At 67.5% G+C, this 112,430-nt stretch carries 111 protein-coding genes and 1 tRNA gene (2 of these 112 cut by a window edge); 35 read left to right on the top strand and 77 right to left on the bottom strand.

What is annotated here, in order from left to right:
- From ACFVWG_RS11545 to ACFVWG_RS11565, 5 genes are all read right to left on the bottom strand, one after another.
- Positions 1-1,079, bottom strand: partial view of an FAD-binding oxidoreductase gene (locus ACFVWG_RS11545; protein ID WP_391543134.1) — the 5' portion only. The gene continues 316 nt to the left of window position 1, outside the view; the window shows 1,079 of its 1,395 coding nt (coding positions 1-1,079); its start codon is at positions 1,077-1,079; its stop codon lies beyond the left edge, outside the window.
- A gap of 1,256 nt (positions 1,080-2,335) precedes the next feature.
- A complete protein-coding gene (locus ACFVWG_RS11550; RefSeq protein WP_391543135.1) occupies positions 2,336-3,640 on the bottom strand; it encodes an aldehyde dehydrogenase family protein in 1,305 nt (434 codons plus the stop codon).
- Positions 3,640-5,148, bottom strand: a complete 1,509-nt coding sequence (locus tag ACFVWG_RS11555) for a CoA transferase (protein WP_391543136.1) — start codon at positions 5,146-5,148, stop codon at positions 3,640-3,642. Before ACFVWG_RS11555 ends, ACFVWG_RS11550 begins: the two co-directional genes overlap by 1 nt.
- Complete coding sequence (locus ACFVWG_RS11560; RefSeq protein ID WP_391543137.1) at positions 5,145-6,071, bottom strand: 3-hydroxyacyl-CoA dehydrogenase NAD-binding domain-containing protein; 927 nt, start codon at positions 6,069-6,071, stop codon at positions 5,145-5,147. The genes ACFVWG_RS11555 and ACFVWG_RS11560 overlap by 4 nt, the downstream gene beginning before the upstream one ends.
- The gene (locus ACFVWG_RS11565; RefSeq protein WP_391543139.1) at positions 6,071-6,820 is read right to left on the bottom strand and encodes an acetoacetate decarboxylase; all 750 of its coding nucleotides are present in this window, start codon (positions 6,818-6,820) and stop codon (positions 6,071-6,073) included. Before ACFVWG_RS11565 ends, ACFVWG_RS11560 begins: the two co-directional genes overlap by 1 nt.
- 41 nt (positions 6,821-6,861) lie before the next feature.
- On the opposite strand from ACFVWG_RS11565, the gene ACFVWG_RS11570 reads away from it, so the two are divergent.
- Positions 6,862-7,305, top strand: a complete 444-nt coding sequence (locus ACFVWG_RS11570) for an SRPBCC family protein (protein ID WP_391543140.1) — start codon at positions 6,862-6,864, stop codon at positions 7,303-7,305.
- On the opposite strand, the gene ACFVWG_RS11575 is transcribed toward ACFVWG_RS11570, so the two are convergent.
- The 7 genes from ACFVWG_RS11575 to ACFVWG_RS11605 all read right to left on the bottom strand — a co-directional run bounded on the left by ACFVWG_RS11575 (position 7,293) and on the right by ACFVWG_RS11605 (position 14,473).
- Positions 7,293-8,285, bottom strand: a complete 993-nt coding sequence (locus ACFVWG_RS11575) for a TolB family protein (protein ID WP_391543141.1) — start codon at positions 8,283-8,285, stop codon at positions 7,293-7,295. The two genes, ACFVWG_RS11570 and ACFVWG_RS11575, sit on opposite strands and share 13 nt — an antisense overlap.
- Positions 8,282-9,526 (bottom strand): MFS transporter, encoded by a 1,245-nt coding sequence (locus tag ACFVWG_RS11580; RefSeq protein ID WP_391543142.1) that lies wholly within the window; start codon positions 9,524-9,526, stop codon positions 8,282-8,284. The genes ACFVWG_RS11575 and ACFVWG_RS11580 overlap by 4 nt, the downstream gene beginning before the upstream one ends.
- Positions 9,527-9,530: 4 nt before the next feature.
- Positions 9,531-11,141 (bottom strand): discoidin domain-containing protein, encoded by a 1,611-nt coding sequence (locus ACFVWG_RS11585; protein ID WP_391543143.1) that lies wholly within the window; start codon positions 11,139-11,141, stop codon positions 9,531-9,533.
- Positions 11,142-11,234: 93 nt separating this feature from the next.
- Positions 11,235-12,254 carry a LacI family DNA-binding transcriptional regulator gene (locus ACFVWG_RS11590; protein WP_391543144.1) on the bottom strand — a complete coding sequence of 340 codons (1,020 nt, stop codon included), beginning with the start codon at positions 12,252-12,254 and terminating at the stop codon, positions 11,235-11,237.
- Between the two features lie 55 nt (positions 12,255-12,309).
- Entirely contained in the window at positions 12,310-12,573 is a 264-nt protein-coding gene (locus ACFVWG_RS11595) for a hypothetical protein (protein ID WP_391543145.1), read from the bottom strand.
- Between the two features lie 245 nt (positions 12,574-12,818).
- The gene (locus tag ACFVWG_RS11600) at positions 12,819-13,646 is read right to left on the bottom strand and encodes an ABC transporter permease (RefSeq protein ID WP_391543146.1); all 828 of its coding nucleotides are present in this window, start codon (positions 13,644-13,646) and stop codon (positions 12,819-12,821) included.
- Complete coding sequence (locus tag ACFVWG_RS11605; protein WP_391543147.1) at positions 13,643-14,473, bottom strand: ABC transporter ATP-binding protein; 831 nt, start codon at positions 14,471-14,473, stop codon at positions 13,643-13,645. Before ACFVWG_RS11605 ends, ACFVWG_RS11600 begins: the two co-directional genes overlap by 4 nt.
- A 109-nt stretch (positions 14,474-14,582) precedes the next feature.
- Here ACFVWG_RS11605 and ACFVWG_RS11610 point away from each other — a divergent pair, with 109 nt between their 5' ends.
- A complete protein-coding gene (locus tag ACFVWG_RS11610) occupies positions 14,583-15,419 on the top strand; it encodes a helix-turn-helix domain-containing protein (RefSeq protein WP_391543148.1) in 837 nt (278 codons plus the stop codon).
- Here the strand turns inward: ACFVWG_RS11610 and ACFVWG_RS11615 are convergent.
- Positions 15,367-16,467 carry an NAD(P)/FAD-dependent oxidoreductase gene (locus tag ACFVWG_RS11615; protein WP_391543149.1) on the bottom strand — a complete coding sequence of 367 codons (1,101 nt, stop codon included), beginning with the start codon at positions 16,465-16,467 and terminating at the stop codon, positions 15,367-15,369. The genes ACFVWG_RS11610 and ACFVWG_RS11615 overlap by 53 nt on opposite strands.
- 87 nt (positions 16,468-16,554) lie before the next feature.
- Between ACFVWG_RS11615 and ACFVWG_RS11620 the strand changes: the two genes are divergently transcribed.
- Complete coding sequence (locus ACFVWG_RS11620) at positions 16,555-18,165, top strand: hypothetical protein (protein ID WP_391543150.1); 1,611 nt, start codon at positions 16,555-16,557, stop codon at positions 18,163-18,165.
- Positions 18,166-18,254: 89 nt separating this feature from the next.
- Positions 18,255-19,721 (top strand): alpha/beta fold hydrolase, encoded by a 1,467-nt coding sequence (locus tag ACFVWG_RS11625; RefSeq protein ID WP_391543151.1) that lies wholly within the window; start codon positions 18,255-18,257, stop codon positions 19,719-19,721.
- On the opposite strand, the gene ACFVWG_RS11630 is transcribed toward ACFVWG_RS11625, so the two are convergent.
- Entirely contained in the window at positions 19,718-20,452 is a 735-nt protein-coding gene (locus tag ACFVWG_RS11630) for a hypothetical protein (protein WP_391543152.1), read from the bottom strand. The two genes, ACFVWG_RS11625 and ACFVWG_RS11630, sit on opposite strands and share 4 nt — an antisense overlap.
- A gap of 230 nt (positions 20,453-20,682) precedes the next feature.
- A complete protein-coding gene (locus ACFVWG_RS11635; RefSeq protein ID WP_391543153.1) occupies positions 20,683-21,495 on the bottom strand; it encodes a SigB/SigF/SigG family RNA polymerase sigma factor in 813 nt (270 codons plus the stop codon).
- Positions 21,496-21,774: 279 nt separating this feature from the next.
- Between ACFVWG_RS11635 and ACFVWG_RS11640 the strand changes: the two genes are divergently transcribed.
- Positions 21,775-22,008, top strand: a complete 234-nt coding sequence (locus ACFVWG_RS11640; RefSeq protein ID WP_391543154.1) for a DUF397 domain-containing protein — start codon at positions 21,775-21,777, stop codon at positions 22,006-22,008.
- Between the two features lie 160 nt (positions 22,009-22,168).
- Here the strand turns inward: ACFVWG_RS11640 and ACFVWG_RS11645 are convergent, their stop codons facing one another.
- Together ACFVWG_RS11645 and ACFVWG_RS11650 are read right to left on the bottom strand one after the other, a co-directional pair.
- Positions 22,169-22,384, bottom strand: a complete 216-nt coding sequence (locus tag ACFVWG_RS11645; protein WP_391543155.1) for a hypothetical protein — start codon at positions 22,382-22,384, stop codon at positions 22,169-22,171.
- Positions 22,381-22,572 (bottom strand): hypothetical protein, encoded by a 192-nt coding sequence (locus ACFVWG_RS11650; RefSeq protein ID WP_391543156.1) that lies wholly within the window; start codon positions 22,570-22,572, stop codon positions 22,381-22,383. The genes ACFVWG_RS11645 and ACFVWG_RS11650 overlap by 4 nt, the downstream gene beginning before the upstream one ends.
- Before the next feature lie 492 nt (positions 22,573-23,064).
- On the opposite strand from ACFVWG_RS11650, the gene ACFVWG_RS11655 reads away from it, so the two are divergent.
- Positions 23,065-23,937, top strand: coding sequence for a helix-turn-helix domain-containing protein (locus ACFVWG_RS11655; RefSeq protein ID WP_391543268.1), 873 nt, complete (start codon positions 23,065-23,067; stop codon positions 23,935-23,937).
- Positions 23,938-24,173: 236 nt separating this feature from the next.
- Here the strand turns inward: ACFVWG_RS11655 and ACFVWG_RS11660 are convergent, their stop codons facing one another.
- From ACFVWG_RS11660 to ACFVWG_RS11695, 8 genes are all read right to left on the bottom strand, one after another.
- Complete coding sequence (locus ACFVWG_RS11660; protein ID WP_391543157.1) at positions 24,174-25,046, bottom strand: helix-turn-helix domain-containing protein; 873 nt, start codon at positions 25,044-25,046, stop codon at positions 24,174-24,176.
- 9 nt (positions 25,047-25,055) lie between these two features.
- On the bottom strand, positions 25,056-25,976 hold the full coding sequence (locus ACFVWG_RS11665; RefSeq protein ID WP_391543158.1) for an alpha/beta fold hydrolase: 921 nt from the start codon (positions 25,974-25,976) through the stop codon (positions 25,056-25,058).
- A gap of 16 nt (positions 25,977-25,992) precedes the next feature.
- Positions 25,993-26,703: a TetR/AcrR family transcriptional regulator gene (locus ACFVWG_RS11670; RefSeq protein ID WP_391543159.1), complete on the bottom strand. Its 711-nt coding sequence runs from the start codon at positions 26,701-26,703 to the stop codon at positions 25,993-25,995.
- A gap of 28 nt (positions 26,704-26,731) precedes the next feature.
- On the bottom strand, positions 26,732-27,949 hold the full coding sequence (locus ACFVWG_RS11675; RefSeq protein ID WP_391543160.1) for an FAD-dependent monooxygenase: 1,218 nt from the start codon (positions 27,947-27,949) through the stop codon (positions 26,732-26,734).
- 85 nt (positions 27,950-28,034) lie between these two features.
- The gene (locus ACFVWG_RS11680) at positions 28,035-28,661 is read right to left on the bottom strand and encodes a DUF2461 domain-containing protein (protein ID WP_391543161.1); all 627 of its coding nucleotides are present in this window, start codon (positions 28,659-28,661) and stop codon (positions 28,035-28,037) included.
- A gap of 51 nt (positions 28,662-28,712) precedes the next feature.
- Positions 28,713-29,831 (bottom strand): epoxide hydrolase family protein, encoded by a 1,119-nt coding sequence (locus tag ACFVWG_RS11685; RefSeq protein ID WP_391543162.1) that lies wholly within the window; start codon positions 29,829-29,831, stop codon positions 28,713-28,715.
- A gap of 13 nt (positions 29,832-29,844) precedes the next feature.
- Entirely contained in the window at positions 29,845-30,132 is a 288-nt protein-coding gene (locus ACFVWG_RS11690) for a hypothetical protein (protein WP_391543163.1), read from the bottom strand.
- 188 nt (positions 30,133-30,320) lie between these two features.
- Positions 30,321-30,599, bottom strand: coding sequence for a DUF1905 domain-containing protein (locus ACFVWG_RS11695; protein WP_391543164.1), 279 nt, complete (start codon positions 30,597-30,599; stop codon positions 30,321-30,323).
- A 67-nt stretch (positions 30,600-30,666) separates the two neighbouring features.
- On the opposite strand from ACFVWG_RS11695, the gene ACFVWG_RS11700 reads away from it, so the two are divergent.
- Positions 30,667-31,185, top strand: a complete 519-nt coding sequence (locus ACFVWG_RS11700) for a GNAT family N-acetyltransferase (protein WP_391543165.1) — start codon at positions 30,667-30,669, stop codon at positions 31,183-31,185.
- Here the strand turns inward: ACFVWG_RS11700 and ACFVWG_RS11705 are convergent.
- Complete coding sequence (locus ACFVWG_RS11705) at positions 31,124-32,122, bottom strand: cation diffusion facilitator family transporter (RefSeq protein ID WP_391543166.1); 999 nt, start codon at positions 32,120-32,122, stop codon at positions 31,124-31,126. The genes ACFVWG_RS11700 and ACFVWG_RS11705 overlap by 62 nt on opposite strands.
- Before the next feature lies 1 nt (position 32,123).
- A complete protein-coding gene (locus tag ACFVWG_RS11710) occupies positions 32,124-32,519 on the bottom strand; it encodes an ArsR/SmtB family transcription factor (protein WP_391543167.1) in 396 nt (131 codons plus the stop codon).
- Between the two features lie 116 nt (positions 32,520-32,635).
- Here ACFVWG_RS11710 and ACFVWG_RS11715 point away from each other — a divergent pair, with 116 nt between their 5' ends.
- Positions 32,636-33,529 carry an endonuclease/exonuclease/phosphatase family protein gene (locus tag ACFVWG_RS11715; RefSeq protein ID WP_391543168.1) on the top strand — a complete coding sequence of 298 codons (894 nt, stop codon included), beginning with the start codon at positions 32,636-32,638 and terminating at the stop codon, positions 33,527-33,529.
- 73 nt (positions 33,530-33,602) lie between these two features.
- Here the strand turns inward: ACFVWG_RS11715 and ACFVWG_RS11720 are convergent, their stop codons facing one another.
- From ACFVWG_RS11720 to ACFVWG_RS11745, 6 genes are all read right to left on the bottom strand, one after another.
- Positions 33,603-34,232, bottom strand: a complete 630-nt coding sequence (locus tag ACFVWG_RS11720) for a response regulator (RefSeq protein ID WP_391543169.1) — start codon at positions 34,230-34,232, stop codon at positions 33,603-33,605.
- Positions 34,229-35,374: a sensor histidine kinase gene (locus tag ACFVWG_RS11725; protein WP_391543170.1), complete on the bottom strand. Its 1,146-nt coding sequence runs from the start codon at positions 35,372-35,374 to the stop codon at positions 34,229-34,231. Before ACFVWG_RS11725 ends, ACFVWG_RS11720 begins: the two co-directional genes overlap by 4 nt.
- Before the next feature lie 7 nt (positions 35,375-35,381).
- Positions 35,382-35,870, bottom strand: a complete 489-nt coding sequence (locus tag ACFVWG_RS11730; RefSeq protein WP_391543171.1) for a hypothetical protein — start codon at positions 35,868-35,870, stop codon at positions 35,382-35,384.
- 123 nt (positions 35,871-35,993) lie between these two features.
- Positions 35,994-37,592, bottom strand: a complete 1,599-nt coding sequence (locus ACFVWG_RS11735; RefSeq protein WP_391543172.1) for an ABC-F family ATP-binding cassette domain-containing protein — start codon at positions 37,590-37,592, stop codon at positions 35,994-35,996.
- Between the two features lie 219 nt (positions 37,593-37,811).
- Positions 37,812-39,221 (bottom strand): ATP-binding protein, encoded by a 1,410-nt coding sequence (locus ACFVWG_RS11740; protein WP_391543173.1) that lies wholly within the window; start codon positions 39,219-39,221, stop codon positions 37,812-37,814.
- Complete coding sequence (locus ACFVWG_RS11745; protein WP_132174987.1) at positions 39,222-39,905, bottom strand: response regulator transcription factor; 684 nt, start codon at positions 39,903-39,905, stop codon at positions 39,222-39,224.
- Between the two features lie 167 nt (positions 39,906-40,072).
- Here ACFVWG_RS11745 and ACFVWG_RS11750 point away from each other — a divergent pair, with 167 nt between their 5' ends.
- From ACFVWG_RS11750 to ACFVWG_RS11770, 5 genes are read left to right on the top strand one after another with little or no spacing between them, the layout of a single operon-like run.
- On the top strand, positions 40,073-41,863 hold the full coding sequence (locus tag ACFVWG_RS11750) for an ABC transporter substrate-binding protein (protein ID WP_391543174.1): 1,791 nt from the start codon (positions 40,073-40,075) through the stop codon (positions 41,861-41,863).
- Positions 41,864-41,867: 4 nt separating this feature from the next.
- Positions 41,868-42,839: an ABC transporter ATP-binding protein gene (locus ACFVWG_RS11755; protein ID WP_391543175.1), complete on the top strand. Its 972-nt coding sequence runs from the start codon at positions 41,868-41,870 to the stop codon at positions 42,837-42,839.
- Entirely contained in the window at positions 42,836-43,885 is a 1,050-nt protein-coding gene (locus ACFVWG_RS11760; protein WP_391543176.1) for an ABC transporter ATP-binding protein, read from the top strand. The genes ACFVWG_RS11755 and ACFVWG_RS11760 overlap by 4 nt, the downstream gene beginning before the upstream one ends.
- Positions 43,882-44,808: an ABC transporter permease gene (locus ACFVWG_RS11765; protein WP_391543177.1), complete on the top strand. Its 927-nt coding sequence runs from the start codon at positions 43,882-43,884 to the stop codon at positions 44,806-44,808. The genes ACFVWG_RS11760 and ACFVWG_RS11765 overlap by 4 nt, the downstream gene beginning before the upstream one ends.
- A gap of 11 nt (positions 44,809-44,819) precedes the next feature.
- Positions 44,820-45,779 (top strand): ABC transporter permease, encoded by a 960-nt coding sequence (locus ACFVWG_RS11770; RefSeq protein WP_391543178.1) that lies wholly within the window; start codon positions 44,820-44,822, stop codon positions 45,777-45,779.
- Between the two features lie 18 nt (positions 45,780-45,797).
- Here ACFVWG_RS11770 and ACFVWG_RS11775 read toward each other — a convergent pair whose 3' ends face one another.
- Positions 45,798-46,070: a BTAD domain-containing putative transcriptional regulator gene (locus ACFVWG_RS11775; RefSeq protein WP_391543179.1), complete on the bottom strand. Its 273-nt coding sequence runs from the start codon at positions 46,068-46,070 to the stop codon at positions 45,798-45,800.
- 22 nt (positions 46,071-46,092) lie between these two features.
- Between ACFVWG_RS11775 and ACFVWG_RS11780 the strand changes: the two genes are divergently transcribed.
- Complete coding sequence (locus ACFVWG_RS11780) at positions 46,093-47,091, top strand: 2-dehydropantoate 2-reductase (RefSeq protein ID WP_391543180.1); 999 nt, start codon at positions 46,093-46,095, stop codon at positions 47,089-47,091.
- Here ACFVWG_RS11780 and ACFVWG_RS11785 read toward each other — a convergent pair.
- Both ACFVWG_RS11785 and idi read right to left on the bottom strand, forming a co-directional pair.
- Positions 47,068-47,964 (bottom strand): GNAT family N-acetyltransferase, encoded by an 897-nt coding sequence (locus ACFVWG_RS11785; RefSeq protein ID WP_391543181.1) that lies wholly within the window; start codon positions 47,962-47,964, stop codon positions 47,068-47,070. The two genes, ACFVWG_RS11780 and ACFVWG_RS11785, sit on opposite strands and share 24 nt — an antisense overlap.
- Before the next feature lie 30 nt (positions 47,965-47,994).
- A complete protein-coding gene (gene idi, locus ACFVWG_RS11790; protein ID WP_391543182.1) occupies positions 47,995-48,561 on the bottom strand; it encodes an isopentenyl-diphosphate Delta-isomerase in 567 nt (188 codons plus the stop codon).
- A gap of 364 nt (positions 48,562-48,925) precedes the next feature.
- Between idi and tyrS the strand changes: the two genes are divergently transcribed.
- On the top strand, positions 48,926-50,140 hold the full coding sequence (gene tyrS / locus ACFVWG_RS11795) for a tyrosine--tRNA ligase (protein WP_391543183.1): 1,215 nt from the start codon (positions 48,926-48,928) through the stop codon (positions 50,138-50,140).
- A gap of 1,505 nt (positions 50,141-51,645) precedes the next feature.
- On the opposite strand, the gene ACFVWG_RS11800 is transcribed toward tyrS, so the two are convergent.
- The 11 genes from ACFVWG_RS11800 to ACFVWG_RS11850 form a co-directional block, all read right to left on the bottom strand.
- A complete protein-coding gene (locus tag ACFVWG_RS11800; RefSeq protein ID WP_391543184.1) occupies positions 51,646-52,800 on the bottom strand; it encodes a lytic transglycosylase domain-containing protein in 1,155 nt (384 codons plus the stop codon).
- Positions 52,797-53,642, bottom strand: coding sequence for a phosphate ABC transporter ATP-binding protein (locus ACFVWG_RS11805; RefSeq protein ID WP_391543185.1), 846 nt, complete (start codon positions 53,640-53,642; stop codon positions 52,797-52,799). The genes ACFVWG_RS11800 and ACFVWG_RS11805 overlap by 4 nt, the downstream gene beginning before the upstream one ends.
- A 28-nt stretch (positions 53,643-53,670) precedes the next feature.
- Positions 53,671-56,325: a hypothetical protein gene (locus ACFVWG_RS11810; protein ID WP_391543186.1), complete on the bottom strand. Its 2,655-nt coding sequence runs from the start codon at positions 56,323-56,325 to the stop codon at positions 53,671-53,673.
- A 171-nt stretch (positions 56,326-56,496) separates the two neighbouring features.
- Positions 56,497-57,510: a PstS family phosphate ABC transporter substrate-binding protein gene (locus ACFVWG_RS11815; protein ID WP_391543187.1), complete on the bottom strand. Its 1,014-nt coding sequence runs from the start codon at positions 57,508-57,510 to the stop codon at positions 56,497-56,499.
- A 157-nt stretch (positions 57,511-57,667) separates the two neighbouring features.
- Positions 57,668-59,371, bottom strand: a complete 1,704-nt coding sequence (locus ACFVWG_RS11820; protein ID WP_391543188.1) for a pre-peptidase C-terminal domain-containing protein — start codon at positions 59,369-59,371, stop codon at positions 57,668-57,670.
- A gap of 28 nt (positions 59,372-59,399) precedes the next feature.
- A complete protein-coding gene (locus tag ACFVWG_RS11825) occupies positions 59,400-60,263 on the bottom strand; it encodes a sortase (protein WP_391543189.1) in 864 nt (287 codons plus the stop codon).
- Positions 60,260-61,921: a phosphate ABC transporter substrate-binding protein PstS gene (locus tag ACFVWG_RS11830; protein WP_391543190.1), complete on the bottom strand. Its 1,662-nt coding sequence runs from the start codon at positions 61,919-61,921 to the stop codon at positions 60,260-60,262. Before ACFVWG_RS11830 ends, ACFVWG_RS11825 begins: the two co-directional genes overlap by 4 nt.
- 11 nt (positions 61,922-61,932) lie before the next feature.
- A complete protein-coding gene (gene pstA, locus ACFVWG_RS11835) occupies positions 61,933-63,144 on the bottom strand; it encodes a phosphate ABC transporter permease PstA (protein WP_391543191.1) in 1,212 nt (403 codons plus the stop codon).
- 6 nt (positions 63,145-63,150) lie between these two features.
- The gene (pstC, locus tag ACFVWG_RS11840; protein ID WP_391543192.1) at positions 63,151-64,143 is read right to left on the bottom strand and encodes a phosphate ABC transporter permease subunit PstC; all 993 of its coding nucleotides are present in this window, start codon (positions 64,141-64,143) and stop codon (positions 63,151-63,153) included.
- Positions 64,140-64,469 (bottom strand): hypothetical protein, encoded by a 330-nt coding sequence (locus tag ACFVWG_RS11845; RefSeq protein WP_391543193.1) that lies wholly within the window; start codon positions 64,467-64,469, stop codon positions 64,140-64,142. Before ACFVWG_RS11845 ends, pstC begins: the two co-directional genes overlap by 4 nt.
- Positions 64,470-64,652: 183 nt before the next feature.
- Complete coding sequence (locus tag ACFVWG_RS11850; RefSeq protein WP_391543194.1) at positions 64,653-69,308, bottom strand: DUF2961 domain-containing protein; 4,656 nt, start codon at positions 69,306-69,308, stop codon at positions 64,653-64,655.
- 185 nt (positions 69,309-69,493) lie between these two features.
- Between ACFVWG_RS11850 and gndA the strand changes: the two genes are divergently transcribed.
- Together gndA and ACFVWG_RS11860 are read left to right on the top strand one after the other, a co-directional pair.
- Entirely contained in the window at positions 69,494-70,969 is a 1,476-nt protein-coding gene (gene gndA, locus ACFVWG_RS11855) for an NADP-dependent phosphogluconate dehydrogenase (protein ID WP_391543195.1), read from the top strand.
- A 110-nt stretch (positions 70,970-71,079) separates the two neighbouring features.
- On the top strand, positions 71,080-71,526 hold the full coding sequence (locus tag ACFVWG_RS11860; RefSeq protein WP_391543196.1) for a DUF6319 family protein: 447 nt from the start codon (positions 71,080-71,082) through the stop codon (positions 71,524-71,526).
- Between the two features lie 478 nt (positions 71,527-72,004).
- Here ACFVWG_RS11860 and ACFVWG_RS11865 read toward each other — a convergent pair whose 3' ends face one another.
- Positions 72,005-73,015, bottom strand: a complete 1,011-nt coding sequence (locus ACFVWG_RS11865) for an alcohol dehydrogenase catalytic domain-containing protein (RefSeq protein WP_391543197.1) — start codon at positions 73,013-73,015, stop codon at positions 72,005-72,007.
- Between the two features lie 11 nt (positions 73,016-73,026).
- Positions 73,027-73,770, bottom strand: coding sequence for an SDR family oxidoreductase (locus tag ACFVWG_RS11870; protein WP_391543198.1), 744 nt, complete (start codon positions 73,768-73,770; stop codon positions 73,027-73,029).
- Positions 73,771-73,884: 114 nt separating this feature from the next.
- Between ACFVWG_RS11870 and ACFVWG_RS11875 the strand changes: the two genes are divergently transcribed.
- Positions 73,885-74,799, top strand: a complete 915-nt coding sequence (locus ACFVWG_RS11875; RefSeq protein ID WP_391543199.1) for a LysR family transcriptional regulator — start codon at positions 73,885-73,887, stop codon at positions 74,797-74,799.
- Here the strand turns inward: ACFVWG_RS11875 and ACFVWG_RS11880 are convergent.
- The gene (locus ACFVWG_RS11880) at positions 74,780-74,914 is read right to left on the bottom strand and encodes a hypothetical protein (RefSeq protein ID WP_391543200.1); all 135 of its coding nucleotides are present in this window, start codon (positions 74,912-74,914) and stop codon (positions 74,780-74,782) included. The genes ACFVWG_RS11875 and ACFVWG_RS11880 overlap by 20 nt on opposite strands.
- A gap of 203 nt (positions 74,915-75,117) precedes the next feature.
- Between ACFVWG_RS11880 and ACFVWG_RS11885 the strand changes: the two genes are divergently transcribed.
- Complete coding sequence (locus tag ACFVWG_RS11885) at positions 75,118-75,654, top strand: DUF6817 domain-containing protein (RefSeq protein WP_391543201.1); 537 nt, start codon at positions 75,118-75,120, stop codon at positions 75,652-75,654.
- A 205-nt stretch (positions 75,655-75,859) separates the two neighbouring features.
- Complete coding sequence (locus tag ACFVWG_RS11890; protein WP_391543202.1) at positions 75,860-76,270, top strand: hypothetical protein; 411 nt, start codon at positions 75,860-75,862, stop codon at positions 76,268-76,270.
- On the opposite strand, the gene ACFVWG_RS11895 is transcribed toward ACFVWG_RS11890, so the two are convergent.
- The 5 genes from ACFVWG_RS11895 to ACFVWG_RS11915 all read right to left on the bottom strand — a co-directional run bounded on the left by ACFVWG_RS11895 (position 76,267) and on the right by ACFVWG_RS11915 (position 81,142).
- Positions 76,267-76,989: a PIG-L deacetylase family protein gene (locus ACFVWG_RS11895; RefSeq protein WP_391543203.1), complete on the bottom strand. Its 723-nt coding sequence runs from the start codon at positions 76,987-76,989 to the stop codon at positions 76,267-76,269. The genes ACFVWG_RS11890 and ACFVWG_RS11895 overlap by 4 nt on opposite strands.
- 9 nt (positions 76,990-76,998) lie before the next feature.
- Complete coding sequence (locus tag ACFVWG_RS11900) at positions 76,999-78,303, bottom strand: D-arabinono-1,4-lactone oxidase (RefSeq protein ID WP_391543204.1); 1,305 nt, start codon at positions 78,301-78,303, stop codon at positions 76,999-77,001.
- Entirely contained in the window at positions 78,300-79,457 is a 1,158-nt protein-coding gene (locus tag ACFVWG_RS11905; protein WP_391543205.1) for an amino acid deaminase/aldolase, read from the bottom strand. The genes ACFVWG_RS11900 and ACFVWG_RS11905 overlap by 4 nt, the downstream gene beginning before the upstream one ends.
- A 78-nt stretch (positions 79,458-79,535) precedes the next feature.
- Positions 79,536-80,642 carry a succinyldiaminopimelate transaminase gene (gene dapC, locus ACFVWG_RS11910; protein ID WP_391543206.1) on the bottom strand — a complete coding sequence of 369 codons (1,107 nt, stop codon included), beginning with the start codon at positions 80,640-80,642 and terminating at the stop codon, positions 79,536-79,538.
- Complete coding sequence (locus ACFVWG_RS11915) at positions 80,639-81,142, bottom strand: MarR family winged helix-turn-helix transcriptional regulator (RefSeq protein ID WP_391543207.1); 504 nt, start codon at positions 81,140-81,142, stop codon at positions 80,639-80,641. The genes dapC and ACFVWG_RS11915 overlap by 4 nt, the downstream gene beginning before the upstream one ends.
- Positions 81,143-81,229: 87 nt before the next feature.
- Here ACFVWG_RS11915 and ACFVWG_RS11920 point away from each other — a divergent pair, with 87 nt between their 5' ends.
- Complete coding sequence (locus ACFVWG_RS11920; RefSeq protein ID WP_391543208.1) at positions 81,230-81,607, top strand: DoxX family protein; 378 nt, start codon at positions 81,230-81,232, stop codon at positions 81,605-81,607.
- Positions 81,608-81,744: 137 nt separating this feature from the next.
- Here the strand turns inward: ACFVWG_RS11920 and ACFVWG_RS11925 are convergent, their stop codons facing one another.
- Genes ACFVWG_RS11925 through ACFVWG_RS11950 form a run of 6 tightly spaced genes read right to left on the bottom strand, consistent with a single transcriptional unit; the run spans position 81,745 to position 86,744 of the window.
- Entirely contained in the window at positions 81,745-82,038 is a 294-nt protein-coding gene (locus tag ACFVWG_RS11925) for a GroES family chaperonin (protein ID WP_391543269.1), read from the bottom strand.
- Positions 82,039-82,079: 41 nt separating this feature from the next.
- Positions 82,080-82,343, bottom strand: coding sequence for a DUF3618 domain-containing protein (locus tag ACFVWG_RS11930; protein WP_391543209.1), 264 nt, complete (start codon positions 82,341-82,343; stop codon positions 82,080-82,082).
- A 17-nt stretch (positions 82,344-82,360) separates the two neighbouring features.
- On the bottom strand, positions 82,361-83,404 hold the full coding sequence (locus ACFVWG_RS11935) for a glucose 1-dehydrogenase (protein WP_391543210.1): 1,044 nt from the start codon (positions 83,402-83,404) through the stop codon (positions 82,361-82,363).
- 4 nt (positions 83,405-83,408) lie between these two features.
- Complete coding sequence (locus ACFVWG_RS11940) at positions 83,409-84,233, bottom strand: transglutaminase domain-containing protein (RefSeq protein ID WP_391543211.1); 825 nt, start codon at positions 84,231-84,233, stop codon at positions 83,409-83,411.
- A 47-nt stretch (positions 84,234-84,280) separates the two neighbouring features.
- The gene (locus tag ACFVWG_RS11945) at positions 84,281-85,225 is read right to left on the bottom strand and encodes an alpha-E domain-containing protein (RefSeq protein WP_391543212.1); all 945 of its coding nucleotides are present in this window, start codon (positions 85,223-85,225) and stop codon (positions 84,281-84,283) included.
- Positions 85,226-85,241: 16 nt separating this feature from the next.
- Complete coding sequence (locus tag ACFVWG_RS11950; RefSeq protein WP_391543270.1) at positions 85,242-86,744, bottom strand: circularly permuted type 2 ATP-grasp protein; 1,503 nt, start codon at positions 86,742-86,744, stop codon at positions 85,242-85,244.
- 285 nt (positions 86,745-87,029) lie between these two features.
- On the opposite strand from ACFVWG_RS11950, the gene bcp reads away from it, so the two are divergent.
- The 5 genes from bcp to ACFVWG_RS11975 all read left to right on the top strand — a co-directional run bounded on the left by bcp (position 87,030) and on the right by ACFVWG_RS11975 (position 92,215).
- Complete coding sequence (gene bcp, locus ACFVWG_RS11955; protein ID WP_391543213.1) at positions 87,030-87,497, top strand: thioredoxin-dependent thiol peroxidase; 468 nt, start codon at positions 87,030-87,032, stop codon at positions 87,495-87,497.
- 356 nt (positions 87,498-87,853) lie between these two features.
- Positions 87,854-89,449, top strand: coding sequence for a VWA domain-containing protein (locus ACFVWG_RS11960; protein ID WP_391543214.1), 1,596 nt, complete (start codon positions 87,854-87,856; stop codon positions 89,447-89,449).
- Between the two features lie 49 nt (positions 89,450-89,498).
- Positions 89,499-89,579: transfer RNA gene (locus ACFVWG_RS11965), tRNA-Leu, on the top strand.
- A gap of 69 nt (positions 89,580-89,648) precedes the next feature.
- Complete coding sequence (locus ACFVWG_RS11970) at positions 89,649-90,890, top strand: RNA polymerase sigma factor (protein WP_391543215.1); 1,242 nt, start codon at positions 89,649-89,651, stop codon at positions 90,888-90,890.
- A gap of 233 nt (positions 90,891-91,123) precedes the next feature.
- Complete coding sequence (locus ACFVWG_RS11975; RefSeq protein WP_391543216.1) at positions 91,124-92,215, top strand: IS701 family transposase; 1,092 nt, start codon at positions 91,124-91,126, stop codon at positions 92,213-92,215.
- Positions 92,216-92,283: 68 nt separating this feature from the next.
- On the opposite strand, the gene ACFVWG_RS11980 is transcribed toward ACFVWG_RS11975, so the two are convergent.
- The 7 genes from ACFVWG_RS11980 to ACFVWG_RS12010 all read right to left on the bottom strand — a co-directional run bounded on the left by ACFVWG_RS11980 (position 92,284) and on the right by ACFVWG_RS12010 (position 97,671).
- Positions 92,284-93,063, bottom strand: a complete 780-nt coding sequence (locus ACFVWG_RS11980) for a maleate cis-trans isomerase (RefSeq protein WP_391543217.1) — start codon at positions 93,061-93,063, stop codon at positions 92,284-92,286.
- Between the two features lie 9 nt (positions 93,064-93,072).
- Positions 93,073-93,720 carry a transglutaminase family protein gene (locus ACFVWG_RS11985; RefSeq protein WP_391543218.1) on the bottom strand — a complete coding sequence of 216 codons (648 nt, stop codon included), beginning with the start codon at positions 93,718-93,720 and terminating at the stop codon, positions 93,073-93,075.
- Positions 93,721-93,729: 9 nt separating this feature from the next.
- Positions 93,730-94,848, bottom strand: coding sequence for an acyl-CoA dehydrogenase family protein (locus ACFVWG_RS11990; RefSeq protein ID WP_391543219.1), 1,119 nt, complete (start codon positions 94,846-94,848; stop codon positions 93,730-93,732).
- 73 nt (positions 94,849-94,921) lie between these two features.
- Complete coding sequence (locus tag ACFVWG_RS11995) at positions 94,922-95,296, bottom strand: ectoine synthase (protein ID WP_391543220.1); 375 nt, start codon at positions 95,294-95,296, stop codon at positions 94,922-94,924.
- A 38-nt stretch (positions 95,297-95,334) separates the two neighbouring features.
- Complete coding sequence (locus tag ACFVWG_RS12000; RefSeq protein ID WP_391543221.1) at positions 95,335-95,601, bottom strand: acyl carrier protein; 267 nt, start codon at positions 95,599-95,601, stop codon at positions 95,335-95,337.
- Positions 95,598-97,031, bottom strand: coding sequence for an AMP-binding protein (locus ACFVWG_RS12005; RefSeq protein ID WP_391543222.1), 1,434 nt, complete (start codon positions 97,029-97,031; stop codon positions 95,598-95,600). The genes ACFVWG_RS12000 and ACFVWG_RS12005 overlap by 4 nt, the downstream gene beginning before the upstream one ends.
- A gap of 196 nt (positions 97,032-97,227) precedes the next feature.
- The gene (locus ACFVWG_RS12010; protein ID WP_391543223.1) at positions 97,228-97,671 is read right to left on the bottom strand and encodes a MarR family winged helix-turn-helix transcriptional regulator; all 444 of its coding nucleotides are present in this window, start codon (positions 97,669-97,671) and stop codon (positions 97,228-97,230) included.
- A 139-nt stretch (positions 97,672-97,810) separates the two neighbouring features.
- Here ACFVWG_RS12010 and ACFVWG_RS12015 point away from each other — a divergent pair, with 139 nt between their 5' ends.
- The 4 genes from ACFVWG_RS12015 to ACFVWG_RS12030 all read left to right on the top strand — a co-directional run bounded on the left by ACFVWG_RS12015 (position 97,811) and on the right by ACFVWG_RS12030 (position 99,808).
- Positions 97,811-98,131: a DMT family transporter gene (locus ACFVWG_RS12015; RefSeq protein WP_391543224.1), complete on the top strand. Its 321-nt coding sequence runs from the start codon at positions 97,811-97,813 to the stop codon at positions 98,129-98,131.
- Between the two features lie 42 nt (positions 98,132-98,173).
- Complete coding sequence (locus ACFVWG_RS12020) at positions 98,174-98,578, top strand: DMT family transporter (RefSeq protein WP_391543225.1); 405 nt, start codon at positions 98,174-98,176, stop codon at positions 98,576-98,578.
- A 91-nt stretch (positions 98,579-98,669) separates the two neighbouring features.
- On the top strand, positions 98,670-99,143 hold the full coding sequence (locus ACFVWG_RS12025; protein ID WP_391543226.1) for a nucleoside deaminase: 474 nt from the start codon (positions 98,670-98,672) through the stop codon (positions 99,141-99,143).
- Positions 99,140-99,808: a DsbA family protein gene (locus ACFVWG_RS12030; protein WP_391543227.1), complete on the top strand. Its 669-nt coding sequence runs from the start codon at positions 99,140-99,142 to the stop codon at positions 99,806-99,808. Before ACFVWG_RS12025 ends, ACFVWG_RS12030 begins: the two co-directional genes overlap by 4 nt.
- Before the next feature lie 457 nt (positions 99,809-100,265).
- Here ACFVWG_RS12030 and ACFVWG_RS12035 read toward each other — a convergent pair whose 3' ends face one another.
- Genes ACFVWG_RS12035 through ACFVWG_RS12050 form a run of 4 tightly spaced genes read right to left on the bottom strand, consistent with a single transcriptional unit; the run spans position 100,266 to position 103,025 of the window.
- Positions 100,266-100,853 carry a hypothetical protein gene (locus ACFVWG_RS12035; protein WP_391543228.1) on the bottom strand — a complete coding sequence of 196 codons (588 nt, stop codon included), beginning with the start codon at positions 100,851-100,853 and terminating at the stop codon, positions 100,266-100,268.
- A gap of 3 nt (positions 100,854-100,856) precedes the next feature.
- A complete protein-coding gene (rdgB, locus tag ACFVWG_RS12040) occupies positions 100,857-101,462 on the bottom strand; it encodes an RdgB/HAM1 family non-canonical purine NTP pyrophosphatase (protein WP_391543229.1) in 606 nt (201 codons plus the stop codon).
- Positions 101,459-102,175, bottom strand: coding sequence for a ribonuclease PH (gene rph / locus ACFVWG_RS12045; protein WP_132405575.1), 717 nt, complete (start codon positions 102,173-102,175; stop codon positions 101,459-101,461). Before rph ends, rdgB begins: the two co-directional genes overlap by 4 nt.
- Before the next feature lie 10 nt (positions 102,176-102,185).
- Entirely contained in the window at positions 102,186-103,025 is an 840-nt protein-coding gene (locus ACFVWG_RS12050; RefSeq protein WP_391543230.1) for an SGNH/GDSL hydrolase family protein, read from the bottom strand.
- A 147-nt stretch (positions 103,026-103,172) separates the two neighbouring features.
- On the opposite strand from ACFVWG_RS12050, the gene ACFVWG_RS12055 reads away from it, so the two are divergent.
- The 3 genes from ACFVWG_RS12055 (at position 103,173) to ACFVWG_RS12065 (ending at position 106,224) form a co-directional block, all read left to right on the top strand.
- Positions 103,173-104,345 (top strand): Gfo/Idh/MocA family protein, encoded by a 1,173-nt coding sequence (locus ACFVWG_RS12055; RefSeq protein WP_391543231.1) that lies wholly within the window; start codon positions 103,173-103,175, stop codon positions 104,343-104,345.
- Positions 104,346-104,494: 149 nt separating this feature from the next.
- Positions 104,495-105,259 (top strand): hypothetical protein, encoded by a 765-nt coding sequence (locus ACFVWG_RS12060; RefSeq protein WP_391543232.1) that lies wholly within the window; start codon positions 104,495-104,497, stop codon positions 105,257-105,259.
- Complete coding sequence (locus ACFVWG_RS12065) at positions 105,256-106,224, top strand: DNA glycosylase AlkZ-like family protein (RefSeq protein ID WP_391543233.1); 969 nt, start codon at positions 105,256-105,258, stop codon at positions 106,222-106,224. Before ACFVWG_RS12060 ends, ACFVWG_RS12065 begins: the two co-directional genes overlap by 4 nt.
- On the opposite strand, the gene ACFVWG_RS12070 is transcribed toward ACFVWG_RS12065, so the two are convergent.
- From ACFVWG_RS12070 to ACFVWG_RS12090, 5 genes are all read right to left on the bottom strand, one after another.
- Positions 106,211-107,053 (bottom strand): alpha/beta fold hydrolase, encoded by an 843-nt coding sequence (locus ACFVWG_RS12070; protein ID WP_391543234.1) that lies wholly within the window; start codon positions 107,051-107,053, stop codon positions 106,211-106,213. The two genes, ACFVWG_RS12065 and ACFVWG_RS12070, sit on opposite strands and share 14 nt — an antisense overlap.
- A complete protein-coding gene (locus ACFVWG_RS12075; RefSeq protein WP_391543235.1) occupies positions 107,034-107,780 on the bottom strand; it encodes an MBL fold metallo-hydrolase in 747 nt (248 codons plus the stop codon). Before ACFVWG_RS12075 ends, ACFVWG_RS12070 begins: the two co-directional genes overlap by 20 nt.
- A 123-nt stretch (positions 107,781-107,903) precedes the next feature.
- On the bottom strand, positions 107,904-108,707 hold the full coding sequence (murI, locus tag ACFVWG_RS12080; protein WP_391543236.1) for a glutamate racemase: 804 nt from the start codon (positions 108,705-108,707) through the stop codon (positions 107,904-107,906).
- A gap of 10 nt (positions 108,708-108,717) precedes the next feature.
- Positions 108,718-109,503: a maleylpyruvate isomerase family mycothiol-dependent enzyme gene (locus ACFVWG_RS12085; protein WP_391543237.1), complete on the bottom strand. Its 786-nt coding sequence runs from the start codon at positions 109,501-109,503 to the stop codon at positions 108,718-108,720.
- Positions 109,503-109,907 carry an ester cyclase gene (locus ACFVWG_RS12090; protein WP_391543238.1) on the bottom strand — a complete coding sequence of 135 codons (405 nt, stop codon included), beginning with the start codon at positions 109,905-109,907 and terminating at the stop codon, positions 109,503-109,505. The genes ACFVWG_RS12085 and ACFVWG_RS12090 overlap by 1 nt, the downstream gene beginning before the upstream one ends.
- A gap of 108 nt (positions 109,908-110,015) precedes the next feature.
- On the opposite strand from ACFVWG_RS12090, the gene ACFVWG_RS12095 reads away from it, so the two are divergent.
- Entirely contained in the window at positions 110,016-112,118 is a 2,103-nt protein-coding gene (locus ACFVWG_RS12095) for an ATP-binding protein (RefSeq protein ID WP_391543239.1), read from the top strand.
- Between the two features lie 162 nt (positions 112,119-112,280).
- Positions 112,281-112,430, top strand: partial view of a hypothetical protein gene (locus ACFVWG_RS12100; protein ID WP_391543240.1) — the 5' portion only. Its footprint extends 210 nt past the window's final position; only the first 150 of its 360 coding nucleotides appear in the window; the start codon lies at positions 112,281-112,283; the stop codon falls past the right edge of the window.

A 112,430-nucleotide genomic window follows, 5' to 3' on the forward strand; every position in this document is an offset into this window, starting at 1 on the left:
CCGTCGAGACGGTAGAAGAGGACGTTCGACAGCGGCGACACCTTCCGCACGACGTGGGCGGTGATCACCTCGATCGCCTCGTCGGTCAGGTCCTCGATGTAGGTGCCCTTGTCGTAGCAGTACCTACCCCACGCGTTGCCCTCGTCGATCGACTGCTGGACGGCGGCGAACGGCATCGGGGTGGTGAACTCGACCGTCGGCGGCAGCGTGGTGCGGACCTGGGTGATGATCTCGTCGAACTGTTCAGCACCACCGAAGCCGACAACGACCAGCGCGTAACCGGGCGCGAGCTGATGCTCGGCCGGTACGAAGGGCGCCTCGGGTGCGTTGAGCGCGCCGATGATCACGGTGACGTCGCGCGGGAGGTTGGGCACCAGGTCGCGGGCGAATCGCAGTACGTCGGCTCCTTGGTCGAGGTCCCACCAGAGCAGTCCGTACTGGACGATCGGCGTGACCTCGTGCAGCTGGAACTCGAACTCGGCGACGACCCCGAAGTTGCCGCCACCACCGCGAACAGCCCAGTAGAGATCAGGATTCTCGTCGTCGGCGGCGCGCAGGATGCGACCGTCGGCGGTGACGATCTGGACGGAGAGCACGTTGTCGAGGCTGAGGCCGAACTTGCGGGTCAGATAACCCATCCCGCCGCCGAGCGTCAGGCCGGCGACCCCGGTGTGGCTGATCATCCCGGCCGGTGTCGCCAGTCCGTGCTCGGCCGTCGCGGCGTCGAGCTGCGAAAGGAGCGCACCGCCTCCGACACGTGCGCGCTTCGCTTCGGGGTCGACGCTGACCTCGTTCATCGCGCTGACATCGATCATCAACCCGTCGTCGACAACCGCCGCCCCGGACATACTGTGCGCGCCACCACGGATCGAGATCTCCAGCCCGTTGCGTACGCCGTACAGGACCGCGGCCCGGACGTCGGAAACGTTCAAGCATTGCGCGACCAACGCGGGGCGCCGATCGATGTCCGCGTTCCACACCCGCCTGGCATCGTCGTACGCCGCATCCTCCGGCCCGAGGACTGTCCCGTCGATCGCGGTCCGTAGCGCGTCGATCCCACTGTCCGCCGTCTGCGTCATCCGTCGCCCTCCCCAGGTCGTGGCTCGCTATCCAGCCAAGCCCAAACCCCGTCCGCGCACACGGTCCTTTCGGGCAGCTCATCGCGCCGGGCTTCCCGCCACTCGGATGCGGCCGGTCTCGTACGGCATCTGGTTGCCCGCCGCTGCGGCCGATTTACAGTGGCGGGTGGCGGGCGCCCGGCGCGTGGCTGAGGGGGATGGACCCGTCGGCGACCACAGTTGAGGTCGCCTGAGCTTCCGGGCTTCGGTTGCGGCCAGTAACAACGAGGCCTGAAAGGTGACCCACCGTGGCGACCGCTCCCACCCAGACCCCTCGCCCCCTCCGCATCTCATGGGTTCCCCCACCAGCTTGTGGGTTCTGCACCCGCATGAGAGTCCAAAACCCACCACCTCATGGGGTAACCCATCAGATGGCCGGGGTCCGGGGGCTGGGGTGCCGGGATGCCGGGCGCTGGGGGTACTGCCGCGCCTGGCAGCCCTCGCTAAGTGGTGGCTTTTCGTCACCGAGTCCCTAAAACTCACCAATTGGCGCGACCCACCCGCGCCGGGGTCCAGCTGCTCGTTATCGGTGACTTTTTCGGCGCATGGACCCGAAAAAGTCACCCATAACGCAGAACACGCCCCACGCCGGCCGCCCGGCCGCTCGGTGGAACGTTCTGTCCAAATAGCGACCAGAACCGTCTACTCGGCGCGAATCTTGGACCTCAACCACACCCCGGAAGCCCAAGCAACGAGAACCGCGGTCGCCGACCGCACCATCCCCCTCAGCCACAGACCTGACCAGCCACCCTGCTTCTCAGTAGATCGGCCGCAGCGGCGAGCAACCACCGGGTACGCCGCCGGCCGCGCTGGTTGACCACGCCAAGAACCGCGGATGCCAGTGGGACCCAAACCGGTTCGGGAGGCAGCCCGCACCCTCAACACCCATCTGGGGAGAATCCACCCCCCGAACCGGACCGCGATCCTCCCCAAACCACGTCGGCACCGGCGGGGTCCTTCCCCAAAGCGGTTCGGGGAGGCGGACCGTCGCCTCAACACCCATCTGGGGAGAATCCACCCCCCGAACCGGACCGCGATCCTCCCCAAACCACGTCGGCACCGGCGGGGTTCCTCCCCAAAGCGGTTTGGGGAGGAAACCATCCATCACGTCGCGACCGGCCCAAGTGGCGGTGATCATCCGCTGAGCGGCCCTGACGCGGCTAGCGTCCGAAAACACGCCGACGACGCTCTCCGGTTGTTCGGACGTTGGGGGGGAATTAGGGGAGGGGGCGGTCCAGGACTGCTTTTAGGTGGCTGAAGGTGTCTAGGGAGTACTTGCCGTGGTAGCGGCCCATGCCGCTTTCGCCGACGCCGCCGAAGGGGAGGTCGGTGGCGGTGAGGTGGACCACGGGGTGGCCGAAGCCGACGGCGCCGGAGGAGGTTTCGGTGAGGATGCGGTGCTTGGTCTCGTCGGACTCGGTGAAGGCGTAGAGGGCTAGGGGCTTGTCGCGGTTGCGGATGAAGGCGAGGGCTTCGTCCAGGGACTCGACGGTGAGGATCGGGAGGATGGGGCCGAAGATCTCTTCGCCCATCACCGGGGAGTCGGGGGCTACGTCGGTGAGGACGGTGGGGGCGATGTACTTGGTGGCCTTGTCGGTCTCGCCGCCGACGACGACTCTGCCGCTGGCCAGGAGGCCGGAGAGGCGGTCGAAGTGGCGTTCGTTGACGATACGGCCGTACTCGTCGCTCGTGGACGGGTCGTCGCCGAACTTGCGGCGGACCTCGGCGGTGAGGGCGGCCTCGAGGGGCGCGGGGTCGCCGATCGCCAGGACGTAGTCGGGGGCGACGCAGGTCTGGCCGGCGTTCAGGAACTTGGCGCGGACGAGTCGCTCGGCGACCTTGGCCGGGTCGACGGCGGGATCCACGATGACCGGGCTCTTGCCGCCGAGTTCGAGGGCGACCGGGGTGAGGTGTTTCGCGGCGGCCGTCATCACGATCCGGCCGACCTGGCCGTTGCCGGTGTAGAAGATGTGGTCGAACTTCTGCTCGAGCAGTGCGGTGGTCTCCGGGATGCCGCCCTCGACGACCGCGACCGCAGAGGCATCCAGGTACGCCGGTACGTGCCGCGCGATCGTCGCGGAGATGGTCGGGGACAACTCGCTCGGCTTGATGACCGCGACGTTGCCTGCAGCAAGGATTCCGACGAGCGGGGCGAGGGCGAGGTGCAGCGGGTAGTTCCACGGGCCGACCACCAGCGCGACACCGAGCGGCTCACGGATGACTTCCGCCGTACCGGGCAGGAGTTTGTCCGGCAGCGGTGCCGGCTCCGGGGCGAGCCACTCGTCGAGGTGTTCGAGGGTGTGGTCGATCTCGTTGACGATGAACATCAGCTCGGTACCGCGCGCCTCGTCGGCGGGCTTGCCGAGATCGGTGTGCAGCGCGCCGACGAAGTCCGCGTCCTGCTCCAGCAGCATGGTCTTGAGCGCATTCAGCTGCTCCCGCCGCCACTCGACCGGCCGCGTGACGCGCGAGTCGAAGGTCGCGCGGAGATCGGTGACGAGCTGGGGAATGTCGGAGGTCATCAGTGGTGTCCTGTCGGGAGCCATTCGGGGCGGTTTGAGCCGCGGGGGACGAGGATGGCGCTGAAGGCACCAGGGGTGGCGGACATCTGCACCTGGTCGGTGACGCCCTGGTACAGGCCGAGGGGAGTTTCGGCGGTGAAGGTGTCGGGGTCCAGGTAGGCGTGGTCGCCGCCGCTGCCCGCGATCTGCCGGGCGTAGTTCTGGTCGAAGACGCCGAGGCTGATGATCCAGAGTGCGATCCGGGTGAGCGAGATGTGCACCCGGTACGAACCGCCTTCGGTGGCGCGGCGGATCAGCGCGGCGCAGATACCGGCGGTCGCGAGCCAGGGCACGAGGTAGTCGTTGACTACTCCGATGTACGGCAGAACCGGCTGGTCGGCTGATCCTTCCAGCGTCATCATGCCGGTCACACAGCCCGCGGTCTGGTCGAAGCCAACTCTCGTTGCCCACGGCCCCTGTTCACCGTGAAGCGAAACCGTGGTGTGGATGATGCCAGGCCGTATCGCCGCCGCCTGCTGAGGTGAGAGGCCCAGGGCGGAGACCTGGCCGGGACGCCGGTTGGCATAGAACACGTCGGCGCCGCGGAGCAGGTCGCGGACGGTCTCCATCGCGGCGGGGTTGCGGGCGTAATCGATAGTCGCGGACCGGACGCCGACGTTCGCCGTCATGTAGACGACCGGGTTCTCCCACTCGGTCGGCCGCCACAGGTTGAGCGCATCGGCGCCATGCTGGGCCAGCGCGCGACCGATCCCAGCACCCGCGATGACGTGACCGAGCCCCAGAGCCCGGATCCCGTCGAGCGGTTGCAGCGCGCCCGCCGGGAGAGGCTCGGGCGGTGAGTCGCCGATCTTCTCGATCTCGATCAGCGGGAGGCCGGCCAGGACCTCCTTGTACTGCGTGGTTTCCAGGAACTCTTCGGTACTGCGGACCATCGGCATCACGATTCCCGCGTCCGCACCGGCTTCCTCCAGCTCGCTGGCCTTCCAGCGGGCGATGGCAGCGGTGATCGCCGTCGCGTCGTCGTACGTGCGAAGCAGTTTGAGCGTTGCGGTCTTGAGCTTCGGGTAGATGTTGAGCGGCATCACCCAGCGGCCGTCGCCGGCGCGGTAGAACTTGAGCGACAGTGGGCTGGCCGGGTCGGCGGTGTTGGTCGGCGGCAGGCCGTTCACCAACTCCCACTTCTTGTCGTAGAACGGGCACAGCCGGTGCGGCGCCTTCCGCAGATCCATGCTGATGTCCTGCCCGGGCCCGCCCCGATGCCGCCACAACGCGGCCAGCGCGACGGACTTCGCCACGAGTCCGATGGCGGGCGCAGCTCCCAGCCGTACGGCGCTCGGCACGATCGGGTCCGCGCCGACGAACTCGACCTCTCCCCCGCAGTCGTCGGCCTTGAAGCCTACGTCCGCCAGCACTTCCTCCAGCGCGGCATGGATGTCGAAGTGGTCATCCGCGTCAGAGCGAATCGGGTTGGCAAGCGAGGCGCGCACCCGCGCAGTCACATCACTCATTGGGAGTCCTCAGAAGGAGCAGTTCCCAGCGCCTTCATCAAAGCGATCTGGGCGCTGTCGCGCTTCTTCGCGAGCTCGGCGACGGTGCCGCCGAAGTCGTCAGCCTGCTTGCTCAGCAGAGCCTTCGTGGGTTCGTCGAGGTTCGGGGTGCCTAGCTGACCCCACCGTTTCTGAAGCCCCGGACCTAGGTGTTCGAGGAAGTGCGGGAGGCCGCCGGGTCCGCCCCCGAGGTGGAAGCTGAGGAACGGGCCGCTGACTGCCCAGCGTTGGCCGAGGGACGAGGTGACGACCTCATCCAGTTGTTGCTCGGTCACCACACCCTCGGCGACCAGGTGGACGCATTCGCGGAAGATTGCCGCCTGCAACCGATTGGCGACGAACCCGGGAACCTCTTTGGCCAGCACGATCGGCTTCTTGCCGAGGCTGGTGTAGAAGTCCACCGCGCCCTGCACCGCTTCGGCTGAGGTCTGCTGGCCCGGCACGACCTCGACCAGCGGGATCAGGTGCGGCGGGTTGAACGGGTGGCCGACCACCAACCGCTCCGGCGCCTGCAAAGCAGTGGCGATATCGGTGGCCGGAATCCCCGAGGTAGACGTCAGGAACAGGGCATGCGCCGGAGCATTCGCCTCGATCGTGGTCCAGATCTGATGCTTGAGGTCGAGCCGCTCCGGCCCGTTCTCCTGTACGACGTCTGTGCCGTCGACCGCGCGCGCCAGATCGGGCTCGAAGGTCACCCGGTCCGTCAGCCCTGCACTCGACAGACCGAGCTCGTCGAGCGAAGGCGCCAACTCTGCCAAGCCAGCGTGGACGACGTCCTCGATGCCGGGAGCCGGATCGCTGATCACGACGTCGATCCCGTGTGCCGCCATCAGACCGGCCCAGGAGACGCCGATCACGCCGCCGCCGACAATGGTTGCCTTCATCATCGATCTCCGTCCAGGTAGTCGTGCACGACCGAGACCGGTCCGAGCGTCAGGTCGGTCAGGATGTGACTGGCCGACACGATCTCCAGCACCGGCAGATCGGCCAACGGTGCCAGCGCATGCGGCACCAGGTGCAGCCGGGCCGGCCCGGTCCAGGCACCCTTGATGGTCAGGTCGGTGAGCTGGCTGCGGACCAGTTCGCAGATCCGCGGCTTGCGGTCGTAGCCGGGCAGCAGCTTCAGCATGTACGTCGGCGCGGTCAGCTCGGCGCGCGCTTCGGCCTCGTCCATCACCTGGTGCTTGTACCCCATCGTCGCCAGCGCGACCTGGATCGAGCCGTAGTCCAGCGTCCCGATCAGCGTGTCCGAGTCCACGCCCAGCGTCGGCTTGCCGAACTTCTTCGGGTACCCGGAGTACTCGCGGCCGCTGGTGATCGCGCCGAGATGATCGACGTACATGCCGAGCGTGAACTCACCCGGCGCACCGTCGTACTCGACGAGCGCGACCTGCCCGGATTCGGTGTAGTCGCCGAGCCCGGCCACGTCGGGCATCCGCATCACCTCGAACCGGACCAGCGGGTCGGTCACCTTCAGCGGCGCCGGGACCAGCGCGTTGAGCGCGTCCGGGTCGGTCCGGTAGGTGATGTTCAGATACTCCCGATCGGTGAACCGGTAGGGCCCGCGCGGAAAAGCCGGCGAGGCCAGAGGAGTGGTGAGCTGGGCCCTGACGTCGTCCTCGGACATGACCATGAAGCCGATGCTATGACACAGGTCTTGCTACCGTGCGGCGCATGAACGCTTTCGCGGTTCGGATCGCCATCGACCTCGACGCGCCGCCGACCGAGGTCTGGCGGGTGCTCACCGACAGTACGGCGTACCCGGAGTGGAATCCGTTCATCATCTCGTTGACCGGTGAGTTAACGGTCGGTACGACGGTCACCACCCGTATCCGGGACGCGGACGGCAAGGAGCGAACCTTCACCCCGCGTGTCCTCGTGGTCGAGCCGAACCGGGAGCTCACCTGGCTCAGCCGGGTCGGCTTCGGCGGTCTGTTCGACGGCCGGCACAGCTACCGACTCGAGGAGTTGCCCGGTGACCGAACCAGGCTCCGCAACGACGAGGAGTTCCGCGGCATCTCGGTACCTTTCCTCCGCTCGATGGTGCGCAGGACCATCGAGCCGCAGTTCGTTGCGATGAACAACGCCTTGGCGGCTCGGCTGGCTCAAGACGTCTGACTGCCACCCAATGACGGGCTCGTGGCGTGGCGGATGAGCAGGGTGGGCGGTTTCGTCAGGCCTACCGACCAGATGTCGGTGCTTCCGTCGGCGGCGCGGAGCGGGTAGAGCAGCGTGTCGTTGTCGCGCCAGACCGGTTGGTCGTCGAGCAGGCGGTCGTCGGGCGGGTTGGTGATCTTGCGGGTCGCGAGGTCGAGGACCGCGAGGCGCCATTTGCCGGTGGCAACCTTCTGTTTGTAGGCGATCCGGCGGCTGTCGGGTGACAGCGACGGGCACTCGACGTTGCGGGCGATCGCTTCACCGCGATAGAGCCGGTAGTCGGCTTCGATCAGGTAGGTCTTCCCCTTGCTGCCCATGGTCAGGTAGAAGCGGTTGCCGTCGGCAGCGAACGTGATACCCCAGTAGTTCACGTCCGAGGCGAAGTAGCGCTCGCCGTCGACGAGGATCGGCAGCGTCTCGATCGACTTGATCAGCCGCTTCTTGTCCAGGTTGTAGAGGCCGGTCCGGGTGGAGAAGCCGGTGGCGGCGTAGGAGTCGCCGGTGACGAAGAGCGTCCAGTTCACGATCCGGCCGTTGGGCGAGACGCGCGCGCGACTCGGTGTCCCGGGCAACGTTTCCCGGTGGATCTCCTGCAGGTTCGCGTCGAGAACGAGCATCTCGGTCACCGGTGGCAGCGAATCCGGTTTGAGCCGCAGACAGATCGCTGTACCGCGAGCTGCTGCGAACCGGTCACACGACAGCTCCCCCACCTTCCGGGTGGCCCCCGGTTCAGCCGCCGGGACCGCCGCGAGCTTGCCGTGGTCGGGCCCGTCCGCGAGGTTGCGGAAGAACAGCGTCGACCGATCCAGCGCGAGCGACTGCCCGGTGCTCACCGGTACGGCGTTCACAGTCGCGCCGCCGTGTCGCACCGAGACGACGTACCCGGCGGCACCTCCGAGCAGTACGACGAATCCGGCGATCAGCCCGATGATCTTCTTCATCGTGCGGCCTCCAAAGGTCTGATCACGGCTGCGGCGACGGTCACCATCAGCAGGACCGCGGCGAACAGGAGCAGAGCCGGCCGGACGTCCCACAGCGTCCACAACAAGCCGACGGTCACGGCGGAGACCATCCGCGCCAGCGCCTGCCCGGTCTGCAGTACGGCGAGGCCACTCGCCCGAAGCCCCGTCGGAAGCATCGGTCCCGCAGCCGCCGGGAGCACTCCGTCGGTAGCGGCGTAGAACGCGCCGTGCAGAGCAAGCGCCAGCCACCAGTTGCCGATCGGCCCGCAGACCAGCAGGATCGCGACGATCAACGCCAGGTGTCCGGCGATAAAGATCTTCCACCGGCCGATGCGGTCCCCGAGCCGGCCGAGCGGGATCGCCAGCAAGAGGAAGGTTCCCGCCGTACCGAGTGGCAGCAGCGGGAACAACCGGCCGTCGATGTCCCAGCGCCGTTGCAATGCCAGGTAGAGGAATGAATCCGTGACGGTGAACAGACCCAGCGCCGCCGCCCAGATGCAGCAGCGCCGGAAGCTTGTCTCCCGCAACAACCCCAGCATGGTGCGGAAGGACGGTTTGGTCTTGACCGGCTCGCTGCTGATCCGGGTCCGGTTCGGGACCAGGACGACAAGCAGCAGGACGGCGCAGGTCGCCAGCGAGAAACTGGTGACGAAGACGGCGTCGTAGTTGCCCAAGGCAGCCCACAACACCGCGGTCGCGGCCAACGGCCCAAGGAAGGCCCCGACCGTATCCATGGCCCGGTGCACACCGAACGAGCGACCGAGTGTCTCGGGCGAACTGCTGAGTGAGATCAAGGCGTCCCGCGGGGCGGTCCGGACGCCTTTGCCAGCTCGGTCGACAGCCAGTACGACGCCGATCGCGGGTACCGAAGAGCCGGCCACCAGGAACCCCAGTTTCGCGGCGGCCGAGACGCCGTACCCGATGCCTGCAACGGCCTTCAGCCGCTGCCAGCGATCAGCAACATGCCCGCCGACCAACCGCAGTACGGCGGTGGCACCGGCGTACAGGCCGTCGAGCAGGCCGAACTGCAAGGGGTTCAGGCCGAGGCCGAAGACCAGGTAGAGCGGCAGGATCGCGGTCACCATCTCGGCCGAGATGTCGGTCACCAGACTGACGATGCCCAGGGCAACGACCGTGCCGGGGACCCGGGTCAGGACCGAGCGGGCTGGTGTCGCCCGGGCCGCGGCGTGGTCCGCGGCCCGGGTTCCGGCGAGGTACATGACTTCAGCCCTTGGCCCGGCAGTTGTACGTCGGGCTGCTGTCCTCGACGTTGTTGTTCAGGCCGAGCAGCTGCGAGGTCCACGAGTTGTCGGTCATCGTCAGCTTGATCACGCCGTAGGTGCTGAGCAGCTTGGCCGTGGTCGGGTGCGCGGGCGACAGGTCGTACGGGTGCGCGCCACCCATCCCGCCGACGATCTCGACCGTCCCGTTCGGGTCGGCGTTGCCGTCGCCGTTCATCGGCACGAACCGTTCGTAGTCGTGGTCGTGACCGTTCAGCACCAGGTCCACCTTGGCACCGGTCAGGATCCGCCAGAACTGTTCGCTGTCGTCGTTGTCACCGTGATCGCCCGAGCTCCAGCGCGGGTGGTGGAAGTAGGCGGCGACACAACCCTTGGTGTTCTTCGCCAGGTCGGCGCGGAGCCACGCGAGCTGGTCGTCCCGCGGTGTGGCCAGGGTGTCGTGCGTCATGTAGTCGCTGGAGTCCAGAGCGATGAAGTGCCAGTTCCCCTTCTCCCAGCTGTAGTAACGCTTGCCCTGAGGCTTCGCGATGGCGTCCCCGAAGTACTTGTCGTAGCCGTTGTACTTGGGGCTGTCGTAGGTGTCGTGGTTGCCGGTGACCGGCTTGGTGATGCTCTTGTACTTGCCCCACGTCTTCGCGTAGTAGTTGGTGTAGTCGGACAGATGTGCGTCGTCGTACTGGCTGTCGCCCATCGTGATGAGGTTGGCCGGCTTGATGAAGTCGACAACCTTCACCGTCTTCGGGTGGATGCACGTCGAGTCCGACGCGGTGCACTGCTCGGCGATGTCACCGGCAGCGGCAAGCACGAACTGACCGGTGCCACCGGCGCTCGTCTGCACCGTGATCGCCGCACTCGCGGCGGACACGTTGTCGGCCAGATCACGCGCGCGCACGCTGTAGCTGTACGACGTGTCGGCGGTAAGGCCGGCATCCGTGTACGTCGTGGTCGTGGACGTCGCGACCGCGACCCCGTTACGCAGGATGTCGTACCCGGCGACGCCGACATTGTCGGTCGACGCGGTCCAGCTGAGCCCGACCGACGTGGCCGTGACAGCTGAGCTCGCGAGCCCGGTCGGGACCGTCGGCGCCTGGGTGTCACCGGTCGAGTCCGAGACGCCGTACACCTCGGCCTCGAACAGCGAATACCCGTACGCCGTTCCGCGCTTCGTCCCGACCACTCGCACGTACCGGCCGTGGCCGGTCAGTCCGGTGATGTCGTCGGTGGCGCCGTTCTGACTGGTAAGGCTTTTGACAGTACTGAAGGTGGTGCCGTCGTTGGAGACCTCGATCCGGTACTCCTTCGCGTAGGCGGCCTCCCAGGTCAGTTTGACCCGGTGGACGTCGGCCGGCGAACCGAGGTCGATCCGCAGCCACTCCGGATCGTGGCCTTCCATGCTGGCCCAGCGGGTGGCGGTGTTGCCGTCAACCGCCTTGTCTGCCGTCGTTGTGTTGTCCTCGATGCTGGACGCGAGGACCGGTTTTCCCCGCGACAGCAGGGAATCTGCAGTGGTACCGGCGATGGCTGCCGATCCACCCAGTGCGGCGACCAGGACGACGGGTAGCAGCGTCGACAGCCGGCGCAATCGTTTGCTCATGACAACCTCCGTGGGGCGTGCCGGAGAAACTGTTAGGAAGGTTACCTAACAGTCCGAGCACGGTAAACCCCCGGTGAACGACTCGTCCAGTGCTCAGGCGGAGTGAGTTGTGCCGCGCAGCACGAGCCGCGCCGGTACGACGAGCTCCTGCGGACCCGCCGGCTCGGCACCCCCGAGGTGGGCCAGCAGCCGGGCCGTGATGGCCTCGGCCATCTCCTCGTGACCAGGATTGATCGATGACAACGACGGCACCAGGTACGCCGCTTCGTCCAGGTCGTCGAAGCCGATCACCTGCACATCGGCCGGGACCCGCAGCTCCGCATCCGCCAACGCCCGCAGGGCTCCGATCGCCACCACGTCGGTCAGCGCGAACACCGCATCGAAGGAGATACCGCGATCGAGCAACGATCGGATCGCGTCGTACCCGTCCTGCAAACGGAAGTCACATTGCACATTGAGCTCGGGATCGACCGGTACGCCGGCATCGTCGTGCGCGAGCGCATAACCGCTGGCGCGCAGTCCCGGCATGTTCGCGGCGCCGGAGGGTTCGCCGCCGATCATCGCGATCCGGCGGGCGCCGGTCGACAGCAGATGCGCGGTCGCCAACCGGGCACCGCCGACGTTGTCCATCATCACGTGGTCGAACCGCGACGGCAGTGCGCGCTCGCCGATCATCACGACCGGCGCATCGGTGTTCAGCCGGGACAGCTCGCCGGGGTCGATGTCGACCACGCTGAGGATCAGGCCGTCGTACATGCGGAGCCGGGAGAACGCGACCGCGTCGAGCTCACCCTCGCGGCTCGCGCCGGTCCGCTCCATCACGATCCGCAGCCCGTGCGCCTCGAACCGGTCCGCCAGCCGGCCCGCCAACTGGGCGAAGTACGGGCGCTCGAGCTCAGGCACGGCGAGCCCGACCACTCCGGTCCGGCCCGCGCGCAGATGCCGCGCGGCCAGGTTCACCTGATACCCGAGCTCGGCGATCGCGCCCAGAACCCGCTCCCGGGTCGCCGCACCGACCCGCGGCCTGCCGTTGACAACATTCGAGACCGTCATCGTCGACACCCCCGCGGACCGGGCGACATCTGCCATCGTCACCACGGAGGCCTTCTTCATAGGCCCAGCGTAGTGGCCGGACAGCCCTTTTAATTAAGGGCTGGTCCGCTGAGCGTCAGGACTCGACCCGGGTACGGCGTTCGCGGACGGCCGCGTACCCGAATCCGGCCACGGCGAGCACGATCCCGCCACCGGCCAGACCGCCGACCAGCGTCATCCGCTGGTTGAGGCGATCGTCGCACTCCATCGGCGTGATGCCCTTTTCCGGCGAGTACACCGACCCACAGCCGACGTTGTCGACCTCGAGCGGACGGATGGCGAGGAACAGCCCGGTCAGCAGCAGGAGCACGCCCACTGCACCGAGCAGCTTGGTCAGCACGTCCCTGCCGGTAGCAGTCCACGACGCGGGCCCGGGGCCGGACTCGGCAGGAGGGCAGGCAAGCCCGACCAAATCGCGGTGGTCAGACCCTGCATGCACGCTCACACTCCCTGGACGCTTGTCAGATTTGATCAAATCTAACGCGTCTAGCCACGGTCGTAGAAGTCCAGGCCCACCCGGGCGGGCAATCTTCACTCATTCCTAACGCTCCTCCCCGGTAGTAACGATCCGCAGAGCTAACCGGTTCACCTGGCGGCACGGCGAAGCGCCGTTTCCCGCCGATCGGCCACCACGGACCCCGATTCCCGGCGCGCCATCCGGCGCAGCACGACCGGCGCGAGCAACAGACCGGCCACCGCCCAGAGCCCGAGCACACCGGCCGTCTCGAAGTGCCGCCACGATTGACCCACCTCGACCACCACCGCTTCGTCGGGCAGCAGCGCCGACCGCATCCCGAGTCCCATCCAGTAGATCGGGGTCAGCTGGCCGATCCACTCCAGCCAGCCGGGCAGCGCGGTGATCGGGTAGAAGATGCCGGAGATCGCGATGAAGCCCAGCATCGGCAGCTGGATCAGACCCTGCGCCCGCGCCGAAGTGAAGACAGATCCGAGTACGGCGCCGATCGGCAGCGTCGCGACCATCCCGAGCAGCAGGACCCAGACCAGCGTCAGCCAGCCGGACGCATCAACGCTGAGACCGCCGACGATGATCAGCCCCGGAATCAGCACGATGACGAGATCCGCGAGCAGGGAGCCGGCCACCGAGATGACCTTGCCGATTAGATAGCCGCGCATGCCGTTCGGTGTCGCCTTCGCTCGCAGCAACGTGCCGTCCTCCCGATCGGCGGTCAACTGCTGACTCATGCTGACCATGCCCATCGCTGCGTTCATTCCGAGAATGCTCGGCAGTGCCAGCGCTCCGAGCAGCAGGCCGCTCGACCCGAAGTCGCGATGCCGGAGAAAGAACAGTGCAGCCAGCGTGAGCACCGGCCAGAGGAAGTGGCTGACCAGCTCAGGCCCGTTGGTGAACGACTGCCGCAGCTCGATCAGTCCGCGCTGCCATCCCGCCCTCACGACGCCACCAGCGCTAGATAGGTGTCCTCGAGCGAGGCCCGGCGGACCTCCAGTTCGCGGAGCTCCGCGCCGTACTGGGCGAACAGGCCTCGGACGAACTCGGTCGAGTCCGGCGTCTTCTTCCGGAAGCCTCGCCCGTCGACACTCCAGCGGACCTCGTCCTCACCGGCGATCGCGGCGGTCAGCTCGGCAGTCGTTCCGGCGGCGATGATCCGGCCGCCGTTCAGGATCAGGATCCGGTCCGCGAGCCGGCTGGCCTCGTCCAGGTCGTGCGTGGTGAGCAGGATCGTCGTGCCGTACTCGGTCGCGAGCCGGCCAACGAGCTCGTGGAACTCGCGGCGCGCCTCGGGATCGAACCCAGTGGTCGGTTCGTCGAGGAACAGCAGCTCGGGCCGTCCGACGATGCCGATCGCGACGTCGAGCCGCCGCCGCTGACCACCGGACAACATCCGGATCTTCTTCCCGGCGCTGTCGGTCAGCCCCACCTCGGCGAGCAGCTCATCAGCCGGCCACGGCCGCTCGTAGTACAGGCCGAGGTGGTGCAGGAGTTCGCGCACTCGCCAGTTGCCGTGATCGCGCCAGGACTGGAGCACGATCCCGACCCGTGCGCGCCAGCTCTCATCGGCGTGCGCCGGATCGACGCCGAGCACCTCGACCCGACCGGCCGAGCGGAGGCGGAAGCCTTCGAGGATCTCGATCGTCGTGCTCTTCCCGGCACCGTTCGGCCCGAGCAGGGTGAGCACCTCCCCCGGCCGCGCCGCGAACGACACATCACGCAGTACGTCGACCTCGCCGTACCGCATCTGCAAGCCCTCAACGTTCATCATGGCTCGAAAGCTACGTTGCGTTCATAGCTCTGGAAAGCTCAAATAGACTGATCTGTGCAATGATATGAGAGTTAACGCACCGATGTTGCAATGACTTGAAGGTGAACCCATGCCCGGTGGCCGGCTGTCCCATCAGGAGCGGCGCGCGATCGCGGCCGGCCTGAACGACGGACTCGGGTACGCCGAGATCGCGCGGCAGCTCGACCGGCCGACCTCGACGATCAGCCGCGAGGTCGCACGCAACGGCGGCGGACGCGGTTATCGCGCCGACCACGCGCACTACGCCACCTCGTCGCGAGCGCGGCGCGCACGGCCGCAGACCCCGCAACGGCCGAGCGACACCGACCAGTACGCCGAACGCTTCGCCACGATCATGGTCGAGGGCGGACTCCCCCGAATGGCAGCACGGGTATTGGCCCGGCTCTACACCGCGGACAGCCGCAGCCTGACCGCGGCCGAACTCGTCACCGCGCTGCAGGTCAGTCCAGCCTCGATCTCGAAGGCGATCGGCTACCTGGAACAGGTCGGCATGCTGCATCGCGAACCCGATCCGCGGCGCCGGTTGCAGCACTACGTGATGGCCGAGGACGTCTGGCAACAGGCCTGGAAGATCAGTTCGCGAACCAACCTCGACTGGGCCGAGACCGCGGCCGAAGGTGCCGAGCTGTTCGGTCCCGACAGTCCGGCCGGTCGACGGCTGGCGCAGATGGCCGACTTCTTCGGTCAGCTCGCCGACGATATGAGTGGTGGGCCTGGGTTCGACGTCATCGACGATGCGTTGACGGTGCTCGCGGCGTACCGGGAGGCCGGTCGAGTGATCGAGGACGAGCGAGCGGCCGCCGTACTGGGCTGGTCGGTTGACCGGGTGAAGACCGCGCTGGAGTTGGCCGCGACTACTCGATTGAGCCCCGAGCAGCGAGCAGACCTCGCAGCAGGCGCGGAGTGATCGTGCCGTCGGCCAGGCCGAGTTCGACGAGGTCGTCGAAGACCGCCTGATCGGCTGCGGCCGCGCGGATGCCGCGGGTGAGGACGTGCGGGGAGTTGGTGAGGTACGCCGTCAGCGCGGTGTGTCGGAGGTGGCGGCCGAGGAGTTTACGGACGCTCCGGTTGTAGCGGCCGCTGGCGTCAGATTCCTTGCTACGCAGGGATTTCGCGACCGCCTGACCGGCGAGCAGGCCGGTGGCGATCGCGTAGTAGATGCCTTCGCCGGTCATCGGGTTGATCAGGCCGGCCGCGTCGCCGGCGAGCAGCACCGGTCCCTTGGGCGGTCGCCAGGACCAGCCAGTGAGCGGGAGGTGATGGCCTTGCCATGCCTCGCCGCCGACAGTTGCGCCGGGGAGCAGCCGGTCCAGCTGCGCGAGTAGGTCGGCGCGCGTCGGATGTGGACGACCGTCGGCGAGGCGTTCGCCGTACCCGACGTTCGACCAGCCGTCACCGCGATCGAAGGACCACGCGTACGACGGTTGCCGGCCGGCGCCGTACGCGATCACCTGACTCGCAGACCGGGCTGGCGGGGTGGGCGCGTAGCCGCGAATCGCGAGGGCGACCGGACCAGGCGGTGCCCCGAGCTCCCGCCGTACGACGGAGTGCGCGCCGTCGGCCCCGATCACGAACCGCCCATCCAGCTCATCCAGTCGGCGCACACGTCGCCGTACAAGCTGTGCACCTGCGGTTTGGGCGGCCACCACCAGGCGGTGGTCGAAGACTGCACGCGGGACCACCCAGTTGGGTCGGGCCATGTCGCGTTCGACTCCGACAGTCCCGTTGGTCAGGACGAAGCGCCGTACCGGGGTCCAGTCGTCGACGAGTCCGGTGACGCCGACCGCGGCGAGTAGGTCGAAGACATGCGGGGCGATGCCGTCACCGCAGGTCTTGTCGCGCGGAAAATCATGCCGATCGAGCAGCGCGACCGAGAGGCTCGGGTCGACGGCCAGTGCGCCGAGAGCCGCCGCGGCTCCGGCCGGTCCGGCGCCGACGATCACCAGGTCCCACACAACGCCTAGTGTCGCATTGGTCTAGGTGCTCTTCGAGGCTGTTCGAACAGGTTCTCGCGGCCACGGCCGACGGCGACGATCAAAGGCATGAGAATCCGCCTCCTCGCGACCGCCGTACTGCTGCTCGGGGCAGCTCTGGTCGCTCCCAGTACCGCGCAGGCCATCGACCTGCAGATCGAGAGCGTCGCGAACGGCCCGGTCTCGCGGCAGGAGATGCTGCTGCGCACGGCGTCGTGGATCCGCGACAAGGTTCCGTACAGCCAGGACAACAACAGCCCGCATGTGAACGAGTTCGGCAGCTACCGCCGCGACTGCTCGGGCTACCTGTCGATGGCCTGGCACCTGAGCAGCTCCCTCAGTACGGCGACGCTGCCAACGGTCATGCATCAGATCACGTACGACGATCTGCAGCCGGGCGACGCGTTGTGGCGGCGATCGGGCGGCGTGAACCACGCGGCCATGTTCGTGCGCTGGTTCGACACCGCACGGACGCGGCCGATCGTGCGGGAGGAGTACGAGACCGGGCGGATCGCCGAAGAGCGGACATGGACGAACAGCTACCTGCTGACGTTCACGCCGTACCGGTACAACAGGGTGGTCGGCGCGACCACGAGCCCGGTGTCGTCGATCGGTCAGGACGTGACCGGGCGGCTGATGCGGTTCGAGGCGACGGCGGACGGCGCGGTCCAGCTGTCCGAGCAGACCGCTCCGGCGTCGACCAGTTGGCAGACCGGCACGATCGATCCGCCGGGTGGCGTCGTTCCCGGCGTACCGATCGCAACCTCGGCCGACTCGATCGGGCGGGCGTACTACTTCGCGCGGACTCCCGACAACAAGCTGCGCACCGGTTGGGAGACCAGCCCCGGTGCGGGACCGTGGCTCTCGGCAACGATCGAGCCGACTACCGACCTCGATGGTGTCGTCGAGACCGTTCAGCCGGTTGGCCGTCCGGCCACGGTGATCGATGCCCGAGGCAAGTTGACGTACTTCGTCCGCACCAGCGACGGCCGACTGTTGCACGGTTGGCAGGACCAGCCCGGCAGCTCGGTCTGGCACGCGACCATCATCCGCGACGACGCCGGCCAGGCCGTGCAGCTCGATGGTGATCCGGTCGTCTCGCAGGATGTGCTCGGCCGGATCGCGTTCCTCGCTCGCACCTCCGACGGCAAGCTGCGCTACGGTCGCCAGGCCGCGCCGGGTACCGGCCCGTGGGTGATCAGCACGCTCGCGGCGTCCGGCATCGTCGGCAATCCGTCGGTCGGGCTCGATGTGTCGGGCAAGCTCGTGTACTTCGCTCGCGGGACCGACGGCAAACTCCAGCACGGCTGGCAGGCGACTCCGGGTGCGGACACCTGGCAGTCGACCGTCGTACCGCCGACCACGGACACCGACGGCGTCGAGACCGTACAGCTCGCGGGCGATCCCGTGATCAGCATGGACAACAGCGGCAAGCTCACGTACTTCGTCCGCACCACCGACAACCGCATCCTGCACGGCTGGCAGAACGTGCCCGGCTCGGACCCGTGGCACGCCACGATCATCCGCGACGCCACCACCAGCCAGGCCGCCCCGGCCACCGCCGACCCGGTTCTCAACACCGACTCGGCCGGCAAACTCGTCGTACTGCTGCCGACCACGTGGCTCTACCAGCACGCCCCCGGCACCGGCCCTTGGCACTTTGGGGCAATCACCGGGTAGCGCCTGAACTACCCCGATGTGGGTCCTTGAGCCACTGCGGGCGGATAGAGCTCAGCTCTAGCGTCTGCAGTGACTTCAAGGAGGGGACGATGAAACTACTGCTGGCCCTGGCACTTGTGTGTGCTTCGACCGGTACGGCGGTTGTCGCGCAGGCGGCACCGGTTCTTGAGTGGCATCAGTGCGCGTTGAATGCCAACGATGAGGAAGGCAAGGCGCTCGACGCGGCCGGGGCGCAGTGTGCTGAACTGAAGGTGCCGCTGGACTACACCCGGCCGAACGGTCCGAAGATCACGCTGGCGATGTCACGGATCAAGGCGACCGAGAACCGCATCGGCGCGCTGGTGCTGAACAACGGCGGTCCCGGCGGTACAGGCCTGAGCGCCGCGCTCGACCGGCCGGAGGCGATGCAGACTGTCGGCAAGCGCTTCGACCTGATCGGGCTGGACCCACGGTTCGTCGGCCGCAGTACGCCGATCGACTGCAAACTGCCGTTCGCCGGCTGGCCGTGGGCGAGCGGCAGCACGCGAGCGTCGTACGCGCAGGACGTCGCGATCCAGGCCGACGTCGCGAAGCGCTGTACGGCGGAGGCCGGGCCGGTGCTGCAGTACGTCAACACGCGGAACACCGCTCGGGACATGGATCAGGTGCGGATCGCGCTCGGCGAGCAGAAGATCTCCTACCTCGGCTATTCCTACGGCAGCTATCTCGGGGCTGTGTATCTACAGATGTTCCAAGGGCGGACCGACCGGGTCGTGCTGGACGGTCCGGTGAACCCTGCGACCTACAGTCCGCGGCTCCTCCAGTCGACCGGCCCGGTCAACGAGGACAACCTGCGGGCCTGGGCGACCTGGGCGGCCGCGCGGAACTCGACGTACAAGCTCGGAGCGACGACGCGACAGGTGCTGGCTTCGATCGACCGCGTCTACCGGCACGTGCGGACGACCGAACTGGAGATCGGTGGGCACAAGGTCGGCGAAGGTCTGGTGCCGATGCTGTTGTTCGTGTCGATGAACGACGACCGGGACTCGGCCCGCGCCGATGCCGCCGTACTGGTGCAGACGTTGGTGAAGGCAGTCGACGGGCCGGTCACCGATCCGCGGGCCGACCTGGCTGAGCTCCTCGATCTGATCCTCTCCCCAGCGATGTCGCAAACCATCAGCGCCCAGACCGCGATCGTCTGTGGCGACGCGACGGCGCCGCGCGATCCGCAGGTCTATTGGCGCGACATCCAGGCGCACCGATCCCGTGAACCGCACTACGGGACGCTCACCCGGAGCATCTCGCCGTGTGCGTTCTGGCCGGTCCAGCCGCAGGAGGCCCCGACCCGGATCGCGAATGCCGAGCACGCGCTGATCGTTGGCGGTGAGTACGACCCGCGGACGCTGCACGAGAATGCCGCCGTACTGAAGAAGAGCATCAGTGGCTCGCGCACGTTGACGGTCGCGGGTGCGCGGAAGCACGGCATCTTCGGCGAGTACGGCAACGTGTGCGCCGACCAGAAGGTCGTGTCCTATCTCTTCAGCGGCAAGCTGCCGGCGACCGACCAGGTCTGCTAGTAGCCCGGTCGTCGTCCAGGCTTGTTCGGACGACGAGACGTCGTACGGCGGGGGCGTGCCGCATGGCCCCCGCTTGCCGGGGCGGACGGGGTGACCGGCCGCGCTTCGTCGAGGTCGACCACCTTGGGTGGCGGCGGGACGAAGAGCGGTACGGTCCGCTCCGTCGGGGCGGGTGGCGGTGGAGGGGGCGGCGGCGGGGCTGGTGCTCGCGCGGCCGACTCCTTACTCACTCGGGGGACGCTCGCCACCGCGACCGCAGCCACCGGCGGCCGGACCGTTCGGCGGGGAAGTTTGGTGCGCAGCTCGATTCCGAGCACCTCGATCAGGCGGCTCCAGGCGACGACCATCACCGCGACCGCGAAGATCGTCAGGCCCGCGAACAGGATCGATTGGAACCCGGCCGCCCAGTTCGAGCGATCGGTGCGCGTCATCGCGGCGAGCATCGCCACCACGACCGCGTTGGTGATGCCGACGGCAACAGCCACTCCGACCGTCCTGAGCAGCACCCGCCGCTCCAGACCGACATCGTCGGCCGCGGCCACCAATCCGGCGATCAGCCCGGCCAGAACCGGCACTGTATAGACGAGCGCCAGCGTGAGACCTGGGCTCGCCACCAGATAGAAGACGTCGAACACCAGCGCGGTCCCGGTGAGAGCGGCCGCGAAGCAGACCACCATCGGCGGATACGCCCGCACGATGGCAGCCGCGTCCGCGGGCACCGTCCTGATCATCCCGAACGCCAAACCACCGGCTCCATCCGCTTGTCCTCCCCCATTGTGCCGCCACCACCACTCGCCGTACTCAACGAGCCCAGGCGAGTCGCGTCATCCCCCACCACCCATTTGACTGCCTAGCCACCCGAATCAGGGGTTCGGCACCCTGGTTAAGGGTGGAGAACCCCCCATTTGAGTGCCTAGCCAGCGAAATCGCGGGGGGTGGGGGAGGTTGCTGGGGGCAAGGGTCAGGCGGCGACGGGGATGGGGGCGAGTTTGGCGCGGAGGTCGTCGAGGGTTTTGCGGAGGACGCGGGAGATCTGCATCTGGCTGACGCCGATGTCCTTGCCGATCTCGGACTGGGTCCAGCCCTCGACGAAGCGCAGGTGCAGGATCCGGCGTTCGCGGTCGTTGAGATCGGAGAGCACCGGCTGCAGCATCTCGACCGTCTCGAGCTGGTCGATGCTGTTGTCGTCGGCGTCGGCGACCACGTCGGCCAGGGTCAGGTCGGCGTCGGTCTCGGCCGGGCGGTCGAGCGACAGCACGTTGAAGCAGCCCTTCGCGGCCATCGCCTGCTCGACCTCGGTCACCTCGACCTCGAGGTGCTCGGCCAGCTCGGCCGGGGTGGGCTCGCGGTTGAGCTCCTGCTCCAGCTCCGGCAGCTTGCCGGCGATCGTGCCCTGCATCTCCTGCAGGCGGCGCGGGATCCGGACGGTCCAGGCGCAGTCACGGAAGTACCGCTTGACCTCGCCCCGGATGGTCGGGATGGCGAACCCGATGAACGGCGTCTCCGCCTCGAGCCGGTAGTGGTGAGCGGCCTTCACGAGGCCCAGGTAGGCGACCTGCTCGAGATCGTCCGCCTCGGCGCCCCGGCCGCGGAACCGGCGGGCGATACCGCGCGCCATCTCCAGATTGAGCTCGACGACCTCTTCGAGCAACTCCTGCCGCTCGGTCTCGTCGGTGCTGGCGGCCCGGCGTTCCATCAGTTCCCGGGTGGTCGCTTCACGAGCGGCCCGATCGGCCGCGGTAGAACACTGAACAGTGGTGGTGGAGCTCTTCATGTGGATGACCTCGCGACTGTCGTCACGGCGTAGCTCTTAGCTGAACCACGGTCATGCCTGCCTGCTGCCCGTACCCATCGGGCCGGATCGCATGCGCCGACCTGCCAGAGACCCCGCTTTGCTCACCGTGCGCAAGCGAATCGATCTCTCCAACGGTCGTTTGAGCCTGCTGACATGACAGTGGGTAATGGAGCAGACACAGAGCCCCCAAACATGTACGATGCAAATGCAAGCCCAAATGCACGTGCATATGCCAAGGACGTACGGAAGGTGCAGCTGATGACTGCTATCTACAACGGCATGCCCGGCGACTCCATGACAGAGCTGGTGTGGAAGAAGAGCCAGCGGAGCAGCCCCCAGGGCAACTGCGTAGAGGTGGCAAAGCTGCCGGGCGGCGGCGTGGCGATGCGGAACTCGCGTCACACCGACGGACCGGCACTGGTATTCACCAAAGCGGAGATCGAGGCTTTCCTGGGCGGTGCCCAGGACGGGGAGTTCGACTACCTCGTCTGACTCGGTAAGTCTCCTGAAAAGGACCAGGGCCCCTTCGCCAGGCGAGTGACGAAGGGGCCCTTTTTCATGCCCTCACCCCTGAAGGCCCCGGACAACGTCGAAGGCCGGCCCTCGGAGGGAGGGCCGGCCTTCGGTGTTGCCGGAAACGTCTTCTGTATTACTACTGCACGGTGAGCGGCCAGAGCTGTTCACTGCTCGGCAGCTCGGAGGCCTTGCCGGTGGCCGCGTTGTCCACGGTGATCCGCAGGCCGGTGAACTTCGGCGTCATCACCCGCTGGTACCGGGAGGCACGGTCAGGTTCGGCCAGGTACTCCGCGATCAGGTGATCTCCCAGCCAGATCCGTACCATCTTCCGTCCTCCTCGGTCTGCGTTCATGGGGCCAGGCTCACGATGGGGTCGCCGTCGAGCTGACGGACACCGCGCAGCCATCCTTCGAAGGCCCAGCGCTGCTGCTCGGGGCAGCGCGCCACCAGCTCCTGGATCTCCCGCTCAGTCAGCTCGTCGGGCGCGCGTCCGCCTGCGTAGGCGGAGTGCTCGGCTACCTCACTGTCGTCGTCAATCATCGACTCGGGTTCCCCAACCAGTCATGCCGGTGCGCTCGTCACCAGCGATCTGTAGGACCGGCCTGCCAGGTCTCACGCAGTAACAGGATGCGAGATCCAGCTCACCTTCTGTGCATGAAGTAATCATGGCGTCGGCACGCTGCGAATGCAAGCGCCCGATGCACGTGCATCCGCACGTTTTCCATTTTGAGATAACAATCGACCGTTTTACGCCTGAACCAGGCCCGCCAGGGCCCGATCGAACGCCGTTCGACGGCTCGCCGGGCCCTGACTTTGTCTTGACAAATTGGATGCCCGATAGGCTGCGTGTGACAGGGGTGAATCACCGATAGTCACGACAGATGGCGATTCGCGTGGCTTATGTAAGAACTTCGGCAGATTCAGGCTCGGGCATGCGATGATGTCTGCCTGCGAGCCCGGTTCCGGCCGGAATCGCAGTGCGGACGCTGAGGACAACGCTGGTAAACACAGCACTGGGGGCCGGAGGTGAGTGTGACCGAGTCGGGCGCGCAAAGCGGGCCGACAGCACTCCGCATCATCCTCGGAGCGCACCTGCGCCGGATGCGTGAGGCCGCCGGAATCAGCCGGTCGGATGCCGGTTGGGAGATCCGCTCGTCGGAGTCGAAGGTCAGCCGGATGGAGCTCGGCCGGGTCGGCTTCAAGGAGCGTGACGTTCGCGACCTCCTGACTCTTTACGGCCTCGACGACGGCGAGGAGCGCGAGCGGCTGCTGGCGCTGGCCCGCGAGGCGAACAACCCCGGCTGGTGGCACCGCTTCGGCGACGTGCTGCCGAGCTGGTTCCACTCTTATCTGGGACTGGAGTCGGCCGCCGCGCTGATTCGTTCCTACGAGCTGCAGTTCGTGCCCGGTCTGCTGCAGACCACGGACTACGCCCGCGCGGTCGTCCAGCTGGGCCGCGGCCTGGTCACGGCCGAAGAGGTCGAGCGCCGGGTCAACCTGCGGATCAGCCGCCAGGAGGTGCTGACCCGGCCGACGCCGGTCCGGCTGTGGGCGGTGGTCGACGAAGCAGTGCTGCGGCGGCCGATCGGTGGCCAGAAGACCATGATGATGCAGCTCGACCATCTGATCGAGATGAGCGCCCTGCCGAACGTGACGCTCCAGGTGATGGGCTTCAACGACGGCGGCCACGCGGCCACCGGCGGCGCCTACAGCATCCTGCGGTTCCCGGAGCCGGATCTCGCCGACGTCGTCTACATCGAGCACCTGACCAGCGCGCTGTACCTGGACAAGCAGGAAGACCTCGATCAGTACACGGCCACGATGGAGGCGCTCTGCGTCGCCGCTCCCCCGCCGAACAAGACCCGCGACATCCTCACCAAGATCCGCCGCGACTTCGACGAATGACACAGTGACGAATGACGCAGTGACGAATGACGCAGTGACGCGGTGACGCGGTGACGAATGGCACTGTGACGCCTGACCGGGGCCCCGTCCCGGCGTCATCGTCGTTCGCGAATTCTCAGTCCCAGGCTTCGGTCACGGGCGTCATCATCATGGGTCGACCCTATGAACGGGGCCGCCCGCGGACCATCCGAATCTGAACGACCGAACGGGACCTCGAAACGCGAGGTTGTGGATAACTACTGGGCGACCAGGCCGGCGATCATCGCGATCGTGTCGCGCGGGCCGAGCGCCATCGCCCGCAGCGTGTCGAAGACGATCCCGTACCGCTCGACCTCGGATTCCTTCTCGAGGAAGAGGTTTCCGGCCCAGCGCTCCTCGCAGATGAGGTCGGGCGCCGCGTTGCCGAAGCCGAGCCGGATGAAGGAACCGATCATCCCCGGATGCGCGCCCTTGTCGAACGGGATCACCTGCAGGTTGATGTTGGGCCGTTCGCTCAGCTCCAGCAGCCGGCGCAACTGCGCGCGCATCACGGCCCGGCCGCCGACCTCGCGGCGCAGCGCCGCCTCGTCCATCACCGCCCAGAACTGCACCGGTTCCTCCCGTCCCGGTGCCGGCCGGGTCAGGATCGCCTGCCGCTCGGCCCGGACCCGGACCAGCTGCTCGATCCGTTCCTCCGGGATCGGTACGACGTCGAGCAGGCTGGCCCGCGCGTACTCCGGCGTCTGCAGCAGGCCAGGGATGAGCAACGCTTCGAAGTTGTGCAGGGTGCTGGCCTCGGCCTCGAAGCTCATGTACGTCGAGTAGCCGGCGGAGATCTCATCCGCGTGGACGCGGTACGGCCCGAGCCAGCCAGGGCTCTTCGCGTCCCTGGCCAGCTCGATCAACTCGGTACGGCGCCGCTGCGGCACGCCGTACAGGTCGAAGAGGGTCTCGAGGGTGCCGCTCTGTGGTTTCGCCCGGCCCTTCTCGAGCCGCCACAGCGTCCCTTGGTTGACGCCGGTCTGCTCCTCGACCTGCTCGCGCGTCAGTTGGGCCTCGGCGCGCAGCGAGCTGAGTTCAGCAGCGAGGCGGCGGAGACGCACGGTGGGCGGGCCGGGCGGGGTCGGCATCCCCTCAGTCTACGAGCGCAGTCCCTGCAAGAACTCCAGTAGCGCGGCGTTCACGACCTCGGGTTTCTCCTGCTGCGTCCAGTGCCCACAGCCGGGAACGTCGACGACTCCGCGCAGGTTCGGCACGATCGCGCGCTTGGCGTCGTCGAACGGATACATCATCCGTACGGCGTCCTGCTCGCCGCTGATGTACAGCGCCGGCGGGGTGATCGGGGCGTCCTGCCAGGCCGCGGTCTGCTCCCAGTTGCGGTCGAGGTTGCGGTAGTAGTTCAGTCCCCCGGTGAAGCCGCTGGCGCTGAACTGTTCGACGAAGGTCGCCAACTCCTCCTCGGAGATCCAGGCCGGCAGCGTCTCCGGGCTGTCGAACTTGCCGGCGAATCCGGGCGTCGGGTCGGCGGCGGGAGTCCCGCAGTAGATGCGACGCAGCGAGTCGGCAACGTCCTTGTCCAGCTCGGCATCGGCGACACCGGGCTTCTGGAAGTAGTTCTGGTAGAAGTCCGCGCCGAACGTCCGCGCGGACATCGTCAGTGGCGGCAGCGGACCGCGCGGGAGCGGCGGCACGCTGATCCCGACCACACCCCGTACGACGTCCGGCCGCAGCAGCGCGGTGTTCCACACAACCATCGAACCCCAGTCGTGGCCGACGATCACGGCCTGTTCTTCGCCGAGCTCATGGATGAGCGCGACGACATCGCCGGCCAGGTGGAAGATCGAGTACTCGAGGACATCGGCCGGGCGCGCGCTGGCGCCGTACCCGCGCTGGTCGAGCGCGACCGCGTGGTAGCCCGCAGCCGCGAGGGCGGTGAGCTGATGCCGCCAGGCGTACGAGGTTTCCGGGAATCCGTGCACCAGCACGACGAGCGGACCTTCGCCCTCCTCGGCGATCTGGATGTCGATCCCGTTCAGCAGGACGTGACGATGACTAGGCACGACTATGTCTCCTCAGTTATTCGGTGTGTTTGCCGATCGATTCCAGCAGTGCTGCGCGCTTGATCTCGATCTCGACCAGAGCCGCGTCAGCGGTGGCCTGGACGTCGCCCGGTCCAGGCTCTTCGGGGCCGAGCAGCGCGGTGGTCGCGACCGCGACGACTCGGAAGGGATCATCCACCGAGATCGACGACAGCACGCGGCCGCCGATGGCCGTGCTCATGAACCCCAGGAACAGCGCCTGCAGGGCGTAGGCCTGGTCATCGAAGGTCCAGTCGGTGCGGGCGAGCTTGTGCCGGCGCCACACCGGCAACGCGACGCCTATCAGTGCGGCCGGGCCGAGGTTCGCCAGCAGGTCGGCGCTGCGGGGGTGCTGGGCGAGCACCCCGAGCAGGTCGTCGTCCTCGATCTGGAGCGCGCAGATGAACGGGTGCTCGACCGTGCTCCGCACCAGCATCGGCAGCAGCCGGCTGGGACGCGCACCGTCGGGGTCGGTGGCCAGCAGTTCACTGAAGCCGTCGAGGGCAGCCAGGAAGTCGCGGCCGAACAGGCCGACGAGGAGGTCCTCGCGGGTGTCCCAGTGCAGGTAAATGGTGCCCTTGGCAACATGTGCCCGGTCCGCGATCTCCGCGACCGTCAGCCCCTTGACCCCACGCTTGAGCACCAGCTCCCGCGCGGCGCCGAGAATGCGCGCCGCGCTACCGGAATCCTGCTCGGCCAGTACCGCCATCATCATCCTTCCGTCACTGCGTTGCGTCTCAGGCCGCAGCGATGTCGAGGTCCTTCCTGCGGCCGGACTTGTTGTGGGTCCGCACGAAGCGCAGTACCTGCGAGGCTACCGGCATCGTCATGGCCCGCATCATCAGCCGGCGCATCGAGATCTGCTTGCTGTTGGGCGTGAAGAATGCCGTCTGCTGAAACCCCAACTGCTGGTAGTAGCCCATGTGCGGTCGCAGTTGGCGATCCCACTCGGTCAGCGCCTGCTGCACATCGCCGTACCGGCTGAGCATCGTGCCGAGCAGGTCGGCTCCGGCCAGTCCGGCGGACACACCCATCCCGGCGAACAGCGTCACGCACCACGCCGAGTCCCCGACCAGTACGACGCGTCCCTGGTGCCACTGGTCCATGTGCACCTGCTCGACCGAGTCGAACAGCAACTCGTCAGCAGCCTCCAGCGCTTCCAGCGCGGCGCCGAGGATGTCGCCGGTGGGCTGGGGCCCGAACGCCTGCCGCACGCGGGCCGCCGGCGATTCGGTGAACTCGGAATCCACATCGTCGGTCTGGTACCCGATGAGCACGGTCGGCGCGTGATCGGCGAACGGGAACACCCACAGCGAGCGGTCGGGCTCGAGCAGCGTCAGGCCGTCGTGCTCCGCGAGCTTGCCCAGCCCGCCGGGCAACTGGAATGCCGCGATCATGTAGTTCAACCGGCGCAGGTACCGCTCGTCCGGTCCGAAGGCGAGACGCCGTACCGTCGATCGGAGGCCGTCGGCTCCGACGACCAGATCGAACCGCTCGGTGACACTGCTGCCGTCGGCCGTGTTCGTCAGCGTGACGTCCACACCGTCGGCATCCTGCTCGATCTTGGTGGGCACGGTCGAGTAGCGGACTTCCACGTCCGCGGGCAGCGCTTCGAACGCCGCCTGCTCGACATCGCCACGAAGCATCAGCCACGGCTCACCGGGGATGTCACGGAAACCTAGCCCGGCCCGCCACTCGCCGAAGCGGTCGACGTCGTAGGTCTGCCCGTCGAACGCTGTTCGGTCGTGCATCGAGTCCGCGATACCGAGCCGCTCGGCCGCGGTCTTGCCGGCACCGAACAGACCGACGAAGTACCCGCCGGAACGTCGCTGCGGAGCCTTCTCGATCAGGACCGGCGTCCAGCCGGCCCGGAGAAGCGCGAGTGCTGTCGAGGTGCCGCTGATGCCGAGCCCAACAACCAAAGCCCGGCGCTGCCGTTCCGTTGTGGTGGTCATAACTTCACAGTAGACCGACTGACCAAATTCGTCATTTGGTTCAGTCGGTGAGATGCGTCACTCCCCGCAACCGCGTCGACACGGCTCAGGTGTTGTCGGTCAGCCAGGTGATGAGGGGCTGGGTGGCCTGCCAGTCCGCACGGATGGACTCGGCGAGCTCCGGCGTGTGAATGATCGGTTCGAAGCCGTAGGACTTCGTGACCGTCAGGGATTTGTGGCGCAGCAGCTCGATCCGCGGGTGGTCGGCGTCGAACCCGCGCGGGCTGGTCTTGAGCCGGTCGCCACCAACTGTCCAGCCGGCCGCGGTGAGGTCGGCCAGCAGTCCTTCCAACTGCTTGCCCCGACGGTCTTCGTCGATGGCCGTGCGCACCCGGCCCAGCCGCTCCGCGTTGGCCTCATAGAAACCGGCCGCCACGCGCACCCCGGGTGCCGACACCTCGACGTACCAGCCGGTGGCCGGAGCCACGTCGATGAACGCGCCCTGATGGGTCTTGTACGGCGTCTTGTCCTTCGCGAAGCGGACATCGCGATACGGCCGGAAGAGCTTGGCCTTGCCGAACTCGGCCTCCAGCTCGGCCAGCAACTCGGCCATCGGTGTCCGGACCGACTCCTCGTAGACGTGCTTGTGCGCCGTCCAGTACGCCTTGGTGTTGTCCATCTCGAGGTCGTCGTAGAAGTCCAGCGCAGCCGCCGGGAACCCGGTGAATCCCATACCGGCAACCCTAGTCGTGCCGACCTACAGTTCAGATCCAGCCGGCCTGCCTCAGCAAAGACTGCTGAAGAACGCACGGACGTCCGTGACGAAAACTGCCGGTTGCTCCATGGCCGCGAAATGGCCGCCGTGCGGGTGTCTCGTCCAGCGGACGATGTTGTCGGTGCGCGCCACCTTGTGCCGCAACGGGATGAAGTTCTCGTGCGCGAGATCGAGCAAGGCGGTCGGAGTGGTTGACGTCTGCTCCCCGTACGACGCGTGCGCGCGCTCGTAGTAGACCCGGGCCGCCGACCCTGCGGTTCGGGTCAGCCAGTAGAGCATCACGTTCGTCAGCAGGTGATCGCGATCGAGTTCGCTCGCCGGATCACTCCAGGCCACGAACTTCTCCGCGATCCACGCCAACTGCCCGACCGGTGAGTCCGTCAACGCGTAGGCCAGTGTTTGCGGCCGGGTCGACTGCAGATCGGCGTACCCCTGCTCGTCTTTCAACCACGCCTGGAACCGTCGCCACGACGCCCAGGTCCGGTCGCGCTCGGCCTGATCCAGCGGGGCCAGCTCTTCCGGCGTCGGCTCCGCGGTCGCGCCGGCTCCGGGGATCAGGTTGAGGTGGACGCCGATCACTCGCTCCGGGTGGATGCGGCCGAGTTCCCGCGAGATCGCGGCACCCCAGTCACCACCCTGTACGCCGTACCGGTCGTAGCCGAGCTCGGCCATCAGCACGGCCCAGGCACGCGCGATCCGCTGGTACTCCCAGCCGCGGTCGTGGGTCGGGCCGGACAACCCGAAGCCGGGGATGCTCGGGATGACCAGGTGGAAGGACTCCAGCAGCGGCCCGGCGACCTCGGTGAACTCGACGATCGAACCCGGCCAGCCGTGCGTGAGGATCAGCGGGATCGCGTCCGGGGCCTCTGAACGGAGATGCGCGAAGTGCACACGCGCGCCGTCGATCGTGGTGGTGAACTGCGGCCACTCGTTCAGCCGCGCCTCTGCCGCCCGCCAGTCGTAGCCGTCACGCCAGTACGCGACCAACTCCTGCAGATAACCGAGCGGTACGCCGTACTCCCAGCCGACGTCGGGGAGTTCATCCGGCCACCGGACCAGGTCCAGTCGCGTGCGAAGGTCATCAAGGTCAGCGTCCGGAACAGCCAGTCGGAAGGGTTCGATAGTCATCGGACCCAGCTTCTCAAGCGTCGACGCGACCTGCGAACTTCTTTACGGCGATGGCCGCGATCAGCAGCGCCGCGCCGACGGCGATCACCACGGTGACCAGCGTGCCGGCGCTGCTCAGCGCGCTGTCGCAGGTCATCGGCGTGATACCGGCCGCGGTCCGGAAGGCCGAGCCGCAGTAGGCGCCGCTGGACGAGACCGAGCGGAACCCGAGCGCGATCCCACCCAGCAGGATCACCACCCCGGCGACACCGAGCACCCTGTTCAGCACCGTCACGACGTCCACCCCGGTGCGTGAGGGCATGCCGACAGCACACCACGCGAGCCCCGTTGCACGGATCTTCACCCCAACTCTCGACGGACCACCCGCATCCGAACTTACGGTCCGGACCAGATGTTCCACAGCCGAGGAGGCCGTCAGCTGCAATTCTTCACAGAGTCCTTACTCAGAACATGACAGACTGTGACCGCCGACACGGCCGCGGACCGCCGTCAGAGCCGCTCGGTGAGGTGGACAGTGATCTCGTCACCTGGGCTTTTCGCCAGTACCGTGCGGAGGTCGGCCTTCACCGGGAGTTTGTGCGTTCCGTCACCGAGAGCCATGAACGAGCTCTCGAACGGATGCCCGTCCATCGTCCCGCGCACCTTGACCAGGCCGCGGGTTCCGAAATACTCCGCCGATCCCGGCATCTGCACGTAGGTCCAGCCACCCTTGGCCGGGCTCTTCAGCAGCGGTGCGGTGAAGGTCTTGTCCAGCTTCTGCGCGCTCACGGTGAGCTCCTTTCGACACCCCTAGGTAGAGACTGGCAGACCGTTCTCGACATCTAGTCTGGGAAATGTGGAGATCATTGTGCGACCTGGCGGCCCCGACGACGTCCAAGCAGTCCTCGCGCTGTTGGACGGGGCGACCGAGTGGCTGGTCGCGCAAGGGCGAACCGATCAGTGGGGCACGCAGCCGCACTCGACCAGCCCGTGGCGGGTCGGACAGATCTCCGGGTACGCCGCGGACGGCAGCCTCTGGATTGCTGAGTACGACGGCCGACCGGTCGGCGCACTCGCCATCGGGGACGCCAAACCGCCGGTCCCGCCGGCCGAGGAGCCCGAGCTCTTCGTCCGGCTGCTCGTCACCGACCGCGCACTGACCGGCCAAGGCATCGGCCGCGTACTGCTCGACCATGCGCGCGACCTGGCCCGGCAGGCCGGCGTACAGGTGGTTCGCCTCGACTGTTTCGCCGGAAACGACGGGGCTCTGATCCGGTACTACGAGTCGCAGGGGTTCACTCGCGATGTGGCCTTCAGTGTGCAGCGGGAGAATGCCCCGGACTGGCCAGGTCAGGTCCTCGTCCAACGTCTGTGATCGACCGGTGCACGGTGCCGTGCGCGTCCGAACAGTGCGCGTCGATCTCGTCGCCGCGGGCGTGGTCGACCTGCAGTGTCGAGTGCGTCAGGCCGTGTTGCTCGGCCAGCAAGGCCTCGATCCGGACCCGGATCTGATGGCAGTCGAGACCTTCGGCGACCAGGATGTGTGCCGAGGCGGCCGGCTCGCCGGAGGTGATCTCCCAGACGTGCAGGTCGTGCACCTCCACCACGCCGTCGATCGCGCACAGTTCCGCGCCGAGCGCCTGCGGGTCGATCGCGGCCGGAGCGGCCTCGAGGAAGATCCGGCCCGAGTCGCGCACCAAGGCGATACCGCCCTTGAGCATCAGCGCGGCCACGATCAGCGCGGCGATGGCGTCGGCCCGGGCGAAGCCGGTCAGCAGTACGACGAGACCGGCGATCGCCGTCGCGATGAACGCGAACAGGTCGTTCAGGATGTGCTGGAACGCGCCCTCGACGTTCAGGCTGGAGCGGTTCGCCTTGCTGATCAGCCAGGTCGCGAACAGGTTCACGACGATGCCGACCACACCGGTGATCAGGACGAGCGCGCCCTTGACCTCGGGCGGGTTGATCATCCGGTGGACGGCCTCGTAGACGAAGTACGCCGCGAGCAGCAGCAGGGTGATCCCGTTCGCCTGGGCGGACAGGATCTCGACCCGCTTGAAGCCGTAGGTGAACCCACCGGCCGGCGGCTTCGCGGACAGTCGGATCGCAACCAGCGCGAGCACGATCGCGATCGCGTCGGTCAGCATGTGCGCCGCGTCGGTGATCAGCGCCAGCGAACCGGCCGCGAACCCGACCACAACCTCGGCCAGCATGAACCCGACGATCAGCGCCAGCGCGCCACTCAGCAGCTTCCGGTCGGCATCCCCGGTCACCGCGTGGCCGTGCCCGTGACCGTGCCCCGCTTCAGTCATTTCAGCGCTCCGGGTGGATCGCGTCGGTGTGCTCGGTATGCGCGACCGCGAGGTCGACCAGCATCCGCACATGCGCGTCATCGAGGCGGTAGAACGCATTCCGCCCATCCCGCCGTACGGCGACGACGCGGTGCGCGCGCAGCAGCCGCAGGGCATGGGAGGTCGCCGACTCGCTGAGCCCGGTCACCGCGGCCAGGTCGCAGACGCACAGCTCGCCGTCGAGCAACGCGACCAGCAGCTTCAGCCGCCGGGGATCACCGAGCAGACTGAAGACGTCCGCGGTGTCGACGATCGCGTCCTCGGCCGGCATCCGGTCATTGACGCTCGCCACCCGCTCCGGGTCGACGAGCCGGACCGCACACTCGTCCAGCCCCTGCACATCTGCAGAACTGTTCATATGTCGAGGCTAACGCACGAGCACGCCCCGACGCGACTCCCGTTGGAAATACACGAGGTGATGAATTCCTCGGTAAGCTACCTACCGACCGTCTCCCCCGCCCCAGGAGCAGCCTCATGCGTCGTCTTGCCGGAATCCTGACCGCCCTCCTGCTGAGTCTGGGTGTGGTGACACCAGCCGCCGCCGACACGACTGCGACGTACCAGGTCTGGAGCTGGAACGTCGCCGGCTGGGCGATGAACAAGGCGCTGATCAACAACGGGATGGTCAGCGGCGCGGTCTCCTCGATCCAGGTCCGCGGAGCCCAGTTCGTGGCGCTGAACGAGATCTGCTGGCAGCAGTACAAGGAGATCCAGAGCAAGCTCGCGACGGCCGGCTGGCCGCAGGACACGACGAACTTCTCCCGGTTCGCGGAGCAGCGTGCGGACGTCTGCAACGGTGAGGCCTTCGGCGAGGCGATCTTCAGCAAGTTCCCGCTCGGCACCGCGCAGAAGGTCCTCCTCCCCCAGGACGAGACCAAGGAGCAGCGCCAGCTGCTCTGCGCACCACTCGCCGCGCGGCCCCAACTGCGCTTCTGTACGGCGCACATCACGCCGTACAGCACGAATGTCCAGCAACTGCAGAAGGTGCTGTCCGTGCTGGAGCAGCAGAACGCCGACGGCGACACCATGCTGCTCGCCGGTGATCTCAACGCGCAGCCGAGCTGGGGACGACTCGACGACTGGTACGACGCCGACCTGAAGACCGACGTGAACATCCAGAACCGCGGCCAGTACCGCGAGCTCGACGACCTCGACCCGATCTGCGCGGGGTATGGCGAGAAGACCACCGAGAACAACACCGAAGGCCAGTGCGGTCAGTCGTCGAAGATCGATCTGATCTTCGTCCGCAAGAACCACCTCAAGGGCGCCTACTCCGAGGACTCGCTGGCCATCGCGCAGAACTGCACCGGCGGCAAGCCCTGCTCCGACCACCGCATCATCGTCGGCACTGTCACAATCGACCGGTGATCTATCCCGACGTCACCGCCGGCGAACGCGACAGCCTCGAACAGTTCCTCGACTTCCACCGGAACGCGGTGCGTCAGGCTAGGCCGAGTCGGTAGGCGTAGGCGACTGCTTGGGCGCGGTCGCGGAGGTTCGCCTTGGCGAAGAGGTGGTTGATGTGCGTCTTCACCGTTGCCTCGCTGACGTACAACTGCCGGGCGATCTCGGTGTTGGAGAGGCCTTCGGCGATCAGGCGCAGTACGTCGAGCTCGCGCGGAGTCAGGCCGGTGACGACCGGTTTCGGTGCGGCCGCGGCGCCTTCGATCAGGCGACGTTGAACATCGGCGTCGAGGATCGACTGACCGGCCGCGGCCGCCTCGATGGCGCGGCCGATCGACTCGGCATCGGCGTCCTTCGTGAGGTAACCGCGCGCGCCGGCCCGCAGCGCGGACAGCACTGAGTCGTCGTCGCTGTACGTCGTCAGTACGACGACCTCGGTCTGCGGGTACTCGGTCCGGACCTGACGAGTGGCTTCGACGCCGTCCACGTTCGGCATCCGCAGGTCGACCAACAGGACGTCCGGGTTGTGCTCGGCAACCATCCGCACCGCCTCGGCACCGTCGGACGCGGCCGCGACCACGTCGATTCCGGGCAGCAGTTTCAGCAACGTCACCAGACCGTCGCGAACGACCGTCTGGTCGTCGGCAACCACCACCCGCACACTCATCCCGGCACCTTCAGCTCGACTCGCCAACCCTGCGCGGTCGGCCCGGCCGCCAGTGACCCACCTAGCAGCTCGGCCCGTTCCCGCATCCCGACCAGACCATAACCGCCCGGCGCCGCACGATCCGGTCGCCTCCCCGGTTGATCCTCGACGGTCAGGCGGACAGCATCGCCGTACTCGAGTGTCGCCAGCACCGGCGCACCGAGCGCGTGCTTGCGAGTGTTGGCCAGCGCCTCCTGGAGCGTCCGGTACAGCGCGTTCATCACATCGGCCGGCAGCTCCCGCGTCGTACCGGAGGTTTCGAAGGTTGCGGTTGCGCCGCTCTCCAGCCTGTACGCCGTAACGAGGTCGGCGAGCGCTCTTTCGTCCGGGACCGAGTCATCGCGTAATGCGGCGACCGCGCGGCGTGCCTCGGCCAGTCCGTCGGCCGCAAGGCCTTGTGCTCGTGTCACCTGCTCGATCGCCTCCGCCGAGGCGCCGTCGCGAACGAGCATCAACCGCGCACCCTGCAGGTTGAGCGACAGTCCGGCCAGTGAATGCGCCAGTACGTCGTGCACGTCGCGGGCGATCCGCGCACGCTCGGCCAGCGCGGCGGCCCGGCCGTGTTCCTCAAGGGCGGTCTGCTTGCGAGCCAGCGAGACCTCGAGCTCGTCCAGTTGGGTCTGGCGGTTACGCCGATTGGTCGAGGCCAGCACCAGCGCGGTCATGCCGAACACGACTCCGAACGCGACACCGAGTGAATGCGAGGCCAGATAGAACGGCACGGTCGCGCCGACCGTTGCGATACCGACCACGACCCATTCGGCAGGCCCCGGCCGGTGGTAGCGCACGGCGACGCGCGCCACCCAGTACGGCAACGCAATCAGCGCGCTTCCGGGCAGGGCGAACCACAGCAGCGAACCGGCGCTCGCGAAGCCCAGCAGCGCGATGACCGAGCGTCCGATCGGCTCACCGTCCTCCAGAAGCAGCAGCCATCCGTTGCTGAGGACAACGATCGCGGCGAGCACCACGATCAGTGCGAAAGGCAGTCGGCGTTCACCGTCGTTCGTGATGACGGTGAAGATCACCAGCACACTGGGCAGCGCCCGCAAGACCAGGCCGGGCCCGGCGGATCGCCGTACCCGGTCCTGGAGCGTCAGTTCCACGGTCCCATCATGCCCGCTGGGTGGCCATCGGGAGGTGCAGCTTCTGTGCCCGGCGGTAGATCGTCGCGCTCTGGGCCGCGATCGTCACGCCGATCGTGAAGACGAGCGAGGCCTGGCTGACCGGGTTGTGCGGCCAGATCGCGGCGGAGGCGAACGCGCCGGCCACCCGGATCCCGATGGTGAGCAGCCAGAGGACGAGCGTCGCGCTGGTGCCCTTCTGCCACAGCCCCTCCGGCGTGGCGGTCAACCTCAGACTGGCACCGCGGGCGAGACCAAAGCCGACCAGGACGACGCAGTCCAGCACCAGGAACGCGATCTGGGCGGGTGTTGCGATATCGAGGACCGACGAGAGCGAGAACAGTCCGAGGGCGAGCAGCACGCCCGGCATCACGAACAACGCGCGCTGCGTGACGATCGAGCCGGTGAGCTGCCGGCCGACCACCCGCACCAGGACGAAGGCCGCTACCAAGACTGCCAGTACGACGTGGGCCGACATGTGTGAAGTCCTTTCCGAGGAGTTTTGCGATGTCTCCAATCTCCTCGGAAAGGACCGTCACGACGTCAGTCCGCAGATGGCACCCAGGTGGAACCTCGACCTCAACCCCGGGGTTGAGATCGCTTAGGCCAGCGACACCAGGGACAGGTAGTCGTCCGACCACAGGTCCTCGTCGGCGTCCGGCAGGATCAGCACCCGGTCCGGGCGCAACGCCTCGATGGCACCCTCGTCGTGGGTGACCATCACGATCGCGCCCGGGTAGCTGCCGACCGCGCCGAGCACCTCGTCGCGGGAGGCAGGGTCCAGGTTGTTGGTCGGCTCGTCGAGCAGCAGCACGTTCGCGCCGGAGTGGACGAGACCCGCCAGTGCGAGCCGGGTCTTCTCGCCGCCGGAGAGTACGCCGGCCGGCTTGTCCACGTCGTCACCGCTGAACAGGAACGAGCCCAGCACATTCCGGACCTCGCCGTCGGTCAGACCGGGCGCAACCGCCGCCAGGTTCTGCCGAACTGTCCCGGCCAGGTCGAGAGTGTCATGCTCCTGCGCGAAGTACCCGAGCCGCAAGCCATGCCCCGGTACGACGCGACCCGCGTCCGGCTCTTCCCTTCCCGCGAGGAGCCGCAGCAGCGTGGTCTTGCCTGCGCCGTTCAGACCCAGTACGACGACTCTGCTGCCGCGGTCGATGGCCAGGTCGACCCCGTCGAGCACCTGGAGACCGCCGTACGCCTTCTTCAGTCCTTCCGCGGTGAGCGGGGTCTTGCCGGAGGGAGCCGGTTCGGGCAGGCGGATCTTCGCGACCCGGTCGGAACGCCGTACCGGCTCGAGTCCGGACAGCAGTTTGTCCGCGCGCCGCGCCATGTTGCGTGCGGCAACGGTCGTGTTCGCACCGGCCATCATCTTGCGGGACTGGGCATGCAGGATCGCGGCCTTGCGCTCGGCCGTGTTGCGCTCCCGCGTCCGGCGCCGTTCGTCCAGCTCGAGCTGCTGCAGGTACTTGTTCCAGCCGGTGTTGTGGATGTCGATCGTGGTCCGCTGCGGATCCAGGTGGAACACCCGGTTGACCGTTGCCTTCAGCAACTGCCGGTCGTGGCTGATCACGATCAGCCCGCCCGGATACCCGAGCAGGAACGACCGCAACCACACCACCGAATCGGCGTCCAGGTGGTTGGTCGGCTCGTCGAGCAGCAGCGTCTCGTGCTGCGCGAACAGGATCCGCGCCAACTCGACCCGCCGCCGCTGCCCGCCGGACAACTCCCCGACTGGCTGCTCCAACGCCCTGGTGGGCAAGCCGACACCGCCGGCCAACCGAGCTGCCTCAGCCTCGGCCGCGTACCCACCGCCGGCCTGGAACCGCGTCTCGGCACGTGCATAAGCCGCCATCGCCCGCTCCTGCGCGTCGCCGGTGGCGGTACTCATCGCCGCCTCGGCCTTCCGCAGGTCGCGAATGGCGGTATCGAGGCCGCGCGCCGACAGAATCCGGTCGGTGACGGTGAGGTGCGGGTCAGCCGCCCGCGGGTCCTGCGGCAAGTAGCCAACCGAGCCGGACGCCGTGACGGTCCCGGCCGCCGGACGCTCTTCCCCGGCCAGCGTCTTCAGCAAGGTGGTCTTGCCGGCGCCATTGCGCCCGACAAGCCCGACCCGGTCCCCCGGGCCGACGTGGAACGACAGGTCGGACAGCAGCAGACGAGCGCCGACGCGAAGATCTACACCACTGACGGTGATCATGACTGTAACTCTCTGTGATGGTAAGCGAACACACTTCTAGCGCGGAAGTGGGTTGCGTACCTAGACACAGAGGCAAGTAGCCATACCTCCACGATAAACCGGCTCCCCAGAACCCGTCACCCGAATAACGCGCGCCGACTTTGAGCACCCCTCAACCACCTGCACGGCGTCGACATGGTTGACCCGTGCACAAAGTGACGCGGCGCGGGGGCGGCGGGGTTATTTGGCGGGGAGGTCGATGATGAAGCGGGCGCCGCCGGTGGGGTTGCTGGTGACCTGGATGGTGCCTTGGTGCCACATGACGTGGCGGGCGACGATGGCCAGGCCGAGGCCTACGCCGCGGCCGCGGCCGCTGGTTTCGCCGCGGCCGAAGCGTTCGAAGATGCGGTTGCGGTCCTCGGGGGCGATGCCGGGGCCGGCGTCGTCGACGGTGATGATGACGCCCAGGCCACCGGGTTCGACGGTGACGCCTTTGCAGCCGCCGGCGTGGTCTTCGGCGTTCTCGACGAGGTTGGCGATGACGCGTTCGAGGCGACGTTTGTCGGCTTGCATGACGAGGAACTCGGCGCGTGGCTCGACGGTGGTGATCGGGCGGCCGGCGGTGGCATCGGCAGCGGCCCGGACCAGGTCGGCGATGCGGACCAGCTCGCGGCTGCCGCGGTCGCCACCGTCGTCGCGGGAGATCTCCAGGAGGTCGATGACCAGGCGGCGGAAGCGATCGAGGTCGTCGCCGAGGAGGTCGACCGGCTCGCGCACCGCCTCCGGTAGCTCACCGCGGTGGTTCTGGATGAGCTGCATGGAGTTGAGCATCGTCATCAGCGGGGTGCGCAGCTCGTGGCTGACATCACCGGCGAACCGGGCGTCCGCCGCGACCCGCCGTTCCAGGTTGGCCGCGGTCTGGTTGAAGGAGCGAGCCAAACCGCCGAGGTCACGATCCTCTTCGGCGTCCAGACGAGCGTCGAGACGACCGCGCGCGACCGCGTCGGCGACCTTGGTGAGCTCGGCGAGCGGGCGGAGGGCGAGAGTGCTGGCCAGGCGGCCGACCGCGAGGCCGACGAGCAGGGTCGCGATCGTCGCCGCGATCAGCGTGAGCCGCAGCGTCTGCAGGGTGTCGTCCAGCCTGTCCAACGGGTGCCACTCGAAGAGTGCGTCTCCCGGCCGGTCCAGCTGGATGCCGACCGCAAGCACTCGCTGGCCGCCCACCACCATGCGTTGATCGGCAGGCGTTCCCGTCCGGGCCGACTGGATCAGGTCTGGCGGCAGGTCGTCCGGGCTGCCGGTCAGTGAGTACCAGGTGCCGTTCACGTAGACCATCGAGGCAGCCGAGTCGCTCGTCGGCAGGCTGTTCAGCACGTCCATGACGGTGACACCCGGTCGCGGCTGCGCCGCCTCGCACTCGACCCGTAACCGCGCCGGCGTGCACGGCGTCGCGGCGCCGTACAGGCCGAACCGGAAGGCGGCCGCGTTGTCGGAGGTCTGGTTGATCGCGGACTCGCGACGCTGCTCGGTGAGGTAGTTCGACACGACGCTCCAGGTGACGATCGCGAGCATCGCGGACAACCCCAGCGCGAGCAACCCGTAGGCGATCGTCACCCGCCCCCGCAGACTCGTGCCGCCGAGCAGTCGCACTCAGCTGACCAATCGGTAGCCGAGGCCGCGAGCGGTCACCAGGTGTTTGGGGCTCGCCGGGTCGTGCTCGATCTTGAGCCGGAGCCGGCGGATGTGGACATCCACGATCCGGCTGTCACCGAAGTAGCCGTAGCCCCACACCTTGGACAGCAACTGCTCTCGCGACAGCACGCGTCCCTCGGCGCCGGCCAGCTCTGCGAGCAACTTGAACTCGGTCCGCGTCAGTGGCAGGACGGCGTCGCCGCGCGTCACCTCGGCCCCCGGAACGTCGATGGTCAGGTCCCCCACGACCAGTACGTCGGGCTGCCGCGCGTTGGCGGGCTCGACCCGGCGCAGCAACGCGCGGATCCGGGCCGACAGCTCCTTGGCGACCAGCGGCTTGGTCACGTAGTCGTCCGCGCCGGCCTCCAGCCCGGCGACCACGTCGTGGCTGTCGGTCCGCGCGGTCACCATGATCACCGGTACGTCGCTGGTCCGCCGGATCTCGCGGCAGACGGTGAACCCGTCCCGGTCCGGCAGCATGATGTCGAGCAGCACCACGTCCGGAGGCTGGCGGCGCAGGGCCGCGAGCGCGTCGAACCCGTTGGCCGCCTCCGCGACCTCGTAGCCCTCGTCTTCCAGGGCGAGCCGCAGTACCCGGCGGATGCGGGGCTCGTCGTCGACCAGCAACAGGCTGTGTGCCACGCCACCAGTGTCGCTCACCACAGGGCCCGGACGGCGGTTACAGCTGTCATGAATCCGTCATGTTCGCCCCGGAGCCAGATGACAACTCCTTGACGCTTCGGTGATCGCCGTTCCGGCCGGGTCCGGAAGTCCCAAGATCAGCGACATCCAGTCCTGGAGGAGGACCCATGGCACGAAAGAGGCTGGCGGCAGTGGCACTTGCCGTCGTGGCGAGCTTGGGGCTCGCTGCCTGCAACAGTAACGGCGGAACACCGACCGGATCCGGTACGGCGGGCACACCGGTCAGCGGTGGCACGCTGAACATGCTCGGCGCGCAGGACGTCGACTTCATGGATCCCAACATCAGCTACTACTCCGTCGGCTATCTGAGCCTACGCCTGTGGAGCCGCCAGCTCTTCACCTACCCGGCCGACCCGGGCGGTAAGAACACCACGCCGGTCCCGGACATCGCGCCGGAGATCCCGACCACCGCGAACGGCGGGATCAGCGCGGACGGCAAGACCTACACGATCAAGATCCGCCCGGGCGTGAAGTGGAGCACGACGCCGGCCCGCCAGGTCACCGCAGCCGACGTGGTCCGCGGCGTCAAGCGGACCGCGAACCCGATCCAGCCCTTCGGCGGTACGCCGGACTTCGCCGACCTGATCGACGGTTTCCAGAAGTTCGCCGACGGCTTCGCCAAGGCACCGAAGACGGTGGCCGGGATCCAGAGCTACATCGACAAGACCCCGCTGCCCGGCGTCGAGGCCAAGGACGACAGCACCGTCGTCTTCCACCTCACCCAGCCGGCCAGCTACTTCGTCGACATGCTGACGCTGCCTGCCTTCTCCCCCGCTCCCGTCGAAGCATTGAAGTACCTGCCGGCCAGCACCGAGCTCGGCAACAACTACCCGTCCGACGGCCCGTACAAGGTCGACTCGTGGGTGCCGAGCAAGTCGATCAACTACTCCCGCAACCCGGCCTGGGACGCGGCCAGCGACCCGGTCCGCAAGGCCTACGTCGACAAGGTCGTGGTGACCCAGGGGCTGACCCAGGACTCGATCCAGCAGCAGTTGCAGACCGGTACGCCGAACGCCGACATGGAGTTCGATGTCGCGCCGCCGCCGTCCCAGCTGCCGGCTCTGCAAGCCAAGAAGGACCCGAACCTGCAGATCGGTGACACCGCGGGATCCAACCCGTACGTCATCTACAACACGGTCTCGCCGAACAACAACAAGGCACTCGCCAACCCGAAGGTCCGGCAGGCGATCAACTACGCGATCAACCGTGACCACATCCTGCAGGTGCTCGGCGGCAAGATCCTCGCTCCCCCGCTGACCCACGTGCTGCCCGATGTGATCATCGGTTCGAAGCAGATCGATCCCTATCCCTACGACCCGGACAAGGCCAAGCAGCTCCTCACCGAGGCCGGCTATCCGAACCTCACGCTGAAGTTCCTTTACCGCAACGCGACCGAGGGCAGCAGCAAGGCCTTCCAGACGATCCAGCAGGACCTCACGAAGGCCGGGATCACGGTGACCGGCGTACCGTCGCCGAACTCGGACTTCTACGTGAAGTACCTGCAGGTGCCGAGCGTGGCCCAGAAGGGTGTCTGGGACATGTCCCTGGCCGGTTGGGGCGCGGACTGGTACGGCAACGCGGCTCTGTCGTTCTTCAAGCCGCTGTTCTACGGCAAGGCGGCGTTCCCGCCGGTCGGCAGCAACTTCGGTCTGTACGACGATGCCGAGACCAACACGCTGATCCAGCAGGCCACGGCCGCGCAGACCGAGGACCAGGCCGCCGACCTCTGGGCCAAGGCCGACGCCCGGGTGATGGACCAGGCGCCGTTCTTCCCACTGACCAACAACAAGCAGGCGAACTACCACGCGACCCAGGTGCACAACGCCGTCTATGTGCCGTCCCTGCAGAACTTCGACCCTGCCAACGTGTGGCTCTCCAAGGACAAGCAGGGCGGCTGACCTCATGGCTCTGCTTGAAGTAAGGGACCTCAGGGTCTCCTTCGACACCCCGGACGGTACCGTCCGCGCCGTCCGGGGCCTGTCGTTCGACGTCGAGGCCGGACAGACCCTCGCGGTCGTGGGCGAGTCCGGCTCCGGCAAGAGCGTCTCCACCCAGACCATCACCGGGCTCACCCGCGGTGCGACGGTCTCCGGTACGGCGTTCTTCGACGGCACCGATCTGATCACCGCGGACCAGTCGACACTGCGCCGTCTCCGCGGTGCCCGGATCGGAATGATCTTCCAGGACCCGTTGTCGAGCCTGCATCCGCACTACCGGATCGGCTGGCAGATCGTCGAGATGATCCGCGCGCACGACACGGTGATCAGCAAGCAGGCGGCCCGGAAGCGGGCCGCCGAGCTGCTCACGCTGGTCGGCATCCCGCGGGCCGAGGAACGTATCGACGACTACCCACACCAGTTCTCCGGCGGGATGCGGCAGCGGGTGATGATCGCGATGGCGATGGCACTCGACCCGGCGCTGCTGATCGCGGACGAGCCAACCACGGCCCTCGACGTGACCGTGCAGGCTCAGGTCCTGAACGTGATGCGCCGGCTGCAGCAGGAGTTCGGTACGGCGATCGTCCTGATCACCCACGATCTCGGAGTGGTCGCCGAGATGGCCGACGACGTCGTGGTGATGTACGCCGGAACCGTGATGGAGCGGGCACCTCGCCGGGACATCTTCTACCGCAACCACCACCCGTACACGCAAGGCCTGCTGGCGTCGCTGCCGGCACGCAGCGGCGACCGACTGACTCCGATCCCGGGCACTCCGCCGAGTCTGATCAGCCTGCCGAAGGGCTGTCCCTTCGCGGCCCGCTGCCCCCACGTGTTCGACAAGTGCCGGACCGAGACCCCGCCGCTCGCCGACATCGGCCCGCGGCATCAGTCGGCCTGCTGGCTCCCCGTTCAGGCAAATGAGGCGATTGCATGAATGAGCGCAGCGAATTCATCGAAAAGCACAGTGTGAACGACGTACTCCTGAAGGTGGACAACGTACGCAAGGAATTCCCCACGCATTCGAAGGAGGTGGTCCGGGCCGTCGACGGCGTCTCCCTCGAGGTCTTCAAGGGCGAGACGCTCGGCCTGGTCGGCGAGACCGGCTGCGGCAAGTCGACGCTGGCCCGTTGCATGGCCCATCTGTACGACGTCACGTCCGGCTCGGTGTCGTTCGAGGGGACCGAGATCAGCACGCTGTCCCGGCGCGCGATGCGGCCGATCCGGCGCGAGATCCAGGTGATCTTCCAGGACCCGTACGGCTCGCTCAACCCGCGCCGCCGGGTCGGCTCGATCATCGGGGACCCGTTCGCCATCCATGGCATTGCCTCCGGCAACGAACGGAAGAAGAAGGTTCAGGAGCTGATGGAGCTGGTCGGGCTGAATCCCGAGCACTACAACAGATTCCCGGCCGAGTTCTCCGGGGGCCAGCGGCAACGGATCGGGGTCGCCCGCGCCCTCGCGCTGCGGCCGAAGCTGATCATCTGCGACGAACCGGTCTCCGCGCTGGACGTCTCGATCCAGGCCCAGATCATCAACCTTCTGGCCGATCTCCAGAAGGAGCTGGATCTGACCTACGTCTTCATCTCCCATGATCTGTCCGTGGTCCGGCACGTGAGCAACCGGATCGCGGTCATGTACCTGGGCAGGATCGCCGAGCTGGCACCGACGGACGAACTGTTCGGCGAGACCCGGCATCCGTACACCCGGGCCCTGCTGTCGGCGCTACCGGTCGCCGACCCGGACACCGCCGACAGCAGGGAACAGATCATCCTCGGGGGCGACATCCCCACCGCGACGAACCCGCCGGAGGGGTGCAGGTTCCACACGCGGTGCCCGAAGGCCCGGTCCGAGTGCGCACTCACCGAGCCGGAACTGGCCGCCGTACTGGATGACACCGACGAACACCGCACGGCCTGTCTGTATCCGTTGACGCTGGGCGAGGACCTGTCCACCGCCGTACCGGACTTGAGGGCATCATGACCGCCGCACTCGAGTTGGTGGATGTTCTCGACGAGCCGAAGACGATCGAGGGGCGCAGCCCGCTGGTGCTGGCGTTGCGGCGGCTGCGGCGGGACAAGGTGGCGATGATCTCGCTGGCGGTGATCATCCTGATCGTGTTGATGGCGGTCTTCGCGCCGGTCTTCGCGGCGATCACCGGCCATGGGCCGAACGATCAGTACCGCGACATCGGCCTGTCGCCGGAGGGGTTGCCGCGGGCACCGAACGGCACCTTCTGGCTCGGCACCGACGACCTGGGCCGGGACATCCTGGTCCGGATCGCGTACGGCGCCAGGGTGTCGCTGCTGGTGGGAGTGGCCGCGACGGCGATCACGGTCGTGGTCGGAGTCGTGCTCGGGCTTGCTGCGGGGTTCCTCGGGGGGATCACCGACACCATCCTGACGCGGCTGATCGACGTCGTACTGTCGGTTCCGTTCCTGCTGGTGGCGATCGCCCTGGTGTCCATCACCGGACCGAGCCTGTCCGTGACCGTGCTGGTGATCGGGTTCTTCAGCTGGGCCTCGGTGGCCCGGATCGTCCGCGGACAGGTGCTGTCGCTGCGCGAACGCGAGTTCGTCGAGGCGGCCCGGTCGCTGGGGGCGAGTGACGGCCGGATCATGTTCGTCGACGTCCTGCCGAACGTGCTGGCTCCGGTGATCGTCTACACCACCTTGCTGGTCCCGGTGGTGATCGTGACCCAGGCGACGCTGTCGTTCCTCGGGCTCGGTCTGCCCCCACCCACCGCCGACTGGGGCGGGATGATCAACTCGTCGCAGAACTACTACACGACGGCCTGGTGGTTCATCCTCTTCCCCGGTCTGGCGCTGCTGATCACGACGCTGGCGTTCAACCTGTTCGGCGACGGTGTCCGGGACGCGTTCGATCCGCGCGCCGACCGGACGTAGGAGGGATCACGATGGTTCGATTCTTGCTCCGCCGGCTCGGGCACGGGCTGCTGGTGCTATGGCTGATCTCGATGGCCGTCTTCGCGCTGTTCTTCATTGCCCCCAGCAACGTTGCGCAGACGCTGGCGGGCCGGCAGGCGACGCCGGAGACGGTCGCGCTGATCCAGCACCGGCTCGGTCTCGATCTGCCGGTCTGGCAGCAGTACCTGAACTTCATCAAGAACGCCGTCCAGGGTGACCTCGGCTACGACTACTACCACCAGGTGCCGGTGACAACGATCATCGGGCAGGCGCTGCCGATCACGTTGTCGCTGGCGCTGGGCGCCGCCGTACTGTGGCTGCTCCTCGGCGTGACCAACGGCGTCATCTCGGCCGTGCATCCGCGGTCGCTGGCCGATCGTGGGCTGACGTTGTTCGCGTTGTTCTTCTACTCGTTCCCGTCGTTCCTGCTCGGTCTGCTGTTGCTGTACTTCCTGTACTTCAAGCTGACCCTGGCCGGGTTCGGCTGGTTCCCGGCCGGCGGGTACACGCCGTTCAGCGAAGGGCCCGGAGCCTGGTTCCAGCACCTGGTGCTGCCGTGGATCGCGCTCGCATTGTTGCTTGCGGCAACGTACACGCGATTGACCCGCGGCTCGATGCTCGACGTACTGGGTGAGGACTACATCCGTACGGCGCGGTCGAAGGGGATCCGCGAGAGCCGGGTGATCGTCCGGCACGGGTTGCGTAGTGCGCTCACCCCGGTGGTCACGCAGTTCGGTATCGACCTCGGGCAGCTGGTCGGTGGCGTCGTGGTGACCGAGACCGTGTTCAGCCTGCCAGGGCTGGGCCGGACTGTAGTGACCGCGATCAACCAGCAGGATCTGCCGGTGATCATCGGCATCGTCCTGTTCGCCTCGGCCGCGGTCGTGATCGCGAACATCCTGGTCGACGTCGCCTACGCGTTCCTCGATCCGCGGGTGCGCCTGCACTGATCAGTAGAGCAGGGCAGTTCAGTAGAGCAGGGCAGTCGTCTGCGGGCTCGGGAGGCTGCCCAGGTCGGCGAGGCTCGCGGTGAGGGCGTCGTACTGGCGTATGGCGGCGGCGCGGTCGCCCTGGATGAGGTGGAGTGAGATCAGCGCGCGGTGGGCGGATTCGAGCAACGGATCGTGGCCCACCGCCTGCTGGTAGAGCTCGATGCTCTCCTCGACCCGGCCCTCCGTGGCCTTTGCATCGGCCCGCGCCAGCAACTCCCCCAGGACGCGCTCCGACAGCCCCTCCGCCATCGCCACAGCGTAGCCTCCTGGGATGGCAATCGTCGTGTACGGAGCTGGTGGAATCGGCTGTTATGTCGGCGGGCGGCTGGCGGCGACCGGAAGTCCGGTGACGTTCATCGGGCGGCCGCGGATGGCCGCCGAGCTGGCCACGCACGGCCTGCGGCTGACCGACTACCTCGGCGCCGACCTGAGGGTCCCGCCGGGCGAGGTGCGGTACGAAACGACTCCGGCGGCTGGCGCCGAGGCGGATCTGGTCCTGGTCACGGTGAAATCGGCCGCGACCGCGACCGCAGCCGATGAGCTCGCCGGGGTACTCAAGCCCGGCGCGGTGGTGGTGAGCTTCCAGAACGGCATCCGGAACGGCGAGACCCTCGCGGCCCGGCTGACCGAGCAGCGCGTGCTGACGGGGATGGTTCCGTTCAATGTGCTGAACAGCGGCGGCGGGCACTTCCACCAGGGCACGGAGGGCGCACTCGATGTCCAGGCCGACGCCGCACTCACGCCGTACAGCGGTGCCTTCGAGCAAGCAGGGCTGCCGCTGAAGCAGCACGACGACATCCTGCCGGTGCAGTGGGCGAAGCTCCTGCTGAACCTGAACAACCCGGTCAACGCGCTGTCCGACCTGCCGCTGCGTGACGAGCTGTCGCAGCGAGCCTTCCGCCGGTGCCTGGCCGCGGCGCAGGCCGAGACGCTGGAGCTGCTCGCCGCCAAGGGGCTCGAGCCTGCCCAGATCCTGCGCGTCCCGATGCGACGCTTCCCGACCATCCTCCGGCTGCCGGACTTCCTCTTCCGTCGGCTGGCCAGCTCGATGCTCGCCATCGACCCGCTGGCCCGAACCTCGATGTGGGAGGACCTGCAGGCCGGCCGGACCACCGAGATCGACTATCTGAACGGCGAGGTCGTCCGCCTGGCCGAAGAGCTCGGCCGGAGCGCGCCGGTCAACGCGAAGCTGGTCGCGCTGATCCGGGCGACCGAGGTCGATCGGCGGGCGTGGACCGGGGCTGAACTACTCCGCGAACTTCAGGGGTAGCGACGCCCGCACGTTGATGCTGACCAGACCGTCGCGGAAACCGAGATGCTCGTTCAACCGGCGCATGTTGGCGTTGCCCTCCTGCGTCCAGGTGTAGATCTCGGTGATCCCGTGCTCGGCGGCCCAGGCCATGCTCGTCCGCTTCAGCGTCGACGCGACCCCCTGCCCGCGCCACTCCCGCCGTACAGCGGTGTAGGCGACCTCGGCGCGTTGCGGCTGATCGGTATCGATCATCAGGCCGGCGACGCCGATCACGTCGTCCCCGTCGAGCGCGGCAAACATCGCGGCGGGGTCGTTGATCCACTCCACGGCCCATTCCTCGGCCGTCACCTGCAGCGGCGGCGTCACATCCATGTCCGGGAACGTCGGCTGCGCAACCTGCTCAAAGGCCTGCGCCCACAGCTCCGGCCGCTCGGCGACGCTGACGATCCGGTACGTCGTTGGTGCGGGCGGCTGGGGTTCGTCCCCGATCGCGCGGACCTGCTCCACCTGCCGCGCGGTCTCGGTGAACCCGAAGAGCCCGGCGAACTCCACCGACCCCGGATCGTCGATCGTGCAACCGCCCCGGTTGTAGCCCTGGGCAACGGCATGCTGATCGAGCGCCTTCAGGAGTTCGGTGCCGACGCCTTGGCGGCGAGCCTCTGGGCGGACGCGGGCGGCAATCACCGCACGCCCGGGCTCGGCCGAGCGATCGGCGAGACCGTGGCCGACCACCTTCCCGTCGAGCTCGGCGAGGAGCAGCAGACGCCCGGGGCGGTCTTGCTCACGCAGTTCCGCGACGCTCGAACAGCGCTCATACGGCAGCGCGGCGATCCGTACTTCCCGCCACGCCTCGTAGTCAGCGTCGGTCTGCACCGGCCGGATCTCCACCATGTCGATCCCCTCTCTCTGGGACCGGTTGTATCAGGGTCGGGCGGCTGGTGGCAGCAGGTTTTCGTCGGCGGTCTCCCAGTCGGCCGGGGCCGGGCCGAGCCGGTCGAGCTCGTCGAGCTGGAGTTCGGCCCAGGGTGAGAGCCCGTCGACAGCACGGATCTCGGACCACTCGATCCAGCGGTACGCCGCGACCTCGGCCGGCGCCGGCTCCGGGGCGCCGGACCAGCGGACTCGATAGACCGGGCAGACCTCGTTCTCGACGACGCCGTTCGGCATTTCGGCGCGGTACCGGAATCCGGGCAGCACCAGCTCCGCCTTCACGTCACTGATGCCCAGCTCGTCGGACAACCGCCGTACGACGGCGTCCTCGATCGCCTCACCGGGAAGCGGATGCCCACAGCAACTGTTGGTCCAGACCCCGGGCCAGGTCGGTTTCCCGAAGGCACGCTGGGTCAGCAGCACCCGGCCGCGGTCGTCCACGACATAACTGGAGAACGCCAGATGCAACGGCGTCGCCGAATGGTGAACCGTCGCCTTGGCCTCGGTCCCGATCGACCGGCCCTCGTCGTCCAGCAGTACTACCAGCTCCTGCGTCACCCTCCGAGGGTATGCCGATATCCCGCTGCGGGCCGCATGCACAGCGTGTTCGCCTCGTCGAGGGACGTTGGTGCCTTTAGCGGTGGTCCAGTCGTTCTCTGGCAAGGCGGAGGAGGAGAGCGATGCGGAGCATCTCGCGACGACGACAACGCCGCCAGGGGGCGTCTGGGGCGCCGATAAAGGTGCCGAATGTTCCTTGACGAGGTGATACCTTCCTGACGTGAATATGCGGCGCGTGGTGTATCGACCGGCTCTGGGAGGAGCCGGCGTTCTGTAGTACCCACCCCCGCTCCGTCCCAGGGCCTCTTCCGTTTCCGGAGGCGCTGACGAGGGGTGTCTCCATCACATCTTGGAGCGCATCCCCATGGAACCGTCCGCTGTAGTCGACCGGTTACGCCGTACCACCGATTCCATCGTCGGCGAGGCCGACCTGCTCTCGCGCCTGGCCTCCGGGAGGCCGTTGCGGATCAAGTACGGCGTCGACCTGACCGCGCCCGACCTGCATCTCGGCCACGCGGTCAACCTGTGGATGATGCGGCAACTGCAGGACCTCGGCCACCAGGTCGTCTTCCTGCTCGGCGACCTCACCACCCGCGTCGGCGACCCGACCGGCCGCTCCGACACCCGCCCGGTGCTGAGCCCTGCCGCGATCGAGGCGAACGCGTCGTCGTTCCTGGAGCAGGTCTCACTGGTGCTGCGGACAGAGCCTTCAGTCTTCGAGGTACGGCGGAACTCCGAGTGGTACGACGGGATGCGGGTCGCCGAACTGCTCGGGCTGTTCGGGCAGGTCACGCAGGCGCAGTTGATGAGCCGGGACATGTTCCGGGCCCGGGTCGAGGCTGGGCGGGAGATCGCCGTACATGAGCTGGTGTACCCGGTGCTGCAGGGATACGACAGCTTCGCGATGCAGAGCGACCTGACGATCGTGGGGTCGGACCAGCTCTTCAACGAGCAGTTGGGTCGGCACTTCCAGCAACGACTCGGCATGCCGCCGCAAGTGGTCATCACCACGACGATCACGCCGGGGCTCGACGGCCGGGCCAAGCAGTCGAAGTCGCTGAACAACTACATCGGTCTGACCGACAGTCCGCGGGACAAGTTCGGCAAGCTGATGAGCATCCCCGACCACCTCGTCGAGCCCTACGCCCACGTCTACACCGAACTGCCCCTCGACACCGTCGCCGCCCTGGCCGCCTCTGCCGACGCCGGCGGAATCGCGGCCCGCGACGCGAAACTCCGCCTGGCCGCCGCGGTGGTCACCCGCTACCACGGCGCCGGAGTCGCGCGCGCCGAACTCCAGTCCTTCCAACAGACCTTCACCCACCGCGCGGAGCCCACCGACATCCCAGTCGTCACCCTCGACCACCCCGCGGACACGCTCCTGGACCTCCTCCAAGCCGCCCGCCCCACGGACACGAGGTCCCACCTCCGCCGTCTGATCACCCAAGGCGCCGTCACCCTCAACGGCACCCGAACCACCGACCCCGCCAGCCCGGTTGGCTCCGCAACCGACCTGATCCTCCGCTCCGGCCCCCGAACCTGGCACCGGCTAACCCAAAGTGCGGACCGCCACCACTGACCAACTCCCCGCGGACCGACCGGTCCACGCTCAGCCGACCCTGCCCGGAGACCTCCCGGGCAGGTTGGTCAGTGGCACAGGTCCGCAAACCCACCTCCTAGACCGCCACACCCTCGAAGCCCTCCACGCAGAACGAGCCACCGAACTAGTAATCCGCGCCTCCACCACCCACAACCCCACCCCCTAACCCCATTTCCTATCCCCGGCCACCACTGCTGGCCGGAGACAGGAAGCGATGGCTGGAGACCTCATGCCATAGGTCTCCGGCGGCGATTACGTGACTCCGGCAACCACTGCCGCCCCCATCGCTGCGATGCGGCCGGTTTCGTACGGCGTGTGGTTGCTCGCCGCTTCGGATACGGCCGGGCTGGTACGGCGGTGTGGTTGCTCGCCGCTCCGGACACGGCCGGGCTGGTACGGCGGTGTGGTTGCTCGCCATTCCGTCTGCGGCCGGGGACGTGGGCCTTGGGTTGCTCGCCGCTGCGGCCGATTTACAGTGACGGGTGGCTGGAGTGGGCGCGCGGCTGAGGGGGATGGATCCGTCGGCGACCGCGTTCCCGTTGCCTGAGCTTCCGGGCTGTGGTTGCGGCCGGTAACAACGAGGCCTGAAAAGTGACCCATCGTGGCGAACGCTCCCACTCGGGCCCTCGCCCCCTCCGCATCTGATGGGTTCACCCATCCGCTTGTGGGTTCTGCACCCGCATGCGAGTCCAGAACCCACCACCTCGTGGGTTAACCCATCAGATGGCGAGGCCCCGGGGGCGCTGGGGGTACTGCCGCGCCTGGCAGCCCTCGCTAATTGGTGGATTTTCGTCACCGGATCCCTAAAACTCACCAACTAACGCGACCCAACCCAGCGCTCCGGTCCGCCCGGGTCGCTAATTGGTCGATTTTCGTCACGGAGTCCCTAAAACTCACCAATTAGCGCGACCGACCCCGCGCTCGGGTCCGGCTGCTCGTTATCGGTGACTTTTCGGCGCATGGACCCGAAAAACTCACCCATAACGCGGACCATGCCCCACGCCGGTCGCCCCGCTCGCTCGGTGGAACGTTTTGTCCAAATGGCGACCAGGACCGTCTACTCAGCGCAGATCTTGGACCTCAGCCACAACCCGGAAGCCCAAACAACGGCCACCGTGGTCACCGACCGCACCATCCCCCTCAACCCCGCACCCACGCCAGCCACCCGCCACTGTAAATCGGCCGCAGCGGCGAGCAACCACAAACCCACATCCCCGGCCGCAGACGGAATGGCGAGCAACCACCCGCACCGCACCCGCCACTCGGCGCAGATCTTGGACCCCAGCCACAACCCGGAAGCCCAAACAACGGCCACCGCGGTCACCGACCGAACCATCCCCCTCAACCCCGCGCCGGGCCCCAGCCACCCGCCACTGTAAATCGGCCGCAACGGCGAGCAACCACAAACCCACACCCCCGGCCGCAGACGGAATGGCGAGCAACCACACCCGCCGAACCGGCCAGAGGCACCCGCCCTACGCCTCTCAGGCGGCAGGGGTCTCGGTCGGCGTCTCGGGATCGGGCGTCGGCGTCGGTGTAGGAGTCGGCGTCGGGTCCGGCGTGGGTGTGGGCGTTGGCGTCGGCTGCGGGGTGGGGGTCGGCGTCGGGGTCGCCGGAGGCGTCCCGGGCTTCGTCGGCGGCTGGTACGGCGGTTTGGGGGTCTGCTTCGGCGGTTGGGGCGTCTGGACCGGCGGCCGTACGACGACCGGTGGCGTGATGATCGGTTTCGATGGTGTTGGGAGCACGGGGGTCGGCCTGGTCGGGTCGTTGGTGATGTCCACGTTCCCGTTGTCGTCGGTCGGAGGCGTGATCACCCCCTGACCATCAGGTACCTGAACCGTCTGCCGGCTGTACGACTGCATCCAGCGCAGCACCGTGGACACGTAGTCCATCGAGTGGTTGTACCGCAGCACCGACTGCACCAGCCCCTGCGGATCACCCAGGTTCGCGCCACCCCAGCACAGGTAGTTGCCAGCGGCACGCGCTGCGTCGTACACGTTGTGCGGGTTCTTGATTCCATCACCGTTGCCATCGGCACCAAAAGTCTTCCAGGTACCGGGGATGAACTGCATCGGCCCGACTGCCCGGTCCCACTGCGCGTTCCCGTCGTACTGGCCCTGGTCGGTGTCGGCGATCGCCGCCATCCCCGGCCCGCCGTCGAGTACCGGCCCGAGGATCCGCCCGCGAGTGTTGCCCTGGGCATCGACCTTGCCGGCGTTCGCGTGGTCCGACTCGACCTTCCCGACCCCGGCCAGCAACGGCCAGGTCAGGTGACAGCCCGGCGTCGCGACACTCAGATCCTGCGCAACCCGCTGGTACGCCGCCAGCACGGTCCCCGGGATGCCGGATGCATCTCCGGCGAGACCCGGGATCGGCTGCACCGTCCCATCGGTGGAACCAGTCTCCGGTACGACGTTCTCCGGCTGATGGGGCACGGGAAGCCGACCGTCCACCCCGGGGCCCGGCGGCAGGTCAGCCGGCCGATCGATGAACCCGGTCAGCGCGGTCGAGTCCACCACGAGTTGATTCGGCGTACCGCTACCGCCCGAAGCCACGACCAGCGCGATCACTCCGAGCGGCGCCGCACAGGCCCAGCCCGCGATCAGCTTGACCCGCCAGGTGTCGCCGCGGCTGATCACCCGAACCGTCCTTCCACGTAGTCCGCCGTCCGCGGATCCTCCGGCGTGGAGAAGATCTTCGCGGTCGGCCCGGACTCGACAATGACACCCGGAGTCCCTTGCTCAGCAAGGAAGAACGCACACGTCTGCGACACCCGAGCTGCCTGCTGCATGTTGTGCGTGACGATCACGATCGTCACCTCGCGCCGCAGTTCGTGAATGGTCTCCTCGATCCGTCGCGTCGAGGTGGGGTCGAGCGCCGAACACGGCTCGTCCATCAGCAGTACGTCGGGTCGGACGGCCAACGATCGCGCGATGCACAACCGCTGTTGCTGCCCACCGGACAGCGCACCACCGGGTGAGCCGAGGCGGTCGCGCACCTCTTTCCACAATCCGGCCTTGGTCAGGCACTCCTCGATCAGGTCCTGGCGCTCGTTCCCGCGAACCCGGGTGCCGGTCAGCTTCAGCCCGGCGGTCACGTTCTCCGCGATGCTCATCGCCGGGAACGGGTTCGGCTTCTGGAACACCATCCCGACCCGCTTGCGCGTGTCGGTGATGCGCCGCTCGGGCTCGTAGATGTCCTCATCGTCGAGCAGCACGCGCCCAGCCAGCGACGCGCTCGGCACCAACTCGTGCATCCGGTTCAGGATCCGCAGGAACGTCGACTTCCCGCAGCCGGACGGCCCGATCAGCGCGGTGACCTGGCCGGCCTCCATCCGTAGCGAAATATCGGCCAGCACCTTGTGGCTGCCGAACCAGGCCGCGACCTGATCGCTCTCCAGCACACTGCCACCACTGATCGGTGGCAGGACGGTGGTCTCGTCGTCGGCCGCGGACGGCACGACAGGCAGTACGGCGGTCATGCCAGACCCTTCCGATTGAACAGTGAGGTCACCCACGGCGACGGCCCCGACGCAGGAGGCCGGCCAGATACGAACCACCGGACGCGAGACCACGCCGTACCGGGTGGCCCGGCTGCGCGATCACCCGGATGCCCGGCGACGCCACTCCAGCGGCCAAACCAACCGCCAGCAAGGCAGGCAGGCCCCAGGCCAGCCAGCCGAGCGACTCGCCGGTGGTGGCCGCGACCGGCTTGGTGTTCGCGTTCTTCACCGGCTGGCTCGGCCCACCGGACGGTGTCGGACCCGGCGTGGGCGTCGGCGTCTTCGCACCGCCACCATTGTTGTTGTCCGGGCTGTCGGTCTTCGGCTGGTTCGGCGCCTTCGTGGGCGGGTCGTTCGGTGTCGGGTCCTTCGGGTCGTCGACCGGGTCCTTCGGCGGGATCGGCACCGTGCCGGTCTGGGCCGCGACCGCGTCGGCCACCTTGGCGGCCTGGTCTCGCATCGCCTGTGTCAGCGCGAGATAACCATCCGGCAGCTGACCGGCCTCCTGCCCCCACTGCTGGCCGTCGGTGCTCATCCAGCGGATGTTCTCGGCGTACCGGGTGGCGAGGGTGCTCGGCAGGTTCGCCGTCGGCACCGCGGCGTAGCTGATCATCGTGCCCGGGTAGCCACGCTCGTCCATCCCGGCGTAGTCGAGGTTCCAGACGCCCGAGTTCTTGTCCGGGATCGCGCCGTCCAGCGCGTACCCCATCGCCTCGACCGTCGGCGCGACGAACTCCCCGGCACTGTTGCGCAGGTCGGCCGCCAGTACGCCGGACTTGTCCAGCTCGGATTGCACGGACAACGAGAAGATGTGCCGGGTCCCGAAGAGCTGCACTTGATCGCGCTTGCCGACGTAGCCGCTGTTCGGGTTGGTCGAGTCCTTCAGCGACGGGGTCTGGCTCAAGGGCCAGCCGATCATCGCGATGTCCGCGCCGTTCGCCCAGGAGTTGATTGCCGGTGCCCACAGTGCCTGCGGGCTCAGCCCCGCAAACGTCGCACCGCTCGTACCGCTCGTAGGCGTGGGTGCCAACCAGCCGTCGTTGAGGTTGTAGTCGTCCGTGGGCAACTGCCAGCCACGGTAGGTTTTGTTCACCGTCATGCCCCAGGGATCCGCCTTGCCCTGCAGGAACGCGCGGGCACTCGGATCGGCCCACACCCAACGGGTCAGCGCGAGGAACACGTCGCTGCGTGCGGTCGGCATGGACAGCTGGGTGCCCTCGGCTGCGTTCGAACCGGCGAAGCCAGCTGCCTGAGGGTTGAGCTGAGCGAACTCCGGGTCCTTGAAAATGTTGGCTGGATTGCTGCCCGTGTTCGGATTCACCGCGAAGCCGTCCTTGTTCGGCCGGAACAGTCCTGGGTAGGACTGCGTGAGCATCTTCGCCACCAACCGCTGATTGAGCTTCAGGTCGGTGACTGGGCTCGTGATGCCGTCCACGGTCTTGTCGATCGAATAGCCGATGGAGAAGCCGGTGACGGCGATCGGGGCATATCCCGGCTTGCGGTCGGTCGACACCGGGTCGTCCGGTGACGCGGGCTCACTAACCACCGCGGCATCTGCCGCATACTTCGAAGCGGACGCGGGATCGCGTTGTCCCAGCTGGCGCAGCGAGTCCGGCTCCCAGGCGCGGGTGTAGTCGAGCGCGGACGGGCTCGACGACTGGCAGCGGGCCGGGACCCAGCGTCGCATGGCCTCGCCGGTCAGTTCGGAGCCGATGAACTTGGCCTGGTCGGTGCGTCCGACGCACTTCGGGAGGCTCGGACTGTACGAGAGCTTGAAGACATAGCGCTCGTACCAGTTGGCCAGCAGCTGCCAGTTTCCGAAGGCGGTCGCACCTGTCGCCTTGGCGCAGTTGCTGATCAGCAGTGGCGTGGCGCCCTGTTCCTTCGTTCGACACGGCCGGTCGCGGACCGGTACGACGACCAGCGAGCACGGAGACTTGTCCGAGCAGCCTAGAGACGGATTCTCTGCCGCTGTATTGACCCAGGTCTGAACCTGGCCGGTACCGTTCGGCTGGGTCACCCCGCGGCGAAAGTTCCGTGTCGACGGAGTGAAGTCCTCGATCGCCTTGACTCCGAGCGCGGTGTCCTCGGGGATAGCCATCCCAAAGGTGGTCCAGGTGCCGTTGGCGTTCCGGCGGCCGTGATACTGGTCCAACGAGTCGTCCTTGCTGTCAACCGTGCGGAACGGCACCCAGAAGCTCGGACCGGAGGGGACAGTCTTGGGGGTGCTGTACCAGTCGGACGGCTCAACCGGGGCATAGAAGTTCGACTTGGCCACCATGCCGATCGAACCGAGCGCATCACCGTCGGCGCTGACGTTTCCGATCCAGCAGTCCTCGCGCGTCGGATTAAGGCCGCGGCACTGCATGATGGCCACCGCGTTCTTGGTGAAGTCGGACGACGGGTCGAGGCCCGTCCAGGAGACCGAGATCATCTGCCGGGTGAGGTTCCCGGTCTTGGAAGCGGTCACACTGACGCCACCACGCTGCAATGTCACGGGATTCGTGGACGGCTCGGCGACCAGCGCCTGATCCGTCGGGTCCGGCGGCGGATTAGCCGCGACGGCGGCCGGCGGTTGCCAGGCAACCGCCGTACCGGGCGCCACTGACAGCACGGCCAGCACGAAGGCGCCGGCGATCAACGTGAGCTTCCTCGGCCTCACAGAAATTCCTCCCCATTTCGGACACGCCGCAGTTGGCGGCACGACGTGTCGACGTTGTCAGCCTGTCCACGGGCCGGTACGGCGCAGAGTCCGTGAGATGAACTGGACATGAAGCGAACCCGGTGGGCACGGATGATCCGTACCCACCGGGGTTTTGGTCCGTTCTGCAGGTCAGAGCACGCCGCAGGTGCCGCCGTTGGCGGCGTCGCCGAGCGGCAGGAAGCCGTTGGCCTTGACGACGTCACCGGCGGTGGTCGTGGCCGGGTCGGCGTCGGCGTCCTCGCAGATGTACGGCGTGCCGCCGAGCGAGGAGAAGCCGAAGCCGTCGCCGAAGACGTCGGCGAGACCGGCCGGGACCGCACCGCCGACGAGCTTCACGACGTTGTAGAGGTTGCGGTCGTAGGCGGCCGAGTCGGCAGCCGGGATGGTGCCGAGGAAGGTGCCGCTCTTCTCGGTGGCGGTGAGCAGGTTGTAGCGACCGACGGAGAACGGCGCGATCGAGCCGGCGTTGGCCTTGATCGGGGCCGGGCTGTGCTCCTGGACTGCGACGCCACCGACGTTGTCCTTGACGCAGGACGGCGGGGTGGTGGCGTTGATGCCGACCTGGGTCGCCCAGAAGGTGCGGGTCCCCGAGTTCAGCTGCGGGATCAGCGGCAGGATGGCCAGGTTCGGGCCACCGACCTGGTTCCAGTTGGTGATGGTGCAGTTGTAGATGCCGGTCAGCTGCGCGTCGGTCAGCGTGGGAACGCCGGTGACGCCGCTGTTGGCCGCCCAGCGGACGCTGTCCTTGGCGAACGGCAGGAAGGCGAGGTTGGCGCAGTCGCTGCTCGACGGGCCCCGCGAGGAGCGCGCCGCGGAGACGTTGGTGTTCGAGCACAGCGCCGTGATGCCGGCGCCCGAGCCGTTCGGCCGGGTGACGGCGGTGGTGCCGGCGCGCAGCGTGACGGTGGCCGAGCCGGTCGCGTCGAAGGACGCGAGCTTGGCCGAGGGAACCGGGGTGCGGCCGTTGTAGACGGCAGCGAGGTCGTTGAGGACGTTCTCGCTGGTGTCCGAGCCAACCAGGACGATGTCGTTGGCGTCCGGCACGAAGCCCGGGTCGGCCGAGGCCGAGACAGCGGAGGTGGCGACCAGGGCGACCGCCGCGGCGGCGATCGCGGTGGTACGGGCGGTACGGATGAAACGCATTAGGGGAATTCCCTTCCTCACAAGCGTTTTCGCGACAGTGGAGTGGTCGCGGTGCCGGGTTCCGGTCACAGCCCTAATCCATCGCCTCCGGGTCGCCAGCAGGTCTCGGTGGGGTTAACCGGACATGACCCGCTGGCTAGCCGGAAACGTTAACCACTCAGCAGGGGAAGGAGATTCCCCAGCCGATGGCGTTCAGGGCGTTCTGGCTTCCGGTCAGACCGGTCGCCGGGTTGTAGGCGTCGGACGTGAAGTCCACGTCGACGTCGTCCGCGGTTCCACCCAGGCCGTCGGCACCCACGCCGTACAGGCCGGGGAAGTTGCTGTCAGCATCCATCAGGGTGCTGGTGGTGCTCGCCGGGTCGGCCGGCGCGGCGCCGTACAGGGCACCGAGTTCGCGGCTGGCCAGGTTGCCCAGGGCCGTGCCGACGAAGGCGATCCGATTGGAGGTAGTGCTGAGGTAGGTGTTCAGGCTGAGCGGGCCGGTGGCCGCGCTGATCCGGTCGAGCTGGACCAGTACGGTCTCCTCGTGGGCGAAGTTGCCCACGTCGATCGATTGGGCGGTACCGACCCGGCCGATGCCGGACTCGGAGGTCTTGCCACCGATCACCACGCGGGACACGTTCGGGCTGCCGAAGGTGTCGGTGCTGTCGGCGCTGTTCCGGATGCTGACGTTGACGTCGTACCCGGCGCGGACGGCGTCAGTGCGCAGGTTCTCCTTCACCACGGCCGTTGCCTTGGCGATCACGGCCGCCTCGTCGGTGGCCGTCAGGCCCCAGTTCGGCAGGTACGACGCGAGTCCGGACAACTGCCGGACGCCCGTACCACCGAGCGGTGCGAGGTCGATCGAGCCACCGTCGAAGTCGAGGAACACGGTCTGCGGCGTGGTGTCGACGCCCGGCCGGGTCACCCCGAGGTTGAGGTCATAGGCACCGAAGCCGTCAGTGACCGAGACGGCGTACCAACCAGCCTGGTCGGCGACGACCGCCAGGTCGACCGCACCCCGCGGCAGCGTGGACGCGGCCGGGAGCTTGCCGAGGCTGTGCAGGTCGGTGCCCACGGCAACCGATCCGTTCGGCCGCAGCACGGTCAGCCGGTCACCGGTTGCGGTGAGGGCCGCACCCAGTACGTCGCCGGCCGCCAACTTGACTGCGTAGAAGTCACGGTCGATCGGGGCGGACGCGATCAGCACCTGGTAGGCGCCGGTGTCGGCACCACCCAGACCGCTGCCCGAGTTCTGCGCGTCGGCCGGGAAGTCGCCCAGAGCGCTCTTGCCAGCAACGGCCACGTAGTAGTCGCCGACGGCGGTGATCGGGTACTGAAGCTTGCTCAGGGCACCGGCACCACTGTCGTCGTCGGACGCGAGCAGTTGACCAGCCGCGTCGTACACACCGACCACCGTGTTGGTGGACGCCGCCGAACCGTCGGTGCTCACGGTCAGCGTCTGGCCGGCCACACCGGCCACCTTGTAGAAGTCGAAGTCGTTGGTCTTGTCGCCGAGCACGCCGTGCGGCCCGTCGCCGAGCGTCCCGCTGGTGGTCACAGCCCGGACTGCGCCGGTGCCGATCCCGGTGGCCGTCGCGAGCGCGATCGACCCGTTGTCCTCGTCACCGGTGGTCAGCGCGACCGGGGCCGGTGAGAGGGTGCCGTGCACGGTCGCAGTGCCGGACTGGCCGTAGCCGGTACCGACGCCGTACAACCGCTCTGCTGCAGTCCGGCTGTCGTTCTCCCCCGCTGCCGTGACTGCCTCGTGCTCTTGGTGGTCGGTGGTGGTGCCTACCGCAGACGAGACCGCCGGGGTAGTGGCGAGCAGTGCGGCAACCAAGGCCACACCGACCACAGTCCGGTGGATTCGTTCGGTCATCAGCTTTCCCCTCCAGGAACTGATCTGCTCAGATCAGATTCGGAAGCACGGCGGCGATCTGTTCGAACACCCGCCATACCAGCGCGACGACAATCGGCGCGCCGATCAGGTAGGACTCCCAGCGGCCGATGCGGGAGCGGAACCAGACAACTCCGGCGGCGACCGCGATCAGTGCCTGCAACCACAGCACCAGGGTCAGTACGCCGGACACGTCCACTCCGAAGGCCTGCTGGGAATCCGGGACCCGGGCCAACCGGCCGCCCGGGTCGGGTAATGCCTGGCCGTCGACGAGCTCGGCGTCGACGTACACAGTCTTCGACGGCACCGGCGAGCCCTCGGCGGTCACCAAGGTGACGCGCGAGCCGCTAGTAGCTTCGGGCAGCGGGTCCCCGGCCCGCCGTACGGCCTTCACCTCGTAGTTGAACCGGCCCTCGCCGGTGACGACCTCGAACCGGGCGCCAGGCCCGAGCTTGGGGACGGTCCGGAACGGCCCGCCGTAGCTGAGCGACCGCCCGTAGATCACCGAGACGCCGGCCTCGCCGGGCAGCGGGCTGTCGGCCCGGTGCCCCGGACCATTCATCATGACCGAGCCGGTGGTGCCTTCCCGGATCACCTGCCGCAGCCCGAGTCCCGGAATGTCCAGTACGGCGACCGGAGCGCCGTACTGGATGCCCGGTCCGATCGGTGCGGTCGCCTCGGCGAGCTGACCGCGAATCTTGTCGTAGGCAACATCCTGCGCCCGGTTGTACTGCAGTGCGCCGAGCAGCAGAACGTAGACGATGAACACGATGATGCCCAGGGCAAACAACCGCATCGCATCCGCGGTCAGCTGTGGTCGCAGGGCAAGGTCTTTGGTTGCTGCTCGCAACGGAGCGGCCGTGAGTGCGGTCACTTACCCGCTCGCTTGCGCTGCAGGTGTCGCGAGACCAGGGTCGGGACCAGGAGCAGCAACAGGGCCTCGGCTGCCACCAGTACGGCGATGTTCCGCAACGTGCTGCCGCTGCCGCGGTCACCGTTCAGGTCGGTCACCTGCCCGGTCGGGACGTACCCGCCGTTGTTCTGACCGCCGGCGTTGATCACCTGCCCGGTCTCCGGGTCGACGACCGCTCCGTTCGTCGGGCCACCGGTCGGCTGCTGCCCGGGCTGGGTCGGCTGGCCCGCGGGTCCGTCACCGTTACCGGTGCCGTTCCCCGTGCCGTTGCCGGTTCCGTTCCCGGTGCCGTTGTTGTTGCCGTTCCCGTTGTTCCCGTTGTTGTTGCCGTTGCCGTTGTTGCCAGCGGCAACACACTTGCCGTTCACCGCCGGACCGGCGCCGTCCTTGTCACACGGCAGCGGCTGCGGCGCGATCACCGCGAGCACGTTGCGGTTCAGGTTCTTGCCGTCGAACGTCGGATTACCGCACTTCTTGACGTCCGTCGTACCGGCCTTGCTGCCGGGCACCCTGGCGACCTGGTGAAAGGCCGCCTGGACCAGGTTCAGCGGGAGAGGCGAGTAGCCGAGTGGAGCCGCCTTCTGCTGCCCCTGGCACAGGAAGTAGGCCGCGAAGTCCGACAGGGTCTGGCCCTTGTTCGCGCTCAGGTTCGCCGTCGGCACGATCATGTAGGAGTACGACGACAGCGGGTACGTCCGCGGGTCGGCGTTGTTGTAGACCCCGGTCAGCTTCTGGGTCAGGTAGAGCGGCGACTTCGAGTTGTTCTCGATCTGCGCCATGGTCAGCGCCACCGCGGTGTTGTACGAGTTCGGCTCGGTGTAGTAGCCGGCGTTGTTCTTCACCTTGACCACCGGGTAGCTCTTGCCCAGCGCGTAGGAGTACTCGACGTACCCGATCGCACCGTCGGCATAGCTGGCCGAGATATAGCCGGCCATCTGGCTCGAGCCGCCCTGGGCCTTCACGCCGGGGAAGTTCGTGGTCGGGTAGTACGACGTCTGACCGCAGTGCCGGCCCTGGGTGGACTGGCAGAAGCCGTCCCACACTGCCTTGTGCTGGGTGTTCATCCAGAGGGTGAACTGCGCCGTCGTCCCGGAGCCGTCGGAGCGGACCACCGGGATGATCTTCTTGCTCGGCAGCTGCTTGCCGTTGTTGTCCTTGGTGATCTGCGGGTCGTTCCAGTTGGTGATCTTGCCGGTGAAGATCTTGGTGATCGTGTCCCCGGACAGCCGCAGGTCGCGGTACAGCTGACCGCGGATCCGGATCTGGTACATGAACGCCGTCCCGCCGGCCACGATCGGCATGTAGGCGTACGCCCGGCCGTTCGAGGTGTCGTTCTGCTGCGTCAGCGGGTCCTTGCCCTGGTACGGGATCTCGCTGATCGCGAAGTCGACCAAGTTGTTGGCGAAGTCGAGCCGGCCGCGCGACGAGCCGCCGCCGCCGTACTCGACCCGCATCCCCTGCGGCTCGACGTCGCGGATCCACTGGTCCAGCGCGTTCTGCGACCAGGTCGACCCGGTGCCGTAGATCGGCGCGTACGCCGTACTGGCGGCCGACGCGGGCAGGGCCGCGAACCCGGTCGTCAGCAACAGGGCGAGCACGAGGGCACTGAGCCGTCGCATGGATGGTCCTTTCATCGGGTGCCGGACCGGCCGCGACCGGCCATCCAGCGGGAGAAGGCGAACAGCAGCAGGACCAGCACCAGCAGCAACGCGGCCGCACCGAACGCCCGGCTGATGTAGTTGGCCTCGGGCGACTGCGACATCTTGAAGGTGAACAGCGGGAGCGAGACCATCGGCCCGGAGAACGGATTCAGATTCAGGTACGTCGTGAATCCCGCGGTCAGCAGGACGGGCGACGTCTCGCCGATACCACGCGCCGTACCGAGCACGAGCGCGGTCGCGAGACCGGGCCGGGCGGTGGGCAGGACGACCGACCAGACCGTGCGCCACTGGGTGGCGCCGAGCGCGAGCGACGCTTCACGCAGTCCGCTCGGCACGAGTCTCAGCACCACCTCGGACGAGCGGGCGATGATCGGGAGCATCATCACCGAGATCGCCATCGCCGCGACGAAGCCGGACAACCGCATCCCGAAGCCGATCAGCAGGACGACGTACGCGAACAGGCCGGCCACGATCGACGGGAGCGCGGTCATCGCCTCGACCACTGAGCGGACCAAGCGGGACGCGCGGCCGCCGACCTCGGTCAGGTAGACGGCGCACAGGATGCCGAGCGGCAGCGTGATTGCGATCGCCATGCTGATCTGAATCAACGTGCCGACCAGTGCGTGCAGTGCGCCACCCGTGCTCAGCGGTTCAAGTGGTCCGGCCGTCCGCAGGTCTTGGGTGAAGAAGTTCTTGTGGATCAGAGCTCGTGCGCCGCGGATCAGCGTGTAGCCGATCACGGTCGACAGCGCGAAGCCGACGAGGGCAGCACCACTGTGCGCGAGCAGTACGGCGAACCGGTCCGCGAGCACCACGCGTCCGCGCCGGAGCCCGGTGTACAGCAGGTAGAGGAAGGTGAACGAGAGCCACCAGCAAACGATGAAGCCGAGCGTCCCTTCGGTCGGCAGGATCCGGCTGTAGAACACCCAGGTCAACGACAAACCGGCAATCGCCGCCCCCACCAACCCAGCCCGATCCTCCACGTCGACCACTCGCAACCGGCGCTTCTCCGGCTCCGGAGCGGGAGGCGGCGGTGGTTCCTCGACCGGGGCGAACGGAGAATCTCCGTCGGAGACCGGCGTCCGGCTCGACGGCGCCGGCGGCAGGAACGGTGACCCGCCGCCCCCACCGCCGGGTCGCGGCGGCTCGTACCGGGGCCCTGCGGAGGGCAGTGTTCTCATGGCGGTTCAGATCTCCGTTCCGGCGCCGCTGCGGCTGCGGGCGACGACAAAGCCCGCGATCAGGTTGACGATCAGCGTGATCACGAACAGCACCAGGCCGGCCGCCATCAACGCGTTCAGCTGGGAGCCCTGGGCCTCGCCGTACCGGAGCGCGATCATCGACGAGATCGTGATCGACCCTGACTGCAGGACGTGCCAGTTGATCTCGAAGAGCGGGGACACGATCATCACCACGGCGATCGTCTCGCCGAGGGCGCGGCCGAGGCCGAGCATCGTGCCGCCGATGATGCCGCCACGGCCGAACGGCAGCACGACCGCGCGAACCACGCCCCAGCTGCTCGATCCGAGCGCCAGCGCGGCCTCGCGTTCACCGGCCGGGGTCTGGTCGAAGACCTCGCGCATCACCGCGCACGCGATCGGCATCACCATCATCGCGACGACGATTCCGGCGATGAAGGCCGAGGACGCGTACGTCGCTCCGTCGAACACCGCCGCGTCCGGATCGGTGTCCACCTTGAAGATCGGGATCCAGCCGAAGAAGTCGGTGATCCAGCGAGACAGGTGGATGACGCGCGGCTGCAGCAGGAAGAACCCCCACAGGCCGTAGACGATCGACGGTACGGCGACCATCAGGTCGACCGCCGCAACGAGCGTCTTCTTCAACCCTCGTGGCGCCCACTCGGTGATGTAGAGCGACGTCGCCACGGCCAGTGGGAAGGCGATCACGATCGCGATCGCCGCCACCACAACGGTGCCGAACAGGATCGAGGCGACTCCGATCTGATTCGCCTCAGGCTGCCAGGACTGCTCGGTGAAGAACTTCCAGCCGTACGTCTGGAAGGTCGGTTTTGCCTGGTATGCCAGGAAAATTCCGATCCCGCCGGTGATCAGCAGCACCAGCCCGCCACCCCCGCGGGCGACCAGCCGGAAGACCATGTCGGACGGCGCGAGCGACGACCGCAATTTGCGCGGTGCCGGCTCGACGGTCGATTCGCTCACCGCTGCTCCCGTTGCGTTCCTGAGGTGACCTCGGCCAGCTCAACCGCTTGCGTGAATCGATGGAACGCCCGGCGAGCATCGATCTGCCGCGCGAACACCCCGGGGCAACGGACGTCAGGACCGCCGTGCGCGGCCAGTTCCCAGCGCCAGCGTCCCTCCGGATCACGGCGCAGCGCCGGCTCCGCCTCGCGCGCAAGCCGCCGTACCGCAGCAAGCTCCTCATGCGGAGACCGCCCTCCACCGCTCCCCATCGCGAGAGGCCGATTGTTCCCGGACAGCAGCCGCCAGAGCCGTTCACCTCCTCGCGGATCCTCGAGAAACTGCATCCGCACCCCCACCTTGCCCTCCCAACCTCTCCCCCAGAGCAGTTAGTCAGGTGGACTGTGGCCAGTAGCGAACAACGCGTGGTGAACCGAACCGAAGCGGTACATGAACACGCGTTACGGTTCCGGTCAGGGCCGAAAATCAGTCACTGAGCGCTGCGAGCACCCTACGGCGGGGATCCAGGCTCAGCGTGGCCATCCGCCGAGATTAGCCGCCAGGGAGTTCGCGTAGTTCACGTCCCGTTCGGTGCCGGAGAAGCCGACCCGCCAGGTACCGCCGTCGTACGTGCCTTGGGGCCACGGGCGGCCTCCTGGTTGCCAGAGGGGTTGCCAGGCGACGCCGTCGCTGACCGGGTCGTACCAGTGGTTGTCGTTCGACCAGGCGTTCTTGTGTGCCGTCACGAGACTGAGGCCCGGGCCGGTCGCCATCGACCACTTCGGGAGACCGGGGACGTCGCCGTCGCGACCGAAGCCGCCAGGATCGCCTTGGTCCGGAAGGGCCGAGTCGACATTGAAGGCCACCTCCCAGAGCGGCGCTGTCGTGGTCCCGTTCACCTTCCAGGACAGGCCGGTGTCGAAGGTCTTGGTGCCGAAGTCGAAGGTCCAGTCGGCCGTCACGGGCTCATCGCCGAAGGCAATACCTTTGAGCGTGAGGGCGGTGCCGATGGTCTCGACCTGTTGGGCCGGGCCGGTGATGTCCGTGGCACCGAAACCACCAACTCCCAGGTACGGCGCGGTCGCGCGACCGGTCGAGTCGAGCGCCGGGCGGTATTGGCCTTGCCCAGTGGGATCGACCTCGAGCCCGGTGAGGGCGGCTCGTGGGCTGGTCTGGATCGTGGCACGGTAGAACTCGTTGCTGACCACTTGCCCCTTGGTCACCTCTTGTTTGGCGAAGTCCAGCGGCGCCAGGAACAGACCGCCCTTGCCCCAACCGGCACCTGTCACGTACCAGTTGTCGCCGTCCTGCACGACCTCGGCCGCGTGTGCCTGGATCGTGCCGGCCAACTGGTCGATGCTGAAGTGCAGTGGGTCCTTGCTCTTGTAGACCTTTGTCGACTCGTAGCCGCCGTCGCAGCAGACGAACAGGTACCAATCGGTTCCCCGCTGCACCACGAACGGCGACTCTGTCGGGCCGCCGTACGTGCCGGTCGCCGGGTGCTGGAAGGCCGTCTGCCGTGCACTCCAGTGCCGGAGGTCGGTACTGGTGCGGTAGGCAACGATGTGGTTGCCGCCGGATGGCGCCGAGTTGGCCGTGTAGTACATCACCCACTGGTCACCGACCTTGCGCACCATCGGGTCGCGTCCGTCGAAACCGTCCGTGAACAACGGGTTGGCCGCGTCGCGGGTCCAGGTCTTGAGGTCGGTGGACGTCGCGAGATGCATCCGGTACGCCGTATGGTCCGGCGTACCGGCCGCGTAGAAGAGGTAGTAGGTGCCGTTGTCGTAGATGGCGTGTGGTGCCCAGATGTGGCTCTCACCGGCAGCGGGATCCGCGATCAGAGCCGGCGGTTGCTTGGTCCACGGACCGTTCGGGGTCGGGGCGGTGGCGTGGCCGAAGCTCTTCTCGTCGAGCGGGTCAGCGGGCTCGGCGTGGGTGATCGCGTAGACGTGCCAGGTACCGGTCGTGCGGTCCTGGATCAGCGTGTGGTCGTTGTAGTACCACGGGCCGGACTCACCGACACTCGGGTCGTAGATCTTGGTGAACTTGCCCGCGGCAACCACTGTGTCGGTCTTGGTGAATGGCGTGATCGTCGTGTTGTTCAATTCCAGGTCCAAGTAGTCGAGGCCGGCGAGGTAGCCGGTGGCGGCCGGATTCTTGCCGGTCAGGGTGATGGTCAGCGTGTGCTTGCCTGCCGCGAGTTGCCTGCTGCCAAGACCGACGCGCTGCGTGCTCACCCCAGCAGCGACGTACCCGTCGAAGGTCGTTGCTTGATTGCCATCGACCTGTACGTCGACGATGCCGTAGTCGGCGGCCTTCGTGAGTTCGGTGTTCAGCTCGTAGGTTCCAGCGGTCGGCACGGTGAAGGCGAGGACGGACTTGTCGCCGGCCTTGGTGCCGTGGATCCAGGCTTGGGCACCACCGGACCAGCTCACTCCGCAGCAGTTCCCCTGTGGGTCCACCGGGACTGTGCTCGACTGCGGTGGAAGCATCGACTCGCCTTCGACCCTCAGCGTGGTGCCGCTCGTCCCTTGTACGGGTTGCGACTCCGGACCGACGTTGCCCGTGAGGTCGACCGCGACGACGCGATAGGTCCAGGTCTCCTGGAGGCCGAGGTTGCGGTGGACGAAGCCAGGCAGCCGCGTGGTACCGAGCAGCTTTTCCTGGCCTGTGCTCTTCCCGTAGACGTTGTAATGCGCGATACCCGATTCATCTGGAGCGTCCGTCCAGCTCAGGTTGATCGCATTGCCCGTTTGGCCGGTCGCCTTCAGATTGGTGACCGCGCCGGGCGCGCGGCGGTCGACGTACGGGATGACGAGCGACTGAACGACGTACTGGCTGGCTGTCCACGGCCCAGTGGGTCTGAGCTCGATGTCCAGCTTGGTGCGGCCGAAGGTGAGTGCTGCGGGCAACTGATAGTTGTCGTCCAGCCAGCGCTGACGCGAGTTACCAAGCGGCTGCAGCCATGTTCCGGCCTCCTTGCCGTTGACAAACACCTTGGCCGACTGACCGGCTGTCTGCTGATCGCTCGTCCTGCGGAGCGTTACGCCGCGGTTGATCGGATCGACCTTGGCGGTGAACTTGAGTGTCGAGCCCACCTGGTCGGTCAGCTGGACGTCGTCGTGATCACCTTCGTAGACGGACGTCAGCTCCGGACCTTCTACCTTGATCCGATCCGTCTCCCGAGCGCCGAACTTGCCCGAGGTGTAAAGGAACGCGGTGGAACCGTAGATCGCCGGGTGGTCGTCCTGCTGACCGTGTTCGATGCCGATGTCGAGCTGGTTCTCGAACCCGATCGAGTCGGTGATGTGCAGCCGCCAAGCGCCGTCGCACTCGTTGGCGCAGAACCCGGCCTGGACCTCGTGCGCGGCATTGCCGTGGAACGGTGTCGAGTACGTGCCGTTGTTGAAGTACCAGCCGGACTCGTAGTAGTCCTCGGTCCCGGTGCCGTGGATCGCCGGGGTCCGCTCGCCGTCGACGTACACGCGTTCGTCGCCTTCGAGGTAGCCGCGAGTGTTGCCGTCGGCAAATAGTCCTTCCATCGTCTGAACGACGCCGACGAACTTGCCACGACCGGAGGCCTGCGCGAAGGTCCAGTCGCTGCCCTGCGTGGTCTCACCGCGCTTGGAGATCGCACTGAAGTAGCCGATCTTCCCCGTGACCAGGTCAACCGCCTTGCTGGCGTCCCGAGACGCCGTGACCTCGGACTGCCCAATGAGCTTGTACGCCGATTTGTTGACCAGGCTGACCGTGGCATGGGCGACGTACGGCATCGGCCACCAGGCGGAGTACCAGCCGTTGGGGTCCATGGCGAAGAAGAGCGAGCGGACCGGGTTCTCACCGAGACCGGAGCCGAAGAACTCCCCGAGTGGGGCGTCCACGCGTTTCTGGCCGTCGATGGTGACCTCGACGTGTACTCCGGCTAGCAGGGAGTCCGAGGGCTTGACGCGTGCACCGTCGGCCGGGGTGGCGGCGTACGGCATCGTGTGTGAGCCACTCCAGGCCTGCTTGGTGATCTCGTAGCCGTGCGCCTGCTCGGCGGCCACATGGTCGGGGCCGACGTCCAGAGTGTCAGTGCGGGTGGGTGAGTCGACCCAGTAGCTGAACTCGTTGAAGTCCAGGTCGGACGAGATGAACTGGTTGGTGATGGTGATCTGGGACTTGCCTGCGGTCAGTGCGGCAGGCAGGTCGACGGTCTGGTCGTGCCACTGCGCACCTGCCGCTTTGAGCGGTGCCCACTCGCCAGCCGCGACACCGTCGACGAGGATCTTGGCCCGCTGGTTGCCGATCCGTAGGTCCATCCGACGCGTCAGCTTCACACCAGTGTTGGCGGGGTTGATCTTCATCGTGAACTTGCTGCTGCCGGTGAAGGCTCGGCCGTCGTCTGTCGTGCTGGGCAACTCGAGGCCGACGATCTCCGGGAGCTTCAGCCGGAGCGCACTGAGCTCACCTGGTCCGTAGGTATCGGCCAGGGTGACTCGCTTGCCGGGGGCAAGGTTGACGCTGGCTTTGGTGGTGCGGCTGTTCGGCTGGGCCGGCTTGGGATCCTTGGTGCCTGCGGCGCTGAGCAGCTTGAGGACGTCTTCTGCTTTGTCGGCTGGGTTGAACGTGCGGATGCCGTTCGCATCCGGGAACTCGCGGTAGTCCACGTGGTAGAAGTACGGGTTGCTCTGGGTGGTGATCCGCATCGACGACCGGTACGGCATCGGGACGCGAATGTAGACGCCACCGCTGCTCTGGACCGCGTTCGCGACCAGTGGATAGCTGAACGGCGCACCGAGCTTGCCATCGACGATGTCCTGCAGTGAACCGTGCAGCACCTGTTTGCCGTCGAGCTCGACCGTGATGGTGCCGGTCTTCGTCACGTTGCCCTCGTCGCGGGTGAACCAGATGGAAGCGACCTCACCAGGGCCACTGTCCTCTGCGATCACGCAGCCGGCGTCCGTCGTACGGAGGCAGGAGTAGGTGCCTTCGAAGCCGTCGTTGTTGGTGCCGTCGCGGCCGAAGCTGGAGAACTGCTTGGTCCGGACGGCGGTCTGGAGTTCCGGGAGGCGGTCCAGGTTCCGGTAGACGTCCCATCCGACGGGACCGCTATCGGTCGGGACGGACGCCGTACCGGCTTGGGCGGTGGCGGGGAGCACCAGGACGGCGGCGGCGACCACCGCGACTATTCGACGGAACATGGGCGGGCCCTCCGGCGGAATGGATGGCGGGAAATCGATTTCTCAGTGTCTACCATCGATGCACAGGCGTTGAGAAGAGCTCAGCTTCTTCGGATTGGCTGTCCGCGGGGCGGGCCGCTGCGGCGACCGCTTGCCGAGCGCGCAAAGATGGGACCGCACACAACTTGAGACTGCGGGAGTAATCGATGAGCTCTACCGACGCTGACCCCACCCCACCACCCCGGTCAGGGGAAAAAGCCGAGATCGCCGTCACCGGCCTCGCCGTGATGGGGCGCAACCTGGCCCGGAACCTGGCGCGCAACGGGTTCCGCGTCGCCGTCCACAACCGGTCCCAGGGCCGCACGGACGCGCTGATCGAGGAGTTCGGGCACGAAGGTGACTTCACCCCCGCCGCCGACCTGCCCGCGCTGGTGGAGGCGCTCGAGACGCCGCGCAAGATCATCATCATGGTCAAGGCCGGCGAGCCGACCGACGCCGTGATCGACGAACTGGTGCCGCTGCTCGAGAAGGGCGACATCGTCATCGACGCCGGCAACGCGCACTTCCTGGACACCCGCCGCCGCGAGAAGGCCCTGAGCGAGAAGGGCCTGAACTTCGTCGGCAGCGGCGTCTCCGGCGGCGAAGAGGGTGCCCTGAACGGCCCGAGCATCATGCCGGGTGGCTCCAAGGAGGCCTACGACTCCCTGGGCCCGATCCTGACCAAGATCTCCGCCCACGTGAACGGCGAGCCGTGCTGCGTGCACGTCGGCCCGGACGGCGCCGGCCACTTCGTGAAGATGCTGCACAACGGCATCGAGTACGCCGACATGCAGCTGATCGCCGAGGCCTACGACCTGCTCCGGCACGTGCTGGGCCTGACCCCGGCCGAGCTGGCCGACGTGTTCCGTGAGTGGAACACCGGCGACCTCGAGTCGTTCCTGATCGAGATCACCGCCGACGTGCTCAGTCAGGTCGACCCGACCACCGGCGGCGCGTTCGTGGACGTCGTACTGGACCAGGCGGAGCAGAAGGGCACCGGACGCTGGACGGTACAGTCCGCGCTCGACCTGGGCATCCCGGTGAGCGGCATGGCCGAGGCCGTGTTCGCACGGTCGCTATCGGGCGACGTCGTACGGCGTGAGGCCGCGGCCGGTGTACTGCCGGGGCCGGCGTCGGCGAAGCTGGATGTCGATCGCGAAGCGTTCATCGAGGACGTGCGGCACGCGCTGTACTCGTCCAAGCTCGTCGCCTACGCTCAGGGCTTCGACGCCATCCGGGCCGCCTCGGAGCAGTACGACTGGAACGTCGACCTCGGCGCGATGGCGACGATCTGGCGCGGCGGCTGCATCATCCGGGCACGCTTCCTGGACCGCATCAAGGAGGCCTACGACCGCAACCCGGCACTGCCGTCGCTGCTCGTCGACGACTACTTCAAGGACGCGGTCGCCAACGGTCAGGACGCGTGGCGGCGGGTTGTCGCGACGGCGGCCACGGCCGGCGTACCGGCACCTGGATTCTCGGCGGCACTGTCGTACTACGACGGTCTGCGCGCGGAGCGGCTGCCAGCGGCGCTGATTCAGGGACTGCGGGACCTCTTCGGGGCGCACACGTACAAGCGCGTTGACGCCGAGGGCACCTTCCACCTGGAGTGGTCGGGCGATCGGTCGGAGACCAAGTCTTAGGTCTTGCGACACGCGGGCGGGTTGGCGTTGAGGTCGAACGTATGTTCTAATGTTCGCACAGTGCCAGCCCGCTCACCGCGGGCGACGTTACTAAGGAGATCGCCGCAACGATGACTGTAGACACTCTGGCAGTAGAAACGCCGTCGGACGACGTCGACACTCCCGTCACCGCCGACACCACCCCGGCTACATCCTTCGAGTCGAGTTCGGCCCCCGACGCCGACGTTGACACCGAGGCCCCGGCCCCGGCACCGAAGAAGGCCCCGGCCAAGAAGACCGCCGCCAAGAAGACCAAGACGATCGAGCTGACGCTCACCGTCACCGGCACCGCCGACGGCGAGTGGACCGCCGAGCTCAAGCAGGGCTCGACCTACCTGGCCCGTGGCGTGGCCGTCGCGGCCGCGGCCGTCTCGCGCGCCGCCAAGGAGCTGCACGAGGACCTCTCGACCCCGCTCGACGAGGTCATCGAGGAGGCCCGCGCCCAGCAGGCCGCCAAGGTCGCCGCCCTCGAAGCCGAGCTCGAGGCCGCCCGCCAGGCGCTCGCCGACCTGTCCTAACTCCACCCGTTGTCGGGCCCTCGCCGGCCCGACGATCCGGTCCTGCCAGCCACCTTCCCTGGCCACCAGGACCAGCCGATGCTCGTCCTCTTCCCAGGACGCACATCGCCCCCGCAGCCCAGGTGCCTCGCGCACCTGGGCTGCGGTCATTCCCTCCCCACCACCATCCCAAGCCCCACCCCCTGACCGCTCCTAACAGTGTCCGAAAACACGCCGACCACGTCCTGCGATCGTTCGGACGTTACGAGGCCAGCTCCCGCAACGTCCGAAAAACCGGAGGGCCCGTCTCCGACCCTTCGGACGTTACGAGCCACAGGCCGCCCGCCACCAGCTGATGGGTTACCCCATGAGGTTGTGGGTTCTGGACTCGCATGCGGGTCCAGAACCCACAAGCGGATGGGTTAACCCATCCGATGGACCGGGGCGGAGGTCAGGTGGCGGGACGCCACTCCTGGGACGCCGCCGGAGCGGTCGCCTGTCAGGGTTGGGTTTTGAGGACTATGCGGAGGTTGGCTTTGGGTTGGTGTTGCCAGGCGGCTTCGGCTTCTTCGAGCGGGTAGGTCTCGATGATGGGGCGGATGCCTTTGAGGACGGCGAAGTTGAGGGTGTCTTCGGAGTCCTGGGCGACGCCGGAGTACCAGCCGGAGACGCTGATGCGGTTGTCGGCGAGGGTGTGGCCGGTGACCTGGATGGGGTCGGAGCCCTCCAGCACGATGAGTTGGCCGTTGGGGCGGAGGCCCTTGACCAGGTCGGACTGGAGTTCGGCTCGTGAGACCGTCGCCAGTACGGCGGCCGCACCGCCGAGCGCCTTGAGGGCTTCGCCGGCGTCACCTTCGGTGCTGTCGATGTATTCGTCGGCACCGAGCTGACGCGCCAGCTCTTCCTTGTCGCGACCGCGGTTGATCGCCACGGTGCGGAAGCCCATCTTGTCGGCGAACTGAATCGCCAGGTGCCCCACCCCACCAACCCCCTGTACGGCGACCAGGTCGCCCGGGCCGGCCTCTGCGTGCCGGAGTGCGTTGAAGGCGGTGATCCCGCCACACATCAGCGGAGCGGCCTCCTCGAACGTGAGACCGGAAGGGATCCGTGCGACCGCGTCCTGCGGGGCCACCATGTATTCGGCGTAACCACCGTCGTACGACGTACCGACGATCGTGCGGTTGACGCAGTTCGTGAAGTCACCGCGACGGCAGTACTCGCAGGTGAAGTCGACACCACCGGACCAGCCGACGCCGACCTTCTCGCCGACCGTCCAGAGCGTGACGCCGGCGCCGACCGCGTCGACCACGCCGGCGATCTCGTGGCCGGGGATCCGGGGCAACGTCGTACCGAAGAGGGCGTTGCGCGGGATCGCGTCGCCACCGCAGATTCCACAGGCGTGCACCTTGACCCGGATGTGTCCGGGCGACGGCTCCGGGATCGCCACATCGGTCACCACAAAAGGTCCGCCGGCCTGCTGTACCTGGGCCGCGCGCATCGTGTCAGTCATCAGAATCCCTTTCAGTGCATTCCGCCGTCGGCGACCAGCTGCTGGCCGGTGATCAGGCCGGCGTCGTCGCTGGTCAGGAACGCCACTACACCGGCCACGTCCTCCGTCGTACCCAACCGCCCGATCGGCACCATCGCGACCAGGCTCTGCTTGTACTCGTCGTTGGCCGGGTCGGTGAAAATGCCTGCACCGTCGATCGGCCCCGGTACGACGGTGTTCACGGTCACGCCGCGTGGACCGAGCTCGAGGGCGAGCACCCGGGCGAGGTAACCGGTGGCCACCTTGCTGGTGCCGTAGAGGCCGACGCCGAGCTGCGGCACCGTGGTGGTGTTCGACGAGATCGTGACGATCCGGCCGTTGTCCGCGATCCGCCGGGCCGCCTCGCGCAGGACGAAGTACGGGCCCTTGGTGTTGACCCGGAAGAGCAGATCGAAGTCCTCCTCGGTCACATCGGTGACCGGGATGTTCACCTTCTCCATACCGGCGTTCGCGACCACGATGTCGATCCGGCCGAACGCCTCGACCGCCGCATCGAACACCCGCGAGATCCCCTCGACCTGCGATACGTCGGCCGCGACCGTGATCGCCCGCACGCCGAGCGCCTCGGCGGCCGCCTGAACCTCGGCCGCGGCGCTCTCGTCGCGGGAGTAGTTGACCACGACGTTCGCCCCCTGCCCGGCGAGCCGGAGCAGGATCGCACGACCCAGCCCCTTCGACGAACCAGTGACGAGCGCGGTCTTTCCCTGCAGCGTCATCCTTTGTTTTCTCCCATCAAGTGGCCCTGTTCCGATCGTCCGGTGTCACGCGACGATGCGGAAACAGAGACTTCTTAGGGAGGTCACAACGAATCGTTGTGGCAGGATTGCAGGGTGGATCTGAGCTTGCGTCTCCTGCAGGCACTGGCCGCCGTGGCCGAGGACGGCAGCATGACCCGAGCCGCCCGGCGACTGAACCTGACCCAGCAGGCCGTCAGCGGACAGATCCGTCAGCTCGAACGCGTCGTCGGTACGGCGTTGGTCGTGCGACTCGCAACTGGAATCGAACTCACCGCGGCCGGGCTGGTCGTGCTGAAGCAGGGCGAGGCGCTTCTCCAGTCCGCCGAGGCGATGGTGTCGGAGGCCCGCATGGTCGGCGCCGGCCGCTCCGAACCACTGCGGATCACCTTCAAGGCGCAGAGCACCGCGCACTTCATGCCCGCGGTCGAGGCCGCGCTGCGGAAGCAGGCGCCGGATCTCGAGGTGCAGCCGATCGCCTCACACACGTTGCCGGACGAGATCGACGCATTGCTCGAAGGCCGGGCTGATGCTGCGTTTCTCTGGTTGCCGATCGGCGATGATCCGCGGTTCATCATCCACCCGCTGGTCGCGGAGGAGCGCTGGGTGGCACTACCGCCCGGACACCCACTGAGCGAGCGCACCACATTGACGATCGCCGACCTGGCCGACGTACCGGTCGTTGGTCCGCGCGACGGCATGCCCGAGGCTGTCGTGCGCTTCTGGTTCATCGATCCACGGCCGGATGGCACGCGTGCCGTCTTCGGCCCGCAGGCCCGCACACCCGAAGAGTGTCTGCATCTGGTCGCGGCCGGGCATGGTTGCTGGATCGCTCCGGCATCGACGGTCACGTACTTCGCGCACCCGCGACTGGTGTGGCTTCCGCTGGTCGACGCGCCGCCCAACCAGTTGGCCCTGATGTGGGCCGTGCACAACCCGAACCCCTACCTGCCACTGCTCTTGCAGGAGACCAGCCGAGTACTGCTGCCGATCACCCCGCCGACTGCGTGACCGTCTGAGTCGGGTCGTTGAGCGCCCCGTCGAGGCGCGTCGTGATGGTGATCGTCAGAAGCGTGATGGCGGCGAGGACTGCGATCAGGGTCCAGCGGGCTGCGGTGTTGCTCATGAGGAAATGCTGGCTCGCGGCAGGTGCCGGACGCCAGGGTACGGCGTGGGTTCCAGGGGCGGTTCGGGGTGCGATCCGGGGCGTTCCTTAGGCGGGAACGGCGGATGAACGTGGTGTGACCGAATCGGCACGCCGAGATGGTGGGCGCGCGGCAGGCTGGGGCCTTACGGTGGGTGCCCGGGCCGGTGCCACGAAGGGGTCAGATGAGCACATTCCAGGATTTGGGTTCACTGCTGCTGGTCCGCGGCGCCGATGAGATCGACCACGCCGGCGGGACGCTCTACGTGCACTTGCACCGCGTCGCCAAGCGGCTGACCTCGCTGGGCGCCTCGGACACGCTGATCCTCGCCGGGCTGGCGCACGCGGCGTACGGGACGGATGGGTTCCCCACGCACCTGTTCGACTGGCAGGCCGAGCGTCCGGTGCTCGAGTCGGTGATCGGCCCGGAGGCCGAGCTGCTCGTCTACCGGTACGGCGCCTGCGAGCGCGAGACCACCTGGCGTGATCTCGCCGAGCATCGCACGGTCACCGACCGCTTCACCGGTACGTCGGAGGAGCTGGGTGGTGAGGAGCTGCGCGAGTTCGTCGACCTGACGATCGTCAACGAGCTCGACGTTCTCGACCACGCTCCCGCGCTCGCGCCGAAGCTGGGGCCGTTCCTGCAGGAGCAGGTCCCGCGCTGGCAGTCGATCGCCTCACCGGCCGTGTTCTCCGAGGCGCAGCGGATTCTCCAGCTCTAGTGGTTCGTGGTGGGCGTTGTTTGAGTGATTGCGGTGTTCAGGTGCGTGCATCGTGGTGGCGGAGGGGCAGCCTCGATGCTTTTCCATCGTGGCTGTTCCTCCGCTGCCGCGAGGTGCGTGCCTGGGCGCCGCAAGCGCCGAAGAACTCCCACCACGAACCACTGGATTGCTGGAGTTCCGTCGGCGGGCGACGCATGATCGAAGTATGTCCAGGTACGAAGTGATTGCTCACGCCAAGCCGGTCCGTCGTCTGTCCGAGCCCGAGTACGTCGCCCTGTCGCTCACCTCGTACCCGCTCGATCGAGGTCTGCGGTTCCAGCGCATGGATGACCTGCCCGACGGCGGGGTCGCGATCGTCCTCCAGCACAAGGCGTCATCCCGCAAACAGGACGAGGCCTACGCGATGGCCCAGCGGACCTTGTTTCAGCTCGGCATCGCTGCCACCGAGGTCGAGCGCGTCGACCTGCACCGGGTGACGCGGAAGCACGGCCGCACGCTGGTGCGTTCGTGGATCAGCCCGCAAGGTCCAGGCGACGCCTCCGGTGACCGCGAGCCGCGCCGGCCGAAGCCGACGCCGCCGCATCTGCAGGCCGCCCGGGAGCTGCCCACTGACTAGGGAGTGAAGACCTCGAAGCGGGTCGCGTACTTGGTGCCGAGAAGGGTGCCGGTCGGACGGGAGACCCCTTCGAGGAACTCTTCGGCGTCGAAGTGCGGCCAATTCAGGCCGTCGATGTAGGCCTTGTGCGCCTTCAGGGACTCGACGCCGGTGGCGAAGGTGTCGCTGATGTCGGCGGCGTGCCTCGAGTTGGGCGAGCCGGCCGCCCAGACCTGCTTCACACCTGCCCAGCGCTCGCCCACGTCGGGGAAGATCCAGCGGTTGGCCGCGTCGCGGACCGCGTCCAGGGTGGCGCGGCCGGTGTTGATGTGGTCGGCCTGGTTCAGCATCACGTCGCCGTCCCAGGTATCGCGGAAGTTGTTCGTGATCACGATCTCGGGCTGGTGCCGGCGGATCACCTCCGCGATCACTCGGCGGAGCGGTACGCCGTACTCGATCGTGCCGTCCGGCTGACCGAGGAACTCGACCGCGGAGACGCCCACGATCCGCGACGACTCGATCTGCTCGGCCTCCCGCAGCGGACCGCACTCGTCCGGCGCGAGCCCGTCGATCCCCGCCTCGCCCGACGTCAGCAGGACGTAGACGATCTCCTTGCCCTGCGCCGTCCAGCGTGCGATCGCCGCCGCCGACCCGAACTCCAGGTCGTCCGGATGCGCCACCACCGCCAGCGCCTTCTGCCAATCCTCGTCGACCGCCTGCAACCCCTCCGAAGTACTCATGAACGGAGGTTAGCTGCCGAAGATCGTGCGGGTGTAGGGGTTGCTGAAGGCGCGCTGGGGATCGACCCGATCGCGGACGGCCAGGAAGTCGTCGTAGTGCGGGTAAAGCGCACGGAAGTCCTCGGCTCCGAGGGTGTGCATCTTGCCCCAGTGCGGACGGCCCTGGTACTCGGCGACGATCCGCTCGAACGCCTGGAAGTAGATGTCGTGCGGCAGCCGGTGGTACTGGTGGATGGCGATGTACGCCGTGTCCCGGCCGGACGCCGTCGACAGCCAGATGTCGTCGGCCGCCGCCACCCGGACCTCGATCGGGAACGGGAGGTGGTGGCCCGAGGCATCGATCCAGTCGCGGAGCCGGCGGAGCACCTCGACCACGTGCTCACGCGGAACGGCGTACTCGGACTCGCGGAACAGCACGTTGCGCTCGGAGACGAACACCTTGTACGACGCGTCGACGTACTCACGGGCTGACAAGGCGCGCGTCGCGAGCCGGTTGATCCGCGGCACCAGCGCGGGCCGCCGCATCGCGAGCCGGTTGGTGAGCTCGAAGACCCGGTTCGAGAGGAGCTCGTCGTCGATCCAGCCCCGGACCGCGCCGACGGGCGACGCGGGGACACCTTCGGCGACCCGGTTGTTGCGCTTGGTCAGCGCGACATCGGTATGCGGGAACCAGTAGAACTCGAAGTGATCGTTGCCATCGGCAAGCTCATCGAACCCGTCCAGCACGTCGGCCAGCGGGAGCGGCATCTCCTGCGCCCGCAGCAGGTACGCCGGCACCGTCTGCAGCGTGATCGAACTGATCACCCCGAGCGCACCGACCGAGACCCGGGCCGCGTTGAAGACGTCCGCGTTCTCCTCCGGCGAGCAGTGCAGGACCGAACCGTCTGCCGTGACCAGGTCGAGCGCGGCGATCTGGGTAGCGATCCCGCCGAGCTTCGCACCAGTCCCGTGGGTGCCGGTGGAGATCGCGCCGGCGATGGTCTGTTTGTCGATGTCGCCGAGGTTGGCCATCGCGAGGTCGAACGCGGCCAGCCCCGCGTTCAGCTTCCGCAGCCCGGTCCCCGCGCCGACGGTCACCCGGCCGGAATCCTTGTCCGCGCTGGTGATCGACGACAACCCATCGAGCCGAACCATCACCTGCTCCGGCGCGGCGCACCCGGTGAACGAGTGCCCGGCCCCGACCGCCTTGAGCTTCTTCCCCTGCTCAGCCGCCGTCTTCACCGCAGACGCCAGCTCGTCGACCGACCCCGGCTGCAGGATCTCGACCCCCTGCGCCGTCTCGGTCCCCGACCAGTTCCGCCAAACCTGACTCATCCGAAGTTCCGCCCCTCACCTCGGTACGTCGTGAGCTCGGTGAGCTCGTCGCCGTCGATCGCGTGCACGACCTCGAATCGCTCGAACATCTCCCCCGCCTTCGCGTAGCGCATCCAGACCCGATCTCCAAGATGCAGCCCATCGGCGGACTTTCCAAGGACCGGAGTCTGCACTTCTCCGGCACCTTCCGTGCCCAACAGCTTCAAACCGGCCGGCCACGCAGGCAACGGCAAGCGCGACTTCTTCGCCGGGCCGGATGCGACATACCCGCCACCGAACAACGTCGCGATCCGCGGGGCAGGACGCCGTACGACGTCCAGTGCGTACGCGACCGCGGGCTCGGGCTGAAAGACGTCGTACTTGTCGAACAGGGTCGGCCCGTAGAGGCCGGATCCGGCGGTGACCTCGGTGACGGAAGGATCGGCGCTGCTGATCTCCAGGCTGCCGGTCCCGCCGCTGTTGACGATCCGGAGCGGGCCCAGCTGCTTCACCGCGTCCACCACCGCACCGCGCCGGTCAGCGAGCTCGGCAGCCGAGCGACGCTTCACCCAGCGCACGGCCGGGGACGTGTCGGGCAGACCGGCGATCTGCGCCTCGTAGAACATCACCCCAGTCAGCTCGAACGCGTCGTCCGCGACCACCTGGCGGGCCAGCCCAACCACATCCTCCGGGGTGCGCAGCGGCGACCGCCGTACTCCGAGGTGCTGTCCGAAGACCCGCAGAGACGCGTCGACGTCCAGGGCAACCTGGATCTTGGCGCCACCACCAGCAGTCACCGACCGGATGAAGGCCAGGTGCTCGGGCGAGTCGATCATCAGCGTGATCTTCGCGGCGGCCTCGGGGTTGGCGGCCAGCTCGCGCAGCGCAGCGCGATGCGTGGTCGGGTAGCCGAGCAGGATGTCGTCGACTCCGTTCTCGGCCAGCCACAGCGCTTCGACGAGCGAATAGCCCATCACCCCGTGGAACCCGGGCCGCTCCAGCGCGGCCGCGAGCAGCGCCCGGCACCGCACCGATTTGGACGCGACCCTGATCGGCGTCCCGGCCGCGCGGCGGACCAGATCGTCCGCGTTCCGCCGGAACGCGGCCAGATCCACCACCGCGAACGGCGCATCCAGACCCGCCGTCAGCCGTCCGTACCGCTCGAACTCACCCATCTTCGGAGTGTAAGCCAAGAAATACTGAAAGGTAATACACCTTTTGAAAGAGGCCTAGTTGGATCAGGGCTGGTTGACTCATGGACGCAATCGGGCTGCGGCCGCCTCGACGCGCTCGTCGGTTCCGGTCAGGGCGACCCGGATGTGATGGTCGGCGTCCGGGCTGTAGAAGGTGCCTGGCGCCACGAGGATGCCGTGGTCAGCCAGCGCGGCCACCGACTCGTAGGAGTCGTACGCCGGGTGGCCGGCCCACAGGTAGAGCCCACCGTTGGACAGCGTGATGTTCCACCCGGCGCCAGTGAGCGCGTCGCGCAGCAACGTACGGCGGCGGAGGTACCGCTCGCGCTGCTCGTCCACATGGGTGTCATCGGCGAAGGCGGCAGCCATAGCGGCCTGGATCGGCGACGGAACCATCAGTCCGGCATGCTTGCGCACTGCGAGCAGCTCAGCGACCACGGTCTCGTCTCCAGCGACGAATCCGGCTCGATAGCCGGCCAGGTTCGAGCGCTTCGAGAGCGAGTGCACCGCCAGCAGGTTGTCGAAGCTCCCACCGCAGATGTCCGGGTGGAGCACCGACACCGGCTTCTCGTCCCAGCCGAACTCGGCGTAGCACTCATCACTCACCAGCAGTACGTCGTTCGCCCGCGCCCACTCCACAGCCCGGCGCAGGTCGTCAGCGGGCGTGATCTGCCCGGACGGGTTCCGCGGCGAGTTCAGGTACGCGATCCGGACCGGACCGCCGTCGTACGACGTCGGATCCGCCACGGGCACACTGGTCGCGCGCACCAGCGCCGCGCCAGCCTCGTACGTCGGGTACGCGAGGTCGGGGATCAGCACAGTGTCCCCAGCGCCGACACCCAGCAGGGTCGGCAGCATCATGATCAGCTCTTTGGTCCCGATGACCGGCAGCACGCCGTGCTGCGGGTCCACGTCGACCACCCCGAGCCGCCGCGCCAGCCAGTCGACCGCAGACTGTCGCGCGGACCCCGTACCGAGAGTGGTCGGGTATGCCGGAGCATCCGCCGCGTCAGCCAGCGCCTTCTGGACCAGTGCGGGCACCGGGTCAACCGGACTGCCCACGGACAGGTCGACGATGCCACCTGGATGCGCGGCCGCCTTGGCCTTGTAAGGGGCGAGCTTGTCCCACGGGAAGTCTGGCAACCGGCTGGAGGTCTCGAATTTCACCCACCCATTGTCTCTCGCCCGCCTGGACAAGCCTGATCGGGATCGACCCTGGTCATGATCTGGCCCGCGATGGCCCGCAACTGGTGGAGCTGCTCAGGCGACAGGGCGTCGATCACGAACTCTCGGACCGCCCCGACGTGACCAGGAGCCGCAGTCACCACAAAGTCGTACCCGCTGTCGGTGAGCGTCGCCACGGTGATGCGGCCGTCGTCCTCGGCAGTCCGGCGTACGACGAAGCCGCGATTCTCCAGACGCTTCACCACATGGGACAGCCGGGACAGCGAACCGTTGGCGAATCCAGCCAGGTCACTCATCCGCAGCGACCGATCCGGCGACTCCGAGAGGCCGGCCAGCACCAGGTACTCGAAATGCGTCAGGCCGGAGTCCCGCTGCAGCTGGTTGTCGAGCACGCCGGGCAGCTTGAAGATCACTCCGACCAGGGCCAGCCAGGTCGCGAGCTCGTCCTCGGTGAGCCACCGGGGTTCGGAATTCGACGCCATACCGCCACTATACGCGGTTACTTGACGCTTCAAGTCTGACCCTCTACTGTGATTGTTGATACATCAACTCATCACCGAGAGTGGGCTATGAACGTCTTTCTGTGGATCCTGGCCGGAGTCCTGGCCGCCTTCTTCCTGGCCGCGGGCGTGACGAAGCTGTCCCAGTCGCGGGCCAAGCTGCTCGAGAGCGGCAACATGAACTGGGTCGAGGACCTCTCGGCCGGCACGGTCAAGCTGATCGGTGCGGCCGAACTGCTCGGCGCGCTCGGCCTCATCCTGCCGGCGGTGCTGGACATCGCGCCGATCCTGGTCCCGCTGGCCGCCACCGGTCTCGCGATCGTCATGGTCGGCGCGATCGTCACCCACGCCCGTCGCAAGGAGAACCAGCCGATCATCCTGAACGCGGTCATCCTGGTCCTGGCCGTGGTGGTCGCGATCTTCCGCTTCGGACCGAACAGCTTCTGAGCCGAACAGCTTCTGACAGGCCGCAATACTTGGACGATGACGTACGACGTAGCGGTGGTCGGGGCGGGCGCGATGGGATCGGCGGCGGCCCGGGCCCTGGCCGCCGCCGCCGGCCGGCAGGTGCGTGACCTGGTGCTTCAGAGGTAGAGGCCGGTCTGACCGTCTTCGAGGCGGTTCGCCGCGACCGCGTGCAGGTCGCGCTCACGCAGCAGGATGTAGTCGTCGCCGCGGACCTCGACCTCGGCCCGGTCCTCCGGGTCGAACAGGACCCGGTCGTCGACCTCGACGGTCCGGACATTGGCGCCGATCGCGACCACCTTCGCCCAGGCCATCCGGCGGCCCATCTGGGCGGTGGCGGGGATCAGGATGCCGGCCGACGACTTGCGCTCACCCTCGACCTCCGCGGAGACCAGGACGCGGTCGTGCAGCATCCGGATCGGGAGCTTGTCGTCGGACAGCTTCTTGCGAGGAGTCACCGGCGTCCCACCAGGCGACGGATCACGAGCAGGATGGCGACGACGCCCGCGACCGCACCGGCGACCGCGACGAGCTTCTGGGTCCGCAGCTGCCCGGTCTCGTCGAAGACCTGGGACTTGGCCTGCTCGACCTGCCGCTTGGCCACGTTCTTCGGGTGCGCCCGGTCGACCAGCTCATCCACGGTCGAGGCCAACCGCGCCCGGGTGGCGGCGATGTCCGCCTCGATCTGCTCTGCGGTCCGAGCTTTCGTGTCCGACATGTCCCCATCTTCGCAGGTCAGTGCCGCAAGTCCACGACCACCTTGATGTCGTCGGGCTCCCGGACGAGCGCGGACGGCCAGCCGGACAGCGGAACCGTCCGCGTGATCAAGCGGCGCAGCCACTCCGGATCGGCCGCCTGCAACACGTCCACAGCATCCGCGTAGTGCCGCTTGCCGGCGTTCACCACCCCGACCAGCGCAGCGTTGCGTACGACGAGCTGCCGGATCAGTGCATCGAGCTGTACGTCGATCGACGCCGGCCCGGGTGATATGCCGATCAGGCACATCACCCCAGCCGGTCCCAGCAGCTTGGCGCAGTCGAACACCACCTGCCCGACGCCGGTCGCCTCGACGACTACATCCGGTACGACGGGGAGGTCGGTGAGGTCGGTCAGGTAGTTGGCCCCGAGTGCCCGGACCAGCTCCGGCTTGAGCCCGTCCTGCATCCGGTCGAGGACATGAACGTCGTACCCACGCTGTCTGGCCACTAGCGCCGCCAGGAGTCCGATCGGTCCGGCCCCGGTGATCAGTACGTGCTCGGGGCCGTACCAAGACCGGCTGCCCACCACGTCGATCTGCTCCCAGGCCTTGGTGAGCACACTGGCCGGTTCCACCAGTACGCCGAGGTCTCCCAACGAGGACGGCACCGGTACGGCGAAGTACGGGTCGACGCGCCAGCGTTCAGCGCCGTACCCGTCCATCTCTTGGATGCCGCGCTCGGTGTACCGGCCATTGCGGCAGAAGTCCCACTCACCGCGTGCACAGGCCGGGCAGGGCTCCGGATCGGGTCGGCGGACCACTCCGGCGACCAGGTCACCCGGTACGAAGCCGGAACCGGCAGGTGCCTCCAGGACCCGGCCGAGCGACTCATGGCCGATCACAAGCTCGTCGGAGCCCGGACGCCCGGTACCGAAATGACCTGACACCAGCTCGAGGTCGGTCCCGCAGATGCCTGTCAGCAGGCCTTCCACCAGGACCGATCCGTCAACGGCCGGAGGTTCTGCGACCTCTCCCAACCGCGCCGAGTCAGCCTTCCCCGTTGTGACGGTCATAGCCCGCATGGGTTCAGGCTAACCGGGTCATGTCGACTGTCACCTCGATTGCTGTGGCCGCGCCACCCGAGTAGATGCCCTTCAGCGGAGACACGTCGGCGTAGTCGCGACCAGTGGCGACCCAGACGTGCCGGTGCCCGATCCCGATGTCGTTGGTCGGGTCGAAGCCCCACCACTCACCAGTCCAGGCCTCAATCCACGCATGGCTCTCACCGACGACCGTTTCACCCACTGCGGCGTCGGGCTTGGTGTGCAGGTAGCCGGAGACGTAGCGGCTCGGGATCCCGACAGCACGCAGCATGGCGAGCGTGAGGTGCGCGTAGTCCTGACACACGCCCTCACCGGCCTCCCAGGCATCGATGGCCGACGAGTGCACGCCGGTGGTGCCGCGCTGGTACTTGAGCGTGTCATGCACCCACTTGGAGACCGCAAGCACCACCTCCTGCGGACTGCGGCCCTTGCGCAGCTCACGAGCCACACCGGTCAGCTGCCGGTGCTTCGGAACGTAGGCGGTGAACTCGAGGTACTCGGCGTACAGGTCGACGCACTCCGGCGACCGCACCTGGTTCCAGGTCGCATCGACCGCGGGGAGCGGTTGTCCGGTCGTCTCGACCACAGAGGACGCGACGACCTTCAGCTCGGTGTGCGGAGTGAACAGGTCGAAGGCGTTCACCTCAGTGCCCCAGTAGTCCGTGTACTTGTAGGCACGGGTCGCCGGGAGGGTCTCCAGCCGCGCGACCATCAGGTTCTGCCGGTCATCACTGCGCGGGGTGAGCCGAGCCTCGTTGTAGGACTGAGCAACCGGCCCGTCGTACCTGTACCCAGTCGTGTGCACCACACGGAGACGCCACTGTGCTTGATTCTTTCCCCGCCCCACCGCCCCGGTCATAGGTTCACCTCCGCGTTGTTCCACTCGATCCAGGGCACGGCGTGGAAGTACTGACGAGACACTGCCTCGCCGACCTCGCGCACTGTGGTCTGCAAAGCCTGCAGCCGGCCAGTGAGGTTGTCCAGCAGCTCAGCCGGGCGCAGGAACTCCAGATCGCTGCGCGCCTTTCCCAGCAACCGCGAGGCCTCCGCACCGGTACCGATCCGTGCTGTCGGACCGCGGTCGAGCTCCTCCAGACACGCCTCCGCCTGCAGCAGCGCATGGAACGCCGACCGCGGGAACAGCCGGTCCAGGAGCAGGAACTGCACGACCCGAGACGCGTCCAGTGCACCCCGATACGTCCGCAGGTACGTGTCATGGGCACCCGCAGACCGCAGTACCGTCACCCAGCCGGGAGACGTCGGCTTGTCACCGACGCGGGACATCAGCAACCGGACGATCATGTCGACGCGCTCCACCGACCGCCCCAGCACCAGAAACCGCCAGCCATCGTCGCGGCTCATCGTGGAGTCCGCCAGCCCGGCGAACATCGCGGCCCGGTCCTCCACGAACGTCAGGAACCCGTGCGGCCCCATCCGCCGCGCAGCACGCTGCCGCTCCGGTACGGCGTTGTACGTCGCGTTGATGCACTCCCACAGCTCGCTCGACACCACCTCCCGGGCGACGCGGGTGTTCTCCCGTGCACTGGAGATCGACGAGATGATCGAACCGGTCTCCGGTGACATCGCCACCAGCTCGGTCAGGCCCCACACGTCCAGCGGTGCGCCGTCGGGCGGGTTGATCCCGAGGACATGGAGCAGTGTCCGGCTGGCCGTGTCGGCGTCGACCGAGGCGTCCTCGAGCAGCTGGTGGACGGAGACATCGAGGATCCGCGCGGTGTCGTCCGCGCGTTCGACGTACCGGCCGATCCAGTACAGCGATTCGGCGTTGCGTGCGAGCATCGTCAGCACCTCCCCATCACTGTTGCTGCTGCTGGGCGATATTGAGTTCCGGACCGCGCTCGGGCGTGGTCGCCTCTTCCGACGTCACACCAGCGCCGAGCCCCGGACCACTGAGCTCTGCGATCCCTGTCGAGGCCCGCGGCGCCAGGACCCAGGTGTCCTTGGACCCGCCGCCCTGGGACGAGTTGACGATCAGACTGCCTTCGGGAATCGCCACTCTGGTCAGTCCGCCCGGCAGTACGAAGACGGAGTCCCCGTCGTTCACCGCGAACGGCCGCAGGTCCACATGCCGTGGCTGCAGCCGCTCACCGACCTTGGTCGGCACAGTCGACAGCTGTACGACGGGTTGTGCTATCCAGCCGCGTGGATTCGTCTTGATGCGACGTCGCTGAGCCTGGAGCTCCTTGGGCGAGGCATCCGGTCCGAAGACGATGCCGTAGCCACCAGAGCCCTCCACCGGCTTGGTGACGAGCTCATCGATCCGGTCCAGCACCTCATCGTGTTCTGCGGGCAGCCAGCAGCGGTAGGTGTCCACGTTGGGCAGCAGCGGCGCCTCACCCAAGTAGTACTTGAGGATCTCCGGCAGGTACGTGTAGACGAGCTTGTCGTCGCCGACGCCGTTGCCGATCGCATTGGCGATCACCACGTTGCCTGCCCGCGCCGCGTTCACCAGGCCCGCGACACCGAGAACGGAGTCCGGTACGAAGTGCACTGGGTCCAGGAACTCGTCGTCGATCCGCCGGTAGATCACATCGACCCGCTGCTCGCCCTCGGTGGTCCGCAGGTAGATGACGTTGTTCCGGGCAAACAGGTCGCGCCCCTCGACCAGTTCGACGCCCATCTGCCGCGCCAGCAGCGAGTGCTCGAAGTACGCCGAGTTGAAGACACCCGGCGTCAGTACGACAACGTTCGGGTCCGCGGCTCCTACTGGCGCCGAAGCGCGCAAAGACCTGAGCAGGTGGACGGCGTAGTCGCCGACCGGGCGCACCCGGTGCTTGGCGAACAGGTCCGGGAACACTCGCGCCATGGTCCGGCGGTTCTCCATCACGTACGACACCCCGGACGGGCTGCGCAGGTTGTCCTCCAGCACCCGGAAGTCACCCTGCTCGTCGCGGACCACGTCGATACCCGCCACGTGGATCCGGACGCCGTTCGGCGGCGCGATGCCGGCGGCCTGCCGGTGGAAGTGCTCGCACGAGGTGATCAGCCGACGCGGCAGGACGCCGTCCTTCACGATCTGCTGCTCGCCGTAGATGTCAGCCAGGAACGCCTCCAACGCCCGGACCCGCTGCACGATCCCCCGCTCCAGCCGGGACCACTCCGACGCGGTGATGACCCGCGGTACCAGGTCCAGCGGGAACGGCCGCTCCTGACCGGACAGGCTGAACGTGATGCCCTGGTCGACCAGCGCTCGGTCCAGCGCCTCCGACCGCGCCGTCAGGTCTCCCGGCTGTAGCGGGCTGAGCGAATCGTGCAGCCGCTTGTACGCCGGCCGGACACCCTCAACGGGGTCGAACATCTCGTCGTACGCGGCAGCATGCGGACGACGCGGGTCGAGGTACCCGGCGAACAGCTCCGCGGGGCGGGAGGATGCGCGACTCATTCTCGTCCTCGCTTCGCTCCGGGCGCGAATGAATCAAGGACGCTGTATTGAATGATGACCTCGCTTCGCTCGCTCATGACCGCATCCTCACTCACAGAACCCATGTCCGCACCTGGAACTGTGGGCGTCCCCCCGGTGACCCGGCCAGAGTTTTCACGCACGTAACATTGGCCCCATCTCACTCGATCCGTGGAGGGCCTGATGTCCGAACGTCTGTCAGTCGGCGACGCCGCACCTGATTTCGCCCTCCAGGATGCCGACGGCAACGAGGTCGCGCTGAAGGACCTGCGCGGCCAGAGCGTGATCGTCTACTTCTACCCGGCCGCGATGACGCCGGGCTGCACGAAGCAGGCCTGCGACTTCCGCGACTCGCTCGACTCGCTGCAGGCCGCCGGGTACGCCGTACTGGGGATCTCCCCCGACAAGCCGGCCAAGCTGGCCAAGTTCCGCGAGCGCGACGGCGTGACGTTCCCGCTGCTGAGCGACCCGGAGAAGGAGACGCTGACGGCGTACGGCGCCTTCGGGGAGAAGACGATGTACGGCAAGAAGGTGACCGGGGTGATCCGGTCGACGTTCGTGGTCGATCCGGAGGGGAAGATCGCGGTAGCGCAGTACAACGTGAAGGCGACCGGGCATGTGGCCAAGCTCCGGCGCGACCTGGGTCTCTAGTTCCTGATTGACGCAAACGCGCCCTGCGGCGGAGGGAAACCTTCGACCGTTTCATGCAAGCGGTCCAGAGGCTGACCAAGGCAGTGTGATTTGGATCACAGCCCGAGTTCAGCGGACCGCAGCTACCGCATTACCGAACGTGACATTTCCCGCTTTCCTGTGAACAAGCGATACTCCCAAGACCGTTGCAGTCTTCCGGAGAGACCATTTCGGTTCGCCGCGAACTTCGCCCTGACCTGCCGAAACCGGGTACTCTGCGCGCGCAGTGAGCCTCTGGGAGGGAGGGACCAACCGCGATGGGAAAGCATTCCTCTGCGGTAACGCGAAGTAACACAAGCAACAACAATCGCCGACCGGTGTACATCACCGCGGTGGGACTACTGGTGCTGGCGATCGGCGGCGTCTTCGTGGTCCGGTCCTTCGGTTCGGAAGCGGGTGCCGACGGTCTCGGCGGCAAGGCCTGCGACGACCCCACCCAGGTCAAGCTGACCACCGCGCCCGAACTGCAGCCCTCGATCGAGGCCGCGGCCAAGTCGCTGGCGGCCAAGGGCGGCAAAGACGGCGTCCCCTGTCTGCAGTTCACGATCACGGCCGCGCAGGCGGCCAAGGTCGCCCGGGACATCGCGAGCGGGAGCGACAACCGCCCCGACCTGTGGATCCCCGACTCGTCGCTCTGGGTCTCCCAGGCCGACGACGGCGAGACCGTACCGTCGATCGCCGTACCGTCGATCGCCAGTTCGCCGATGGTCCTGGTCGGGAAGAACACCAGCTTCGCCGACACCTCGTCCTGGCTGCGCGCCTTCGCCGGTGCCACGCCGGCCCTGGTCGACCCGTTGGGTACGTCGCCCGGCGCTCTGGCGCTGCTGGCGGTCCAGTCCGAGCGTCAGCAGACCTCGACAACCGATAACCAGGTCAGCGGCGTCATCGTGCCGCTGGCGCAGCACCTCGGGTCGATGCCCAAGCCGTACACCGATGTGAACGCACTCTTCGGCCGCGCGGCCCAGGGCGGCAACGACATCATCGTTCCGGCCTCGGAGCAGGCCTTCGTGAACTACCAGGAAGAGCACCCCGAGGGTGGCCTGAAGGCCGTCATGCCGACCACCGGCACCCTCTCGCTCGACTACCCGGTCGTGGTCACGGCCAAGGCCGACACCACGAAGTTCAGCGACGCCGGCAAGACGCTCGGCGCCGAGATGCTCGAGGACGCCTCCAACCAGGCCCGCGACCAGGCCGGCTTCCGCAACCAGCTGCTCGACCAGCTCAGCGGCGGCCGCGGGGTCGGCGAGGTCGACCAGCTCCCGAAGCCGAACGCCGAGACGATCGACCGCACCCTCGGCAACTGGAGCCGGCTCTCGCTGTCCACCCACTCGCTCGCGGTGATCGACGTCTCCGGTTCGATGGCGGAGAAGGTCGGCAACAAGACCCGGATGCAGCTCACCATCGAGGCCGCCAGCGAGGGCCTCAAGCTGTTCCCGGACACCGCGTCCCTGGGCCTGTGGACCTTCTCGTCCAACAACGGCAAGGACGGCGCCGACTACAAGCCGCTGGTCCCGATCAAGCCACTGTCGGCCAAGCAGCGATCGGTGATCGGCAATGTGCTGAAGGCCCAGAAGCCGATCCCGAACGGCGGCACCGGCCTCTACGAGACCGCGATCGCGGCCGTCCACGCGGTTCGCAAGGACTACAACCCGAACGCGGTCAACTCGATCCTGCTGTTCACCGACGGCAAGAACGACGACCCGGGCAGCGGCGACCTCGAAGCGACCGTCAAGACGCTCCAGAGCATCACCGACCCCGACCGGCCGATCCGCATCATCGCCCTCGGCATGGGCCCCGACGCCAACCCCGACGAACTCCGTCGGCTGGCTCAGGCCACCGGCGGCCAGTCCTACGTCGCGAAGGACCCCGGCGACCTCCGCCAGGTCTTCATCGACGCCCTGCAGAGTCGCTGACGACACCAGCTCCCCTAGGATGTCTGTCCTAGGGGAGCTCGCTTCCCCGGCCAGAGTGGTGGAACGGCAGACACGCCGGCTTTAGGTGCCGGTGCCCTCGGGCGTGCGGGTTCGAGTCCCGCCTCTGGCACAGATCCTGCCCTGTCGAAATCGGGCAGCGCCCTTCGTAGCAGGGGTGTAGGGCAACCGAGAGGTCTCAGTGCTGGAACCGGAACAGCAGGCTGTCAGCGAGGCGATCAGTCGTGTCCACCGGGAGGAGTGGGCTCGGGTGGTGGCTGGGCTGGCTCGTCGGTTCGGTGATCTGGACGTGGCCGAGGAGGCTGCGGCCGAGGCGTTTGCGGTGGCTGTGGAGCGGTGGCCGAGTGACGGCGTACCGCCTAATCCCGGTGCGTGGTTGACGACGACCGCGAACCGGAAGGCCATCGATCGGCTGCGACGCGAGAGCAAGCGCGACGACCGGCAGCAGGAGGCTCAGATGGCGTACGACGAACCTGTGGAGCCTCTCGGGGTCATCGACGACGAGCGGCTCCGGCTGATCTTCACCTGCTGTCACCCGGCGCTGGCCCCGGAGACGCGGATCGCGTTGACGCTGCGGATGGTCGGCGGGCTGACCGTGCCCGAGATCGCGCGGGCGTTCCTGGTCCAGGAGACCACGATGGGCCAGCGGATCACCCGAGCGAAGGCGAAGATCAAGGCTGCCCGGATCCCGTACCGGGTCCCGGCCGCGGAGGACCTTCCGACCCGCGTGGCCGGCGTACTGACCGTGCTCTTCCTGGTCTTCAACGAGGGCTATCTGGCGACCGGCCCGGACACGGATCCGGTCCGCCACGACCTGACCGCCGAGGCGATCCGGCTGACTCGCCTGATCCACGCCCTGCTGCCGAACGACGGTGAGGTGGTGGGGCTGCTGGCGTTGATGCTGCTCACCGAATCCCGCCGTACGGCGCGCGTCTCCGCGACCGGCGAACTCGTCCCACTCGGGGAGCAGGACCGCGGTGCGTGGGACCCGGCTCTGATCGCCGAGGGACACCGGTTGGTCCGCGAGCGGTTGGCCGCCGGCGTCGCGCCCGGCCGGTACCAGATCCTTGCCGCGGTCAACGCCGTCCATACCTCGGCTCGCGATGTCCGCGACACCGACTGGTCGCAGATCGTGGCGCTCTACGATCAGCTCGTCCGGCTGGACCGATCGCCGGTCGTCGTCCTCAACCGCGCCATCGCCGTCGCCGAGCTGGACGGCCCGGACGTCGCCCTGGCCACGGTCGACCGCCTCGAACCCGCACTGGCCGGCTATCACGCCTTCCACGCCACCCGCGCCGATCTCCTCCGCCGGCTGGGCCGCAGCGACGACTCCCGCGCGGCGTACACGCAGGCCATCACCCTGGCCGGGAACACCGCCGAAGCCGCTTATCTGACCCGCCGTCGCGATCAACTCGGGCAGTAGCGGCAACCCTTTCCATTCAGGTCGAAACAAGCATCCAAACGCTTGGCTCATTACCCGGACCGTCACCACGCAATTACCCGGCGGCAAGAATTGTGAGGCCATGTCAAACATGACTTGGCAACATGGTGAAGTTGCAGCCATCTGCCGCTTCAGACCTCAAAAAACATAGCGGTCTTCTTTATTCTCGGAGGGCGTCCACCGCTGCGGGTGGGCCTCAGGGGAGGAACGACCTCATGGCTGCGCTCTCGACCACGTTCGGCCGCTTCACCGACCAGCTGTTCCGGCGAATACCCCGGGTCGATCAGCGGCGCTGGGCCGAGGTGTACGTGCAGGGACTGCTCACGACGCCCGGCAAGAAGACGGTCCGGCGGATGGCTGCCGCGGTCACCGATTCCGACACCGCCGCCCAGGCCCTGCACCAGTTCATCAATGCCAGCCCGTGGGAATGGGAACCGATCCAGACCGAAATTATGCGGTGGGTCGAACGGCAGACCCGGCCGCAGTCCTGGACCATCGCTCCCGCGGTGCTTCCGAAACGCGGCGGACAGTCGTGTGGAGTTCACCGGCGCTTCATTCCGCAGACCGGCCGGACGGTCAACTGCCAGATCGGCATCGGCTCCTTTCTCGCGTCCGGCAACGACGTCCTGCCGGTGGCCTGGAGCATGCTGCTGCCCGACGACTGGTCCGACGCCGAGCGGCGCCGGCGCGCCCGCATCCCCAGCGACACGACGACGGCCATCGACGGCGTCCTCGATTTGATCACCGGCCTGCCTCCGCGCCGATCGCACCGGCCGATGCCGGTCGTCGCCGACCTGGTCGGATACCTGGACACCTGCGCCCTGATCCACGGTCTGGTCGAGCGAGCCCATGACTTCGTCATCGCCGTACCGGACAACCTCCTGCTCCAGCCAGGCAGTCACCTGGCCGCGCGGCAGTGTGCCGAGGGCACTCCGGTCCGGGCAGCGGAGTTCGTCGACGAGCGCACGACCGGGCTCGCGTACCTGCCGCGCACCACCACCAGACCCGGACTGCAGCGCACCTACCGCCTGTTCGAGCGGCGCGAGGCCGGCCGCGGCCGACCCGGTGGCCTGTGGCTCACGAACATGACCAACCGCCCGTACGACGAACTTCTCGCGCTCGTGGACGGTCTGGCCGAGACGACCACCACCATCGGCCGGCTGGAACGGGACTTCGGGCTGCGCGACTTCGAGGGCCGTTCCTACCCGGGCTGGCATCACCACATGACGCTGGTCTCCGCGGCGTACACATATGACCGGCTGGCCGCGAGCCAGCAGCAGGACGTCCGCCTGCGCCAGGTCGCCTGACCGAACCTTGACCGAACACAGCAGGGCCGCGCTCTTCAGTCGATGAAGAGCGCGGCCCTGGCTGTTGCCTACGGCTTGGTGCTGAACAGCTGCCCGTAGTCCGTGATCCCGGCAGCGATGTGAGCGGCATCAGCGAGGTGCAACGCGTGCCACATGATCACCTGGTTCGCAGTGACCACGTTGAACCCGAGCTCTTCCTCGAGCGCCTTGATCGTCCCGACCGCGCGAATCCCGTTACCTGCAACGAAAACGGCGTCCGGCTTGTGCGCGGCGACCGTCGTACGGATCCAGGCCGACAGGTTGGTCGGGGTGATCGCCTTCTGGTTCGACGGCAGGCCGCACGGCCCGTGGTGTACGACGTCGAACCCGAACTCGCCGAAGTAGTCCGCGCCCTGGCCCGAGAGCTTGTCGTCGAACCACGGCGGGTTCACCAGTGCGATCCTGTGCGCGCCGAGCGCCTGGAACGCGACCCGCGCCGCCATCGTCGTACCGGTGATCGGCAGCCCGCGGGTGACCGGAGCGAGTCGCTCGAACAGCTCCTCCTCGCCCTTCGCCTTGAGCACATAGCTGGACGAGGTGAAGGCCAATGCGAGGGCGTTCAGCGGGCTGGCCGCCACGAGCTCGACCGCCTGGTCCAGGTACGGCGGTTCGACGAACGCGCGCACGGGGTCGTGCGGGATCTTCTCGTCCATCTCGCCACCGGCCCGCATGGCGCCGAAGTAGACCCGGGAGCCGTGGATCGACACCGACGCCGGCGCCATCGCCTGAAGCTCGGCCTCCGGCCCGACATCGGCATGCGGTACGACGACGCCGATCCGGGTGCCGGCGTCCCAACCATCGTGAGTCATCTGGGTCTCCTAACGTGCTTCCGCGGCGAGGCTGCCGCCGCTGACGGTTCCACTCCCGGAGAGGAACTTGGGGTGCTTGGCCCGCATCGTCTCGATGACGTACTCGTACGGGACGTCGTCGAAGCTGCCGTGGTCTTTGAGGAATTCCATCGAACCACCGCTGCCGTGCGGGTGGTAGAGGCTGTCGGAGGTGCCGTCGAACTCAAGGGCCTCCATGCCGTAGAGCTTGCACAGCATCTTGTTGAACACTGGCGTGGCCTTGACCCACTTGCCGTTCAGGTAGACCTGGGTGAGGCCGTGGAAGAAGACGTCACCACCGATGTGCTCGATCAGTCGCGGCGATGCGAGGTGGTTGCGGACATCGCCGTACACGAGACGCGACGGGATGCCGAGCGCACGGACAGCCGCCGCGTAGACGACGGACTTGTGCAGGCAGAAGCCGGACTTGGCCCGGACGACGCTCGACGCCTTCAGGCCATCGGCGGACAGGTCAGCGCCGTACACCTCATAGAAGATGCCGTCCCGTACGGCGTAGTACAGCTCGATCGCGTTGGTGATCTGGTCCGCCGAGCGGTCCTTGACGGCGTGGTCGATGAAGGCCTGGACCTCCTCGGTTTCGTAGTCCAGGAAGGCTGTCGGACGAGTTAGGTCGGTCATGGGTGCTCCTCAAAGGCCCATCAGGGTGGCGATGCGGTTGCGCTGGATCTCCGAGCTGCCGGAGTAGATCGTCCCGGCGATGGAGTTGCGCAGCTCGCGCTCCATCCCGAACTCGGTGAGCACCCCGCGACCACCATGGATCTGGACGGCGTCCAGTGCGGTCTGCAGATTTGCCTCGGAGACGATCGTCTTGGTGGCCGCGAGATCGAAGGCGGCGTCCTGGCCGGCCTCGACCTTCGCACCAGTGTCGGTCAGCCACTTCCGCGCGGTCTCGATCCGCATCTTCATGTCGGCGAGCTTGTGCGAGATCGCCTGGAACTTGCCGATCGGCTGGCCGAACTGCGTGCGGTTCTTGGCGAACTCGACGGTCTCCTCCAGCCGGCGGGTCATCTCGCCGAGCGTGAGCGAGAAGCCGAACAGGACCTCACGCTTCATCACGTAGTCGAGGACGAGGAAGCCGGCGCCGTGAGCGCCGATGCGATTGGTGGCCGGGATGCGCAGTTCATCGAACGAGAGCGTGCCGATCGGGCTGGTGCGCAATCCGATCTTGTCCATCACCGGCCCGACGGTCAGACCTGGCGTATCGGCCTCGACCAGCAGTGTGGTCAGGCCGAACGGGCCCGACTTGCCGGTGCGCACGTACAGCAGGAACAGGTCGGCGATCGGAGCGTTGGTGATGAACATCTTGCTGCCGTTGACGACGTAGTCGTCGCCGTCGCGATGGGCCAGCGTGGCGATGTTGGTTGCGTCGGACCCGCCGGACTCCTCCGTGATCGCATGCGCGGTGACCAGGTCACCGGCCATGATCTTCGGCAGGTAACGCTTCTTGAGCTCCGGCGTCGCGAACCGCTGCATCGGGATGCCGACGGACACGATCTGCGTGGACGTGGAGAAGGACAGTCCGGCGTCCCGCGATGTGTACCCGAGACCTTCCAGGGCACGCATGGTGTCGGTCAGGCTGCGGCCGCTGCCGCCGAGGTCGGGATCGAAGGGTGCCCGCAGGATCCCGGAGTCCTGGATGGCCTTCCACTTGTCCTGCGGAAAGGCACCGGCCGCGTCGGACTCCTGCAGGCCGGCGTTGAGCTGATCTGCCCACGGGGTGGCGAGGTGGAAAAGGTCGTCGTTCACAAGGTGTCCTCGGGGTCGAACTGCGGGGGAACCCGCGGGTGGTTGCTCGGAGCAACCACCCGCGGGCCGGCACTCAGTACTGCGAGAATCCGTCGGCCGACAACGTGTGCTTCTCGTTGCCGACGATCGGCGGGTTGAACACGGAGATCAGGTGCAGGTCCTCGTCGTCGGAGGCGATCAGGTAATGCGGGTCGTGCTCGTTGAGGGCATACATGCTTCCCTCGACGATCTTGTGCCGGGTGCCGTCCTTCTCGACGATCTCGCCGGAGCCACCGACGCAGAAGCAGGCCTCGAGGTGGGCGCGGTACTGGAGGGCGCTGGTGGTGCCGCGCCGGACGAGCGTGTCGCAGATGGCAAAGCCCATGCCGTCCGCCTCGGTGAGGACGCGGTAGCTGAGGCCGTTGCCCCACTCGACGGGGGCGATGGTGTCAATGCTGCGGACGATCATTTCTTGCGTTTCTCCTTGCTGGGTTGGACGGAGTACTGCTAAGCCGCGGCGGCGGCGGAGTTGGTGCGGACGAGGTCGACGATCGCGTCGAGGCTGCGGAAGTTCTCCGGGCCGAACTCGATGTCGTCGAAGGAGACCTGATAGGTCTCGGTGAGGTGGGAGATGAGCCGGATCAGCCCGAGGCTGTCGATGACGCCGGAGTCGATCAGGGCGTAGTCACCGGTCAGGTCGGAGGCGTCCTCACCGGCCAGGTACTCCGCCACGACATAGGCACGGATCTCGGCGGCGATGTCCTTGCTGGTCACGTGTGGATCTCCTTCAGACGGTTGCTCTTGATCAGGTTTCGGTCCGGCTTGCCCGTCGACGTACGGGGCAGCGGGACGTCCGTGATGTGCACGGAGGTGGGGATGGCATGGCGCGGCAGGTGTTCGCCGGCGTGCGTCCGCAGCCGCAGGCTGGTGAGCGTGCTGCTCGGGTGCCGGCTGACGTGGGCGTGCAGGCGGACGCCGGCCTGTTCGTCAGGCAGCGGTACGACGACCGCCTCCAGCACCTCGGGGTGTGCGGCGATCACCTGCTCCACTTCCTGGAGGTTGGTGCGCACCCCGCGGACCTTCACCTGCCAGTCGGCGCGGCCTTGCAGGCTGTACAGACCGTCCTCGTCGCGGGTGACGAGATCGCCGGTGCGATAGAAGACGCGACCGTCGATGACCTGGAAGGTGTCGGCGTTGAGAGCGGAGTTGAGATAGCCGTCCGTCTGGAACGGCGTTGCCACCAACAATTCGTCTGCGTCGCTGACGAGTGCCTCGGTACCGGCGATGGGCCGGCCGATCGGCATCTTGCCGGTGAGCGTCGCGGGGTCGACCTCATAGATGAACGAGTCGTTGGTCTCCGTGCAGCCGAAAATGTTGTGGAACCGGGCCTTCGGGAAGTCCTCACTCACCGGTTCCAGGAGCGAAGCCGGCACGCTGTCGCCCGTGAAGATCACCTCGCGCACGGATGGGAACGCCGTACCGGCTTCGACGAGCAGGCGGTAGAGCATCGGGACGCCTTGAATGAAGGTGACCTCGTGGTCCTCGATCAGGGCATGGACGTACGGCGCGTCCGTGGCCTTGCCCTGATCGACCAGGACGACCTGCGCGCCGAGCTGCAGGAAGGACCAGATGTCGAGCAGTGCGAGGTCGAAGTTGAGCGGGGCATACGAGAGCGCGACATCATCCGACGTGAGCGCGAACTCGGCCGTGGCCCAGGCAGTGAAGGCATCGAACCCGGTCGACGCGATCGGCACGATCTTCGGCGTACCGGTGGAGCCCGAAGTAGTAAGAAGCAGGCAGGTACGACGCGGGTCCGCCTGAGCGAATCCGGCCGCCTCGGCCTCGTCACGTCGTACCGGATCTGCTGTCAGAACGTCGGCGACCGTGAGGACGTGGGTGGCGCGGGCTTGCTGAGCCAGCCGGGTCAGAGCCGCCGCACCCAGATCAGGTGAGGGAGCCAGTACGACGAGGCCTTCGTGGAACGCGGCGAGTAGCAGCGCGATCGTCTCGGGTGTCTTGTACGCCGGGACGCAGACCGTGCCGCCGGCCGGAAGCTCCAGCTGGAGCAGTTGGCCGCGATAGGTCTGGGTGAGGTCGATCAACTCGCCGTACGTGACGGTGCGGTCATTGAAGACCAGGGCGGTGCGGTGGGGCCGATGGAGGCCGTGAACGGCGACGGCGTCGGCCAGGCAGGGCGATGGCACGGCGGATTCCTCGCAGTAGGGAAAGTCTCTGGACGGTGTGTGGCGATCCAGAAGCTATCCCGCGAGGTACATGCTTGGTCAAGCATCTACTTGGCGAAGTAGTAGTGAGCAGCATCATTGGTGCTTGCGCGGACATACAAAACCCCCGCTACGCCGGAGGGCGAGCGGGGGTTGCGGAGCTGAGTACTACAAGCCGCTACGAGGTACGCAACGCCTGGACCGTGGAGCCGAGCTCAGGGTGGCCGGCGAATCCGTTGAGGGCGGCCGAGAGCACCTCGACATACGTCGCGTGGGCCGACTGGTAGCGCTTCCTGCCCTCGTCGGTGATGACGGCGTAGACGCCGCGCTTGTCCGACGGACAGAGATCCTTGAAGGCGAAGCCGGCCGCCTCCAAACGCCCTACCAGGCGGGTGATCGACGACTGACCGAGGCCGACCTTGTCGGCGAGGTCCTGCATCCGCAGCTCGCTGGTCTCGGAGGCGACGAGGTGCTCGAGCGACCGGTACTCCGACAGGCCGATGCCGTGCCGGCTCTGCAGCGCGAGAGCCAGCTCACGCTCGACCTGGGCGTGCAGCGTGAGCACGCGATCCCAGGCACTGCGGTCGGACGTGCGCGGGGGCGCGACCTGCGAGGTTGTCATCGAACCCGCTCCTCCTCGATTGATTCTTGAATCAGAGTACATGCTCGTGCAACCTCCCCGGGGTTTCCCTTGCTCACGACTTTGGCGTATGGTCTGGCCAGACGCTTGCATGTACAAGCAATTCTCTGGAGGACATCTCATGCACTGGCTCCTACTCGGCATCGCCGTCGTCTTCGAGGTCGTGGTGGCGATCGCGGCCGGCAAGGCCGACGGTTTCAAGAACCGCAAGTGGACGATCATCACGCTCGTCAGCGGCGCTCTCGGCACCTTCTTCCTCAGCCGCGCGCTGCTCACCTTCAACGTCGGCGTCGGCTATGCGATGTGGACGTCGATCTCCGGGATCGGCATCACGCTGCTCGGCGTCCTGGTCTTCGGTCAGAAGCTCAGCTGGCGCAAGGGCCTCGGCATCGCGGCGATCATCGCCGGCGTCGTCGGCCTCCAGCTCAGCGGCGCTGCGTAAACCCTCCCCGCGCGTAAACTCTCCCCGAAGGGAACCCTTCAGATGTCTTCGACCAGCCCGTCTGCAGCCAAGTCCTGGCTGATGCTCCTGCTCGCCGGTTTCTTCGAAATCGGTTACGCGCTCTCGGTCGGCGGAAGCCACGGCTTCACCCGCCTGACCTGGTCGCTTGTCGCCGTCGTGTTCTTCCTGCTCACCCTGTGGGCCCTGAGCGCTGCCCTGCGCACCATCGAGGTCAGCATCGGGTACGCCGTCTGGGCCGGTATCGGAGCAGCCGGTGCGGCCGCCCTCGGCCCCGTCTTCTTCGACCAGAGCCTCACCCTGGTCCAGTCCCTGTGGCTCGGCCTGATCATCGCCGGTGTCATCTGGCTCAAGCTGGCCGACCGCCTGGACGCCGCCAAGGCGCCGGCCGTCGAGCAGCCGAAGGAAGCTTCGAACGCCAGCGTCTGAAGCGGTTCCGTACTGCACCCCGGAGCGTCCTCACCCCCGTCCGGATGGGCCGCTCCGGGTGTGCTCCCTCTACTCCCCCAAGGACTTCTTGATGCCAACTGACCTCACTCCGCACGTGGCGGAAGCCGTCCGGATCAGCCGCCTGCACGTCGCCGAAGGTGGCATCCCGTTCGCCGGCCTCGTCGTCCGTGACGGGCACGTGCTCGGTACCGGATTCAACCGGGTCCTCGAGGACGACGACCCGACCGCACACGCCGAGGTCGTCGCACTGCGCGCCGCCGCCAAGCAGGCCGGCCGGACGGGCGTCGCGGGCGCCACCCTGATCGCGTCGGGTGAACCCTGCGCCCTGTGCTACATGGCGGCGCTCTACTTCAACGTCGAGCACATCGTCTACGCCTCCGACCGCAAGACCGCCGACGAGTACGGCTTCAACTACTCCAGCTCGTACGCGATCTTCGCCAACGACCCCACCACCTGGCCGATCAAGGTCACCCACGCCCCGATCGAGGGCCACGAAGTCCCGTTCCAGGAGTTCATGACCGGCCGGAAAGGTGCGCTCCGATGACCGAACCTGTGCTGAGTGAACCCGTGTTCGGTGCCGTCAAGATCAAGATCTTCTCCGACTACGTCTGCCCGTTCTGCATGCTCGCCGAAGGCCCGATCGAGGAGGCGACGAAGGACTTGTACGTCGACATCGAGTGGATGCCCTTCGAGCTCCGGGCTCACCCGCACCCGACGCTCCGCCCCGAAGACGACTACCTCCCCGCCATCTGGTCCCGAGCCGTCTACCCCATGGCCCGCCAGCTGGGCGTCGACATCACCCTCCCGACCGTCTCCCCCCAGCCCTATACCCACCTAGCCTTCGAGGGCTACCAGTACGCCGCCGCCCACGACCTGGGCACCGAGTACACCCACCGCATGTTCGAAGCCTTCTTTCAAGAAGACCAAGACCTCGGCAACCCCGACGTACTCGAGACTCTCGCCACGGAGATCGGCCTGGACGGCGCCGACTTCCGCGCCGCCCTCGACAACCGCACCTACCGCACCAAGCACCAGGACGCCCTCCGCGAAGCCGAATCCCACCAGATCCGCTCCGTCCCCACCATCCTCATCGGCAACACCCGCCTAGAAGGCGTCCCCAACCCAGCAGAGCTCCGCAAAGCCATCCTCAACGCCCAAGCTGCCGACGCCATCACCTACGGCGCCACCTGCGGCGTCGACGGCTGCTAACGTCCGAAGGAACGCCGTACGTGGTCAGCGTGTTTTCGGACGCTACTCACATCCCCTCGCTAACGTCCGAAGCGATGTAGCACGTGGTCGGCGTGTTTTCGGACGCTAGCCACATCCCCCCGCCAACGTCCGAACGAACGCCGTACCTGGTCAGCGTGTTTTCGGACGCTAGCCACATCCCCTCGCTAACGTCCGAAAGACCGGAGGGCCTGCCTCCGCCTCTTCGGACGTTAACCGCATCTCCCCGCTAACGTCCGAAAGACCGGAGGGCCCGCCTCCGGATGTTCGGACGTTAGCTGCTGCGTGCGGCGGCGGCCAGCCCGAGGTCGCCTTCGCGGGCGCGCTGCTCGTACGGCGGCGCCGGCTGACCAGTTGGTGGGGGTGTGCACCCCCTGTCGTGGGCGTGAACAAGCTATGACCTGTTCACACCCACCGTTTCGTGTTCAAGCCCCGTTTGTCAGTCCAGGGTCTTCAGGTACGCCGTTCCTCGGGGGGAGAGTTCGTAGCCGGTTTCGAGGCTGTGGGTCAGGCCTAGGTTCTTCAACTTCCGGACGTCGAGCTTGAAGGGGGCGGTCTCGCGGTCCAGGGAGGCGGCCAGGTCTGCGGCTCGGGTGGCTGGTTTGGCGGCGATGAGGCGGAGGGTTTGGACTGTCCAGGGGCCGTGGGGGTTGGTGGCGTCGAAGCGGGCCAGGCGTTCGGTGAGGTCGGCTAGGTCGTCGTCCGAGAGGTCCGTTTGGGCTGCTAGTTCCTCGCGGGGGTCCGGGCCTTTGACGAGGTGGAAGCGGATCAGGAACGTCGGCCAGGACTCGTCGCCGCGGAGGCGGCGGAGGATGTCGCCGGCGTTACTGCGGTCGGCGAGGGCGACGTCGGGGTCGTTGTCGGCGATCAGCGCGGGGTTGATCTGACTGACGCTGTCGATCTGGATCCGGCCGGCGTTGGTGCGGTAGATCCGGCCTTCGACGACGCGGGCTTCCGACCAGCGGCGGTAGGCCGAGGTGATCCAGCCGTCCTCGACGCCTTCTTTGTCACGTCCGGCGAACAACATGCTCTAGGCCCCCAATGCTTTCGCGACGATCGGAGCCAATGCGCGCAAGGCCTTGCCACGGTGGCTGATCGCGTCCTTCTCTTCGATCGACAACTCGGCCGTGGTCCGGTCGTAGCCGTCGGCCTGGAACAAAACGTCGTACCCAAAACCGCCGGACCCGCGGATCTCGTGGATCACCGAGCCGCGCATCTCGCCGAGCACCAGCTCGTCGGCCGCGTGCGGGCGCACGAAGGCGACGGCCGCCACGAACGACGCGCCGCGACGCTCATCCGGCACATCCTCGAGCTGTCCCAGCAATAGCTGGTTGTTCGCGTCGTTGTCCTTCAACGGACCAGACCAACGAGCAGACAGTACGCCGGGCATCCCGTTCAGCGCGTCGACACAAATCCCGCTGTCATCGGCGATCGAGGGCAGCCCGGTCGCGGCCAGCGCCGCGTGGGCCTTCAGCAATGCATTGCCCTCGAAGGTCGGCTCGGTCTCCGGCGGTTCCGGGTACGGCGGTACGTCGCCCAGCCCGATCACCTCGATTCCCGGCACGATCGGGGTCAGGATCCGGCGCAGTTCCTCGAGCTTCTTCTTGTTGTTGGACGCCAAGAGAACGCGGGTCATCCGAGCGCCTCCTGCTGCAGCTTCGTCAGGTCCGCACAGCCGGCGAGCCCGAGCGACAGCAGGCTGTCCAGCTCCGCGCGGTCGAACGGCGCACCCTCGGCCGTGCCCTGCACCTCGATGAACTTGCCGTCACCGGTGATCACCAGGTTCATGTCGGTCTCGGCCCGCACGTCCTCCTCGTAGCAGAGGTCGAGCATCGGAGCACCGTCGATGATGCCGACCGACACCGCCGAGACCGTCCCGGTCAGCGGCTCACTCTTGAGCAGCTTGCGGTCGCGCAGGTACGACACCGCGTCCGCGAGCGCGACATACGCGCCGGTGATCGCCGCCGTACGGGTGCCGCCGTCAGCCTGCAGTACGTCGCAGTCCAGCAGGATCGTGTTCTCGCCGAGCGCCTTGTAGTCGATCACGGCCCGCAGCGACCGGCCGATCAGCCGCGAGATCTCGTGCGTCCGGCCACCGATCCGGCCCTTCACCGACTCCCGGTCCGAGCGCGTGTTCGTCGACCGCGGCAGCATCGCGTACTCCGCGCTGACCCAGCCCAGCCCGGAACCCTTCCGCCACCGCGGTACACCTTCGGTCACACTCGCCGCGCAGAGCACCCGCGTCTTGCCGAACTCCACCAGCACCGACCCTTCGGCGTGGTCGAGCCACTTCCGTGTCAGGGTTACCGGTCGGAGCTGGTCAGGGGTACGTCCGTCGATGCGAGCCATGGCCGCAACTTTATGCCTCCAGGCGCTGGACCTCCGCATTGGTCAACGCGCCCGACACCGGGCGGCGCTGGGTGAGGGCCATCCGGGCGGCGAACGGGATCAGGTCGTTCGCGCGGCGGCCGAGCCACGGGACGCCTTCCTTGATCATCCAGACGGCGTCGGCCCACTTGCTCGGCGGCTGGTAGGCACAGTCCAGGTTCGGCGGTACGTCGATCGGCACGCCCCGCCGGCTCAGTTCGTCGGCGAACATCCGGGCCAGCTTGCGGTGCCCGCGCTCACCGGGGTGCATCCGGTCGATACTCCAGAAGTCACGCCGGTAGATCTCGGGGAAATCGGCCATGTCCAGCCGGATCCCGCCGTACCGGCTGTAGAGGTCGTCGTACGCGAGGTTGACCTGTTCGATCCGCTGCCACAGCGGCCGGCCCATCCACCTCGGCAGGCCGAAGATCTTGGCGTGGTCGTGGAACCGGACCGTGAGCAGCAGCGCGCCGCGCGTGGTCAGTTCCTCGGCGCACAGGTGCAGGTGGTCGCGGACCCGGCCCGGATCGAAGGTGGAGCGCAGAGTGTCGTTGATCCCGACGATCAGCGAGGCGATGTCGATCGGCCCGCTCCCGATCTCGGGAAGCTGCTCGGTCGCGACCAGGTCCGTGGTCGCGCCACTGGTCGCGAAGTTGGAGAACGTCACACGGTGGGAGCTGCCCAAGGAGTCGGCGAGCAGCGAGGCCCAGCCCCGCCACCCTTCCCCCGGGCGCGCACCGGCACCGGAAAGGTCGGTCGTACTGCTGCCGTTCATCGGGTCCCCGACCCCAACTGTGGTCGAGTCCCCCAGTGCCACGTAGTGGAGGCTCACATTCCGTCATGGTGGCGGCACGGTGAGATGTTGCGATGTTGACTAGATGACCGGGAAGGCAATTTCAGACAGAGGACGGGTGATTGAAGGACGGAACTGCTCGGAGTTAGGCTGCTTCAAACAACTATGTGCAGGAGTTGCTGGCTGATGACTGATCTTCGACTCGGCGTGGTGGGGCTCGGCGCCCGGAGTTACCTCGCGGGACACGCGCACCGTCCTGGTGAGGGCAGCGCCATCGTCGCCGTGGCCGACCCCGTCGCCGCGCAGCGGGAACAGGCGCTCGAGAAGTACCCGGAGGCGACGGCGCACGCCGCTCACACCGACCTGCTCGACCAGAAGCTCGACGGGGTCTTCCTGACCACCCCGGACGACCTGCACGAGGGTCCGGCGATCGACTTCCTCAAGGCCGGGACCTCCGTCTTCGTCGAGAAGCCGCTGGCGATCACCACCGCGGGCTGCGACCGCGTGCTGCAGGCGGCCTACGACTCGGGCGCCCGCCTGTACGTCGGTCACAACATGCGCCACATGCGGGTCGTACAGACCATGCGGCAGTTGATCCAGGACGGCGCGATCGGCGAGGTGAAGGCGATCTGGTGCCGGCACTTCGTCGGCCACGGTGGTGACTTCTACTTCAAGGACTGGCACGCCGACCGCCGCCGGACCACCGGCCTGCTGCTGCAGAAAGGGGCCCACGACATCGATGTGATGCACTGGCTGGCCAACGGCTACACCAGGCGCGTCAACGCGATGGGCGCGCTCACCCTGTACGGCGGTATCGAGGACCGGCTCGACCGGACCGGCCAGCGGTTCTCGGACTTCGTGAGTTCGGACAACTGGCCGCCGCTGGAGCAGAAGGGGATGGCTCCGGTGATGGACGTCGAGGACCTCTCGATGGCGAATCTCCTGCTGGACAACGGGGTTTTCGTCACCTACGAGCAGTGCCACTACACGCCGGACTACTGGCGCAACTACACCGTCATCGGCACCCACGGCCGCCTGGAGAACTTCGGCGACACCGCCGGCGGCGTCGTGAAGGTCTGGAACAGCCGCCGCTCCGGCTACCGCGAGGACGCCGACATCGTCGTCGAGATCGCCGGTGAGAGCGAGCACCACGGTGGCGCCGACCCGCACCTGGTCAACGAGTTCCTCACCTTCGTCCGCGACGGCGGTACAACGTTGACCTCCCCGGTCGCCGCCCGCGCCGCAGTCGCCGCCGGCGTCGCGGCCACCAACTCACTCCGGTCGAACGGCGTACCGATCGACGTACCGGAACTGGACCCCGCCCTGGTCACCTACTTCGACAACGGCCAAGTGCGGTAGCATTTTCGACGTGACCCGGTACGCCGCGATGCGAATGCTGAGCCCTCGATACGGAGGACCAGCGGCGTAGGCACGTGTGCTTGCAGCGAGAGGCCTCCCTGTCGGGGGGCCTCTTCTCATGTCTGCAACCACACCCCAGGAGACCTCGCATGTACCCGATCACCTACCTGACCGACTGCTTCGACGGCAACGCCCGCGCGCGCTTGAGCACCCGCATCGGCGCCCTCTTCGGCCAGTCGCCGACGATCATCGCCCTCGACGGCCCCGACCCGGAGTCGTTCGCCGCCTTGACCCTGCTCGACTGTCTGAGATCGACGGAAGGCCTCGCCGGCCCGACGATCACCCTGTTCAACCTCGCGCCGCGTGACGGCCACTGGCCGAATGGCGTCCCCTTCTGCTTCTTCCGGTACGGCGAACATCTGGTCGCCGGCACGTTCAACCCGCGCGCACTGGCGCTGGTACGGCGTGAGCTCGGCATCACCGAGGTGTTCGTCACCGACATCGCCGAGGTCCTGGACGCGGTCGACTTCGATCCGGTTCAGGCCGAGCGGATCATCACCACCCAGTTCCGCAGTCTCTGGTACCTGCCGCTGCTCGCGCGCTGGGTCGCCGACCACCGGGCGATCCCGTCGACCACGACGCCGATCCCCATCACCCCGGACGAAGGACCGTTGGTGACCGTCATCGACAACTTCGGCAACTGCAAACTCGACCGGACCCCCGAAGAGATCAAGCTCGACATCCCGAGGTACCCGCACCTGACCGCCGTACCGCGCAACGAGCCCGGCCTCATCCCGGGCAGTTCAGGCGTCGGCTACGCCGAGCTCGTGGTCCGCGGCGGTTCGGCCGCTGCCTACTTCGGCCTGCAGCCTGGCGACCGACTGTCGGAGCTGCCTGCTAGACAACGGGTATGACGTCACCGCTCCGGATCGACTACCAGCAGGCGGTTCGGTATCGGCTGGCTGTGAATCGGTTGGGCGAGCGGCTGCCGGCTGGGGCTTATGTGGAGGCGGTGCGGTTCGGGTTGCAGGACACGGCGCCGCGGGATGCGTTGGTCGGGCTGCATGCACGGGTGGCGGAGTGCGAGCCGTCGGCGTGGGAGGCGCCTGGGTTGGTGCAGACGTACAGCCCGCGGGCGGCGGTTTATGTGCTGCCCGCGGCGGACTTTGGCGTGTTCACGGTTGGACGGATGCCGCTCGACCCTGCCGAGCAGCAGGCGGTCGAGGAGTTGGCTGAGCGGATCTGCCAGGAGTTCGCGGGAGCTGAGCGGCGCCAGGGTCATCCCGAGTTGCGGGGTGCGTGTGCGACCGGTCGGCTGGTGCTGCGGTGGACGACGAGTGCCTTGTACGCACGGGAGGTCGAGCCCCCGGAGATCGACTTTCGCGAAGCCCATCTGGAGTTGTGCCGTCGGCACGTGCGCGCGTTCGGGCCGACGACAGTGGAGACCTTCAGCTGGTGGTCAGGTCTGTCGCGGCCGGACGCTCGCGCGGTGTGGAGCTGGCTGGGTGACGAGTTGTTGCCGGTCGAGGTTGAGGGACGGGCTGCCGCGATTCTGGCTGCCGACGAGGACGCCGTACGGGATGCGCCTGCTGTGACGGGTGCACGGTTCCTGGTCGCTTCGGATCTGCGACTGTTCGGGGCTGACCGCTACGGGTTGTTCGCAGGGCCTGGGCAGAAGTCCCGGATCGAGTTGAACGATTGGCATCACCCGCACGGGTTGATGCTCGACGGGCAGATCCGCGGCGCTTGGGGGCGTCGGCAGGGAGCGATCATTCTGCGTCTGGCCGGTCGCATCACCGACGCTGAGCGGGCTGCGATCGAGGCGGAAGCGCTGTCGATGCCGATTCCGGGGGCGACGATGTCGATCAGGATGTCTTGAGGACCACCGAGCGGAGGATGTCGCGGACGGCCGCGGGCTGCTCGCGCCACGGTGAGTGACCGGCGTCGGGAATCAGGTGGAACGATGGCTGCTGAGCGTGTTCAGCCAAAGCCTGTACGGCGGTGTGCGGGCGCGGGTCGCCTTCGCCGTGGATGAAGGTGATCGGCGCGGGGATCGCGGCGACGTCAGCGGCCTTGCGACTGTCCGGCCAGCTGTTGATCTCACTCATGAGGGCGCGATTCACGGTCCAGTTGATCGGCAGGTCGACGGAGGCGTCCTCGAGGGCCCACTCCATCGCGTGCTCGGGATCCGCATTGTCGGGGAACCAGGCCAGCACCCGGAACTCGATCTCCTCGTCACGGGTCCGGGGACGCCCGCCAAGGTTCTCCAGACGAGCCACCTGCTCCGGGGTCATCCGCTGCTCGCGGACCGCAGCCTCGCCCGTCCGCCAGTCACCGATACCGACGCCGTCGAGGTAGACCACTCCGGCCACGTGATCGGCATACAGCGCGGCATACGTGACCGCCAGCGTTGCACCGAAGGAGTGGCCGATGACAACGATCTTGTCGTGGCCCCAATGCGCACGCAGCTCGTCGATGTCCTGCGCCCAGCGCGCCATCGTCAGCTCGTCGGACGCGCCCGATCGGCCGCAGCCCCGCTGGTCGAAGCGATGGACGACAGTCAGATCGTCGATCATCGCAGCGAGCCTCGCGTGATCATCCCAAGTGCCCGGGCCGCCATGAAGAATGACGGCCGGCACGGCGGCAGGGGTCACCGCACCAGTCGCTGCAGTCCACAACAGGACAGAGTCAGATGTCGAAAACTGCATCGGGGGTCGCAATCTCGATCGGCCCGGAGTAGGTACGTCGGGCGTTCTCCGCTTGGGTCACCCGGTCGTACCACGGTGGGACGTGCGTGATCACGAGCTTTTTGGCACCGGCCTTCTTGGCGTGCTCGCCGGCGTCGGACGGGGTCAGGTGCAGGTCGACCGGGTTGTCCGGATTGTCGTCCTGCAAGGCCGCTTCGGACAGCATCAGGTCGGCACCGCGAGCGAGCTCGATCAGTGCGTCGTTCGGGCCGGTGTCACCGGTGTAGACCAGCGACTTGCCGCCGAACTCGACCCGGATCGCGTACGCCGGGACCGGGTGCCGCATGCTCGCGGTCCGGACGGTGAACGGGCCGATCTGCTGAACGTCCTGCCAGGCATGGAATTCCAGCTCCTCGGTCATACCTGGATCGATGGGAAGGTCGTAGGCCAGGGCCATCCGCTCCGCCGCACCGGGCGGGGCGAACACGGGGATGCGGGGAATCGGTGAACCCGGTGCGTACTTCGCCGCGACATAGAGGCCGCACAGGTCCATACAGTGGTCAGGATGCAAGTGGGACAGGCCGATCGCGCCGATCTGCGGGACGGCAAGATGCCGCTGGAGCGATCCGAGAGCGCCGCTGCCGAGATCGAGGACCAGGTGGAAGTCCTCGGCAGTGACCAGATAGCTCGAGGCGGCCGAGTCCGGCCCGGGGACGGACCCGGAACAGCCGAGCACGGTGAGCTTCATATCTTGAAGATTACCGGCGGGTTGCCGGCTTCGCAGGAAACTCCGACGCGTCGCCGGGCCGCCGAACGGGTTACAGGGCTAAGGTTTCGAGCAGGTCACGACCGGAACCGGTGCCGAGGACAACTAGCGGACCCACGCAAACTGGTCTACCGACGAGAGCACCGGGCCGAGGAACCGCGAGCCGATCGCCTCGAACTCGGCCGGCGTGCCGGTCGTGACGAAGCGGTGCTTGGGCTCGGGCAGGTCGTCCGGGCGCAGCAGTCCGGTGCTGGTCAGGACACGGTATACATCCTTGGCACACTCCTCGGCGCTGCTCACCAGCGATACCGCGTCACCGACGACGTACGAGATCACGCCGGTCAGCAACGGGTAGTGCGTGCAGCCGAGGATGAGCGTGTCGACGCCGGCCTCGACCAGCGGATCGAGGTACTCATGCGCAGCCTCCAGCAACTCCGGTCCCGACGTCACGCCGGACTCGACGAAGTCGACGAACTTCGGGCACTCCCGGGTGATCAGGTCCACCTGCGGGGCTGCGGCGAACGCATCGTCGTACGCCAAAGAGGTTGCCGTTGCATGCGTGCAGATCACTCCGACCTTCTGGTTGCGGGTCGCGGCAACGGCACGGCGAGCAGCCGGAAGAATCACTTCCACCACCGGTACGTCGTACCGCTCCCGGGCATCGCGGAGCATCGCGGCGCTGGCCGAGTTGCAGGCGATGACCAGCATCTTCACGCCGGCCTCGACCAAGTGGTCCAGACACTCCAGCGCGTACTCACGAACCTCGGCGATCGGCTTCGGCCCGTACGGCTGCCGGGCAGTGTCGCCGAGGTAGAGGATCGGCTCGTGCGGCAACTGGTCCAGCACCGCACGCGCGACGGTGAGACCGCCGAAGCCTGAATCGAAGATCCCCACCGGCGCGTCTGTCACGCGGCAGAGTTTACAACTCCCAGCGTGCGTGCTGACGCCAGTAGTCGAGCAGCGCCGGGTCTCCGACCAACCGCAGGTCGGTCGGCGGCGTCCGGTTCCAGAGCGTGAGGTAGGCGGCGCTCGGCGGCCCGACCAGGCGCAGGTCCGCCGAGACGCCACTGTCCGGCTCGACGGTGCAGTCCGTCGGCCCCACGTGCAGCAGACACCCCGCCACCGCAACCGTGAACCCCGGGTCCGCTCGCAGGCTCAGGGCCGTGAACGCCAGGAGCTCGGCAATCCCGTCCCGGGCGAATTCCGGCTCGTACGGCGTGATCTCCGTGCCGGCCGCGAGTTGGACATCGGCCCGGTGGATCGCGGTCTCATGGGCATCGCGACGCGCCCAGAACAGCAGCGGGGACTCGGCCGGCAGGAAGGTGAAACAGGCCGTCCGCGGATCCGCGGCCAGGAAGGCCTGAGTGAGCTCGGCCCGGACTCCGACGTACCAGGCGACCAGGTCGATCCCGGCCGGCGGCGCCGCGAACCAGCTCTGCGTGTCGGCCGCGGTCGGCGGGAAGGGGTTCCCCGTCCGCAGGTAGTCGGTGACACCCCTCGCCAAGCCACCGACGTGCCTGAGCAGCTCGCCAACCGTCCAGCCCGGACAGGTCGGTACGGCGGCGTCCAGACCTGCCTGCAGTGCCGCCTCAGCGAGCCGCTGGGCCTCCAGCTGTGCCGTCGCCAGGTACTCCGAGAAGCCGATCTGACGCTCCGGACGCCGGCTGGACCGGAACTCGCCGCCAATGCATCGATAGGCCGCCATCACCGGGCCCCTAACTGCCGCAGTACGCCGAGGTCGTCCCGGCTGGCCCAGTGTTCGGCGATCAGCTCGTTCTCCAGCCGGAACAGGTGGAAATGCCGCCAGACGATCGGGATACCGGTCGGCTCGATCCCGCTCAGGAACGGCAGCCGGGAGCCCTGGTGGGAGCCGGTCAGGTCGGCCTTCACCATCACCAGGTCGTCCTCGGCAATCATCACTGAACCGGTCCACTGCCAGTCCGGGAACGACGCCCCGATCCAGCCGAAGACCTCCTTCCACCAGGCGATCCCCGTGTTCCCACTGACGTGATCGACCGTATCGGCGGTGAACAGCTCGTCGAACCGCCCGAACTCCCGGTCGTTCCCGGCGTCCATCCACCGCCGTACGACGGTCTTGTTCTGCTGCATGTGGTCCCCCAGGTCGGTGCATTGTCGTCTCGACGAGCATCGGCCGCCGCGCGCCCGTTCACCACCGACAAACACCCCGACAAACCCCCGAACCACTAGGATTCCGGCGTGGCAGCTGGGGAGTTCGGTGACTTGCTCCGGCAGTTCCGGCAGCGGGTGGGACTCACTCAGGAGGAGCTGGCCGACCGGTCCGGCGTGAGCGTCGATGCGATCGGCCTGCTCGAACGCGGCGAACGGCAGCGGCCACAACGCCGTACGCTCGCGATTCTCGCCGACGCGCTCGCCCTCGGCCCGGCGGATCGCGAGCGGTTCGAGCAGGCTCGCCGTGGGTCGCGGCTGGTGCAGGCCGCGGACGCCCTGCGAGCGCCGATTCCTGCTGGTCCGCTGCTCGGCCGCGACGCGGAGCTGGCCGAAGCGGCCAAACTCCTCGCCGATCCGGCCACCCGGCTGCTGACGCTGACCGGCCCTGGCGGGGTCGGCAAGACCCGACTCGCCCTTGCCATCGCGGCGGAACTCGCCGACGTCGTCTTCGTGCCGCTGGCGGACCTCCGGTCTCCGGAGGCGGTGGCTCCGCAGATCCTGCGCTCACTGGGCCTCAAAGAACACCCCGGTACGCCGACCGCCGAGCGCCTCGCGACCGCGTTGCGAGCGACCGAGATCGTGCTGCTCGCCGACAACTTCGAGCACCTCCCCGAGTCCACCGAGCTGATCGCCGAACTACTCGCGACCTGCCCGGGGCTCCGCGTGCTGGCGACGAGCCGAACCGCGCTGCGGCTCAGCGCCGAGCAGGTGCTCGCGGTCCGGCCCTTCGTGATCCCAGGATCGCTGCAGGCCGACGCAGCCGAGCTGCCGGCGGTCCGGATCTTCGCCCGCCGGGCCGGCTCCGCCGTACCGGGGTTCGCGCTCACGCCCGACCAGATCGAACCGGTGGCGGAAATCTGCCGCCGGGTGGACGGGCTGCCGCTGGCGATCGAGCTGGCCGCGCCCTGGCTGCGGGTTCTGACCCCGGCGCAATTGCTGGGCCAGTTGAGCGATCTCGAACTCCTCGCGGGCGGCGCCCGTGATCTGCCCGAGCGGCATCGGACCCTGCGCGACACGCTCGAGTGGAGCAGCCGGTTGCTGACCGCGCGGCAGCGCGAAATCCTGGCCGGGCTCTCGGTCTTCACCGGCGGCTTCACCACCGAGGCCGCGCTCGCCGTCACCGGCGCCGGGCTGCCCGACTTCGCGGCGCTGATCGACGGCAGCCTGGTAGCGCCCGAGTCCGACCGGTTCCGCCTGCTGGAGACGGTCCGGCAGTACGCGGCCGAGCAGCTCGAGCCGGCCACCGAACATCGATTGGCGGCGCTGCATGCGGCGTACTTTCTGGAGCTTGCCGGGCGGGCCGAGGTGGTGGGACCGGCCGAGAACGCTTGGAAACAACGGCTTGCGGCCGACGATGCGAACCTGCGAGCGGCGGTGCAGCACACCTTGGCGAGCGGCGACGCCGAGCGCTCTGTCGAGTTCGCCCGCTATCTGTGGCGGTACTGGACCTGGACCGGACAGCTCACCGAAGCCGACGACTGGCTGACGCGGGTCCGGGCACTTGTCGACTCCACGATCGACCCGCTGGTGCGAGCCGAGGTCCTGCTCTGGAGTGCGACCGTGGCCCGGCTGCTAGGGCACTTCGACCAGTCGGAGCAGCTCACCCATGACTGTCTGGCGTTGCGGCCGGAGATCACGCCTGCCAACACACTGGCTGCCGCCGAGCACAATCTCGGCCTCGTCTACTACGAACTCGGCCGGTACGACGAAGCTCTGGAGTGCTACCGGTCGACGGTTGCGAGCGCCCGTCGTTCCAATAGCGGCTACGGCGTGCCGTTCGGCCTGGTCAGCCTCGGCGATGCGGAATGGCGACTGGGTCTCGTCGGCAACGCGCGATCGTCGTACCAGGAGAGCCTCGAGCTTTTCCGGCGGATCGGGCACGACCGCGGCATCGCCCAGGCCCTGCTCGGATTGGGGCGACTGGCCGCGGACAGTGACGAACTGGACGAGGCCCACGAGAAAATTGCCGAAGCCACCCGTCTGACGGCCGGCCAGCGCGACCCGCTGACGGCGGACTGTCTGGACGCCCTGGCCAGGTACTACGACGCGGTGGGCGCCGCCGAGCAGGCTGCCGAAGCAGCCACGGCGGCGCGAATTCTGCGCGACGAGATCGGCGCGGTCTCCCGGTGAGCCGTAACCAGGACCGGATTCGGGTCGTTCAAGAAGACACCCAGTCCCTTCTCTTGAAACGACACGCCGAACCTTGTCCACATCTTTACGTTATGCAATTGCCAACAGCAGTGATTCGGGTCACTCTGGACCGATGTTCGCCCGAACCGCCCTCGAGATGCCATGAGCCTGGCGCATCACTTCGTCGCGGTGCTGAGCAGCACCGCCGGACCGAATCCGCAACCTGATCACGTCGCCGCCTCCGGGCAGGCCGCGAACCAGGCTGCCGAAACCAACAGCACCGCCGCGGACCTCGCGTCGTCCATCGGGTCG

The organism is Kribbella sp. NPDC058245, from assembly GCF_042882005.1.
Lineage (GTDB): Bacteria > Actinomycetota > Actinomycetes > Propionibacteriales > Kribbellaceae > Kribbella.

Coding starts and splice junctions, on each gene's coding strand:
- ACFVWG_RS11550 (WP_391543135.1), bottom strand. CDS start 3,640: ATGACCTCCGACATTCCCCAGCTCGTCACCGATCTCCGCGCGACCTTC.
- ACFVWG_RS11555 (WP_391543136.1), bottom strand. CDS start 5,148: ATGAGTGATGTGACTGCGCGGGTGCGCGCCTCGCTTGCCAACCCGATT.
- ACFVWG_RS11560 (WP_391543137.1), bottom strand. CDS start 6,071: ATGAAGGCAACCATTGTCGGCGGCGGCGTGATCGGCGTCTCCTGGGCC.
- ACFVWG_RS11565 (WP_391543139.1), bottom strand. CDS start 6,820: ATGGTCATGTCCGAGGACGACGTCAGGGCCCAGCTCACCACTCCTCTG.
- ACFVWG_RS11570 (WP_391543140.1), top strand. CDS start 6,862: ATGAACGCTTTCGCGGTTCGGATCGCCATCGACCTCGACGCGCCGCCG.
- ACFVWG_RS11575 (WP_391543141.1), bottom strand. CDS start 8,285: ATGAAGAAGATCATCGGGCTGATCGCCGGATTCGTCGTACTGCTCGGA.
- ACFVWG_RS11580 (WP_391543142.1), bottom strand. CDS start 9,526: ATGTACCTCGCCGGAACCCGGGCCGCGGACCACGCCGCGGCCCGGGCG.
- ACFVWG_RS11585 (WP_391543143.1), bottom strand. CDS start 11,141: ATGAGCAAACGATTGCGCCGGCTGTCGACGCTGCTACCCGTCGTCCTG.
- ACFVWG_RS11590 (WP_391543144.1), bottom strand. CDS start 12,254: ATGAAGAAGGCCTCCGTGGTGACGATGGCAGATGTCGCCCGGTCCGCG.
- ACFVWG_RS11605 (WP_391543147.1), bottom strand. CDS start 14,473: ATGATGAACGTTGAGGGCTTGCAGATGCGGTACGGCGAGGTCGACGTA.
- ACFVWG_RS11610 (WP_391543148.1), top strand. CDS start 14,583: ATGCCCGGTGGCCGGCTGTCCCATCAGGAGCGGCGCGCGATCGCGGCC.
- ACFVWG_RS11620 (WP_391543150.1), top strand. CDS start 16,555: ATGAGAATCCGCCTCCTCGCGACCGCCGTACTGCTGCTCGGGGCAGCT.
- ACFVWG_RS11625 (WP_391543151.1), top strand. CDS start 18,255: ATGAAACTACTGCTGGCCCTGGCACTTGTGTGTGCTTCGACCGGTACG.
- ACFVWG_RS11630 (WP_391543152.1), bottom strand. CDS start 20,452: ATGATCAGGACGGTGCCCGCGGACGCGGCTGCCATCGTGCGGGCGTAT.
- ACFVWG_RS11635 (WP_391543153.1), bottom strand. CDS start 21,495: ATGAAGAGCTCCACCACCACTGTTCAGTGTTCTACCGCGGCCGATCGG.
- ACFVWG_RS11640 (WP_391543154.1), top strand. CDS start 21,775: ATGACTGCTATCTACAACGGCATGCCCGGCGACTCCATGACAGAGCTG.
- ACFVWG_RS11645 (WP_391543155.1), bottom strand. CDS start 22,384: ATGAACGCAGACCGAGGAGGACGGAAGATGGTACGGATCTGGCTGGGA.
- ACFVWG_RS11650 (WP_391543156.1), bottom strand. CDS start 22,572: ATGATTGACGACGACAGTGAGGTAGCCGAGCACTCCGCCTACGCAGGC.
- ACFVWG_RS11660 (WP_391543157.1), bottom strand. CDS start 25,046: ATGCCGACCCCGCCCGGCCCGCCCACCGTGCGTCTCCGCCGCCTCGCT.
- ACFVWG_RS11670 (WP_391543159.1), bottom strand. CDS start 26,703: ATGGCGGTACTGGCCGAGCAGGATTCCGGTAGCGCGGCGCGCATTCTC.
- ACFVWG_RS11675 (WP_391543160.1), bottom strand. CDS start 27,949: ATGACCACCACAACGGAACGGCAGCGCCGGGCTTTGGTTGTTGGGCTC.
- ACFVWG_RS11680 (WP_391543161.1), bottom strand. CDS start 28,661: ATGGGATTCACCGGGTTCCCGGCGGCTGCGCTGGACTTCTACGACGAC.
- ACFVWG_RS11685 (WP_391543162.1), bottom strand. CDS start 29,831: ATGACTATCGAACCCTTCCGACTGGCTGTTCCGGACGCTGACCTTGAT.
- ACFVWG_RS11690 (WP_391543163.1), bottom strand. CDS start 30,132: ATGCCCTCACGCACCGGGGTGGACGTCGTGACGGTGCTGAACAGGGTG.
- ACFVWG_RS11705 (WP_391543166.1), bottom strand. CDS start 32,122: ATGACTGAAGCGGGGCACGGTCACGGGCACGGCCACGCGGTGACCGGG.
- ACFVWG_RS11710 (WP_391543167.1), bottom strand. CDS start 32,519: ATGAACAGTTCTGCAGATGTGCAGGGGCTGGACGAGTGTGCGGTCCGG.
- ACFVWG_RS11715 (WP_391543168.1), top strand. CDS start 32,636: ATGCGTCGTCTTGCCGGAATCCTGACCGCCCTCCTGCTGAGTCTGGGT.
- ACFVWG_RS11720 (WP_391543169.1), bottom strand. CDS start 34,232: ATGAGTGTGCGGGTGGTGGTTGCCGACGACCAGACGGTCGTTCGCGAC.
- ACFVWG_RS11730 (WP_391543171.1), bottom strand. CDS start 35,870: ATGTCGGCCCACGTCGTACTGGCAGTCTTGGTAGCGGCCTTCGTCCTG.
- ACFVWG_RS11735 (WP_391543172.1), bottom strand. CDS start 37,592: ATGATCACCGTCAGTGGTGTAGATCTTCGCGTCGGCGCTCGTCTGCTG.
- ACFVWG_RS11750 (WP_391543174.1), top strand. CDS start 40,073: ATGGCACGAAAGAGGCTGGCGGCAGTGGCACTTGCCGTCGTGGCGAGC.
- ACFVWG_RS11755 (WP_391543175.1), top strand. CDS start 41,868: ATGGCTCTGCTTGAAGTAAGGGACCTCAGGGTCTCCTTCGACACCCCG.
- ACFVWG_RS11760 (WP_391543176.1), top strand. CDS start 42,836: ATGAATGAGCGCAGCGAATTCATCGAAAAGCACAGTGTGAACGACGTA.
- ACFVWG_RS11765 (WP_391543177.1), top strand. CDS start 43,882: ATGACCGCCGCACTCGAGTTGGTGGATGTTCTCGACGAGCCGAAGACG.
- ACFVWG_RS11770 (WP_391543178.1), top strand. CDS start 44,820: ATGGTTCGATTCTTGCTCCGCCGGCTCGGGCACGGGCTGCTGGTGCTA.
- ACFVWG_RS11775 (WP_391543179.1), bottom strand. CDS start 46,070: ATGGCGGAGGGGCTGTCGGAGCGCGTCCTGGGGGAGTTGCTGGCGCGG.
- ACFVWG_RS11780 (WP_391543180.1), top strand. CDS start 46,093: ATGGCAATCGTCGTGTACGGAGCTGGTGGAATCGGCTGTTATGTCGGC.
- ACFVWG_RS11785 (WP_391543181.1), bottom strand. CDS start 47,964: ATGGTGGAGATCCGGCCGGTGCAGACCGACGCTGACTACGAGGCGTGG.
- tyrS (WP_391543183.1), top strand. CDS start 48,926: ATGGAACCGTCCGCTGTAGTCGACCGGTTACGCCGTACCACCGATTCC.
- ACFVWG_RS11805 (WP_391543185.1), bottom strand. CDS start 53,642: ATGACCGCCGTACTGCCTGTCGTGCCGTCCGCGGCCGACGACGAGACC.
- ACFVWG_RS11815 (WP_391543187.1), bottom strand. CDS start 57,510: ATGCGTTTCATCCGTACCGCCCGTACCACCGCGATCGCCGCCGCGGCG.
- ACFVWG_RS11820 (WP_391543188.1), bottom strand. CDS start 59,371: ATGACCGAACGAATCCACCGGACTGTGGTCGGTGTGGCCTTGGTTGCC.
- ACFVWG_RS11830 (WP_391543190.1), bottom strand. CDS start 61,921: ATGCGACGGCTCAGTGCCCTCGTGCTCGCCCTGTTGCTGACGACCGGG.
- pstA (WP_391543191.1), bottom strand. CDS start 63,144: ATGAGAACACTGCCCTCCGCAGGGCCCCGGTACGAGCCGCCGCGACCC.
- ACFVWG_RS11845 (WP_391543193.1), bottom strand. CDS start 64,469: ATGCAGTTTCTCGAGGATCCGCGAGGAGGTGAACGGCTCTGGCGGCTG.
- ACFVWG_RS11850 (WP_391543194.1), bottom strand. CDS start 69,308: ATGTTCCGTCGAATAGTCGCGGTGGTCGCCGCCGCCGTCCTGGTGCTC.
- gndA (WP_391543195.1), top strand. CDS start 69,494: ATGAGCTCTACCGACGCTGACCCCACCCCACCACCCCGGTCAGGGGAA.
- ACFVWG_RS11860 (WP_391543196.1), top strand. CDS start 71,080: ATGACTGTAGACACTCTGGCAGTAGAAACGCCGTCGGACGACGTCGAC.
- ACFVWG_RS11865 (WP_391543197.1), bottom strand. CDS start 73,015: ATGACTGACACGATGCGCGCGGCCCAGGTACAGCAGGCCGGCGGACCT.
- ACFVWG_RS11870 (WP_391543198.1), bottom strand. CDS start 73,770: ATGACGCTGCAGGGAAAGACCGCGCTCGTCACTGGTTCGTCGAAGGGG.
- ACFVWG_RS11880 (WP_391543200.1), bottom strand. CDS start 74,914: ATGAGCAACACCGCAGCCCGCTGGACCCTGATCGCAGTCCTCGCCGCC.
- ACFVWG_RS11885 (WP_391543201.1), top strand. CDS start 75,118: ATGAGCACATTCCAGGATTTGGGTTCACTGCTGCTGGTCCGCGGCGCC.
- ACFVWG_RS11890 (WP_391543202.1), top strand. CDS start 75,860: ATGTCCAGGTACGAAGTGATTGCTCACGCCAAGCCGGTCCGTCGTCTG.
- ACFVWG_RS11895 (WP_391543203.1), bottom strand. CDS start 76,989: ATGAGTACTTCGGAGGGGTTGCAGGCGGTCGACGAGGATTGGCAGAAG.
- ACFVWG_RS11900 (WP_391543204.1), bottom strand. CDS start 78,303: ATGAGTCAGGTTTGGCGGAACTGGTCGGGGACCGAGACGGCGCAGGGG.
- ACFVWG_RS11905 (WP_391543205.1), bottom strand. CDS start 79,457: ATGGGTGAGTTCGAGCGGTACGGACGGCTGACGGCGGGTCTGGATGCG.
- ACFVWG_RS11915 (WP_391543207.1), bottom strand. CDS start 81,142: ATGGCGTCGAATTCCGAACCCCGGTGGCTCACCGAGGACGAGCTCGCG.
- ACFVWG_RS11920 (WP_391543208.1), top strand. CDS start 81,230: ATGAACGTCTTTCTGTGGATCCTGGCCGGAGTCCTGGCCGCCTTCTTC.
- ACFVWG_RS11925 (WP_391543269.1), bottom strand. CDS start 82,038: ATGCTGCACGACCGCGTCCTGGTCTCCGCGGAGGTCGAGGGTGAGCGC.
- ACFVWG_RS11930 (WP_391543209.1), bottom strand. CDS start 82,343: ATGTCGGACACGAAAGCTCGGACCGCAGAGCAGATCGAGGCGGACATC.
- ACFVWG_RS11935 (WP_391543210.1), bottom strand. CDS start 83,404: ATGCGGGCTATGACCGTCACAACGGGGAAGGCTGACTCGGCGCGGTTG.
- ACFVWG_RS11945 (WP_391543212.1), bottom strand. CDS start 85,225: ATGCTCGCACGCAACGCCGAATCGCTGTACTGGATCGGCCGGTACGTC.
- ACFVWG_RS11950 (WP_391543270.1), bottom strand. CDS start 86,744: ATGTTCGACCCCGTTGAGGGTGTCCGGCCGGCGTACAAGCGGCTGCAC.
- bcp (WP_391543213.1), top strand. CDS start 87,030: ATGTCCGAACGTCTGTCAGTCGGCGACGCCGCACCTGATTTCGCCCTC.
- ACFVWG_RS11975 (WP_391543216.1), top strand. CDS start 91,124: ATGGCTGCGCTCTCGACCACGTTCGGCCGCTTCACCGACCAGCTGTTC.
- ACFVWG_RS11980 (WP_391543217.1), bottom strand. CDS start 93,063: ATGACTCACGATGGTTGGGACGCCGGCACCCGGATCGGCGTCGTCGTA.
- ACFVWG_RS11985 (WP_391543218.1), bottom strand. CDS start 93,720: ATGACCGACCTAACTCGTCCGACAGCCTTCCTGGACTACGAAACCGAG.
- ACFVWG_RS11995 (WP_391543220.1), bottom strand. CDS start 95,296: ATGATCGTCCGCAGCATTGACACCATCGCCCCCGTCGAGTGGGGCAAC.
- ACFVWG_RS12010 (WP_391543223.1), bottom strand. CDS start 97,671: ATGACAACCTCGCAGGTCGCGCCCCCGCGCACGTCCGACCGCAGTGCC.
- ACFVWG_RS12015 (WP_391543224.1), top strand. CDS start 97,811: ATGCACTGGCTCCTACTCGGCATCGCCGTCGTCTTCGAGGTCGTGGTG.
- ACFVWG_RS12020 (WP_391543225.1), top strand. CDS start 98,174: ATGTCTTCGACCAGCCCGTCTGCAGCCAAGTCCTGGCTGATGCTCCTG.
- ACFVWG_RS12025 (WP_391543226.1), top strand. CDS start 98,670: ATGCCAACTGACCTCACTCCGCACGTGGCGGAAGCCGTCCGGATCAGC.
- ACFVWG_RS12030 (WP_391543227.1), top strand. CDS start 99,140: ATGACCGAACCTGTGCTGAGTGAACCCGTGTTCGGTGCCGTCAAGATC.
- ACFVWG_RS12035 (WP_391543228.1), bottom strand. CDS start 100,853: ATGTTGTTCGCCGGACGTGACAAAGAAGGCGTCGAGGACGGCTGGATC.
- rdgB (WP_391543229.1), bottom strand. CDS start 101,462: ATGACCCGCGTTCTCTTGGCGTCCAACAACAAGAAGAAGCTCGAGGAA.
- rph (WP_132405575.1), bottom strand. CDS start 102,175: ATGGCTCGCATCGACGGACGTACCCCTGACCAGCTCCGACCGGTAACC.
- ACFVWG_RS12055 (WP_391543231.1), top strand. CDS start 103,173: ATGACTGATCTTCGACTCGGCGTGGTGGGGCTCGGCGCCCGGAGTTAC.
- ACFVWG_RS12060 (WP_391543232.1), top strand. CDS start 104,495: ATGTACCCGATCACCTACCTGACCGACTGCTTCGACGGCAACGCCCGC.
- ACFVWG_RS12065 (WP_391543233.1), top strand. CDS start 105,256: ATGACGTCACCGCTCCGGATCGACTACCAGCAGGCGGTTCGGTATCGG.
- ACFVWG_RS12070 (WP_391543234.1), bottom strand. CDS start 107,053: ATGCAGTTTTCGACATCTGACTCTGTCCTGTTGTGGACTGCAGCGACT.
- ACFVWG_RS12075 (WP_391543235.1), bottom strand. CDS start 107,780: ATGAAGCTCACCGTGCTCGGCTGTTCCGGGTCCGTCCCCGGGCCGGAC.
- ACFVWG_RS12085 (WP_391543237.1), bottom strand. CDS start 109,503: ATGGCGGCCTATCGATGCATTGGCGGCGAGTTCCGGTCCAGCCGGCGT.
- ACFVWG_RS12090 (WP_391543238.1), bottom strand. CDS start 109,907: ATGCAGCAGAACAAGACCGTCGTACGGCGGTGGATGGACGCCGGGAAC.